This is a genomic window from Pseudoroseomonas cervicalis, from assembly GCF_030818485.1.
Lineage (GTDB): Bacteria > Pseudomonadota > Alphaproteobacteria > Acetobacterales > Acetobacteraceae > Pseudoroseomonas > Pseudoroseomonas cervicalis_A.
In genome coordinates this window covers 1-115,343 of record NZ_JAUTAJ010000005.1, presented here as the reverse complement: position 1 = coordinate 115,343, position 115,343 = coordinate 1, and the positions used below count along the sequence as shown (strand labels likewise).

At 73.4% G+C, this 115,343-nt stretch carries 82 protein-coding genes and 2 pseudogenes (1 of these 84 running past the window's edge); 29 read left to right on the top strand and 55 right to left on the bottom strand.

What is annotated here, in order from left to right; genetic code table 11:
- Together QE401_RS22145 and QE401_RS22140 are read left to right on the top strand one after the other, a co-directional pair.
- Nucleotides 1-1,559 carry the 3' portion of an ABC transporter substrate-binding protein gene (locus QE401_RS22145; protein ID WP_307140373.1) on the top strand. Its footprint begins 25 nt before the window's first position, so only the last 1,559 of its 1,584 coding nucleotides appear in the window; its start codon lies off the left edge, out of view; it ends in the stop codon at nt 1,557-1,559.
- Between the two features lie 118 nt (nt 1,560-1,677).
- Nucleotides 1,678-2,370, top strand: coding sequence for a GntR family transcriptional regulator (locus tag QE401_RS22140; protein ID WP_307140372.1), 693 nt, complete (start codon nt 1,678-1,680; stop codon nt 2,368-2,370).
- Here the strand turns inward: QE401_RS22140 and QE401_RS22135 are convergent.
- The 5 genes and pseudogenes from QE401_RS22135 to QE401_RS22115 all read right to left on the bottom strand — a co-directional run bounded on the left by QE401_RS22135 (nt 2,367) and on the right by QE401_RS22115 (nt 8,127).
- Nucleotides 2,367-3,698 carry a hypothetical protein gene (locus QE401_RS22135; protein WP_307140371.1) on the bottom strand — a complete coding sequence of 444 codons (1,332 nt, stop codon included), beginning with the start codon at nt 3,696-3,698 and terminating at the stop codon, nt 2,367-2,369. The genes QE401_RS22140 and QE401_RS22135 overlap by 4 nt on opposite strands.
- A gap of 88 nt (nt 3,699-3,786) precedes the next feature.
- On the bottom strand, nt 3,787-5,943 hold the full coding sequence (locus QE401_RS22130) for an HWE histidine kinase domain-containing protein (RefSeq protein ID WP_307140370.1): 2,157 nt from the start codon (nt 5,941-5,943) through the stop codon (nt 3,787-3,789).
- Between the two features lie 93 nt (nt 5,944-6,036).
- The gene (locus QE401_RS22125) at nt 6,037-6,831 is read right to left on the bottom strand and encodes a sensor histidine kinase (RefSeq protein ID WP_307140369.1); all 795 of its coding nucleotides are present in this window, start codon (nt 6,829-6,831) and stop codon (nt 6,037-6,039) included.
- Between the two features lie 214 nt (nt 6,832-7,045).
- Nucleotides 7,046-7,417: pseudogene (locus QE401_RS23030) on the bottom strand (sensor histidine kinase N-terminal domain-containing protein); the annotation flags it as partial.
- A gap of 47 nt (nt 7,418-7,464) precedes the next feature.
- Nucleotides 7,465-8,127, bottom strand: coding sequence for a response regulator transcription factor (locus QE401_RS22115; protein ID WP_307140367.1), 663 nt, complete (start codon nt 8,125-8,127; stop codon nt 7,465-7,467).
- A 130-nt stretch (nt 8,128-8,257) separates the two neighbouring features.
- On the opposite strand from QE401_RS22115, the gene QE401_RS22110 reads away from it, so the two are divergent.
- From QE401_RS22110 to QE401_RS22100, 3 genes are read left to right on the top strand one after another with little or no spacing between them, the layout of a single operon-like run.
- A complete protein-coding gene (locus tag QE401_RS22110) occupies nt 8,258-9,031 on the top strand; it encodes an ABC transporter ATP-binding protein (protein WP_307140366.1) in 774 nt (257 codons plus the stop codon).
- 13 nt (nt 9,032-9,044) lie between these two features.
- The gene (locus QE401_RS22105; RefSeq protein ID WP_307140365.1) at nt 9,045-9,926 is read left to right on the top strand and encodes an ABC transporter permease; all 882 of its coding nucleotides are present in this window, start codon (nt 9,045-9,047) and stop codon (nt 9,924-9,926) included.
- Between the two features lie 51 nt (nt 9,927-9,977).
- Nucleotides 9,978-11,012, top strand: coding sequence for an ABC transporter substrate-binding protein (locus QE401_RS22100; protein ID WP_307140364.1), 1,035 nt, complete (start codon nt 9,978-9,980; stop codon nt 11,010-11,012).
- A 27-nt stretch (nt 11,013-11,039) separates the two neighbouring features.
- On the opposite strand, the gene QE401_RS22095 is transcribed toward QE401_RS22100, so the two are convergent.
- The 8 genes and pseudogenes from QE401_RS22095 to QE401_RS22060 all read right to left on the bottom strand — a co-directional run bounded on the left by QE401_RS22095 (nt 11,040) and on the right by QE401_RS22060 (nt 18,966).
- Nucleotides 11,040-11,747, bottom strand: a complete 708-nt coding sequence (locus QE401_RS22095; protein ID WP_307140363.1) for a 4'-phosphopantetheinyl transferase family protein — start codon at nt 11,745-11,747, stop codon at nt 11,040-11,042.
- Between the two features lie 94 nt (nt 11,748-11,841).
- Nucleotides 11,842-12,849, bottom strand: a complete 1,008-nt coding sequence (locus tag QE401_RS22090; RefSeq protein ID WP_307140362.1) for a PepSY-associated TM helix domain-containing protein — start codon at nt 12,847-12,849, stop codon at nt 11,842-11,844.
- Between the two features lie 55 nt (nt 12,850-12,904).
- Nucleotides 12,905-13,237: pseudogene (locus QE401_RS23025) on the bottom strand (PepSY domain-containing protein); the annotation flags it as partial.
- A gap of 141 nt (nt 13,238-13,378) precedes the next feature.
- Nucleotides 13,379-13,756 (bottom strand): DUF2946 family protein, encoded by a 378-nt coding sequence (locus tag QE401_RS22080; RefSeq protein WP_307140360.1) that lies wholly within the window; start codon nt 13,754-13,756, stop codon nt 13,379-13,381.
- A 110-nt stretch (nt 13,757-13,866) separates the two neighbouring features.
- The gene (locus QE401_RS22075; RefSeq protein ID WP_307140359.1) at nt 13,867-14,850 is read right to left on the bottom strand and encodes a Bug family tripartite tricarboxylate transporter substrate binding protein; all 984 of its coding nucleotides are present in this window, start codon (nt 14,848-14,850) and stop codon (nt 13,867-13,869) included.
- Nucleotides 14,851-15,169: 319 nt separating this feature from the next.
- Complete coding sequence (locus QE401_RS22070; protein ID WP_307140358.1) at nt 15,170-16,093, bottom strand: dihydrodipicolinate synthase family protein; 924 nt, start codon at nt 16,091-16,093, stop codon at nt 15,170-15,172.
- Nucleotides 16,090-18,180, bottom strand: a complete 2,091-nt coding sequence (locus QE401_RS22065; protein WP_307140357.1) for an exo-alpha-sialidase — start codon at nt 18,178-18,180, stop codon at nt 16,090-16,092. The genes QE401_RS22070 and QE401_RS22065 overlap by 4 nt, the downstream gene beginning before the upstream one ends.
- Nucleotides 18,181-18,273: 93 nt before the next feature.
- Nucleotides 18,274-18,966, bottom strand: coding sequence for an SDR family NAD(P)-dependent oxidoreductase (locus tag QE401_RS22060; RefSeq protein WP_307140356.1), 693 nt, complete (start codon nt 18,964-18,966; stop codon nt 18,274-18,276).
- Between the two features lie 193 nt (nt 18,967-19,159).
- Here QE401_RS22060 and QE401_RS22055 point away from each other — a divergent pair, with 193 nt between their 5' ends.
- The 9 genes from QE401_RS22055 to QE401_RS22015 all read left to right on the top strand — a co-directional run bounded on the left by QE401_RS22055 (nt 19,160) and on the right by QE401_RS22015 (nt 29,584).
- On the top strand, nt 19,160-20,710 hold the full coding sequence (locus tag QE401_RS22055) for an ABC transporter substrate-binding protein (RefSeq protein WP_307140355.1): 1,551 nt from the start codon (nt 19,160-19,162) through the stop codon (nt 20,708-20,710).
- Complete coding sequence (locus QE401_RS22050) at nt 20,707-21,621, top strand: metallophosphoesterase family protein (RefSeq protein WP_307140354.1); 915 nt, start codon at nt 20,707-20,709, stop codon at nt 21,619-21,621. The genes QE401_RS22055 and QE401_RS22050 overlap by 4 nt, the downstream gene beginning before the upstream one ends.
- A gap of 81 nt (nt 21,622-21,702) precedes the next feature.
- On the top strand, nt 21,703-22,410 hold the full coding sequence (locus QE401_RS22045) for a GntR family transcriptional regulator (RefSeq protein WP_307140353.1): 708 nt from the start codon (nt 21,703-21,705) through the stop codon (nt 22,408-22,410).
- A gap of 157 nt (nt 22,411-22,567) precedes the next feature.
- Nucleotides 22,568-23,917: an allophanate hydrolase gene (gene atzF, locus QE401_RS22040; protein ID WP_307140352.1), complete on the top strand. Its 1,350-nt coding sequence runs from the start codon at nt 22,568-22,570 to the stop codon at nt 23,915-23,917.
- Nucleotides 23,914-24,324: an allophanate hydrolase-related protein gene (locus tag QE401_RS22035; protein WP_307140351.1), complete on the top strand. Its 411-nt coding sequence runs from the start codon at nt 23,914-23,916 to the stop codon at nt 24,322-24,324. The genes atzF and QE401_RS22035 overlap by 4 nt, the downstream gene beginning before the upstream one ends.
- A 47-nt stretch (nt 24,325-24,371) precedes the next feature.
- Nucleotides 24,372-25,967: an ABC transporter substrate-binding protein gene (locus QE401_RS22030; RefSeq protein WP_307140350.1), complete on the top strand. Its 1,596-nt coding sequence runs from the start codon at nt 24,372-24,374 to the stop codon at nt 25,965-25,967.
- Nucleotides 25,968-25,979: 12 nt separating this feature from the next.
- Nucleotides 25,980-26,993 carry an ABC transporter permease gene (locus QE401_RS22025; protein WP_307140349.1) on the top strand — a complete coding sequence of 338 codons (1,014 nt, stop codon included), beginning with the start codon at nt 25,980-25,982 and terminating at the stop codon, nt 26,991-26,993.
- Entirely contained in the window at nt 26,993-27,883 is an 891-nt protein-coding gene (locus QE401_RS22020) for an ABC transporter permease (RefSeq protein WP_307140348.1), read from the top strand. Before QE401_RS22025 ends, QE401_RS22020 begins: the two co-directional genes overlap by 1 nt.
- 3 nt (nt 27,884-27,886) lie before the next feature.
- Nucleotides 27,887-29,584 (top strand): dipeptide ABC transporter ATP-binding protein, encoded by a 1,698-nt coding sequence (locus QE401_RS22015; protein ID WP_307140347.1) that lies wholly within the window; start codon nt 27,887-27,889, stop codon nt 29,582-29,584.
- A 14-nt stretch (nt 29,585-29,598) separates the two neighbouring features.
- Here the strand turns inward: QE401_RS22015 and QE401_RS22010 are convergent, their stop codons facing one another.
- Genes QE401_RS22010 through QE401_RS21990 form a run of 5 tightly spaced genes read right to left on the bottom strand, consistent with a single transcriptional unit; the run spans nt 29,599 to nt 34,683 of the window.
- Nucleotides 29,599-30,597, bottom strand: coding sequence for a Bug family tripartite tricarboxylate transporter substrate binding protein (locus QE401_RS22010; protein ID WP_307140346.1), 999 nt, complete (start codon nt 30,595-30,597; stop codon nt 29,599-29,601).
- A 32-nt stretch (nt 30,598-30,629) separates the two neighbouring features.
- On the bottom strand, nt 30,630-31,880 hold the full coding sequence (locus tag QE401_RS22005) for a CaiB/BaiF CoA transferase family protein (RefSeq protein WP_307140345.1): 1,251 nt from the start codon (nt 31,878-31,880) through the stop codon (nt 30,630-30,632).
- Between the two features lie 2 nt (nt 31,881-31,882).
- Entirely contained in the window at nt 31,883-32,887 is a 1,005-nt protein-coding gene (locus QE401_RS22000; protein WP_307140344.1) for a Bug family tripartite tricarboxylate transporter substrate binding protein, read from the bottom strand.
- A 42-nt stretch (nt 32,888-32,929) separates the two neighbouring features.
- Nucleotides 32,930-33,844: an HpcH/HpaI aldolase/citrate lyase family protein gene (locus tag QE401_RS21995; protein ID WP_307140343.1), complete on the bottom strand. Its 915-nt coding sequence runs from the start codon at nt 33,842-33,844 to the stop codon at nt 32,930-32,932.
- On the bottom strand, nt 33,841-34,683 hold the full coding sequence (locus tag QE401_RS21990; protein WP_307140342.1) for an amidohydrolase family protein: 843 nt from the start codon (nt 34,681-34,683) through the stop codon (nt 33,841-33,843). Before QE401_RS21990 ends, QE401_RS21995 begins: the two co-directional genes overlap by 4 nt.
- A gap of 122 nt (nt 34,684-34,805) precedes the next feature.
- Here QE401_RS21990 and QE401_RS21985 point away from each other — a divergent pair, with 122 nt between their 5' ends.
- The 3 genes from QE401_RS21985 to QE401_RS21975 all read left to right on the top strand — a co-directional run bounded on the left by QE401_RS21985 (nt 34,806) and on the right by QE401_RS21975 (nt 38,185).
- Nucleotides 34,806-35,735, top strand: coding sequence for a LysR family transcriptional regulator (locus QE401_RS21985; protein WP_307140341.1), 930 nt, complete (start codon nt 34,806-34,808; stop codon nt 35,733-35,735).
- Nucleotides 35,736-35,895: 160 nt separating this feature from the next.
- Nucleotides 35,896-36,540, top strand: a complete 645-nt coding sequence (locus QE401_RS21980) for a DedA family protein (RefSeq protein ID WP_307140340.1) — start codon at nt 35,896-35,898, stop codon at nt 36,538-36,540.
- 85 nt (nt 36,541-36,625) lie between these two features.
- The gene (locus QE401_RS21975) at nt 36,626-38,185 is read left to right on the top strand and encodes a TerC family protein (protein WP_307140339.1); all 1,560 of its coding nucleotides are present in this window, start codon (nt 36,626-36,628) and stop codon (nt 38,183-38,185) included.
- A 43-nt stretch (nt 38,186-38,228) separates the two neighbouring features.
- Here the strand turns inward: QE401_RS21975 and QE401_RS21970 are convergent, their stop codons facing one another.
- The 21 genes from QE401_RS21970 to QE401_RS21870 form a co-directional block, all read right to left on the bottom strand.
- A complete protein-coding gene (locus tag QE401_RS21970) occupies nt 38,229-40,256 on the bottom strand; it encodes a methyl-accepting chemotaxis protein (protein ID WP_307140338.1) in 2,028 nt (675 codons plus the stop codon).
- Between the two features lie 100 nt (nt 40,257-40,356).
- Nucleotides 40,357-42,360 carry a DUF4139 domain-containing protein gene (locus tag QE401_RS21965; RefSeq protein WP_307140337.1) on the bottom strand — a complete coding sequence of 668 codons (2,004 nt, stop codon included), beginning with the start codon at nt 42,358-42,360 and terminating at the stop codon, nt 40,357-40,359.
- Nucleotides 42,361-42,539: 179 nt separating this feature from the next.
- Nucleotides 42,540-43,223, bottom strand: coding sequence for a carbonic anhydrase (locus tag QE401_RS21960; RefSeq protein ID WP_307140336.1), 684 nt, complete (start codon nt 43,221-43,223; stop codon nt 42,540-42,542).
- 54 nt (nt 43,224-43,277) lie between these two features.
- Nucleotides 43,278-44,204, bottom strand: a complete 927-nt coding sequence (locus QE401_RS21955; RefSeq protein ID WP_307140335.1) for a hypothetical protein — start codon at nt 44,202-44,204, stop codon at nt 43,278-43,280.
- Nucleotides 44,205-44,313: 109 nt separating this feature from the next.
- Entirely contained in the window at nt 44,314-45,099 is a 786-nt protein-coding gene (locus tag QE401_RS21950) for an ATP-binding cassette domain-containing protein (protein ID WP_307140334.1), read from the bottom strand.
- A 29-nt stretch (nt 45,100-45,128) separates the two neighbouring features.
- Complete coding sequence (locus tag QE401_RS21945; RefSeq protein ID WP_307140333.1) at nt 45,129-46,808, bottom strand: cyclic peptide export ABC transporter; 1,680 nt, start codon at nt 46,806-46,808, stop codon at nt 45,129-45,131.
- Nucleotides 46,795-47,862 (bottom strand): siderophore-interacting protein, encoded by a 1,068-nt coding sequence (locus QE401_RS21940; protein ID WP_307140332.1) that lies wholly within the window; start codon nt 47,860-47,862, stop codon nt 46,795-46,797. Before QE401_RS21940 ends, QE401_RS21945 begins: the two co-directional genes overlap by 14 nt.
- A gap of 16 nt (nt 47,863-47,878) precedes the next feature.
- Nucleotides 47,879-49,894, bottom strand: a complete 2,016-nt coding sequence (gene fhuB / locus QE401_RS21935) for a Fe(3+)-hydroxamate ABC transporter permease FhuB (RefSeq protein ID WP_307140331.1) — start codon at nt 49,892-49,894, stop codon at nt 47,879-47,881.
- Nucleotides 49,887-50,759 carry an ABC transporter substrate-binding protein gene (locus tag QE401_RS21930; protein ID WP_307140330.1) on the bottom strand — a complete coding sequence of 291 codons (873 nt, stop codon included), beginning with the start codon at nt 50,757-50,759 and terminating at the stop codon, nt 49,887-49,889. The genes fhuB and QE401_RS21930 overlap by 8 nt, the downstream gene beginning before the upstream one ends.
- 4 nt (nt 50,760-50,763) lie before the next feature.
- Entirely contained in the window at nt 50,764-51,321 is a 558-nt protein-coding gene (locus QE401_RS21925) for a TonB-dependent siderophore receptor (RefSeq protein WP_307140329.1), read from the bottom strand.
- Nucleotides 51,322-51,328: 7 nt separating this feature from the next.
- Nucleotides 51,329-52,909: a TonB-dependent siderophore receptor gene (locus QE401_RS21920; RefSeq protein WP_307140328.1), complete on the bottom strand. Its 1,581-nt coding sequence runs from the start codon at nt 52,907-52,909 to the stop codon at nt 51,329-51,331.
- 118 nt (nt 52,910-53,027) lie between these two features.
- Entirely contained in the window at nt 53,028-61,415 is an 8,388-nt protein-coding gene (locus tag QE401_RS21915; RefSeq protein ID WP_307140327.1) for a non-ribosomal peptide synthetase, read from the bottom strand.
- A gap of 27 nt (nt 61,416-61,442) precedes the next feature.
- Complete coding sequence (locus QE401_RS21910) at nt 61,443-69,122, bottom strand: non-ribosomal peptide synthetase (protein WP_307140533.1); 7,680 nt, start codon at nt 69,120-69,122, stop codon at nt 61,443-61,445.
- 85 nt (nt 69,123-69,207) lie between these two features.
- Entirely contained in the window at nt 69,208-78,852 is a 9,645-nt protein-coding gene (locus QE401_RS21905; protein ID WP_307140325.1) for a non-ribosomal peptide synthetase, read from the bottom strand.
- A gap of 111 nt (nt 78,853-78,963) precedes the next feature.
- Nucleotides 78,964-80,271, bottom strand: a complete 1,308-nt coding sequence (locus tag QE401_RS21900; protein WP_307140324.1) for a lysine N(6)-hydroxylase/L-ornithine N(5)-oxygenase family protein — start codon at nt 80,269-80,271, stop codon at nt 78,964-78,966.
- Nucleotides 80,264-81,337, bottom strand: a complete 1,074-nt coding sequence (locus tag QE401_RS21895; protein ID WP_307140323.1) for a GNAT family N-acetyltransferase — start codon at nt 81,335-81,337, stop codon at nt 80,264-80,266. Before QE401_RS21895 ends, QE401_RS21900 begins: the two co-directional genes overlap by 8 nt.
- 77 nt (nt 81,338-81,414) lie before the next feature.
- A complete protein-coding gene (locus QE401_RS21890; protein ID WP_307140322.1) occupies nt 81,415-82,140 on the bottom strand; it encodes a thioesterase II family protein in 726 nt (241 codons plus the stop codon).
- On the bottom strand, nt 82,133-82,354 hold the full coding sequence (locus QE401_RS21885; RefSeq protein WP_307140321.1) for an MbtH family protein: 222 nt from the start codon (nt 82,352-82,354) through the stop codon (nt 82,133-82,135). The genes QE401_RS21890 and QE401_RS21885 overlap by 8 nt, the downstream gene beginning before the upstream one ends.
- A 132-nt stretch (nt 82,355-82,486) precedes the next feature.
- Nucleotides 82,487-84,883, bottom strand: coding sequence for a TonB-dependent siderophore receptor (locus QE401_RS21880; RefSeq protein WP_307140320.1), 2,397 nt, complete (start codon nt 84,881-84,883; stop codon nt 82,487-82,489).
- Between the two features lie 16 nt (nt 84,884-84,899).
- Nucleotides 84,900-85,928, bottom strand: coding sequence for a FecR family protein (locus QE401_RS21875; protein ID WP_307140319.1), 1,029 nt, complete (start codon nt 85,926-85,928; stop codon nt 84,900-84,902).
- Between the two features lie 84 nt (nt 85,929-86,012).
- Nucleotides 86,013-86,546, bottom strand: coding sequence for a sigma-70 family RNA polymerase sigma factor (locus QE401_RS21870; RefSeq protein ID WP_307140318.1), 534 nt, complete (start codon nt 86,544-86,546; stop codon nt 86,013-86,015).
- Between the two features lie 230 nt (nt 86,547-86,776).
- On the opposite strand from QE401_RS21870, the gene modA reads away from it, so the two are divergent.
- Genes modA through QE401_RS21850 form a run of 4 tightly spaced genes read left to right on the top strand, consistent with a single transcriptional unit; the run spans nt 86,777 to nt 89,779 of the window.
- Nucleotides 86,777-87,562 carry a molybdate ABC transporter substrate-binding protein gene (modA, locus tag QE401_RS21865; protein WP_307140317.1) on the top strand — a complete coding sequence of 262 codons (786 nt, stop codon included), beginning with the start codon at nt 86,777-86,779 and terminating at the stop codon, nt 87,560-87,562.
- A gap of 9 nt (nt 87,563-87,571) precedes the next feature.
- Nucleotides 87,572-88,291: a molybdate ABC transporter permease subunit gene (gene modB / locus QE401_RS21860; RefSeq protein ID WP_307140316.1), complete on the top strand. Its 720-nt coding sequence runs from the start codon at nt 87,572-87,574 to the stop codon at nt 88,289-88,291.
- Nucleotides 88,291-89,394: a molybdenum ABC transporter ATP-binding protein gene (modC, locus tag QE401_RS21855; protein ID WP_307140532.1), complete on the top strand. Its 1,104-nt coding sequence runs from the start codon at nt 88,291-88,293 to the stop codon at nt 89,392-89,394. Before modB ends, modC begins: the two co-directional genes overlap by 1 nt.
- A gap of 1 nt (nt 89,395) precedes the next feature.
- A complete protein-coding gene (locus tag QE401_RS21850; protein ID WP_307140315.1) occupies nt 89,396-89,779 on the top strand; it encodes a winged helix-turn-helix domain-containing protein in 384 nt (127 codons plus the stop codon).
- A 14-nt stretch (nt 89,780-89,793) separates the two neighbouring features.
- Here the strand turns inward: QE401_RS21850 and QE401_RS21845 are convergent, their stop codons facing one another.
- Genes QE401_RS21845 through QE401_RS21835 form a run of 3 tightly spaced genes read right to left on the bottom strand, consistent with a single transcriptional unit; the run spans nt 89,794 to nt 93,538 of the window.
- A complete protein-coding gene (locus tag QE401_RS21845) occupies nt 89,794-91,023 on the bottom strand; it encodes a c-type cytochrome (protein WP_307140314.1) in 1,230 nt (409 codons plus the stop codon).
- Nucleotides 91,023-92,792 carry a GMC family oxidoreductase gene (locus tag QE401_RS21840; protein ID WP_307140313.1) on the bottom strand — a complete coding sequence of 590 codons (1,770 nt, stop codon included), beginning with the start codon at nt 92,790-92,792 and terminating at the stop codon, nt 91,023-91,025. The genes QE401_RS21845 and QE401_RS21840 overlap by 1 nt, the downstream gene beginning before the upstream one ends.
- Entirely contained in the window at nt 92,789-93,538 is a 750-nt protein-coding gene (locus QE401_RS21835) for a gluconate 2-dehydrogenase subunit 3 family protein (protein WP_307140312.1), read from the bottom strand. Before QE401_RS21835 ends, QE401_RS21840 begins: the two co-directional genes overlap by 4 nt.
- 410 nt (nt 93,539-93,948) lie before the next feature.
- Here QE401_RS21835 and QE401_RS21830 point away from each other — a divergent pair, with 410 nt between their 5' ends.
- Nucleotides 93,949-94,851, top strand: coding sequence for an NUDIX hydrolase (locus QE401_RS21830; RefSeq protein ID WP_307140531.1), 903 nt, complete (start codon nt 93,949-93,951; stop codon nt 94,849-94,851).
- Here the strand turns inward: QE401_RS21830 and QE401_RS21825 are convergent.
- The 7 genes from QE401_RS21825 to QE401_RS21795 all read right to left on the bottom strand — a co-directional run bounded on the left by QE401_RS21825 (nt 94,848) and on the right by QE401_RS21795 (nt 103,011).
- Nucleotides 94,848-95,540 (bottom strand): hypothetical protein, encoded by a 693-nt coding sequence (locus QE401_RS21825; RefSeq protein WP_307140311.1) that lies wholly within the window; start codon nt 95,538-95,540, stop codon nt 94,848-94,850. The genes QE401_RS21830 and QE401_RS21825 overlap by 4 nt on opposite strands.
- Entirely contained in the window at nt 95,537-96,568 is a 1,032-nt protein-coding gene (locus QE401_RS21820; RefSeq protein ID WP_307140310.1) for a zinc-dependent alcohol dehydrogenase, read from the bottom strand. Before QE401_RS21820 ends, QE401_RS21825 begins: the two co-directional genes overlap by 4 nt.
- Nucleotides 96,569-96,655: 87 nt before the next feature.
- A complete protein-coding gene (locus tag QE401_RS21815) occupies nt 96,656-97,666 on the bottom strand; it encodes a Bug family tripartite tricarboxylate transporter substrate binding protein (RefSeq protein ID WP_307140309.1) in 1,011 nt (336 codons plus the stop codon).
- A 117-nt stretch (nt 97,667-97,783) separates the two neighbouring features.
- Nucleotides 97,784-98,692, bottom strand: coding sequence for a LysR family transcriptional regulator (locus QE401_RS21810; RefSeq protein WP_307140308.1), 909 nt, complete (start codon nt 98,690-98,692; stop codon nt 97,784-97,786).
- A 114-nt stretch (nt 98,693-98,806) separates the two neighbouring features.
- A complete protein-coding gene (locus QE401_RS21805; protein WP_307140307.1) occupies nt 98,807-100,780 on the bottom strand; it encodes a molybdopterin biosynthesis protein in 1,974 nt (657 codons plus the stop codon).
- A complete protein-coding gene (locus tag QE401_RS21800) occupies nt 100,777-101,916 on the bottom strand; it encodes a molybdopterin-binding protein (protein WP_307140306.1) in 1,140 nt (379 codons plus the stop codon). Before QE401_RS21800 ends, QE401_RS21805 begins: the two co-directional genes overlap by 4 nt.
- Nucleotides 101,917-101,973: 57 nt before the next feature.
- Nucleotides 101,974-103,011 (bottom strand): amino acid ABC transporter substrate-binding protein, encoded by a 1,038-nt coding sequence (locus QE401_RS21795; RefSeq protein WP_307140305.1) that lies wholly within the window; start codon nt 103,009-103,011, stop codon nt 101,974-101,976.
- A 252-nt stretch (nt 103,012-103,263) separates the two neighbouring features.
- Between QE401_RS21795 and QE401_RS21790 the strand changes: the two genes are divergently transcribed.
- The 3 genes from QE401_RS21790 to QE401_RS21780 all read left to right on the top strand — a co-directional run bounded on the left by QE401_RS21790 (nt 103,264) and on the right by QE401_RS21780 (nt 106,158).
- Complete coding sequence (locus tag QE401_RS21790) at nt 103,264-104,916, top strand: ABC transporter substrate-binding protein (protein ID WP_307140304.1); 1,653 nt, start codon at nt 103,264-103,266, stop codon at nt 104,914-104,916.
- Between the two features lie 97 nt (nt 104,917-105,013).
- Complete coding sequence (locus QE401_RS21785; RefSeq protein WP_307140303.1) at nt 105,014-105,232, top strand: hypothetical protein; 219 nt, start codon at nt 105,014-105,016, stop codon at nt 105,230-105,232.
- Nucleotides 105,233-105,318: 86 nt separating this feature from the next.
- On the top strand, nt 105,319-106,158 hold the full coding sequence (locus QE401_RS21780; protein ID WP_307140302.1) for a gamma-glutamylcyclotransferase: 840 nt from the start codon (nt 105,319-105,321) through the stop codon (nt 106,156-106,158).
- Nucleotides 106,159-106,291: 133 nt separating this feature from the next.
- Here QE401_RS21780 and QE401_RS21775 read toward each other — a convergent pair whose 3' ends face one another.
- Both QE401_RS21775 and QE401_RS21770 read right to left on the bottom strand, forming a co-directional pair.
- Complete coding sequence (locus QE401_RS21775) at nt 106,292-108,268, bottom strand: glycosyltransferase family 2 protein (protein ID WP_307140301.1); 1,977 nt, start codon at nt 108,266-108,268, stop codon at nt 106,292-106,294.
- A 40-nt stretch (nt 108,269-108,308) separates the two neighbouring features.
- On the bottom strand, nt 108,309-109,004 hold the full coding sequence (locus QE401_RS21770; RefSeq protein ID WP_307140300.1) for an ATP-binding protein: 696 nt from the start codon (nt 109,002-109,004) through the stop codon (nt 108,309-108,311).
- Nucleotides 109,005-109,129: 125 nt separating this feature from the next.
- Between QE401_RS21770 and QE401_RS21765 the strand changes: the two genes are divergently transcribed.
- Both QE401_RS21765 and QE401_RS21760 read left to right on the top strand, forming a co-directional pair.
- The gene (locus tag QE401_RS21765; protein ID WP_307140299.1) at nt 109,130-109,984 is read left to right on the top strand and encodes a DUF6502 family protein; all 855 of its coding nucleotides are present in this window, start codon (nt 109,130-109,132) and stop codon (nt 109,982-109,984) included.
- Nucleotides 109,981-111,192, top strand: a complete 1,212-nt coding sequence (locus QE401_RS21760) for a DUF5666 domain-containing protein (protein WP_307140298.1) — start codon at nt 109,981-109,983, stop codon at nt 111,190-111,192. The genes QE401_RS21765 and QE401_RS21760 overlap by 4 nt, the downstream gene beginning before the upstream one ends.
- A 15-nt stretch (nt 111,193-111,207) precedes the next feature.
- On the opposite strand, the gene QE401_RS21755 is transcribed toward QE401_RS21760, so the two are convergent.
- The 4 genes from QE401_RS21755 to QE401_RS23020 all read right to left on the bottom strand — a co-directional run bounded on the left by QE401_RS21755 (nt 111,208) and on the right by QE401_RS23020 (nt 113,909).
- Nucleotides 111,208-111,672 (bottom strand): OsmC family protein, encoded by a 465-nt coding sequence (locus QE401_RS21755; RefSeq protein ID WP_307140297.1) that lies wholly within the window; start codon nt 111,670-111,672, stop codon nt 111,208-111,210.
- A 112-nt stretch (nt 111,673-111,784) separates the two neighbouring features.
- Nucleotides 111,785-112,789 (bottom strand): Bug family tripartite tricarboxylate transporter substrate binding protein, encoded by a 1,005-nt coding sequence (locus QE401_RS21750; RefSeq protein ID WP_307140296.1) that lies wholly within the window; start codon nt 112,787-112,789, stop codon nt 111,785-111,787.
- Nucleotides 112,790-112,827: 38 nt separating this feature from the next.
- Nucleotides 112,828-113,799 carry a PrpF domain-containing protein gene (locus tag QE401_RS21745; protein ID WP_373461490.1) on the bottom strand — a complete coding sequence of 324 codons (972 nt, stop codon included), beginning with the start codon at nt 113,797-113,799 and terminating at the stop codon, nt 112,828-112,830.
- Nucleotides 113,763-113,909 (bottom strand): hypothetical protein, encoded by a 147-nt coding sequence (locus tag QE401_RS23020; protein ID WP_373461492.1) that lies wholly within the window; start codon nt 113,907-113,909, stop codon nt 113,763-113,765. The genes QE401_RS21745 and QE401_RS23020 overlap by 37 nt, the downstream gene beginning before the upstream one ends.
- A 138-nt stretch (nt 113,910-114,047) precedes the next feature.
- Here QE401_RS23020 and QE401_RS21740 point away from each other — a divergent pair, with 138 nt between their 5' ends.
- Complete coding sequence (locus QE401_RS21740; protein WP_307140295.1) at nt 114,048-114,941, top strand: LysR family transcriptional regulator; 894 nt, start codon at nt 114,048-114,050, stop codon at nt 114,939-114,941.
- 136 nt (nt 114,942-115,077) lie between these two features.
- A partial coding sequence (locus QE401_RS21735) for a hypothetical protein (protein ID WP_307140294.1) occupies nt 115,078-115,343 on the top strand: 266 nt, incomplete at its 3' end.

The following is a 115,343-nucleotide window of genomic DNA, read 5'->3' as shown; positions in this document are numbered from 1 at the left end:
GGGTGGCCGCCGCCAGCCTCGCCGCGCCGCGCCTGGCGCGGGCCGCCGATCCGCGTTCGGTGCTGCGCTTCGCGCCGCAGGCCGATCTGGCCTCGATCGACCCGATCCAGAGCAATGCCTATGTCAGCCGCAATCATGCGGCGCTGGTCTATGACACGCTGTTCGGTGTCGACGAGAATTACCGCCCCCTGCCGCAGATGCTGGAGGGCCACACGCTCAGCGAGGACAAGCTGGAATGGGTGCTGACGCTGCGCGAGGGGCTGGTCTTCCATGACGGCCAGCCCGTGCGGCCGCAGGATGTGGTGGCCAGCCTGCGCCGCTGGGGCCAGCGTGACACCTATGGCCAGACGCTGTTCGTGCAGGTGGAGGAGATGGCGCCGCAGGGCGAGCGCGCGGTGCGCATCCGCCTGAAGCGCCCCTTCCGCCTGCTGCCCGACGTGCTGGGCAAGCCGGCGCCGCAGCTGCCGGTGATCATGCAGGAACGCCATGCGGCGCTGCCCACCAGCGCCCAGGTGCCCGAGGCGATCGGCTCCGGCCCCTTCCGCTTCCTGGCCGGGGAGCGCATCCCGGGCTCGCGCGCCATCTATGAACGCGCGCCGGGCTATGTGCCGCGCCAGGGGAGCACCAGCTTCTGGTCCGGCCCCAAGGTCGCGCATATCGACCGGGTGGAGTGGCACACCCTGCCCGATGCGGCGACCGCGGCGGCGGCGCTGCAATCGGGCGAGATCGACTGGTGGGAGCAGCCGCCGGCCGATTTCCTGCCGATGCTGCGGCGCAACCGCAACATCAAGGTCGAGGTGATGGACAATCAGGGCGTGTTCGGCGTGCTGCGCCTGAACCATCTGCACCCGCCCTTCGACAATCCGGCGATCCGCCGCGCCTTGCTCGGCGCCGTCAACCAGGCGGATTTCATGATGGCGGTGGCCGGCACCGACACCCAGCTCTGGCGCGCCGGCATCGGCTACTTCCAGCCGGATTCGCCAATGGCGAACGATGCCGGCATGGCGGCGCTGACCGGCCCGCGCGACCTCGACAAGGCGCGCGCGGCGCTGCGCGAGGCCGGCTACAAGGGCGAGCGCGTGGTGCTGGCGGCGCCCACCGACTTTCCCATCATGAACGCGATGAGCGAGGTGGCGGGCGACATGTTCCGCAAGCTCGGCTTCAACCTCGACTACCAGGCGCTGGACTGGGCCACGGTGTCGCAGAAGCTGAACTCCCGCGCGCCGCTCGACCAGGGCGGCTGGAGCATCAACTGCAACTTCGCCGTGGGCTTCGGCATGCGCACGCCCGCGGCGCATTCCTATCTGCGCGGCGCGGGCGATGCGGCGCTGTTCGGCTGGCCGCGCAGCCCGCGCATCGAGGAGCTGCGCCAGCAATGGATCGACAGCAATGACGAGGCCGAGCAGAAGCGGCTCTGCCGCGACATCCAGCTGCAGGCCTTCGAGGACGTGCCCTATATCCCGCTCGGCATGTTCCAGCAGATGACGGCCTACCGCACCTCGCTGAGCGGGGTGCTGAAGGGCATGCCGCTCTTCTACAACCTGCGCAAGCAGGGCTGAGCCGGCCCGGACCCGCCCCTGCCCCGCCCCTGCCCCGCGATGATCCGCGCTTTCATCGGCGCGGATCATGCTCTAGAGGCTGCCCCGGCCAAAGGACGGGCCAGGAAGCAGGAATGACATGGCGGTGACGCCCAGGGTGGTGCCGGTCGAGCGCTCCAACCTCACCATGAAGGTCTATGCCGAGCTGGAGGCGGCGCTGTTCGAGGGCCGGCTCCATCCCGGCCAGCGGCTGAAGATCCGCGACCTCGCCGCCGGCATGGGGGTGTCGGAGACGCCGATCCGCGAGGCCATCATGCAGCTCGCCCGCGTCGGCGCAGTGCGCTTCGAGGCGGCGCGCGCCATCACGGTCGCCGGACTGACGCATGACGAATATCTGGAGCTGCGCACCATCCGGCTGGAGCTGGAGGGGCTGGCGGCCGAGACCGCGGCGCGGCGCATCACCCCGGCCGGGATCGCCGCGCTGGAGGCGGCGCATGCCGCGCTCACCGCCGCCGAGGCGGCGGGGGAAGGCGCCGCCGCCAACAAGGCCAACTGGGCCTTCCATCGCGGCCTCTACGCCGCCGCCGGCATGCCGCAGCTCAGCGCCATCATCGACACGGTGTGGCTGCGCAACGGGCCGGTGCACGCCTTCCACTACCCCGAGGCGCCGCCGGCCTATCCGGGCCGGCACCGGCATCTCGACATCCTCGACGCGCTGCGCGCCGGCGACCCGCAGGCCGCGCGCGCCGCGCTGCGCGCCGACCTGATGGAGGGCGGCCGCGCCCTGGTGGAGTTCCTGCGCCGCCGCGACGCCGCCAAAGCCGGAACCTAGCCCGGCGGGCGGTGCGCCAGCGGCACGATGCCCTCCAGCAGCGCCGGCATCTCGGTCAGCGGCACCGGCAGGCGCTCCGCCTCCAGGCTGATCTCGTCCAGCTTCCGGCCGGAAGCGGTGTAGAGCGCCAGATGCAGCGCGCCCTCCCCGGCGCGCGGCACGCAGACCAGCTCCTCGCCCGGCGCCTCCTGCCGCGCCACCTCGACGAAATCGCGGATCTCGTCCAGCCCGCCACTCTGTTCGCCCGCCTCCTCCAGGAAATCGGCGATCTCCGCCTCGACCTCCGGCAGCGGGACGAGGGCCAGCGGCACGCAGCCGCCCTGCCCCTGGAAGGCGGCGTGGCGCCAGCGCTCGAAAGCCTCGGCGCGGGCCGCCTCCTCCGGGCTGGGCGGCGCATCCTCGGCCGGCAGGGCGGGCAGGCCGTCGCGCAGCACCTCCTCCCAGAGCGGCAGACCCCAATCGAGCTGCAGCCCGACCAGCACGCCGAAGCCCGCCTGCTGCAGCGCCTCGGGCGCGGCGGGCGGCAGCGAATCGGGCGCCTGGCCCGCCAGCGCCTGATGCAGCGCCTGGCGCAGCTGGCAGGGGGTCAGGGCGGCGATGCCCTCGGCCGCGCGCCACTCCGGCAGCAGCTGCAGCGCGACATTGCCGGGCAGCGCCCCGGACGCCAGGAAACCCTCGATCAGCGCCGCCGCATCGGGCAGCTCGCCGGGTGGCAGGGCCACCGGCAGCGCCACCAGCCCGGCCCAGCCGGAGGGGCCCAGCGCGCCCTCGGCGGCCAGGGCCAGCAGCTCCTGCGAGAACTCCTCCGCCGCCTCCTCGCCATAGCGCTGCGCCACGCGGCGCGCCGCCTGCTCCAGCACGCCGTCGCGCCCTTCCTCGATCAGCGCCTCGGCGCAGCGCTCGAAGGCGGCGGAATCCTCGCCGGCGAAAAGCCGCATCAGCCGCTCGGCCGGGGTGCCGGCGCCGCGCGCGGCGGGCGCCGGGCGGCGCGCCGGGTCCAGCCCCAGCAGGCGCCAGGCGGCCTCGCCGCGCAGCAGCGCCTCGCGCCCGCGCCAGCCCGCCGGCGCCGCACCGGAATGGGCATCGGCCCAGCGGCGGAAGGCGCCGCGCTCGGCCTGCTGCACCAGCACGGCAACCCCCTGCTCCGCCATGGCCTGGGCCACGGCGCGGTTGGCGGCCTGATGCTCGGCCAGGCTCAGCGCCTCGCCCGGGCGCATCAGATCCAGCGTCTCGGCATCGGGGTAGTGGGTCAGCACGATGGAGCGCAGCTCGGGCGCCAGCTCGCGGGCACGCGCCCCGGCCTCCGCCCGCATATCGGTGGCTGCCATCATTGCGCCTTCTCCATCGCAGCGTTGGGGCCGCCTCAGTAGCGCGCCCGGCGGCGGCGCGCCATGCGTCCCGGAGGCCGGGCGAGGCTCAGCCGCGCTGCGGCTGCAAGGCCAGGATGCGGCGCAGCGCCGTCTTCAGCTGCTCGCCCGAGACCGGCTTGCGCAGCATCGCCGCCGCATGGCCGAGCCGCGTCCCCGGCAGCTCGGCATAGCCGGTCAGGTAGATCACCGGCACGCCGCGCGCCGCCAGCAGCTCGGCCACGGGGAAGGATTCCTGGCCGTTCAGGTTGACATCGACCAGCGCCAGGTCGATGGCCCCCGACATCTCGACCAGCCGGCGCAGCGCCTCGTCGATCGAGCGCGCCGGGCCGAGCGGCTGGCAGCCCCATTGCCGCAGCATGGTGGCCAGCGCCTCGCCGATCATCGGCTCATCCTCCACCAGGAAGATGCGCGCGCCCTGCAGCGGCGCCTCGCCCAGGGCCGGCGCCTCCGCCTCGGGCTGCAGCATGGGCGGCGGCAGGCGCGGCGTGTCCAGCGCCTGCCACTGCGCCTCGAAGCGGCTCTGCGGCAGGCGGATGCGGCAGGCCAGCCCCTCGCGCCGCCACTGATAGGCGATGCTGCCTTCCAGCTGGTCGTTGATGGCGGAATCGATCACCCGGCGGCCGAAGCCCTTGCGCTCCGGCGGCGCGGCCAGGGGCGGGCCGCCGCTTTCGGTCCACAGCAGCGCCAGCCCGCCCTCCGGATGCGCCGACCACTGCACCGTCAGCGTGCCGCCGGGGCGCGACAGCGCGCCATGCGCCAGCGCGTTCACCGCCAGCTCGTGCAACGCCACGGCCAGCGGCTGCACCGCGACCGGCACGATCAGCACCGGCGGGCCGGAGAGGTCGATCGCCGCCTCGCGGCCGCGCACCGTCATTTCCGACCAGACCAGGTCGCGCAGCGCGACCGCCGACCAGCCCTCGCGCGCCAGCAGGCTGTGGGCGCGGGCCAGCGCGCCGATGCGCCCCTCGATGGCGGTGGCGAAGCGCTCCGGGTCGCTGCGCGAGGTCAGGCGGATGATCGCCTGGATGGTGGAGAGCACGTTCTTGGCGCGGTGGTCGATCTCGCGCGTCAGCAAAGCGCGCTGCTCCTCGGCCCGCTGCCGCGCCGTGACGTCCAGCACCACGCCGAGGAAGCGGCCGGTCGCGCCGCCGCCGGCCATGGCGCCATAGGCCTCCAGCCAGCGCGTGTCGCCATCGGGGCGGCGGATGCGGTGGGTGTTGCGGAACACCCCGCCGCGATGCGCGCCGCGCCAGGCCTGCTGCAGCGCCGGCGCGTCCTTGGGGTCGACCAGCGCCAGCCATTCCTCGAACAGGCCGAAGCCGCCCTCGCGCCGTGGCAGGCCGAGCAGCTGGAACAGCCGTGGCGACCAGCGCATGCGGCCATCGGCCAGGTCCATGTCCCAGCCCGCCATGCCGCTGCCCTCCAGCGCCACGCGCAGCTTCTCCTCCGCCGTCTTCAGCTTTTCCTCGGCCTCGCGCAGCGGCGTCAGGTCGCGCAGGCGCAGCGTCACCCCGCCCGGCAGCGGCGAGAGGCCGAGCAGCAGGCTGCGCCCGGACAGCGTCACCGGGTCATCCAGCCGCTGCGCCTCGCCGCCCTGCGCCACCCGGGCGACGGCCCGCAGCACCGCCGCATCGCCGAGGCCCGGGAAGACCGCGCCCAGCGCCTGGCCGACCACCTGCGCGGCGCTGCGGCCGCACAGCGCCAGGGCAGGGTCGTTGGCGAAGCGGATGGTGCCGGCGGCATCCAGCGCCAGCACCCCGTCATCCAGCCCGTCCAGCATCTCCGCCGCGCGGCGCAGCTGGTCCAGCGCCGCCTGGGCGGCGGAGACCTCGTCGACCAGCCCGCGCATGGCCTCGGCGCGGTTCGCGTCGGGCGGCGGCGGGGCGGGCTCGATGGCCGCCGGCGCGGCGCGGGGCGTGGCCAGGGCGCCGGCCGGGGGAGAGGGCAGCGGCCGCACCCGCAGCGCCGCCGCCAGCAGCAGCCCGACCGCCAGCGCCGCCAGCCCGGCCAGGGCGGCGAGCAGCAGCGGCAGCGCCTGGGCCAGCCAGAGCGGCAGGAAGGCGGTGCCGCGCAGCTGCAGGCCGAGCAGCAGGGCGGCGAGGACGCCCGGGGCGGCGGTGCCGGCCAGCACCGCCGCCAGCCGGAAGCGCTCGGCCGCGGGAAGCTGCCGCCAGGCGGCGCCGGCGGAGCGGAATCTGCGCAATGTCTCTCCCCTCGCGGCGATGGCTGGCCCGCCTGGCCTAATGGCCGAGTTGGCCGCGCTTTTCAACGCGGCGCCGGAAGCCCGGCCGGACGGTCAGCCGGCCGCGGCGGTGCCCGGCGCCGGCCCGGCCTCGGCGGCGGGGGCCGCCTCGCCCGGCGGCAGCGGGAAGCGCAGCAGCACGGCGAAGCCGTCGCCGCCGCTGCGGAAGGACAGGCTGCCGCCATGCGCGCGCATCACCTCCCCGGCGATGGCGAGGCCAAGGCCGGCACCGCCCTGCCCGCCCGGCCGCGCATGGAAGGGCTGGCGCACCCGCGGCCAGAGGGCGGGCGGGATGCCCGGCCCGTCATCCACCACCTCCAGCACCGCCTCCCCGGCCTCGCGCCGCAGCCGCACCTCGAGCCGCCCCGGCGCGCCATGCTGCACGGCGTTGTTCAGCAGGTTCAGCAGCGCCTCGCGCAGGCTGACGGCATCGCCCGGGATGGCGAGCGGCGCCTCCGGCGCGTCGAGCCCGAGCGTCGGCGCGTGCCGCGCCCAGGCCGGGTTGCTGACCGGCAGGTCCAGCAGCGCCTGCCGCGCCAGCGCCACCAGATCGACCGGGGCGCGCGGCGCCAGATCGGCGCGGTGCGTCACCATGGCGTGGTTGAACAGTTGGCCCGCCAGCCGGCCGAGCTGCCCGGTGCGCTCGGCGATGCGCTGGCGCTGCGCCTCGCGCCGCGCCGCATCCTGCTCGACCAGCAGCAGATCGATCTGCGAGGCCAGCGCGGCGAGCGGCGTGCGCAGCTGGTGCGCGGCATCGCCGATCATCCGCTGCATCATGCCGATGCGCTGGTCGAGCCGCGCCATGAAGCCGTTCAGCGCGGCGATGACGCCGGCGATCTCCGGCGGCACCTCGGCCTTGCAGCGGCGAGAGGTCGCGCGGGTCGCGCTCGCGCAGCGCCGCCTGCACGCGCTCCAGCGGCGCCAGGGCGCGGCGTGTGGCGAGCAGCGCGGCGCCGAGCGCCAGCCCGTTCAGCACCAGCACCGCCAGCACCGCCTTGCCGGCCAGGTCGCGCGCCAGCCCGGTGCGGCCGTGCAGCGTCTGGGCCACCGCCATCTCGGCCCAGCCGGTGTCGAGGCGCCGTGTGGTGACGGCGATGCGCACCGCCTCGCCTCGCCAGCTTCCATCCAGCAGCAGCCAGCCGCGGCGGCGCAGCGTCTCGCGCTCGGCCTCCAGCCCGACCAGCTCCAGATCACCGGCGCCGGCCACCACCACGCCGCGCGGATCGACCACCTTGTAGCCGGCGCGGTCGCCGGCGGAGAGTGCGGCCAGCACCGAGACCGGCGGATCGGCCACCAGCATGGCGCCCTGCTGATAGGTGTTCTCGGCGATCTGCGCGGCGCCGGCGCGCAGCAGCGTGTCATAGGCGCCATCGGCCGTCAGCCGGGCGTAATACCAGCCGGCCAGGATGATGCCGAGGCTGGCGCAGCCCAGCACCGAGGCCAGCAGCACGGCCACGCGCGCATGCAGCGAGCGCGACAGCCTCACCGCACCACCAGCTGGTAGCCGAGGCCGCGCAGCGTGCGGATCTCGGCGCTGGAGGCGGCGAGCTTGCGGCGCAGCCGCGTGACATATTGCTCGACCGCGTTGCTGCCGGCGCCTTCCAGGCCGAACAGCGCCTCGACGATCTCCTCCTTGCCGACGACACGCCCGGCGCGGCTGGCCAGGATCTCCAGCAGCGCCAGTTCGCGCCGTGTCATCTCCACCGCCTCGCCGGCCAGCTCGACGGTGCGGCCGGCGAGGTCGATGGTGATGTCGCCGCAGCGCAGCAGGTTGGTGGAGGCCCCGCCCTGCCGCCGCAGCAGCGCGCGCACCCGCGCCTCCAGCTCCAGGAAGTCGAAGGGCTTCACGAGATAGTCGTCGGCACCGAGATCCAGCGCATCCACCCGGTCGGCCACGCTGGAGCGCGCGGTGAGCATCAACACCGGGGTGGCCAGCCCCCGCCCGCGCGCGCGCCGCAGCAGGGCGAGCCCATCGGGCGGCGGCAGCATCACGTCGAGGATGACGAGATCGTAGGATTGCAGCTCCAGCCGCGCCTCGGCATCGGCGCCGTCGCGCTCCCAATCCACCTCATGGCCCATGCGCTGCAGCCTGGCGGCGATGCCCTCGCCGACATCGGCCGTGTCTTCCACCAGCAGGATCCGCATCAAACCTGTCGCTTTTGCACCGCAGCACGAAATTTCTTGTCGCTGTCAGTTTGGCAAAAGCTTCGCGTGATAGCCAGGAGACAAATCCGGGCGGCAAGGCCCGGGACCCTCTGGGAAGAAAGGTACGGACATGGCAGACGCCATCTCTGGCGGGCCCGCGCCGCTGCTGTCGGTGCAGGACGTCACGCTGCAGTACAAGACCGACGATGCCGTGGTCACCGCCACGCACCGCGTTGGCTTCGATGTCTATCCCGCCGACCGCTACATCCTGCTCGGCCCCTCGGGCTGCGGCAAGTCGACGCTGCTGAAGGCGATCGGCGGCTATCTGGAGCCCTCCGAGGGCAGCATCCGCCTGAAGGGGCGCGAGGTGCACGGGCCCGGCCCCGACCGCATGATGGTGTTCCAGGAATTCGACCAGCTGCTGCCCTGGAAGACGGTGCGGCAGAATGTGATGTTCGCGCTGACCGCCAGCGGGCGGGCCAGCGGCGCCGAGGCGCGCGACCGCGCTGACAGCTATATCGAGAAGGTGGGGCTGGCGAATTTCGCCGACAGCTTCCCGCACATGCTCTCCGGCGGCATGAAGCAGCGCGTCGCCATCGCCCGCGGCATGGCGATGGAGCCCGATGTGCTGCTGATGGACGAGCCCTTCGCGGCGCTCGACGCGCTGACCCGCCGCCGCATGCAGGAGGAGCTGCTGCGGCTGTGGGACGACACCCGCTTCACCGTGCTCTTCGTCACCCACTCGATCGAGGAGGCGATCCGCGTCGGCACGCGTATCCTGCTGCTGTCGCCGCATCCCGGCCAGGTCAAGGCGGAGCTGAACAGCGTGCCGCCGGAGCTGCAGGGCAGCGCCGCCGCGGCGGAGCTGGAGACGCGCATCAACGACATGCTCTTCGTGCATTGAGGAGAGGCGGATCATGAGCATCACCGTCAACCAGACGCCGCTGGTCGCCCGCCCCGAGATCGTGCGCGAGCCGAGCCGCGCCGGCATCGGCGAGATCAACAAGCCGATCTCCGCCTGGGAATCCATCTACCGCATCGGCGCGCTGCGCAAGGCGCTGATCCTGGCGGTGCTGGCGGCGATCTGGGAGGCCTATGGCCAGTGGCTGGGCAACCCGCTGCTGTTCCCGCCCTTCTCCGACACCGTCATGGCGCTGTTCGAGAACATCGCCAATGGCGTGATCCCGGCGCGCACGCTGATCTCGCTGCGCACGCTGCTGATCGGCTATGGCATCGGCATCGCGCTGGCCGCGGTGCTGACCACGGTCGCCATCGGCTCGCGCATCGGCACCGACCTGCTCGAGACGCTGACCTCGATGTTCAACCCGCTGCCGGCCATCGCCCTGCTGCCGCTGGCGCTGATCTGGTTCGGCCTCGGCGCCGGCAGCGTCATCTTCGTGCTGGTGCATTCGGTGCTCTGGGCGATCGCGCTGAACACCCATGGCGGCTTCCGCTCGGTGTCCAAGACGCTGAAGATGGTGGGCCAGAATTACGGCCTCAGCGGTCTGCGCCTGGTGAAGGACATCCTGATCCCGGCCGCCTTCCCGGCCATTCTGACCGGCCTCAAGGTCGGCTGGGCCTTCGCCTGGCGCACGCTGATCGCGGCGGAGCTGGTCTTCGGTGTCTCCTCCGGCTCGGGCGGGCTCGGCTGGTTCATCTTCGAGAACCGCAACCAGCTGGAGACCGCCAATGTCTTCGCCGGGCTGTTCTTCGTGATCCTGATCGGCCTGTTCGTGGAAAGCGTCATCTTCGCCAATATCGAGAAGCGCACCATCCGCCGCTGGGGCATGCAGCACTGAGCTGACGCCCGCTCCCTTCCGCCGCAACAAGGAAAAAAGGAAATGTCCAGGATGCCCCGTCTCTCCCGCCGCACGCTGCTCGGCGCCGCCGCTGCCCTGCCCGCCACCCTCGCCCTGCCCGCGCTGCTGGCCCGCCCGGCCCATGCCGAGGCCTCCCGCGTGCGGCTGTCGCATGGCTATGGCATTCTCTACCTGCCGCTGATCGTCATGCGCGACCAGAAGCTGCTGGAGAAGCACGCGGCGCGGGCCGAGCTCGGCCCGCTCGAGGTCAGCTGGCAGATGCTCGATGGCGGCAATGTCATCAACGACGCCATGCTGGCCGGCTCGCTCGACATCGCCGGCACCGGCGCGCCGGGCTTCGTCACCCTGTGGTCGCGCGCCCGCGGCATCCCGCGCTCGGAGATCATCGGCGTCTCGGGCATGAGCAGCTGCGCGCTGGTGCTGAACACCAACCGGCCGCATATCCGCGCCCTCGGCGATTTCACGCCGAATGACAAGATCGCGCTGCCCGGCATCAAGACCTCGCTCGCCGCGGTGGTGCTGCAGATGCTGGTGGCCAAGCAGTTCGGCCAGGCGAACTACGCCAGGCTCGACCCGATGACGGTCGGCCTGCCGCATCCCGAGGCCTACACCGCGCTGATGAGCGGGCGCACCGAGATCGCCGCGCATTTCGCCTCGCCGCCCTATTCGGCGCGCGAGCTGGCCGATCCGAAGATCCACAAGGTGATCGCCGCCAGCGAGGTGCTGGGCGATGCGACGCTCGACGTCACCTTCGCGCCGAAGCAGTTCGTCGCCGCCAATCCGCGCATCATGACCGCCTTCCTCGCCGCCATGGACGAGGCCAATGCGCTGATCGCCAATGACAAGCCGCAGGCGGCGGCGATCTTCAACCGCGTCTCGCCCTCCGGCGTCAGCGACCAGGATGTGGTCGGCATGCTGTCCGAGCCGGACACGCATTTCAGCACCACGCCGAAGGGGCTGATGGAATATGCGCGCTTCATGGGCGCGGTGGGCAGCATCCGCAACAGGCCGGAGACGTGGCAGGATCTGTTCATGCCCGGGCTGCACGGCCTGTCCGGTTCCTGACGCACGGCGCCCCGGTCTGCCGGGGCGCTACCCGCGCCGCCGCAGCGCGACCGACAGCACATGGTCGGGCAGCGGCATCGCCTGGTGGAAGGCCCAGCCCGAGACGGGCCCGGCCTCCGCCGGGGCGCGCAGCAAGGCGGGCGGGTCGAGCCGCAGCGCGAAGCGCTCCAGCCCGAAGGACAGCCCCTGCCCTATGGCCTTCACAAAGGCTTCCTTCAGGGTCCAGAGCCGCAGGAACGCCGCCTCCCGGCGCTCCGCCGGCAACCGCGCCAGGGCGGCCGCTTCCTCCGGCGCGAAATAGCGGGCGGCGAGGTCGGCCACACGCGCCGCGCGCGACAGCGCCTCGACATCCACCCCCACATCATCCTCCAGCGCAAGGGCGCAGGCCACCAGCCCGCGCGCATGGCTGAGGTTGAAGCGCAGCCCGGGGAGACCCAGCGCCGGGTCCAGCTCCGGCCGGCCGGCCGGGCCGGCGACAAAGCGCAGCGAGGAGGGTGCGCGGCCGCTGGCCCCGGCCAGCATGCGCCGCGCCAGGGCATGCGCGGCCAGATAGGCGCGGCGATCCTCGGCGAAATGGAACCGCGCCGCGCGGGCCTGCTCGTCCGGCGAGAGCAGCGCCAGCCAGGCGGCCTGCCGCGCCGCATCGGCCTGCCCGGGCACGCAATGCTCCAGCCGCACCCGGCCGCGCTGCAGCGGGCCCATGGCGCCGGGCGGGTCGAAGGGGATGCCGGTCATGGCGCGACAGGGCGGCGGAACATGCGCCGGAGGCTAGGGCGGCGGGGGTCGCAAGGCCAGGGCGGGCGGCGCCGGTCGCGCCGCCCCTTCCCGGTCATTCGGCCGGGACCGGCCGCGCCCGGCTGGCGGCGCGGCGCCAGCGCAGCAGATCCACCAGCAGGAACAGCACCAGGCTGGCGCCGGCCACCGGCAGCGCCCAGCCCAGCGCCAGCCCGACGGCCAGCACAACCAGCCGCGCCGCCGGGCCGAGCCGCAGCCAGGCTTGCGCCAGGCTGCGCGGCAGGGCGCCGGCGGGCGGCCGGTTCTGCCACCAGATGCGGTAGCCATAGAGCCCCGAGCCGATCAGCCCCAGCGCCACCAGCCCGACCAGGATCTGGTTCGCGACCCCGAACAGCACGCCCATATGCAGGTCGATGCCCCAGCGGATCAGCTTGGCGACCAGCGGGAAGCTGGCGAAATCGGCCCGGCTGGTGACCCGCAGCGTGGCGGGGTCGATCGCCACGGTGTCGACCTGGGTGGGCCAGGAGCGGTCATATTCCCGCACCAGCCAGGCGCGGCCGGGGCGCGGCGGGCGGATCTCGACGAAGCCCGAATCGATGCCGGCGGCACGCGCCGCTGCCAGCACCGCATCCAGCCGCAACCCCGGATCCTCGGTGCCGGCGGCGGGCGGCGGCGCGGCCGGCGCGGCGCCGTGATGCGCATGGTCGCCATGCCCCATGGCCGGCGCCGGCAGCGCGGCGGGCTGCAGCGCCAGGCTGACGGAGGGCGTGACCCATCCCATGGCGCCGCGCAGCATGTCGATCCGCTCGCCGGCCCAGCGCGACCAGGTCAGGCCGGTGGCGGAGAGGAAGAGCAGGCCGAGGGCCACGGTCACCCCCACCAGCCCGTGCAGCCGCCGGGTGCGCAGCCTGCGGTTGCCCGGTGCGCGGCGCGCCATCGCGCCGGTGTCGCGCCACAGCCAGAGCAGCACCCCGCCCAGCGCCGCGATCCACAGCCAGGAGGCCGCCAGCTCGCTGTAGAGCCGCCCGGGCTCGCCCAGCATCAGGTTGCGGTGCAGGTAGTCGATGCCGGTGCGCAGCGGCAGGATGCCGCTTGGTGCCATAGACGATGTGGTCGCCCAGCACCGCCAGCGTCACCGGGTCGATGAAGATGGCGCGGCTTTCCGAATCGCCGAGGCCGGGGGTGGTGAACATCACCCGCGTCGTCTGGCCGGGCGCCGGCGCCGGGCGCAGGGCGAAGAAGCGCGCCTCCGGCCCCGCCACGGCGCGCGCGGCGTCGAGCTGCGCCGCAAGGCTCTGCGGCGCGCCCTGGCTGTCGGTCCGCAGGACGGGGCGGTAGAGCGCCTCCTCCAGCTGCGGCGTCGCCACATAGAGCAATCCGGTCAGCGCCGCGACCAGCAGGAAGGGCCCGACGAACAGGCCGATATAGAAATGCAGCCGGGCCAGGAAGGCCTTCAGCTCGGCGCCGTCGCGGCGCGGGGCGGCGCTCATGGCGCGGGGCCGGCCAGGGCCGGCAGGGCAAGGGTCGAGGGGGCGGCGCGCAGCGCAGGGCTGCGCCGCCGCGACTTCAGGCGAGGCATGGCGGATCTCCGACAGGATGAAGCGAGGGCGGGCGCGGGGGCCCGTTCAGCCTCAGCCGATCGGCGGTGCGCGGGGTGGGTGGGCCTCGCCCGGGCGCGGCGGCGGCAGCTGGTCCACGACCAGTGGCCGGGCCGCCAGCAGGCGCTGCCAGAGCGCGACCGGCGCGGCGACCGGCCCGGTCTCCGGCGCGCCCAGCCCCAGCGGGCCGGGGCAGAGCATGCAGCAGCCGCCCATGCCCGGCGCCTTGTCCGGATCGGTGGGCTGCCCCTCGGCATCCAGATGCAGGGTGCGCATCCCATCCGGCGAGCAGATGATGACCGCCTCCGCAGGTGAGGCCGCCATGGCGCGCAGATGCGGCACCAGCCCCGCCCCCCATTGCAGGAGCAGCAGCAGCGACAGCAGGCCCAGCAGCGGTCTGGCGCGGCGCATCATTGCGCATCCTGGCTAGCAGGCGCGCGGAACCTTGTCATGCGGGGAATGTTGGCGGCGTGTCCGCCGGGGCGGAAGGGCGCGGCCCGGGCGGGGCCGCGCCGGCCGGCTCACTCCGGCTGGAAATTGGCGATGCGCAGCAGCTCGGCGTTGCGCTTCACCTCCTCCTCGATATAGGCGCGCATCTCCGGCACGGTCTGCGACACCGGCTCGACCACCAGGCTCTTCAGCCGCTCCGCCGCATCGGCGTCGCGCATCGCCTCGGTCAGCACGCCGTTCAGCGTCTCGCAGATGGCACTCGGCGTGCCCTTGGGGGCCCAGACGCCGTACCAGGAATAGAATTCGAAATCCGGCAGCCCGGCCTCGATCAGCGTCGGGATCTCGGGGGCCAAAGCCGAGCGCTGGCGCGTCGAGATGCCGATCGGGTGCACCTGGCCGCTGCGCGCCGCCTGCAGCAGGGCGAAGGTGGCATCGATCATCACATGCGCATTGCCGGCGGCGACGTCGAGCAGCGCCGGCGCCGTGCCGCGATAGGAGGTGCCCTCGATATTGGCGCCGGTGCGGCGGTTGAAGTCGATGGTGGCCAGATGCCCCGGCGCGCCGAGCGAGGAGATGGCGAAGGTCCACTCGGCCGGCGCCTTCTTCGCCGCCTCGACGATCTGGGTGATGCTCATGGGCGGGCGCTTCGGCGTCATCACCATCATCAGCGGGCCGCGCGCGGTGCGGGCGATGGGGGCGAAATCGGCCTGCGGGTCGAAGGGCACGGCGCGCAGCACATGCCGCAGCATGGTGTGCGTCAGGCTGGAGCCGAGCAGGGTGTAGCCATCGGCCGGCGATTGCTGCACCGATTGCGTGCCGGGCACGCCGCCGCCGCCGGTGCGGTTCTCCACCACCACATTGGCGCCGAGCTTCTCGGTGATCTTCTGCGCCGCCAGCCGCGCCATGGCGTCGGTCGCGGCGCCGGGGGCGAAGGGGCAGACCAGGCGGATCGGCCGGGCACGCGGCCAGGCATCCTGGGCCCAGACCGCCGGGGTCTTCAGCAGCCCGCCGGCGGCCGCCGCCGCGCCGAGCCCGAGAAGGGTTCGCCTGTTCATCTGAGACATCCTCCGGTGCCGCGGCGATGCATGGCCGCGCGGCTTGCATGACAAGGGCGGAAGGCGATCCCCGCCCCCGCCGGCCAGGTGGCCCGGCGGAGCTTTCCCGGATGGACGCCTTCCCTCTCCCGCCCAAAGTTCGGAATGCGAACACTTGTCCGGGAAACTGCGGAAAAGATGTCATGGCAATGGCCGCGGCGTCAATCGCCGCGGCCATCACAGGAGACGGGATTTTTCCGACATTGCCGTGACACACGGCAAGAAAGCGCAGGGGCCAGCGCCCCCGCGCGGCCGCGCGCCCCTTCTGGGCGCGCCGGGCTCAGCCGGCGGCCAGCGCCGCCGCTTCCTCGGGCGCCAGCTTCAGCAGCGGCGGGCGCAGCCGCGCCCAGCCCGGCTTGCCGGTGCGCGCCGCCGTCATCGCCTTCAGCGACGCCATCTGCGCGAAGCGCGAGGCCTTGTTGCGCGCCGCCACCACGCGGGCCTGCGCCGCATCCACCTCGGCCGCGCGGTCTTCCTCCAGCGCATGGCGGTAGACGAAGGCCAGGTCGCGGGCGACGAGGTTGGAGGTGGCGGTGATGCAGCCGGCCCCCCCCTTGCGGCGCAGCGGCAGCATCAGCGGATCCGCCCCCGCCAGCACCGAGAAGCCGGGGAAACGCGCCACCATGGCCTCCATATTGGCGATGTCGCCGGCCGAATCCTTGATGCCCACGATGCTCTGCGGGAAATCCTTCAGCAGCCGCTCGATCACCGCGTGGCTGATCGGCACCGCCGACATCTGCGGGATGTGGTAGAGCACCACGCGCAGCTTCGCATCGCCGATGCGCTGCAGCACCTCGGCATAGGCGGCATAGACGCCGTCATCGCTGACGCCCTTGTAGTAGAAGGGCGGCAGCATCACGACATCGGTGACGCCGCAGGACAGCGCATGCTTCGTCAGCTGCACCGTCTCGGTAAAGGCGGCGACGCCGGTGCCGGGCAGCAGCTTCGTGGGGGCCACGCCGGCGGCGATGGTCGCCTCCAGCAGCGCCTGGCGCTCCGCCGCCGAGAAGGAATTGGCCTCGCCCGTGGTGCCCAGCATGGCGATGCCGTCGCAGCCCTCCTCGAGCAGCCACTTGGCATGCGCGGCGAACTCGGCGTGGTCCGGCGCCAGATCCTCGGTCAGCGGGGTCAGCGCGGCGCAGAACACGCCGGTCGGGCCCCGCAGCGCGATGTTGGCCGCGGTCGGTGCGGTGGCGATGCTCATGCGGTCTGCTCCTTGACCCAGCCCTCGGGGACCGAGACGTATTTGATGGCCTGGCGATAGACGGTGTAGGCGATGTGCAGCCGCCCATCCTTCCCCTCGGTGACGCTGGGGTAGGAGAATTCGCGGTTCAGCCCCTCGCGCGAATTGTTGGTCATGCAGTAGCCGTCGCCGGTTTCGAGATTGCGGCGCCAGGGCCAGCTGCGGCCGCCATCCTCGGAGATGGCCAGCGTCATCGGCGCGCGCGGCACGCCCCAGAAGGTGCTGCGGCGCGTCGTGTCGATGGCGGCGACCACCTTGCCGTCATCGCTGTCATCCTCGATGTCGTCATAGAGCGACAGGCGCCGCTCGGTCGCATCCGCCGCGCTGCTGTGGTTGAACACCATCGCCAGATGGCCGTTCGACAGCCGCGCCACCTGGATCGAGGAATTGTTGTTCGGCAGCTCGGTGGGTTCCGGCGCGCTCCAGGAGCGGCCGCCATCGGTCGAGCGCGAGACATGGACATTGTCGGCCCAGCGGCTGCGGTAGAAGGCCGCCAGCGTGCCGTCGCGCAGATCGACGATCGACATGTGCACGCAGCCGAGGCTTTCCGGCACCTCGATCTCGGTCCAGCTCTTCCCCTGGTCGGTGGAGAGCTTGACGGCGCTGATGTCGTCATCGCCGACCCATTTCTTTCCGGGCGTGCTCTTGCAGACCCAGATCGGCAGCAGCCAGTCGCCATTGTCCAGCACCACGACGGGCTGGCGCATGAAGGTGCCGCCCTCCGGCCGCGGGCCGAACAGCGTCTCCACCGGGCCCCAGCTGCGGCCCATGTCGCGGGAGACGCGCTTGCGCACGATGGCGGTGTCCTGGTTGCCGGAGATCTGCGCCGTCCAGATCAGCCAGAGCGTGCCATCGGGGGCCGGGAAGAGCAGCGGGTTCTGCTCCGAACGCGCCGGATCGTCGGACAGGCGCATCGGCGCCGACCAGCGCTCCGCGCCCGGATCGAGGCGGGAGAACCAGGCGCAGATATCCGGCACGCCTTCCTGCGTGCCGCCGAACCAGACGCAGCCCAGCGAACCATCCGGCAGTGGCGTCAGATTGGCCGCATGGCTCTGCACCGTGGCCGGCGGAATATAGGCTTCCAGCCGCGCCGGATCCTCGGGCGCCGGGCGGACCAGCCCGGCCTCGCCGAGATCGAGCCGCCCTTCCGCATTGGTCCTGATCATGGCTGCGCTGTTTCCTCCACGCTGCGTCAGCCGGCGCCGGGGGGCGGCGATGGCGCCGCGGGAGAGGCGCAGCGCCTCCTCCAGCGAGCGGGCCACCGCGCGCAGCCGCGGCAGGCCGGCGGCGACGAAATCCTCGAGCGGCGCGCGCCCGGCCTCGATGGTCAGGCTGACCCCCGCGCAGGGGCGGCCGGCGACGTCCAGCACCGGCGCCGCGACGGTGCGCAGCCCATAGGCATTCTCGCCATCCGAGACGGCGTAGCCCTGCGCCCGCACCGCCTCCAGCCGCGCCAGCAGCGCCGGCAGCTCGGTCACGGTGCGTTCGGAGAGCTTGACGCGCTCGCGCGCCTCCAGGGCGCGCAGCTGCTCCTCGCGCGGCAGGAAGGCCAGCACGGCATGGCCGAGCGCGGTGGCATAGGCGCCGACCCGGGTGCCGGGGCCGCGCGCCATGCCCAGCCGCTCCAGCCCCGTCTGCACCCGCGCCAGATAGACCACGTCGCCGCCCTCCACCGCGCCGAGCGAGGCGGCGTCGCCGAAGCCCGGCACCAGCTCGCGCAGCAGCGGCGTGGCGTGGTCGGGCAGGCCATGCGCGGCCAGGGCGGAGAAGCCCAGCTCCAGGCATTGCAGCGTCAGGCGGAAGCGGCGGCTGTCGGGGACGGCGCGCAGATAGCCCAGCGCCTCCAGCGTGTGCACCAGGCGGAAGGCGGTGCCGCGATCCGTGCCGGCGCGGGCGGCGATCTCGGCCAGCGTCAGCTCCGGCAGGTCGGGGCCGAAGGCGCGCAGCACCGCGAAGACCTTGGCGGCGGATTGCACGACATTCTTCGGATTCTTGGCGGCGGCCGGGCGCGGCTTGCGCGCCACCTCCTCCGCCTCTGCTGCTGGCACCGTCCCGCTCCTGATGTTCGGAATGCGAACTTGTGTTCGTCTTTTCCTAGCGTCCTCCATTCGCCCCTCCCCTGTCAACCGCCGCGGGCCGCGTCACAGCGAGCTGCCGCCGCAGATCACGATGGTCTGGCCGGTGATGGCGGCGGCCTCCGGCGCCAGCAGGAAGGCGACCGTCGCGGCCACCTCCTCGGGGCGGATCAGCCGCCCGATCGGCGGCAGGCGCGGCGCGACCGAGGCGCGGGCAGGGTCGCGCAGCATCGGCGTGTCGGTGGCGGCGGGGGCCACGACATTCACCGTGATGCCGCGCGGCGCCAGCTCCGCCGCCCAAGAACGGGCCAGGCCGGTCAGCGCCGATTTGCTGGCGGCATACTGGCTGCGCCCGGCGGCGCCATTGGCGGTGCGGCTGCCCAGCAGCACGATGCGCCCGCCCTCGCCCATGCCGGGCAGCAGCAGATCGGCCAGCAGGCTGGGGGCCTGCACATGCAGCTGCCACATGCTGGCCCCGGCCTCCGCCTGGAGCTCGCCGAGCGGGGCGGTGGCCATCAGGCCGGCGGCATGGATGAAGGCATCGGCCTGCAGCCCCCCGGCCGCCGCGCGCAGCGCCGTGGCGTCGCCCAGATCGGCCGGGCGGTGGGCGAGCGCCGGGTGCTGGATGGCGGGCGGCCTGCGGCTGAGCGCGGTGACCCGCCAGCCCTCGCGCAGCAGGCGGTGCAGGATGGCCTCGCCAATGCCGGAGGAGGCGCCGGTCAGCACGGCATGCGGGGCGGTGTCATTTGGCTGGGGCAAGGCGGTTTCCTCGGCTCGGGCGGGCCGGGGCGGCCCACATCGCGCCGATCCTGCCCCGGCGGCTTGCCCGCGGTCACGCCCCTCGGCCGCTCGTTCCGCCCCCGGCGGCATCACGCAATTGCCGCCGAACCGTCAAGCCGGCTTCATCCCGCTTTGGCAGAGAGGCCTCCGCATATCCGGATGAGCCGACGCCATGCCCTGGACCAGACGAAGCCTGCTCGGCGCCGGGATGGCGCTGGGCGCCGCCGCCCGCCCCGCCCTCGCCCAGGGCGCCGATCCCCGACCGGTGCTGCAGATCGGCGTGCCCGAATTGCCGCCGACGCTGGAGCCGGCGCGCGAGCTGTCCAATGTCGGCACCCGCGTCACCTACTCCATCTTCGATACGCTGATCCGGCGCAACTTCCTGGGCACGCCCGATGGCGGCGGCGCCGCGCTGCAGCCGCATCTGGCGACCGCCTGGGAGCGCACCAGCCCCTCCGAGCTGGTGCTGACGCTGCGGCCGGGCGTGCGCTTCCACAATGGCGACCTGCTGACGGCCGAGGACGTCGTCTACACCTTCATGTCGCGCCGCATGCACGGGCCGGAGGCGCTGATGCCCGAGGCGCGCTCCTATTTCGCCACGCTGGCCAGTGTCGAGGCGGTGGGCGAGAATGGGGTGCGCTTCCGCACCCGCGTGCCGGATGTGCTGCTGGAGCAGCGCCTCGCCTCCTGGTGCGCCTGGATCGTCAATCGCCGCGCCTATGAGGAGCGCGGCTTCGACGGTTTCAGCCGCGACCCGGTGGGCAGCGGCCCCTACAGGCTGCGCGAGTTCCAGACCGACCAGCGCATCACCCTCGACGCCTTCGACGATCACTGGATGGGCCGGCCCACGGCGCGCCAGGTGGTGTTCCGCCAGATCCCGGAGCTCGCCGCGCGCGTCGCCGCGCTGCAGGCCGGCGATGTCGGGCTGATCACCAATGTGCCGCCCGACCAGGTGGCGCCGCTGCGCGGCCAGCGGGGCATCGACATCCGCCAGGTGGTGCTGGCCAACGCCCATGTGCTGACCTTCGACGAGCGCGGCCCGGGCATGGGCGACCGGCGGCTGCGCCAGGCGCTCGGCCTTGGCATCGACCGCCAGCTTCTGGTGGACACGCTGTGGGATGGCGCGGCGGTGGTGCCGCCCGGCCACAACTTCCCCGAATATGGCACGCTCTTCCTCGAAGGCCGCAGCCTGCGCCACGACCCGGCCGAGGCGCGGCGCCTGCTGCGCGAGGCCGGCTATGCGGGGGAGGAGATCACCTACCGCACCATGCCGCATTACTACACCAACGCGCTGCGCGCGGCGCAGGTGATGATTGAGATGTGGCGCGAGATCGGCGTCAGGGCGCGGCTGCAGGTGGTGGAGAATTTCAGCCAGATGCGCGGCCCCGGCCAGCAGATCGGCAACAATTCCAACTCGACGCGGCTGCCCGACCCGCTGGGCTCGCTCTGGCTGTCCTGGGGCCCGTCCAGCTGGTTCCAGACCTCCGGCGCCTTCCGCTCGACCGCGGCCTTCAACGCCGCCGGCCGCGCGCTGGAGGCGGAGACCGACCCCGCCCGCCGGCGTGCCCTGTTCGCCGCCATGCTCGACGCCTGGGAGGCGGAATCGCCCGGCACGGTGCTCTACCAGCCGGCCGAGTTCTACGCCGTGCGCAGCAATATCCGCTGGCGGCCCTACACCTTCTATTTCATGGATCTGCGTCCGGACAATCTGAGCTTCGCATGAGCCACGCCGAAACCCCGCTGCGCCTGGTGCAGGTCAGCGACACGCATCTCTCCGCCAGCCATGGCTATTTCGCTGTCAACTTCGCCGCCTTCCGCGCGGCGATGCTGGCCGATCCGCCCTCGCTGATCCTGCATGGCGGCGATCTCTCCTTCAACGGCCCGGCGGCGGAGGATGATCTGCGGCATGGTGCCGCCTGCATGGCGGCGCTCGGCATTCCCTGGCTGGCCGTGCCGGGCAATCACGATATCGGCGAGGCGCCGGGCCATGCGCGGCTCGACCAGCCGGTGACGCCCGCGCGCATCGCCGCCTGGCGGCGCCATGTCGGGCCGCAATGGTGGCGGCGCGATCTCGGCGCCTGGCGCATCATCGGGCTGGACAGCGCGCTGATGGCCAGCGGCCTGCCCGAGGAAGCCGCGCAGCGCGATTTCCTGCGCGAGGCGCTGGCCAGCCGCGAGGACCGCCACGTCTTCGTGCTGCTGCACATGCCGCCCTTCGCCGGGGATGTGGAGGATGCCCGCTTCACCACCGCCTGCCTGCCGCATGCGGCGCGGGCGGAGTTCCTCGGCCTCTGCGCCGCCGGCGGCGTCCGGGCGATCGCCTGCGGCCATCTGCATGTCTACCGGCAGATGCAGCATCGCGGCATGCCGATCATCTGGGCGCCGGCCACCGCCATGGTCAATGCGCGGCGCGGGCTGGAGCAGGATGGCCGCCTGCCGCGCCCCGGCTATCTGGAATGGCGCCTGCACGCCGATGGCCGCGCCGAGCACAGGCTGGTGGAGCCGGAGCGCATGTTCGTCATCGACATGACCGGCTGGACCGAGCGCAACGCCGCATCCACCACCACCACCCTGCCGCCCATGCCCGACCCGGCGGCGCTGCTGCGGCCGGCGGAGGCCCTGGCCGCGCCGTGACGGGGGCGGCTGCGCGCGGAAAAAGCCCTGGCCAGGGCGGGGGCGCCATGCGCCAATGCCCGCCCTGCCCGGAGAGACGCCTTGCCACCGCCCGCCCCGCTGCGCCGCCCCGCCGACCCGCCCGCCCGGCCGCCGACCCGGGCCGAGGCGCTGGCCGCCGCGCTGGCCGAGCGCATCGTCAGCGGCGCCCTCGCCCCCGGGCAGAAGCTGGACGAGCAGGCCCTGGCCGATGAGGCCGGCACCTCCCGCACCCCCGTGCGCGAGGCGTTGCGCCAGCTGACGGCCACCGGGCTGGTGGAGCTGCGGCCGCATCGCGGCGCGGTGGTGGCCTGCCCCGCCCCCTCCCGGCTGCGCGCCGGTTTCGAGCTGCTGGCCGAGCTGGAGGCGCTCTGCGCCCGCTGGTCGGCCCTGCGCATGACGGCGCGGGAACGCGCATCGCTGGAGGCGCTGCACGCCGCCATGGCGCCGCTGGTGCGGGCGGGCGACCGTGCCGGCTATCGCGACGCCAATCGCCGCTTCCACACCCTGCTCTATGAAGGCGCGCACAACCCGCATCTGGCCGAGGTGGCGCTGGCCACGCATCGCCAGCTGGCGCCCTTCCGCGGCGCGCAGTTCGAGGCGCCCGCGCGCCTTGCCCGCTCCCATGCCGAGCATGCGGCGGTGGTGGCCGCCCTGCTGCGCGCCGATGCCGAGGCCGCCGCCGAAGCCATGCGCCGGCATATTTCTTTCAGTGGGGCCTCCTGGGAGAGCCTGGCCGGCGGCGCGGCGCTGCTGCAGGCCGGCGATTGATCATTCTTTGGGCAATTTCCGGAGATTGCATGCAATTCAGCCGCGCTCGCCTGCGAAGCGCGCTGTTTCATTGCGGTTTCGGCTGGCACGCCGCTTGCTGAGCCCAGGCTGAGCCTTTCGTCCGGAGGTCCGGACGGGGCAGCTGCAGGGCCGCCGCATGGATCTTCCCACCCTTCCCTTGGCCGATCTGGGCGAGTGGCAGCGTGCCTATGAGGGCGGCGCCCGCCCGGCCGATCTGCTGCCCGCCTTGCGCGACCGGCTGCTGGCCTGTGACGATCCCGGCATCTTCCTGCATGTGATCGACGAGGCCGCGCTGGCGGAGCGCCTGGCTTCCCTCGGCCCCGCCCCCGGGGGAAAACCGCTCTGGGGCATTCCCTTCGCGGTGAAGGACAATATCGACGTGGCCGGCATGCCGACCAGCGCCGCCTGCCCCGCCTTCGCCTATGCCCCGGAGCAAGATGCCGGCGCGGTGCAGCGGCTGGTCGAGGCCGGGGCCATCCCCATGGCCAAGACCAATCTGGACCAGTTCGCGACCGGGCTGGTGGGGGTGCGCACCCCGCATGCCATTCCGCGCAACCCGCGCGCGCCGGGGCGGGTGCCGGGCGGCTCCTCCTCCGGCTCGGCGGTCGCCGTGGCGCGCGGGCTGCTGCCCTTCGCGCTCGGCACCGACACGGCCGGGTCGGGGCGCGTCCCGGCCGGGCTGTGCGGGCTGGTCGGGCTGAAGCCGACGCCCGGCGCCGTGTCCAGCCGCGGCGTGGTGCCGGCCTGCCGCTCGCTCGACTGCGTCTCCGTCTTCACCCGCGGCGTCGCCGAGGCCTGGGCGGTGCATGCCGTGCTGGCCGGCCCCGATGCCGGCGATCCCTGGTCGCGCGACTTCCCCCCGGGCGACCCCGCCTCGGCCCCCGCCGCGCGCCGCATCGGCATCCCGGACGAGGCCAGCCGCCGCCGCTACGACGCCGCCGCCGAGGCCGCCTGGGATGCGGCGCTGGAGCGCCTGGCCGGGCTCGGCCTGGCGCTGGTGCCGGTCGATTTCTCTCCGTTCTTCGAGGTCGCCGACCTGCTCTATGAGGGCGCCTGGGTGGCCGAGCGCCTGGCCTCGCTGGAGGAGTTCCTCGGCACGGCGCCGCAGGGCGCGGTGCTGGCGGTGACGCGCGGCATCATCGAGGGCCAGGGCAGCCGCCACAGCGCCGCCGACGCCTTCCGCGCCTTGCACCGGCTGCAGGCGCTGCGCCATGCGACGCAGCCCCTCTGGGCCGGCATCGACGCGCTGGCGGTGCCGACCGCCCCGCTCTTCCCGACCCTGGCGGAGCTGGAGGCCGACCCGATCGGGCCGAATGCCCGGCTCGGGACCTACACCAATTTCGTCAATCTGCTGGGGCTGGCGGCGCTGGCCGTGCCCGGGCCGGACCGGCCGGACGGCCTGCCCGCCGGCGCCACCTTCATCGGTCCGGGCGGGTCGGATGCGGCGCTGGCGGCCCTCGGCCTGCGCTTCGAGGCCGCGGCATGAGCCCGCGCATGGAGATCGCCGTGGTCGGCGCGCATATGTCCGGCCTGCCGCTGAATGGCGAGCTGCTGGCGCTGGAGGCGAGCTTCCTGCGCGCTGCGCGCACCCTGCCCTGCTACCGGCTCTACCGCCTGCCCGGCGGCCCGCCGGAGCGCCCCGGCCTGCTGCGCGTCGCGCCCGGCGCCGGCCATGCCATCGCGCTGGAAGTGTGGTCGCTGCCGCTCGCCCGCATCGGCGCGCTGCTGGCGGCCATCCCGGCGCCGCTCGGCCTCGGCACGCTGCTGCTGGAGGATGGCGGCACGCCCAAGGGCTTCCTGGTGGAGGCCGAGGGCATCCGCCAGGCCGAGGATATCTCTGACAGCGGCGGCTGGCGCGCCTGGCTCGCCCGCCGCGACCGGGCGCCCGCCTGATGCGCCGCCCCACCCCTTCCCTATCCGCACCGGACCGGAGACAGCCCATGCAACGTCGTGCTTTCCTGGCCGCCACGGCCGGCGCCCTCGCCGCCCCGGCGCTGCGCGCCTCTCCGGCGGCGGCGCAATCCGCCAGCCGCGCCGAGACCCTGCTGCTGGTGCAGGAATACGGCCCCAACAGCATGGACATGCAGGGCATCGGCGCCTCGCAGCCGGTGAATGGCGTGGCGCTGAACTGCTATGACCGCCTGGTGCGGCACAAGAGCGTGCCGCTGCCCGACAATGCCGGCCACACCTTCACCCTGCACGAGCTGGAGCCGGAGCTGGCCGAGAGCTGGCAGGAAGCCAGCGACGGCATGAGCGTCACCTTCAGGCTGCGCGACGCGAAATTCCATTCCGGCCGCCCGGTGCGCGCGCAGGATGTGAAATGGTCGCTGGACCGTGCCGTGTCGATCGGCGGCTTCGCCACCACGCAGATGGCCGCCGGCTCGATGGAGAAGCCCGAGCAGTTCGTGGCCCTCGACGACCGGACCTTCCGCATCGACTTCATCCGCCGCGACAAGCTGCTGATGCCCAATCTCGGCGTCACCATCCCCTATGTGATCGACAGCGAGACCGCCAAGGCCAATGCCGGCGGCGACCCCTGGGCCAAGGAATGGCTGAAGAACAATGTCGCCGGCTCCGGCGCCTTCCGGGTCGAGAGCTGGAAGCCGGGCACCGAGACCATCTACACCCGCAACGAGGAATGGTGGGGCCGCAAGCCGCAGCTGCGCCGCATCATCACCCGCGACATCCCCTCGCCGTCCACGCGCCGCGCGCTGCTGGAGCGGGGTGACGCCGATGTCTCCGCCCTGCTGCCGCCCAAGGATTTCGCCGATCTCGCCGCGGCGGGGCGGGTGAAGGTGGTGGGCGTGCCGGTGCCGAACGGCATCTGGTACTGCGCCATGAACAGCGCGACCGGCCCCTTCACCGATATGCGGCTGCGCCAGGCGGTGGCCTGGGCGCTGCCCTATGAGAAGATCATGCAGGTGGCGCTGTATGGCCGCGGCGTCGGCATGTATGGCGCCGAGGGCGGCCCGACCACCGCCTGGCCGCAGCCCTTCCCCTACACCACCAACATGGAGAAGGCGCGCGCCCTGGTGCAGCAGGTGGCGCCGGGCGGGCTGACCACCTCGGTGCTGTTCGATGCCGGCCAGGCGACGGTCGCCGAGCCCATCGCCGTGCTGATCAAGGAGGCCCTCGCCCCGCTCGGCATCACGGTCGAGCTGAACAAGGTGCCCGGCGCCAATTTCCGCGGCGAGCTGGCGAAGAAGACGGCGCCCATGGTGATCAACCGCTTCGCCGGCTGGCTGGACTGGCCCGACTACTACTTCTTCTGGAACTTCCACGGCAGCAACTCGATCTTCAACGTCGCCTCCTACCAGAATCCGGAGATGGACCGGCTGATCGACACCGCCCGCTTCACCGCCGACCCGGCGGAGTATGAGCGGGCGGTGAAGGGCTTCGTGGGTCTCGCGCAGGAGCAGGCGCCGGTGCTGCCGCTGGCGCAGCCGCTGCATGACATGGCGATGCAGAAGAATATCGGCGGCTACCAGTTCTGGCCCTGCCGCGAGCCGGATTTCCGCGCCTTCACCAAGGGCTGAGGAGCGACACCGATGCTGCGCACCGCGTTGACACGGCTGGGCACGGCGCTGCCCAGCCTGGCGGGGGTGATCATCGTCACCTTCCTGCTGACCCGCGTGCTGCCCGGCGACCCGGCGATCTATTTCGCCGGGCCCGTCGCCTCGCCGGAGGCGATCGCCGCCATCCGTGCGCAGCTCGGCCTCGACCAGCCGCTCTGGGTGCAGTTCCTGGGCTACATCACCGCGCTGGCGCAGGGCGATCTCGGCAACTCCCTGACCACCGGCCAGCCGGTGGCCGCCGAGATCGCGGCGCGGCTGCCGGCCTCGGCGGAGCTGACGCTGCTCGGCCTGTTCCTGGCGGTCGCCGTCGCCGTGCCGCTCGGCATCCTGGCGGCGCTGCGCCAGGGCTCGTGGATCGACCATCTCTGCCGCCTGGTCACCACCGCCGGCGTGTCTCTCCCGGTGTTCTTCACCGGGCTGCTGGCGGTCTATGTCTTCTACTACCTGCTGGGCTGGGTGCCGGCGCCGCTCGGCCGGCTCGACAGTTTCCTCAGCGAGCCGCCGGCGCGCACCGGTTTTCTGCTGGTCGACAGCCTGCTTGTCGCCGACGGCGAAGTGTTCCGCGCCGCGCTGGCGCAGATCATCCTGCCGGCGGCAACGCTGGGCCTCTTCGCCCTGGCGCCGCTGGCGCGCATGACGCGCGCGGCGATGCTCGCCGCCCTCTCGGCCGAGTTCATCCGCACCGCGCGGGCCAGCGGCCTGTCCGGCCGCACCATCGTCTTCGCCTATGCCTTCCGCAACGCCATGCTGCCGGTGCTGACGACGCTCGGCATGGTCTTCTCCTTCCTGCTCGGCGCCAATGTGCTGGTGGAGAAGGTCTTCGCCTGGCCGGGCATCGGCTCCTATGCGGTGGAGGCGCTGATCGCCTCCGACTTCGCGCCGGTGCAGGGCTTCGTGCTGACCATGGCGGTGCTCTACATCCTGCTGAACCTGGCGATCGACCTGCTCTACGGGCTGATCGATCCCCGCATGCGCAAGGTGGCGTGATGGCCGAGACCCCTGCTTTGCCCGCGGCCGAGAGTGGCTCGCCGCTCGCCGCCCTGCTGCGCCATGCGCGGCATGTGGTGGCGGAGAACCCGGTCACCGCCGCCGCCTTCGTGCTGTTCTTCCTGCTGCTGCTCTGCGCCGTGCTGGGCCCGGTGCTGGCGCCCTTCGATCCGCTGGCCAGCGACACCAGCCGGGCCCTCGCCGCCCCCTCGGCGCGCCACCCCTTCGGCACGGATCATCTGGGGCGCGACATCCTCTCCCGCGTCATGGTGGCGGCGCGGCTCGACATGGGCATCGCGCTTTCCTCCGTCGCGCTCGTCTTTCTGCTGGGCGGGCTGTCCGGCATCGCCGCCGGCTATTTCGGCGGCTGGACCGACCGCATCGTGGGAAGGTTGGCCGACACCATCATGGCCTTCCCGCTCTTCGTGCTGGCCATGGGCATCGTCGCGGCGCTGGGCAACACGGTGACCAACATCGTCATCGCGACCGCCATCGTGAATTTTCCCCTCTACGCCCGCATCGCGCGGGCGGAAGCGGCAGTCCGGCGCGAGGCCGGCTATGTCCAGGCGGCGCGGCTGACCGGCAATGGCGAATACCGCGTGCTGCTGACGACGATCCTGCCCAACATCCTGCCGATCATGGCGGTGCAGATGTCGCTGACCATGGGCTATGCCATCCTGAACGCCGCCGGCCTCTCCTTCATCGGCCTCGGCGTCAAGCCGCCGACGCCGGAATGGGGCATCATGGTGGCCGAGGGCGCCTCCTACATCGTCTCCGGCGAATGGTGGGTGGCGCTGTTCCCCGGCCTGGCGCTGATGCTCGCCGTCTTCACCTTCAACCTGCTGGGCGACGGTCTGCGCGACATCGTCGACCCGCAGCGCCGGAGCTGAGCCATGGACAGCCAGGCCATCCCGCTGCTGGAGGTGCAGAACCTCACCGTCGAATTCGCCACGCGCCGCGGCATGGTGCGGGCGGTGAAGCGCGTCGACCTCTCCATCGCCCGTGGCGAGACGCTGGGTGTGGTGGGCGAAAGCGGCTCCGGCAAATCCGTCACCTCCTATGCGGTGATGCGCATCCTCGACCGCGCCGGCCGCATCGCCGAGGGTTCCATCGCCTTCTCCGGCGTGGCGCTGCGCGATCTCAGCGAAAGCGAGATGCAGGATATCCGCGGGCGGGAGATCTCGATGATCTTCCAGAACCCGCGCGCCGCGCTGAACCCGATCCGCCCGGTGGGCAAGCAGATCGCCGATGTGCTGCGCCGCCACGGCCAGGCAACGCGCGCCAATGCCCGCGAGAAGGCGATCGAGGCGCTGGAGCAGGTGCGCATCGCCCGCGCCGCCGAGCGCTATGATGCCTATCCCTTCGAGCTCTCGGGCGGCATGTGCCAGCGCGTGGTCATCGCCCTCGCCCTGGCCTGCCGCCCGCGCCTGCTGATCGCCGACGAGCCCACCACCGGCCTCGACGTGACGACGCAGAAGGCGGTGATGGATCTGGTGGCCGAGCTGACGCGCGAGCGCGGCTTGTCGACGCTGCTGATCACCCATGATCTCGGCCTGGCCGCCGCCTATTGCGACCGGGTCGCCGTGATGCAGCAGGGCGAGGTGGTGGAGAAGGCCGCCGCCGAGGCGATCTTCCGCGCGCCGCAGCACCCCTATACGCGGCGGCTGATGCGCGCCACGCCGCGCCCCGGCGCGCAGCTGCGCGATCTGCTGCCGGAGGGCAGCGCCGCGCCGCTGCCCGATGCCGCGGCGACGGACACGGCCCCGGATGCACCGCCCCTGCTGGAAGTGACCGGCCTCGTGAAGGAGTATCCGCGCGAGGGCAAGGCGGGTCTGCTGGCACGCTGGTTGCGGCGCGGCGAGGCGCCGGCGCCCTTCCGCGCCGTGGACGGCATCGGCTTCACCCTGCGGCGCGGCGAGAGCGTCGGCCTGGTGGGGGAGAGCGGCTGCGGCAAATCCACCACCTCGATGATGCTGATGCGGCTGCTGGACCCCAGCGCCGGCAGCATCCGTTTCCTGGGCCAGGAGATCGGCGCCATGCCGGCGCGCGGCTTCGCCGCCTCGCCGCTGCGCCGGCGCATCCAGATGGTGTTCCAGGACCCGACCGACAGCCTGAACCCGCGCCTGACCGCGGCGCGCGCCATCGCCGACCCGATCCTGCGCATGGGGCAGGCGCGCGGCGCCGCCCTGCGCGACCGCGTGGCGGAGCTGGCCGACCTGGTCGGCCTGCCGCGCGCCCTGCTGCACCGGTTTCCGCATCAGCTCTCCGGCGGGCAGAAGGCGCGGGTCGGCATCGCCCGCGCCATCGCGCTGAACCCGGATCTGGTCATCCTCGACGAGCCGACGGCGGCGCTCGACGTCTCGGTTCAGGCGGTGGTGCTGAACCTGCTGCAGGATCTGAAGCTGCGGCTGGGCATGAGCTACCTCTTTGTCAGCCACGACCTGCATGTGGTGCGGCTGCTCTGCGACCGCGTCATCGTCATGCGCCAGGGCCGCATCGTCGAAGAAGGGCCGACCGAGCAGGTGCTGCACGCGCCGCAGGCCGAGTACACGCGCGAGCTGCTGGCGGCCATCCCGCACCCGCCGGGCTAGAGGCGGCGCGCGCCTCAGCCCGGGGTGATGCCGGCCTCGCGGATCAGCCTGCCCCATTTGTCGATCTCGCCGGCGACGAAGCCGGCGAACTCGGCCTGCGACACGCGGTTCGGCCTGGCGCCCAGCAGCGCCAGACGCTCCACCAGCTCCGGCTCGCCCAGGCTCTCGGCGATGGCGGCGTGCAGCGCGGCGATGATCGGCGCCGGCGTGCCAGCGGGCGCGAACAGCCCGTGCCATTCCAGGCTCCGATAGCCCGGCAGCGTCGCGGCGATGGCGGGCACGCCGGGCAGCTTCTCCACCGGCGCCTCGCCGCCATGGGCGATGACGCGCAGATTTTCCTGGCCGTGCAGCGGCAGGGCGGAGGTGGCGGTGGAGACGATCATGGCGATGCGCCCGGCCCGCAGGTCATTCTGCGCCGCCGGCGTGTCGCGATAGGGCACATGGGTGATCTCGGTGCCCGCCATGCGGTTGAACAGCTCCAGCCCCAGATGCTGGGAGGAGCCGGTGCCGGTGCTGGCGCAGGTCAGCTCGCCCGGGCGCTGCTTCGCCAGCGCCACCAGCTCGGCCACGTCCTTCGCCGGGCAGGCGGGGCCCAGCAGCAGCACATTCGGCACGGTGACGATGCCGGAGACGGCGACGAAATCCTTGCGCGCATCATAGGGCAGGCGCGGCAGCAGGCCGGGATTGATGGAGAAGCCGCTGGCATCGTCGAGCAGCGTGTAGCCATCGGGCTTCGCCTGCGCGACGGCATTGGCGGCGATGCTGCCGCCGGCGCCGGCGCGGTTCTCGATCACCAGGCTCTGGCCCAGCCGCGTGCCGACGCGGGCGAAGACCAGCCGTGCCACGGTGTCCACCGCGCCGCCGGCGCCATAGCTGACGATGATGCGCACCGGCCGCGCCGGCCAGCTCTCCTGCGCCCGCGAGGGCAGCGGCAGCAGCCCCGCCGCCGCCGCCGCGCCCAGCAGGCCGCGGCGCCCGATGCGCCCCAGGGCGCCGGCCTCCATCCTGTTCATTCCCGTTTCCTTCCCTCTCTCGCCGCGCGGTCTCAGGCGCCGCCGCGGATGATGCCCTGCGCGGCCAGCCGCGCATAAGCTGCCTCGCCCAGCGCCGGGCGCAGGATGTCCTCATTGTGCTCGCCGAGCTTCGGCGCCGGCCGCGCCAGGATGCCGGGCGTCGCGGAAAGCCGCGTCACCATGCCATGCATCGGCACATAGCCATCCGGCATGTCGTCATCCGGCACCTCGATCAGCGCCTCGCGCGCCGCGACATACTCGTCCTGCAGCAGGTCGGCGGCGTCCATGATCGGGCCGATGGTGACGCCGGCGGCGTCGAAATGCGCCAGCACCTCGCGCTTGTCGCGCGCGCCGATGAAGCCGCCGATGATCGCGTCCAGCTCCTGCCAGTGCTGCAGCCGGTCCGGATTGGTGCGGAAGCGCGGATCCTCGATCAGCTCGGGCCGGCCGATGCTGCGCAGCAGCTTCTCCGTCATGCCCTGGGTGGAGGAGGAGAGGCAGACCCAGCCGCCATCGCGGCAGCGATAGGCGTTGCGCGGCGCGGTGTTGGTGCTGCGGCTGCCGGTGCGCTGCTTCACCTTGCCGGTCAGGCGGTAATTCGCCGCCTGCGGGTCCATCACCGCCAGCATCGGATCGATCAGCGACAGGTCGATCACCTGGCCCTGGCCGGTGCGCTCGGCATGGCGCAGCGCGATCATGGCGGTGCTGGCGCCGTAGAGGCCGGCATAGCAATCACCCATGAACATCGGCGGCAGCACCGGCTCGCGATCGGCGAAGCCGTTGACGGCGGCGAAGCCGGAATAGCCTTCCACCAGCGTGCCGAAGCCGGGCTTGTGGCGATACGGCCCGTCCTGCCCCCAGCCGCTGATGCGCACGATCACCAGCGCCGGGTTGATCGCCAGCAGCGCCTCGGGCGAGAGCCCCATCGCCTCCAGCACGCCGGGGCGGAAGCTCTCGGTCAGCATGGCCGCCTCGCGCACCAGGGCGCGCACCACGCCCTGGCCTTCTTCGGAGCGCAGGTCGAGGCAGATGCTCTTCTTGTTGCGGCACCAGCTCTTCCAGGAGGTCTCGACGCCGCGCACCTTCCAGGCGCGCAGCGTGTCGCCCTCCGGCGGCTCGACCTTCACCACCTCGGCGCCATGGTCGGCCAGCACCATGCTCAGCGTGTTGCCGGCGACCAGCCGGGCGAGGTCGAGCACCCGCACCCCGTCCAGCGCGCCGCGCGCCTCCGGGTCGAAGCGCTTGCGGGCCAGGCGGGGGGGCGTCGCGGTGGTGTCGGTCATGCTCAGTCGATCCGGATCTGCGCGGTCTCGGCCACCTGGCGCCAGCGCGCCACGTCCTGCCGCAGGAAGGCGTCGAACTCGCCGGGCGGGCGCGTCGCGGGGGTGGCACCCTCGCTGCGCAGATATTGCGCCAGCCGCCCCTCGCCCAGCGCCTCATTCGCCGCCTCGTTCAGCCGGCGGAGGATCTCGGGCGGGGTGCCGCGGCGGGCCAGCAGCCCCCACCAGATCTCGGCGCTGTAGTCGAGGCCGCTCTCCTTCGGCGTCGGCGCCGCGGGACCGCTCTCCGGCCGCGCCTCCGAGGTCCAGCCCAGCACCTTCACGGCGTTCTCGCGCACCAGCCCGGCGGCAGAGGGCACGGTGGTGAAGAGCAGCTGGATGGTGCCGGCGACCAGGTCGGTCGTGGCCGGCCCCATGCCGCGATAGGGGATGTGCACCAGCTGCAGCCCGCCCGCGCGCTGCGCGAACAGCTCGGCCGAAAGCTGGTTGATGCTGCCGGGGCCGGCCGAGCCGTAATCCACCTTGCCCGGATTGGCGCGGATATAGGCGGCCGCCTCGGCCAGGGTGCTGGCCGGGAAATCCTTGTTGGCCAGCACCAGCAGCGGCGCCGTGGCGCAGAGCGCGACGCCCTCGAAATCGCCGGTCGCGTCATAGGGGGTGCGCTGCGTCGCCGCGCTGGTGGCGAAGGTCGAGGAGGTGACCAGCAGCGTGTAGCCATCGGCGGGGGAGCGCGCCACCTCGGCCGAGCCCAGCGTGCTGCCGGCGCCGGGGCGGTTCTCGACCACGAAGGGCTGGCCCAGGCGGCGCTGGAAATGCTCGGCCAGCGGCCGCGCCACGGCATCGTTCGAGCCGCCCGGGGTGAAGGGCACGATCACCCGCACGGTGCGCGACGGCCAGGCGCCCTGGGCCAGGGCCGGGCGGGCCAGGCCCGGCAGCAGGGCGGGCAGCAGCGGGGCCGCCAGCGCGCCTTGCAGCAGGCGCCGGCGGCGGAGCGGAAGCGGTTCGGTCATGTCCTGGGTTCCTCCACGGCGCCGTCTCGCGCGGCGTCCGGTTCAGTTGCGGGGGTTGGCGGGCGCGGCGGCGCCGGCGGGGGCGAGGCCGAGGCGCTCGGCCAGCGCCATCAGGGCGCGGGCGCTCTCGACGAAGGGCGCGTCGACCATCTGGCCATCGACGGTGTAGGCGCCGACGCCCTCCGCCTCGGCCGTCGCGGCGGCGGCCAGCACCCGCGCGGCATGGGCGATCTGCCGCTGCGTCGGCTGGAAGGCGGCGTTCACCACGGCGATCTGGCTCGGATGGATGCAGGATTTCCCGGCGAAGCCGAGGCGCCGCGCGGCCTCCGCCTCGGCCCGGCAGCGCTCCGGCGCGGCGATATCGGCCAGCGCGCCGTCGAAGGCCGGGATGCGCGCCTCGGCCGCGGCCAGCCGCACCTGCAGCCGTACCTGCTGCAGCGCCACCTCCTCGTCGCGGGCGATGGCGAAGGGCTCGAACAGATCGCCATAGCCGATCTGCAGCCCGGCCACGCGCGGATGCGCCGTCGCGATCTCGCCGGCCAGGCGCAGGCCGCGCGGCGTCTCGATATTGGCCAGGATGGCGCAGGCGGCGTGGCCGCCTGCCCGCTCGGCGCCCTCGATGGCGGCGATGGCATCGCGCAGCCCGGCCGCATCCTCGACCATGGGCAGGTTGATGGCGTCCAGCCCGGCGCCGAGGATGGCGGCGATATCCGCCTCGAAATGGGGCGTGCCCGGGGCGTTGACGCGCACGATGGCCAGCTTGCCGCCCGGCGGCGCCGCGCGCAGCGCCGCGGCCACCGCCGCGCGTGCCTCGGCCTTGCGCGCGGGGGCCACCGAATCCTCCAGATCATAGCTCAGCGCATCGGCGGCCGAGGCCTGGCCCTTGGTGAAGAGCTCCGGCCGCGAGCCGGGCAGGAACAGCTTGCTGCGCATGGCGATGAGCGGGGCGAGGGTCATGGCGTGCGGGTCCCGTCGGCGAAGCCGTAGAGCGCGGCGGCATTGTCGGAGAGGATGCGGGCGGCGGCCGGCGCGCCCGCCCATTCGGCCAGCAGGCCGAGCAGCGTGGCGGCGTCGGGCTTGTGGCGCTCGGTCACATGCGGCCAGTCGCTGCCCCAGACCAGGCGCTCCGGCGCCTCGGCCAGAAAGGCGCGGGCGATGGCGCCGGCGGCGTCCCAGGGCGGGCCGGCGGGGTCGACCAGATAGGCGCCGGAGAGCTTCACCCAGGCGCGGCCGCGCTGCAGCAGCCGCGCCACCACGGCGAAGGCGGGATGCGCCGCGCCCGGCCCCGCCCCCTGCCCCGCCGGCAGCCGCGCCATATGGTCGAACACCATCGGGCAGGGCAGCGCCTCGAGGATCGGCGCGGCGTCCAGGATCTGGTCGGCGGTCAGGTGCAGCTGGGCGTGCCAGCCCAGCGGCGCGATGCGCGCGGCCAGCGGCGCCAGCATCTCCAGGCTGGTCTGGCTGTCGGCCGGGTTCCACAGGCTGAAGCGCAGGCCGCGCACCCCGCCCTCATCCAGCCGGCGCAGCGCGGCATCGCCGATGTCGGGCGTCGCCACGGCGATGCCGCGCCCATCCGGCCCGAGCGCGGCCAGGGCCTCCAGCAGGCAGGCCGGATCGAAGCCGTGATGCTTGGCCTGCACCAGCACGGCGCGCGAGAGGCCCAGGCGGCGCTGCACCGCCCGGTAATCGGCCAGCCTCGCGCCCGGCGGCGTCGGGCCGGCGGCGGGGAAGCGCGCATCCAGGATGTGCAGATGCGCGTCGCAGGCGCCTTCGGGCACGAAGGACAGATCGGGCATGGCGGGTCGGTCGGGTCCTGGCGTTTCCGGGCCGGCCGCTGGACGCGGCCTTGTTGCTGTCCGGCACTCTGGCGCAGGCGCGGACGCAAGTATAATGCATTAATGGCATCGATTGATGAGGCATGCGCATGCACCTGCCGATGGACGACATCCAGGCCTTCGTCATGGTGGCGGAGCTCGGCAGCTTCAGCCGCGCGGCGGAGCGGCTCGGCCTCACCCAGACCGGCCTGACCCGCCGCATCCAGCGGCTGGAGGCCTATGTCGGCCTGGCGCTGCTCGACCGCACCACCCGCCGCACCGGGCTGACCGCCGCGGGGCGCGACTTCCTGCCGCTGGCGCGCCGGGTGGTGGAGGATCTGACGCATGGGCTGCAGCGGCTGCGCACCACCTCCCGCCTCGCGGCCGGCGATGTCACCCTGGCGACCATGCCGGCCGTCGCCTATGAGCGGCTGCCGCTGCTGCTGGCCGAGTATGCGCGGCGCCACCCCGGCAACCGGGTGATGCTGCTGGAACGCTCCGGCAGCGCGGTGACCGAGGCGGTGCGCGGCGGCGCCGCCGAATTCGGCATCCACATCATGCAGGCCCCCCAGGCGGAGCTGGAGGAGGATCTGCTCTCCACCGACAGGCTGGTGCTGGTCTGCCACCCCTCGCACGCGCTGGCCGACAGGGAGAGCCTGCGCTGGGCGGAGCTGGCGGGGGAGGATCTGATCACGCTGGGCGGCAGCAGCGGCAACCGCACGGCGGTGGAGCAGCAGCTCCGGGCCTCCGGCCTGCCGCTGCGCGGCCGCTTCGTGGTGGAGAACACGCCGAGCGCCATGGCGCTGGCGGCCACCGGCATCGGCGTCGCCATCCTGCCCTCGGCGGCGCAGCGCGGCCGGCTGCTCTCCGGCCTGGTCGAGGTGCCGCTGGTCGAGCCGGCGCTGCGCCGGTCCCTGGCGCTGGTCCGGCGGCGGGGGGAGGCGCTGGCGCCGGCCGCGGCGGCGCTCTACCGCATGATCCTGGACAGCCGGGCGCTGGACAGCCGCGCCATGGAGGGCAGCGCCCCGGCCTGACCGTGCCGGACCGCGACGCCCTGGGCTGGGCGCCCTGGAGGGCCGAGCGTCCTCGGCGGCTGGGCGCCGGGGCGGCACGGCCAAGGCGGCCTCACGCCCGCGCCAGGATCCCGCTTTCCCTCTGGCAGGGCGGGCGGCAAACTGTTACCTCGCCTTCATCATGCTGGAAGACTGGATCTCGGCGCTCGACGCCTGGGTACGCCTCAACGCTGCCTGGGCGGCGCCGGTGACCTTCCTGATCGCCTTCCTGGAATCCTTTCCGGTGGTCAGCATCCTGGTGCCCTCGACGGCGCTGCTGCTGGGCATCGGGGCGATGCTCGGCGCCGGCATGATCGACCCGCTGCCGGTGCTGCTGGGCTGCGTGCTGGGCGGCATCCTGGGCGATGCCGCCGGCTACTGGCTGGCCCGCGCCGTCGGCCCCGCCCGGGTGCGGCGCTGGCTGCCGGCCTCCTGCCGCCGGGTCTATGCCTGGTCGGTCGTGGTGTTCCGCCGCTGGGGCTGGTGGGCGGTGTTCCTTGGCCGCTTCATCGGGCCGATGCGCGCCGTCACCCCGCTGGCCGCCGGCATCACCGGCATGCGCAACCTGCCCTTCCAGAGCGCCAACATCCTCTCCGCCCTGGTCTGGGCGCCGCTGATGCTGATGCCGGGCAGCCTGGGCGGCTGGCTGGCGCGGCAGATCGGCCCCGATCCCAGCCCGCTGACGCTGGCGGCGCTGGCCGGCGGCGCGCTGCTGCTGTGGTTCGGCTGGCAGCGCCTCCGCGCCCCGCTCTCCGAGGCGATGGCCGCCTGGCTGCCGCGCCGCTGACATGACGGACCCTCTCCCAGCAGGCAGGCGGCCCCGCCGGCTCCTGCCGGCCACCCCCCCTCTCCTGACTGGAGCCTGAACGACGATGGAATGGATCGCCGACCCGACCGCCTGGCTGGGCCTCGGGACGCTGATCGTGCTCGAGCTGGTGCTCGGCATCGACAATCTGATCTTCATTGCCATCCTCGCCGACAAGCTGCCGCCCGAGCAGCGCAACAAGGCCCGCATCATCGGCCTGTCGCTGGCGCTGATCATGCGCCTCGGCCTGCTCGCCGGCATTTCCTGGATCGTCGGGCTGACCGCGCCGCTCTTCAGCTTCGCCGGCGTCACCGTCACCGGGCGCGGGCTGATCCTGGTGCTGGGCGGGCTGTTCCTGCTGTTCAAGGCGACCACCGAGCTGCATGAGCGGCTGGAGGGCGACCACGGCGCCAAGGAAGGCCCGAAGGTCTGGGCCAGCTTCTGGCAGGTCGTCGCGCAGATCGTCGTGCTGGACGCCGTCTTCTCGCTCGACAGCGTGATCACCGCGGTCGGCATGGTGCAGCACCTGACCATCATGTACATCGCCGTCATCATCGCCATCGCGGTGATGATCGCGGCCAGCCGCCCGCTGATGCGCTTCGTCACCGCGCATCCGACGGTGGTGATCCTCTGCCTCGGCTTCCTGCTGATGATCGGCTTCAGCCTGATCGCGGAGGGCCTCGGCTTCCACATCCCGAAGGGCTATCTCTACGCCGCCATCGGCTTCTCGGTGCTGATCGAGGCCTTCAACCAGCTGGCCCGGCGCGGCCATGCGCGCCGCCTGCGCAGCGGCGACCTGCGCGAGCGCACCGCGCTCGCGGTGCTGCGCATGCTGGGCGGTGGCCGTGGCGGGGAGGCGCAGCACGCCGCCCCCGGCGAGGACGCGCCGCAGCCCGAGGCGGTGTTCCGCCCCGAGGAGCGCTCCATGGTCCAGGGCGTCATGGCGCTGGCCGAGCGCCCGGTGCGCTCGATCATGACGCCGCGCAACGGGGTGGTCTGGCTGGACACCGCCGCCAGCCCCGAGGAGCATCGCCGCATCATCCTGGAGACCGGGCATTCGCGCTTCCTGCTGGCGCGCGGCCGCATCGAGGACCTGGCCGGCGTGGCGCTGGCCAAGGATCTGCTGCGCGACCTGATCGAGCGCGGCGCCATCGACATGGCGCGCTCGGTCCGCCCGCCGCTGCTGGTGCATGACCGGATGGACGTGCTGCGGCTGATGGAGAAGCTGCGCGGCTCCCCGGTGCAGATGGCGGTGGTGCTGGACGAATACGGCACGCTGGAGGGCATCGCGACGCCCACCGACATCTTCGAGGCGATCGCCGGCGAATTCCCCGAGGGCGGCGAGACCGGCCCGCGGCTGGAGCCGGAGGGCGAGGGCGTCTGGCTGGTGGACGCCAATTTCGACGTGCACGGGCTGGACCAGCAGCTGGACACGCGGCTGGCCGAGGCGGCCGGCGAATATTCCACCGTGGTCGGGCTGATGATGGACCGGCTCGGCCGGCTGCCCGAGGAGGGCGACCGGGTGGAGGTCGGCGGGCTGGTGCTCGAGGTCGCCTCGATGCAGGGCTTCCGCCCGGCGCGGCTGCGGCTGCGCCCGGCGCCGCCCGCCGGCCCCGAGCCGGGCTGACGCGCCGCACGGCCGCCCGGCGGGCGGCCGGACCGAAAGAAGATCAGGCCGCCCGGGCGGCGGCCAGGAAGGCCTCGGCGCGCTGGCGCAGCTGGCCGGTGCGGCCGGACAGGCCCGAGGCCGCCTCATGCAGCCCGCCAAAGGCCGCGCCCATCTCCGCCAGGCGCTGCCGCGTGCCGCCGGCCTGGGCGCTGGCCTCCTGCGCCTGCGCCGCGGCATGCGCCACATCGCCGGCGATGCCGCTGGTGGCGGCCGATTGCAGCGCCGCCGCCTCGGCCACCCGCGCCGCCATGCCGTCCAGCCCCAGCACCGCCTCGGCGATCTCGCCCATGGCGCGCGCCGCCGCCTCGGTGCCGCGCTGCATGCCGGCGACCTGGGTGGCGATGCGCTCGGTGGCGCCGGCGGTCTGCTGCGCCAGCGCCTTCACCTCGCCCGCCACCACGGCGAAGCCGCGCCCGGCCTCCCCGGCCCGCGCTGCCTCGATGGTCGCGTTCAGCGCCAGCAGGTTGGTCTGCCGCGCGATCGCCTCGACCAGCCCCAGCACCTCGGTCACCTGCGCGGCGCTGCCGGCCAGGTCGCGCACCTGCCGCTCGGTGGCGCGCGCCTGGGCGGCGGCGCGGCCGGCGGCGGCGGCGCTGTCGGCCACCTGGCGCGACACCCCGGCGATCGAGCCCGCCAGCGCCTCGGCCGCCGCGGTCACCGCGCCGATATGGTGGCTGGCGCCCTGGCTGGCCTGCGCCGCCGCCCCGGCCGCCGCGGCGCCGCGCCCGGCGCTGCCGGCCATCTCGGCGGTGGTGGCGTCCAGCCGCGCGGCGGCCGAGGCCACCTCCTGCAGCCCCTGCGCCAGCTCCGCCTCGAACGCGCTGAGCAGCGCCTCCAGCCGCGCCGCGCGGCGGCTGCGCGCCGCCTGCTGCTCGGCCATCTCGGCGGCCAGGCGCCGCGCCTCGCGCGCCTCGCCGCGCAGCAGCCGCAGCGCGGCGGCCATGCCGGCGATCTCGTCGCGCGTCGCGGCGCGCGCCGGGGCGCCATCGCCCGGCAGGGCGGTGTCCAGCTCGCCACGGGCCAGGGCGGCGACCGCCCCGGTCAGCGCCCGCAGCGGCCGCGCCACGCCCAGCACCAGGCTCGCCGCCGCGGCGGCAGCGAGCAGCAGCGCCAGCAGCACCGCGCCGCCGGCCAGCAGCAGCCGCCGCCCGGCGGCCTCGGCATCGCGGCGGGCGGCCTGCCCCGCCTCCGCCAGCGCCGCGTCGCGCGGCGGCAGGGCGGCTTGCAGCGCCGGCCCGGCCCAGTCGCGATAGGCGGCATAGGTCATCGGCGCCGGCAGCCCGTCCCGCGCCGCCGCCACCAGCTCGGCAAACAGCGGCTCGGCCTCGCGCATCAGCCCCTGCGCCAGCCCCTCGGCGGCGTCGCGCAGCGCCGCATTCTCCAGCAGCGCCGCCTGCGCCTGCAGCCGCGACCAGGCCTCGGCCACCCTTCCGCCCAGCGCGGTGGCGGCGATCGCCCCGTCATAGCCCATGGCGCCGCCGGCGATGCCGAGGGAGAGCATCATCGCCCGCTCGCTCATCCGCTCGAACAGCGCCTGCGCCTCCTCGGCGAGCGCCAGGGCGCCGGCGGCCTCGCCGCCCACGGCGCGGGCGCCCAGCAGCGCCTGCCGCCGCAGCGGCGCCAGGCTGGCCGACAGCGCCTCGGCCAGGGCGCCGGCCTGCGCGCGGTCGCGCTCGTCGCGCGGCAGCGCCGCCGCCTGCCACAGCGCCGGGCGCAGCGCCGCCAGCGCCTCGCCGGCCGGGATGCCCTCCAGCGCTGCCTGGCTGCGCGCGGCGCGCTGCCGCAGCAGGGCCAGCCCGGCCTCCTCCGCCGCGCGCGGCGCGGCGATGGCCAGATCGGTCAGCGCCGCCGCCTCCTCCACCACCGCCTGGCGCGCCATGGCCAGCCGCGCCTGCCGCGCCGCGGCGCGCTCCGCCGCCTCGGCGCCGCGCAGCTCGGCCAGGGCGCCGGCGGTCAGCCAGGCGGCCAGCGCCAGGGTCAGCCCGCCGATCAGCAGCAGCGCGGCGAGAAGACGGTTGCGGATGCTCATGCGCGGCCTCTCTCCCGGGAAAGCGGGCGCGCCTTAGCAGCCGGATGTTAACCCGGCAGGGAGGGTCCCATGGCGGTGGCGTGAAGCTTCGGTGACGCTCTCAGCCGGCGCTGGCCGCCAGGATGCCGCGCACCGCGCCCTGCCAGGCCGCCCAGGCGGCATCCGCCCGCGCGCCGGCCCGCTCCACCGCCTGGCTGGCGCGGTTCAGCGCCTGGCGCGCCTCCTCCCGCGCCGCGCCGCTGCGATCCTCGACCGCCGCGCGGGCACGGCCCAGCGCCGCCTCGGCCGCCGCATGGGCGCGCCATTCGGTCTCGAAGGCCTCCAGCAGCCGGCGCGCCTCGGTCATCTGCTCGACCAGCGCCGCGAAGGCCTCGCGGCCCTCGGCCTCGGGCGGCAGGCGCTGCAGCATCTCGCGCAGCGTCTCCAGCGTGCCGGGTCCGCCGGGCAGGCGGCGCACCGAGGGCTGCTGCTCCAGCCGGCGCCATTCCAGCAGCAGCGGGTCGCCAAGGCCGGGATCCCAGAGCGGCACGCTCTGCTGCACCTCGCGCTCGAAGGGCAGGCGCAGCTCGGTCCTCTGCCCGTTCAGCGCCACGCTGTGGCGCAGGCCGAAGGCGCCCTCCGCCGCCACCTCGAAGCGCGGCTCGGCGCCGCTGCGGCGCGGCAGGTCGATCAGCAGCCGGCCGCGGGCGCCGCGCGGATCGATGGTGAAGGCCACCTCCTCCCGCCGCACCGTCTGCAGCGTGACCCGCCCCGGGCGCAGCGCCACGGCGCGGATGCGCGTCTCGCTGCTCTCGGCGCTGCTGATCTCGACATCGCGGTCGCGGCCGAAGCCGACCAGCCGCTCCTCGCCCGGCGGCAGGGCGCGCAGCTCGGCATCGCCCAGCCAGTTGCCGTCGCCGCCGAACACGGTGACGATGCCGTCCGGCAGCGTCTGCCCGCCGCGATTGCTCAGCAGCGCCGCCTGCAGCGGGTGCCGCGCCTGGCGGTCCTGCACCCACCAGACCCGCTCGGCGGGCAGGCCGGCATCCAGGAAGGGCAGGTTGGCGGTGCTGCCGGCCGGCAGCGTCACCGGCTCCGGCAGGGTGTAGGTGATGCGGCCGGGCGAGGCCTCGGCCAGGGCCGCGGCGGCCGCGGCGGCGATCGGCGCCTGGGCCAGATCGGCCGCGCGGGCACGGCCGCGCTGCAGCTCGGCGGCCGGGGCCGGCGCCGCCGGGGCCGGCATCACCGGCATCGGCGGCGGCGGCGGGCGGGCGCCGGTGTCGGCGGTAACGCCGAGCTGTTCGGCCAGCCGCAGCGGCAATTCCTCGCGCGGCACCTCGACCGGCGTGTAGAGCGACTGGCGCAGCCCGGCCGCGGCGCCGGAGACCAGGGTCAGGCGCACCCCGTTCCAGTCGGCGCCGGACAGGTTCTCGACCACCGCCCAGCCCTGCAGCCGTGCCTCGCCGGCGCCGCCCGCCTGCGGCAGCACCAGCCGCCAGGAGGGTTTCCAGACCGGGGCGGAGACCAGGCTGGTCAGGCTGACCTCGCGCGCCCGCTCGCCGCGCAGCACCACCTCGACCAGACGCTCCTCGTCGCGCTGCGCCGTGGCCAGCGCCTCGGCGGCGCGGGCGATGCGCGCGGCGAGGCCGGCATCCTGCAGCTTCGCCTCCTCGCCCTCGCCCAGCACCACGCTGGCCAGGCCGGTCGGCGTGAGCAGCGCCAGACGCAGCCCGCCCTCCACCTCCGCCGCCTCGGCGATGCGGCCCTGCACGCCCTTGGCCTCCACCGCCTGGCCGCGCAGCGCGTTCAGCAGCGTCGCCCGGCTGGCGAAATCGGCGGGGCGCAGCGGCAGGCCGCGAAACGCCTCGCCGGCCAGGTCGGCGGCCGGCAGCCGCACGCTTTCCACCCGCCCGGCCGGGTCGCGCACCACCAGGCTCTTCAGCACGTCATCCACGGCGGAGAGCGGCACCCGGAAGCGGGCGACGCCATCGGCCGGCAGCTCGCCCCGCCGCTCCACCTGCATCAGCCCGCCCGAGGACATCACCACCGCGCTGACCGGCAGCTCCTGCCCCAGCGCCGAGAGCGGCAGGGCGATCATCGTCATCAGCAGGGTCAGGCGGCGCATATCCGGTGTCTCCGCGACAGGGTCGCGGCCAGTAACGGAAAGCGGGCGAAGGCGGTCAATCCGGGGCGGGGACACGGGTTGGAGAGACAGAGACACAAAACAGTCCGGGGGAATGAATTCCCCCGGGCCCCCTTCTTTTTTTTGCCAGGGCCGGGCGCCGCTGGCGCCCGGCGGCCGCCTCAGAGGAAACGCACCTGGCCGGTGGCCAGATCGTAGACGCCGCCGGCCACGCGCAGCTGGCCGGCGGCCACCATCTCCGGCAGCACCGGGCCGGATTGCAGCAGGCGCAGGACATTGTACCGGACATTGGCGGCCACCGCGTCACCCTGCTCCAGCGCCGGGGCGATGCCGGGCTTCAGCGCCTCCACCAGCTCGCCAATATGGCCCGGCAGCGCCTGGGGCTGCCGCAGCGCGGCCACCGTGGCATCCACCGCGCCGCAGCTGCTATGGCCCAGCACCAGGATCACCTTGGTGCCCAGCACCCTGGCGCCATATTCCAGGCTGCCCAGCCCCTCCCGCGTGACGAAATTGCCGGCCACCCGCACCACGAAGAGGTCGCCCGGATCCTGGTCGAAGGCCAGCTCCGGCGCCACGCGGGAATCCGCGCAGCCCAGCACCGCCGCGAAGGGCGACTGGCCCGCCGCCAGCGCCGCGCGCCGCGCCGAGAAATCCCGCTGCCGCGGCGCATTGGCGGCATAGCGCGCATTGCCCTCGCGCAGCCGCTGCAAGGCCGCTTCCGGTGTCGTGGGCGATGGCTCGCTGTCCGGCTGCGCCAGCGCCGGCAGCGCCGCCGCCAGCCCCGCCGCCAGCGCGCCCCCCATCAGCCCGCGCCGCGCCACGCCGCCATCGCAGATCCCGCACATCCTCTTCGCCTCCCGCTGCGCGGGGGCACCGGCCACCCGCATCCGGCGGCATGCTCAGCGCGGGGCGGGCAGCGGAGAAGTCCAAACCCTGCATGCATCCGCCTCCCGCGCGGCGCGCTGCGCGGCCTCGGCCAGCCAGTCCAGCTCGGCGCGGAACCAGGCGGCGAACTCCCCGCGCAGCGCGGGGGAGAGCCGCACCAGCCGCCGCGCCGCGTCATGCCGCAACAGCCCCTCCCGCTCCGCCCCGTTCAGCACATTGCGCACATGCGAGCGCGAGACGCCGATCGCCCCGGCGATGTCCTGGGCCGAGCCCTGCAGCCAGATGTCTTCCGGCTGACCGGCCAGCCGCGGAGCGGCATCCAGGCTGAGCCGCGCCGCCGCATCCAGCCCGAGCAGCCGCAGCGCGATGCGGTCCCCGGCATCATGGCGGTGGAACCAGGCCCAGGGCGGATGCGCCTCCACCCGCGCCAGCGCGCCATCCAGCCCGGTGCGCGAGGCGCGCAGCAGCGCGGCGTAGAAGGCGGGATCGGTGGAAAGCCGCGCCTCCCATTCCGGCGGCACCAGGCCGAGCAGCGCGGCGCAGCGCAGCTGCCCCTCCAGCCAGCGGCACAGCCCCTCCAGCAGGCGCGGCTGCGGCACCAGGCGGCGCTGGCGGCTGTCCAGCGGGTCGGGCAGCTGCGCCACCATGCGCAGGCCCCGCAGCAGCGCCAGGAAGCCGGCGACGCTGCGCGCATGCCCCATCGCCTGCTGCAGCCGCGTCAGCGTGGGCGGCGGGCCGAGCCCGGCCAGCGCCTCGAAATGCATGACGATGAGCTGCCCGGCGGTGAGCGAGGCGACCGGCCGGCCGAAGGCCTTGCTGATCAACCGCTCCGCCCAGTGGATGCGGCGATTATGCTCGGCATGGTGGCAGATGGCGGCGAGCAGCGCGGCCTCCGCCGAGACGGCGCGCGGCGTGGCCAGGCGGAGATCGGCCTCCGGCATGCATCCCGCCCCTCCCCGGCGGCGGGCCCAGCAAAGCAGAGCCGGGCCCGCGGGGAAGCGGTGGCGGCGGCCGACGGGCTCCGCGCCGCCGAATGTGAAGCGTGGCGCTTCAGGCCGGGAAGGCCAGCGGCGGCCCGGCGGCGGGGTTGGGCAGCATGGCGAAGGGCACGCCATAGATGCCCTGCAGCGTCTCCGCCCGCATCATCTCTGCCGCCGCGCCGCGCGCGATCAGCCGGCCGGAATGCAGCGCGACGATCTCGTCGCAATAGCGCGCCGCCATGTTGACGTCGTGCAGCACCAGGATGGTGCCGATGCGCCGCTCGCGGCTCAGCCGCTGCACCAGCGCCAGCACCTCCACCTGATGCGCGATGTCGAGCGCCGAGATCGGCTCGTCCAGCAGCAGGCAGCGCGCATCCTGCGCCACCAGCATGGCGAGCCAGGCGCGCTGCCGCTCGCCGCCCGAGAGGGTGTCGACCTGGCGGTCGGCGAAGCCCTCCACCTCGGTCGCCGCCATGGCGGCGGCAACGCGCGCGCGGTCCTCGGCGCCGAAGCGGCCCAGCGCGCCATGCCAGGGATAGCGGCCGAGCGCCACCAGCTCCCGCACCAGCAGCCCGGGTGCCGCGGCGGTGCTCTGCGGCAGATAGGCGATGCGCCGCGCCAGCTCCCGCCCGCCCCATTCGGCGAGCGGCCTGCCGCCGAAGCGGATGCGGCCCTGGCTCGGCGCCAGCTGCCGCGCCAGCAGCTTCAGCAGCGTCGACTTGCCGGAGCCATTATGCCCGATCAGCCCGATGATGCGCCCGGGCGCCAGCTCCAGGCTCAGCGGCTGCAGCAGCCAGCGCTGCTCGACGCGGAAACCCGCCTCCTCCAGGCTGAACAGCGTCTCGTCCTCTTGCATGGGCGGGCTTCCGGGCAGGGGTGTCGGCATCATGGCGCGGCCGGGTGGGAAGGCGTCAGATCGGTGCCGGCCATCTCCACCAGCCGGCCGCGATCCAGGCGCAGCAGACGGTCGGCCAGGTGGAAGTAGCGGTCGTCATGCGAGATGACGAGCACACCATGCCCGGCGGCGCGCAGCTCGGGCAGGAACTCGGTGTAGAAGATGCGGCGGAAGGCCGGGTCCTGGTCGGCCGCCCATTCGTCGAACACCAGGAAGGGCCGCCGCTCCAGCCAGGCCTGCAGCAGGGCCAGCCGCTTGCGCTGGCCGGTGGACAGGTCGGTCGTGGTCAGCTGCCCGTCGCGCACCGCCACCTTGTGCGACAGCTCCAGCCGCTGCAGGTGGCGCCGCAGCTCCGCCTCACGCGCCGCATCATCGGGCCGCGCGCCCTCGCCCGAGGCCAGCTCCTCGAACAGGTGGTAGTCGGCGAAGACGGTGGAGAAGAGCTGGCGATAGCCATCGCGCTCCGCCTCGCCCAGCGCCTGGCCATCGACCAGCAGCGCGCCCTCGCGCGGCGCGTAGAGGCCGAGCAGCAGCTTGATCAGCGTCGTCTTGCCGGCACCGTTCTCGCCCACCAAGAACAGGATCTCGCCGCGCCGCAGCGTCAGATCGACGGGGCCGAGGCGGAAGGGCTCCGCCCCCTCGGCGGCCGGGAATTCATAGGTGACGCCGCTGAGCGCGATGCGCTGCGGCGCCGGCGCGGCGCTGGCGGGCGGCGCCAGCATCAGCCCGGGCTCGCGCGCCGCGAAGCGGCGGGAGAGGTCGGCGATGCGGCGGAACGCCACCTGGGCGCGGCCCACCGCCGGCAGGGTCTGCAGCAGCTGCTCCAGCGGGCCCTTGATGAACAGCAGCACCAGCACGAAGCCGGTCAGCGTCTCCGGCGCCAGGCCCGGCTGCGCCAGGGCCGCAGCCAGCACGATGCCGATCACCAGGAAATGCAGCGCCGAGCCCAGCGCATTGGCCAGCACGAAGACCCGGATGGCGCGCGCATTGATGGCGGTGATGGCGTCGATGGTGGCGCCGATGCGGCCCTCGAACACGGCGCGGCGGCGGGCGCGGCTCAGCCGCAGCTCCTTGGCGCCGGAGGCGATGTCGCGATAGGCCTTGTGCAGATCATCCTCGCGGTCGCGCGCCTCGGTGAAGCCGCGCACACCGCGCAGCCGTGCGAGGAATTGCAGCGCGGTGCCGGCGCCCAGCACCAGCACCACCACGGCGAACATCAGGGGCGACAGCCAGGCGAGATAGGCCAGGCAGCCCAGCAGCACCGCCGCCGCCGCCGACAGCCCGCCGAGCAGGAAGGCGACATCGCTGATCATGTCGACATCCTGCGTCAGCACCGGGATCAGCCGGTGGCTGCGATAGCGCTCCAGCGCGTCGATCGGCGCGCAGAGGATCTTCTCTGCCAGGCTGCGCCGCACCTCCGCCACCAGGCGCTGGCCGACGGCGTTGATGCTGAGATCGGCGATGGCGCGCCCGGCCAGCGCCACCAGGCAGAGCAGCGCGAACAGGCCGAAACGCGCGGCATCCAGCGGCGCCTGGCCGCTCAGCAGCCGGTTGACGATGGCCAGCAGCGCGACGGTGCCGAGGCCGGCCAGGCTGCCGCAGAGCCCGGCGAGCAGCACATGCGGCCAGAAGGGGCGCAGCAGGGCGATCATGGTGTCAGTCCCCCTCATGGCCGCGCCGCCAATAGGCGGCGACACGGAATTCGGGTTTTTCGAGCCCGGCTTCGCGCAGCGCCTCGCGCAACCGCACGGCGCCCTCCTGCTCGCAGGCGGCCCAGACATAGCGGCTGCCATGCTCCGGCCAGGCGATCCCGGCCAGGGCGCCGGGCAGCAGGCTGTGCTGCCCCGGTTCGGCCGGGGCGCGGTGCAGCCAGCGCAGCGTGTAGCCGGGCGGGTGGCCGACCGGGATCTCGTCGGCCGCGCCATCCACCTCGACCACCGCCACGCCGCGGGCCGTGCGCGGCATCGCCTCCAGCAGCCGGGCGATGGCGGGCAGCGCCGTCTCGTCGCCCAGCAGCAGGTGCCAATCGGCCGGCTTCAGCCCGCCGCCGCCGGGGCCGGTGATGCCGCAGCGATCGCCCGGCCGCGCGGCCCCGGCGAAGCGGGCGCCGGGGCTCTCCCCCTGGCCATGCGGGTGCAGCACGAAATCGATCTCGACCAGGCCGCGCGCCGCATCGACGCGGCGGAGGGTGTAGGCGCGCCGCGCCGGGCGGCGCTCCGGCGCCGGCCAGAGCAGCCTGCCATCCGCCGCCTGGCGCGGCCATTGCGGGTCGCGCTCGCCCTCGGGCGGGATGTAGAGCCGCACATGCAGATCCTCGAGCGTGTCGAAACGCGCCAGATCCTCGCCGGCGAGCACCAGCCGGCGCAGGCGGGGGGCGATGTCCTGCACGCCCACCACGCGCAGCTCGCGGAAATCGGCCAGCAGCGCGGCCTGGCCCAGGCCCTGCCAGCCGATCTCGGGCGTCTCGCCCTCGGCGAATTCCACCACATGCTCGGCGATGGCCAGGCAGAGCCGCTCCAACCCGGCGCGGTCGGGCGCGCTGGCGCCGACCTGCAGCGCGCCGGGGCGCACCTCCAGGCTGCCGCTGCCCACCGGCAGCTCGGCCACCAGGGCGTTGCCGCGCCGCTGGAAGACCAGCCCGTGCTCGGCCAGATGCTCGACCAGACGCGCCGCGACGGCATCGGGGTCGCGCAGCCGGATCAGCGCCTCGGCGGTGTGGGTCATGGCGGGGTCCTTCGTGTCAGCGCCGCGCGCGCAGCAGCCAGATCAGGTAGGGGCCGCCCAGGAAGGTGGCGACCAGCCCGACCGGCAGCTGATAGGGAAACAGGAGGTTGCGCCCGGCCCAGTCGGCCGCGCCCATGATCAGCGCGCCCACCAGGGCGGCGCCCAGCAGCTGCGGCAGGGCGCGGGCGAAACCCATCAGCCGGGCGATATGCGGCGCCATCAGCCCGGTGAAGCTGAGCGGGCCGATCGCCAGCGTCGCCGCCGCCGTCAGCAGCGAGGCCGCCAGCAGCAGCAGCGCGCGGCAGGCGGCGGGCCGCAGGCCGAGCGCGCGCGCCACACCCGGCCCCAGCGGCAGCACATCCAGCCAGCGCGCCGCCAGCGGCAGCACGGCCAGCGCCAGCAGCGCGGCCACGCCGCTGGACCAGGCCTCGGCCGGGCCGGCGCGGTAGGTGGAGCCGGCCATCCAGGCGCGCAGCGCCAGCGCCCGCGGATCGCCCGAGGCCATCAGCAGCGTCACCACCGTGCCGCAGACCGTGCCGAGCACCAGCCCCGCCAGCAGCAGCCGCTCCGGCGCATAGGCCATGCGGCGGCCGAGCAGCAGCAGCGCCGCCAGGGCCAGCCCGGCGCCGAGCGCGGCGCCCAGGAGCTGCGCCCCCTGCCCGGCCCCGCCGGGCACCAGCAGCACCGCCAGCAGCACGCCGAGCGCGGCGCCGGAGGAGATGCCGAGCACCTCGGGGCTGGCCATCGGATTGCCGGAGAGCCGCTGCAGCACCCCGCCGGCCAGGCCGAGCAGCACACCGGCCGCCATGGCGGTGGCGAGCCGCGGCGCGCGCCAGGGCAGCAGGCCCTGCAGCGTCTCGCCCACCGCCCAGCTCCAGCCCGCCGCGTCGCGGCCGAAGGCGAGGCCGAGCGCCAGCACCGGCAGCAGCGCCAGCGCCAGCAGCAGCAGCGCCCGCCCCGGCCGGGAGAGGCGCGGCGCGCCGCCGGCGGCGCCGCGCTCGGCCTGGGGCGGGCTGCCGCGCAGCCTGGGCAGCAGCGCGATCAGCACCGGCGCCACCACCACCGCGGTGAGCGTGCCGGTCGGCAGGTCGTAATTCGGGCCGGTGAGGAACTGCACCAGCTGGTCGGTGAACCAGAGCAGCAGCGCGCCCAGCAGCGGCGCCACCAACAATTGCCGCCCGAAGCGCCGCGCGCCCAGCAGCCGCGCCAGCACCGGCGCCGCCAGCCCCACGAAGCCGATGACGCCCACCGCCGCCACCACGCAGGCGGTGGCGGCAACGCCGAGGCCGAGCCCCAGCAGCCTGGTGCTGGCGACCGAGAGGCCGAGGCTGCGGCCGCCTTCCTCACCCAGATCCAGCAGCGAGAGCGGCCGCAGCAGCGGCAGGGTGAGCAGCGCCAGCACGGCGAGGCGGATCGCCAGGGCCTGGCTCTCGGCCCAGTCATTCTGCACCAGCGAGCCGGCGCCCCAGATGAAGACGCTGATCATGCGTTCCTGGTGGAACAGCGTCAGGGTGAATTCCAGCGCGCCGCAATAGAGATTGACCACCAGCCCGGCCAGGATGACCGAGACCGGCGACAGGCCGCGCCGCCAGGTCAGCCCCAGTACCGCCAGCATGGCGGCCAGCGCGCCGGCGAGCGCCAGCCATTCCCGCCCCCAGGCCAGCAGCCCCGGCGCCAGGGCGAGCGCGGCGCTGACCGCCAGATGCGCGCCGGCCGCGGTACCGAGGGTGGTGGGCGAGGCCAGCGGGTTGCGCAGCACCTGCTGAAACAGCGTGCCGGCCAGCGCCAGCCCGCCGCCGGCCAGCAGCGCCATGGCCAGGCGCGGCAGGTCGCCATAGAGGAAGATGACCTGCCGGGCATCGTCGAGGGTGCCGGACAGCGCCTGCCAGGCCAGGCTGGGCGGCAGGCGCGCGGTGATGCCGCGCAGCGTCAGCGCCACGGCCAGCGCCAGCAGCAGCGCCGCCAGCAGCCCGGCCCAGAGCCCGCCATGGCGGCGGCGCGGCGCGGCCGGAAGGGTGGCGGCCTCAGCCATGCAGCACCTCCGCCCGTTCGGCCAGCAGCTGGGAAAACCGCTCGGCGGTCGGCACGGCGCCGAACACCCAGAGCGGCGGCAGCAGGCCGAAACGCCCCTCGCGGATGAAGGGCAGGCCCTGCCAGAGCCGGCTGCCCTGCAGCGCCGCCTCGATCTCCGGCGGGATGGGGCCGATATGCAGCAGCCGCGCGCGCGGCTCGGCGGCTAGACCGGCCAGGCCGCTCATGGCGAAGCCCCAGCCATTGGTCGGGCGCTGCCAGGCATTGCGCAGGCCGAGCGCATCCAGCCCGCGCTGGAAGATGCTGCGCGCGCCATAGACCATGGCGTGGCGCTGATCGAGCAGCGAGATCAGATAGACCGGCGCGGCATCCGGCGCCGCGCGCGGCAGCGTGGCCAGGCGCTGCTCGACACCGTCGAGATAGCGCTCCGCCACGGCCTCCGCGCCAAGCATGGCGGCCAGGCGCCGCGTCTCCTGCGCCGCCTGGGCATAGGGGTTCTGCGGCGTGCCATAGATGCGCAGCGTCTCGGTGCGGGCGATGCGGCGCAGATTGGCGCCGAGGAAACCGTCCTGGCCGCTGTTGATCAGCACCAGCTCGGGCCGCAGCGCCTGGATCAGCTCCAGATTGGGCTCGACGCGCAGGCCGAGATCGACGCAGCCCGGCGGCAGCGCCGGTTGCTGCACGGTGCGCCCGTAATTCCCGGTCTCCGGCACGCCGAGCGGCGCCTGGCCCAGCACCAGCAGCGTCTCGACAATGCTCCAGTCGAGCGCCAGCAGGCGCGGCGCGGCCCCGGCCCGCGCCGGGCCGGCGGAGAGCGCCGCCAGGCCGAGCCCGGCCGCCAGGAGCTGGCGGCGCGGGAGCATCATCGCCTCACCACCGGTAGCGCAGCGAGGCCAGCACGGTGCGGCCCGGCCCCCAGTAGCAGGCATTGTTCTGGCAGGAATAGGTGTCGCGATCGGTCAGGTTGGTGGCGTTCACCTGCAGGCGGTAATGCTCGAGGAAATCGTAGCGCACCATGGCGTCGAACAGCACGAAGTTCGGGTTGCTGCGGCTGTTGGTGTTGTCGGCATAGGTGTGGCCCTGGTAGCGCACACCGGCGCCGAGGCCGAGGCCGCGGAACGGCCCGTCCTGGATGCTGTAGTCGGCCCAGACCGAGGCGAGCTGGCGCGGCACCAGCACCGGCACATTGTTCAGCGTGTTGGTGTTGCTGCGCGTCACCTCGACATCCTGATAGGTGATGCTGCCGACCAGGTTCAGCCCCTCGGCGAGGCTGGCCACGCCCTCCAGCTCGAAGCCGCGCGAGCGGATCTCGCCGGTCTGCACGCTGTAGCCCGGATTCTGCACATCGGTGGTCAGCACGTTCTGCTGCACCAGGTGGAAGGCGGCCAGGGTGATGAAGCTGTTCATCCCCGGCGGCTGGTACTTCACGCCCACCTCATACTGCTTGCCTGGTCGTCGGGTCGTAGGGCGTCGCGCCGCGCGATGGCGCTGTGGTGCCGAGCTGCGGCTGGAAGGAGGTGGTGTAGCTCGCATAGGGCGCGAGGCCGATCGGCGAGAGATAGGTCAGGCCGATGCGGCCCGTGAGCGCACCATCATCCAGCTCATTGGCGGCCGAGGTTACGCGCGTGAAGGTCGGACGGTTGGTGGTGCGGCCATCGACCCAGTCATAGCGCAGGCCGGCGGTCAGCACCCAGCGCTCGCCGAGCTTGGCCTGCTCCTGCAGATAGACGCCATACTGGTTCAGGTGCTGCGCGGCATTCTGCGAGACGATGCCGGTGGCGAGGTTGATCGGCCGGCCATAGACCGGGTTGTTGATGTTGATGGCCGACGCATTGCCGCCACGGCCGAAGGTCGACCAGTTGTATTGCTGATAGTCGAAGCCGGCCAGCACGGTGTGGCGCAGCGGGCCGGTGGTGAAGCGCGCCTCGACCTGGTTGTCGATGACGACGCTGTCCAGCGTCTGGTTGAAGCGCTCCCAGGTCCGCGCCACATTGCCATTGGCGGCGGCGGTCAGGCCGAAGACATAGCTGTTCTCGATCTCGACCCGGCCGTAACGGAAATTCTGCCGCACCGTCCAGACATCGTCGAAACGGTGCTCGGCGCGGTAGCCGATCTGGTACTGCGTCTGGTCGAAATCGTCGAAATGCGGCTCGTTCAGCCAGAGCCGCGTCGGGCGCTGGTTGTTCGGCGTGTAGAACCAGCCATAGCCGCTCTCATCGCGCAGATATTCGCCGAGCAGGGTGATGCTGGTGTCGCCGGTCGGCCGCCAGGTCAGCGAGGGCGCGATATAGACGCGGTCATCCGACATGCTCTTGTATTGCGGGTTGTCGGCATCGCGCACGAAGCCGGTCAGGCGGTAGAGGAACTGCCCCTCGCTGTCGATCGGCCCGCCCAGGTCGAAGCCGCCCTGGATGCGGTCATTGCTGCCATAGCCCAGGGTGATCTCGCGCAGCGCCTGCTCCGGCGGCAGCTTGGAGATGCGGTTGACCAGCCCGCCCGGCGCGTTCTGCCCATACAGCACCGAGGCCGGGCCGCGCAGGATGTCGATCCGCTCCAGCCCATAGGGCTCGGTGCGGAAATAGGCGAAATTGTTGGCCGGCTGGCGCAGCCCGTCGCGGTAGTCGCCGAGCGTGTGCGCATCGAAGCCGCGCAGGCGGATCTGATCATAGCGCGTGTCGGTGCCGAAAGGCTGCACGGCGACGCCGGCGCTGTAGCGCAGCGCCTCGCTGACCGTCTGGGCGCCCTGGATCTCGATCTGCTCCCGCGTCACCGTGGAGACGGATTGCGGCACCTCGATCGGCGGCGTGTCGGTCTTGCTGCCGGCGGTGCCGCGCAGCGGCACGAAGCCCTGGGCCGCCGGGGCCTGGCCGCTGACGCTCAGATTGGGCAGCTGCGTCACCTCGCCCGGTGCCGCCCCCTGCGCCCAGGCGCCGGGGCTCAGCACCGTCAGTGCGGTGGTGCAGAGCAGCCCCCGCAGCAGGGGCGAGGTGCCCCGCCAGCCCATATCGATCCGCATGCAGCCCATCCGCCCTATCCCCCGGCGTTCCATCACGTCCGGCCCCCTCGGCCTTCCCGGAACTGAGACGGATGAGCGCGGCGGATTTTCACGCTTTCGGCATTTTTCCGGGCGGCGATCAGCCGCCCGGGGCCGCTTCGCCCAGCCGGCGGCGCAGCGCCTCCAGCAGGCCGGGGTGCTGCATCATCGCCTCATGCGGGGCGTCGATGGCGCCATGCAGGCGTGGCGCCGGGGCGCCGGGCCGGGCCCAGGCGGTGGAGACGGCGGCCGGGTCGGGGGCGGTCGACGACCACCAGAGCTCCGGCGCCAGATCCAGGGCCGGCAGCGCCGTGTCGGTCAGCGCCGCCAGCCGCGCCGCGACCTGGTCCACCGCCTCCAGGCTCAGCCCGCCGCCCTGCTCCGCCAGGCGCTGGCGCCAGGCATCGCGCCGGGCCTGCCGCGCGGCGGGGTCGGCGGCGATGGCGGGGCGCGCCCGCGGATCGGCCCGGCAATCCACCAGGCCGAGGAAGCCGACCTCCTCCCCCGCCGCCCGCAGCGCCGCCGCCATGGCCACCGCGATCCAGCCGCCCAGCGACCAGCCGAGCAGGCGATAGGGACCCTGCTTCTGCACCGCGCGCAGGCGCACGACATAATCCGCCGCCAGCGCCGCCAGATCGGCCGGGGCCCAGCCGGGCTCGGCATAGGCCGGGCAGGCCAGGCCCTGCACCGGTACGCAATCGGCGAGAGCCTCCGCCAGCGGGCGATACTCCAGCACCAGCCCATAGCCGGGATGGATGCAGAAGAGCGGCGCCGCGCCGGCGGCGGCGTTCAGCGGCATGGGCGCGCCGGCGGGAGGCCCGGCCTCGCCCCGCAGCGCGGCCGCCTGCTCCGCCAGCACCGGATGGGCGAAGATCAGCGGCAGGGTCAGCGCCGGCAGGCCCCGCGCCTTGGCCAGGGCCAGCAGCTTCAGCGCCGACAGGGAATCCCCGCCGATGGCGAAGAAATTGTCGGTGACGCTGATGCCCTCCTGCCCCAGCACCGCCTGCCAGATGCCCAGAAGCTTTTCTTCCATGGCATCGCGAGGCGCGACGATCGCGGCTGTTGTCTGCTCCGGCTCCGGCAGCGCGTTGCGGTCCAGCTTGCCATTCGGCAGGCTAGGCAGCGCCGCCAGCACCACCACCGCCGACGGCACCATCGGCCCCGGCAGCTTGTCTCTCAGTTCGGACAGGACCGTGGCCGCATCGACGGTGCCGGTGACATAGCCGATGATGCGCCGCCCGGCGCCCTCGCCCCGCAGCGCCGCCGCGGCCATGTCGACACCTGCGCAGCCGCGCAGCGCCGCCTCGATCTCGCCCAGTTCGATCCGGTAGCCGCGCAGCTTCACCTGGCCATCGATCCGGCCCAGGAACTCCACCACACCATCCGCCCGACGCCGGCACAGATCGCCGGTGCGGTACAGCCGTCCGCCCGCATGCCCCCACGGGTCCGGCACGAAGCGTTCCGCCGTCAGCCCGGGCCGGTTCAGATAGCCCCGCGCCAGGCTGTCGCCGCCGATGCACAGCTCGCCCACGCCACCCTCCGGCACCGGATTGCCATCCACATCCAGCACCTGCGCGCTGCGATGCGGATAGCTGCTGCCGATCGGCACCATCACCGAGGCCTCGTCCGACGCCTCCGTCCGCCGGTACAGCACCGAGATCGTCGTCTCCGTCGGGCCATAGCGATTGTCCAGCCGAACATGGCCGAGCGGGCCCTCGCGCCAGCGCCGCAGCGCATCGCCCGGCAGCGCCTCGCCCCCCACCGTCACCCGCCGCAGCGCCGGCAGGGCCTCCGGCAGCCGCGACTGCCATTGCTGCCAATAGGCCGTCGGAATGTCGGCCACCGTCACCGCCTCGTCCCGCAGCACCGCGCTGAGACGGTCCAGATCCCACATGGACGGGCCACGCATCACCACACGGCCGCCGACGCACAGCCCCGGCAGCAGCTGCTCGATCCCGCCATCGAAGTTGAAGGTCGAGAATTGCAGCACCGCATCCGAGGCCGTGTAGCCAAAGGCCGGAATGAAATCGTCCAGATGCAGCGCCAGCGCGCCATGGCTGATCGCCACACCCTTCGGCGTGCCGGTCGAGCCCGAGGTGTAGATCACATAGGCCAGCTGGTCCGGATGGATCTCGACCTCGATCTCCGCATCGCTCTCCTCGGCGAAGCTCTCGATGGGGAGCGTCTCATGGCCCTGCAGCACATCGCCCAGCTGCGATGCGGTCTGCGCATCCACCACCACGCGCCGGATACCGCCATCGCGCAGCATCGCCCGCAGCCGATCGGGCGGATAGTCCGGGTCCAGCGGCACGAAGGCCGCGCCCGCCTTGAGGATCCCCAAGAGCCCCGCCGGCAGCGCCAGCCCGCGCGTCAGGCACAGCCCGACCCGCTCCTCCCGCGCCACGCCGCGCCGCGCCAGGCCCTGCGCCACCCGGTTCGACCAGGACCACAGCGCGCCATGGCTCAGCCGCTCACCCTCGCACCACAGCGCCTCCGCCTCACTGCGGCGCGCGGCCTGCTCAGCGATACGCTCCAGCACGCCGCGCCAGACCGGGCGCTGTGCCGGCGGCTCCACCGGCGCCGGCAAGATCAGCGCACCCAGCGGGCGATCCAGCGACGCCGCGAATTGCTCCAGCAGCGACACATATTGCGTCGCCAGCCGCTCGATCTCGGCGAAATCGGCACGCTCGGTCTTCCAGCCCCAGGCCAGATGAATGTCCTCATCACCCGAAATGGCGAGGGCCAGTGGATAATGGGTGCGCTCGGCGAGGTCGGACTGGCGCAGCGCGAAGCTCTGCGCGCTGTCGCGCACCACCGCATCCACCGGATAATTCTCGAACACCAGCAGGCTGTCGAACAGCGCCTCGCCGGGCTGGCCGGCCCATTGCTGCAGACGGTGCAGCGGCGTGTGCTCATGCTGCCGCATCGCCCCGTTCAGCCGCTGCAGCTCGCCCAGCCAGGAGGAGAGTGGCTGCGACGACGGCACCTCAACCCAGATCGGCAGGCTGTTGATGAACAGCCCCTGCATCCGCTCCGCCTCCGCCAGCTCCGCCGGGCGGCCCGACACCGTCACGCCGAACACCACCGGGCCGCGCCCGCCGCGCCGCGCCAGCAGCAGCGCCCAGGCCCCCTGCATCAGCGTGTTCAGCGTCACCGCGCCGCCTTGCGCCGCCTGCCGCAGGCGTTGCGACAGGTCAGCGGACAGGTGCTGGCGCTTCTCACCATGGCCAGGACGCGGATCACGCGGCGCCGGCAACGTCTCCAGCAGGCCCTGCGCCGGCTGCGACAGCGCCGCCAGACGCGCGCGCCACCAGCCCTCCGCACTCGGCTGCGCCTGTAGCCAGGCGACATAGCGGCGGAACGGCACCGGCGGCGGCAGCGCGGCCACCTCGCCGCGCAGCCGCGCCGCATAGTCGCGCAGCACCTCCGACAGAAGCTGCGCGCTGCTCCAGCCATCCAGCAGCACGTGATGATTGGTCAGCACCACGTCATGGCCGCCATCCGGGCGCAGAAACACCGCAACCCGCAGCAGCGGCGGCTGCGACAGATCGAAGCCCCGCGCCAGATCGGCGCGGCGCCATTCCGCCAGGCGGGCTGCGTAGCCGGTCTCGGTCTCGTCGGACCAGTCCTGCTCGGCCCAGGGCAGCGTCGCTGTCCGGCGCACCAGCTGCACCGCCTCGCCATCCTCCGGCCAGACGAATTGCGTGCGCAGGATGTCGTGCCGATCCACCGCATGCTGCCAGGCCGCGCGCAGCGCCCTGGTCTCCAATCGCCCAACCAGCGAGATGCAGCGCTGATTGACGTAATAGCCCTGGCCTTCCTGCAGCAGGCTGTGGAACAGCAGCCCCTGCTGCAGCGGTGTCGCCGCGTACAGATCGGCGATCTCGTCCACCGGCAACGGCAGCTTTGCCAGCGCCATGGCGTCCAGCTTCGCCAGCGGCACATCCTCGGGCGTGATCACCATCTGTGCCTCGGCGCAATGCGCGATCAGCCGCTCCACCTCCGCGGCGAAGTCCCGCATCAGCTGCTGCGCGGTTGGCGTGTCCAGCTGCGCCGGGCTGTAGCGGCAGCTCACCGACAGCCTTCCCTCCGCCACCAGCGCATTGATATCCAGCGCGTGGTCCAGCCGGCTCTCCCCGGACACCGCCGACCCCGCCGCCTCCTGCGCAAAGCCGAACATCCCCTCCGCCGCCAGGCTCTGGTCGAACTGCCCCAGATAGTTGAAGCTCACTTGCGGATGCGCCAGCGCCGCGGCCTTCGCCTGCAGCGCCGGATCCGCAAGGTGCCGCAGCTGGCCCCAGCGCACACCCTTCGCCGGCACCGCGCGCAGCGCCGCCTTCGCGCCGCGCAGCGCCGCATCCGCCGAGCCTTGCGCCGCCAGCCACAGCGGATGCCGCGCCGTGAACCAGCCCACCGTCCGGCTCAGCTCCGCACCGCTGACCTCCTCCTCCTCGCGGCCATGCGCCTCCAGGTCCAGCAGCACGCCCGCACGATCGCCCCAGCGCGACAGCGTCTGCGCCAGCGCCGCCAGCAGCAGCTCATCCACCCGCAGCCGATAGGCCCGCGGCGCCTCCGCCAGCAATTGCCGCGTCCGCTCCGGCGAGATTTCCCAGCGCAGCACATCGCTCTGGTCCAGACGCCGCCCCGGCAGCGGCGGGATCGGCAGCGCCTGGCCCGCCGCCGGCGCCAGCATCGCCTGCCACCAGCCCAGCTCCTCCGCCAGCGCCGGACGCTGCGCCGCCTCCCGCAGCCCGGCCACCCAGGCGCTCCATGGCGTGCCCACCGGCGGCAATTCCACCGCCGCGCCGGATCGCGCCTGCGCATAGCCCTGTTGCAGCTCCTCCAGCAGGATCCGCCACGACACACCATCCACCGCCAAATGATGGATCGCCAGCAGCAGCCGTCCCTCGGCGCCATCGCCGATCGGGAAATAGCCGGCGCGCAGCAGCGGGCCCTGGCCGATATCCAGGCTGCGCTGCAGCGCCTCGCCGCGCTGCTGCAGCAACGGCTCCCAGCCCGTCTCCGGCAGCGCCTCGAGGCTCAGCGGAATCTCGGTGATGCTGTCCGCCGGCACCACGCGCTGCTGCCAGCCCTGCGCGGTGTTCTCGAAGCGCAGCCGCAGCGCATCATGCCGCCGCAGCAAGGCTGCGATCGCCGCACGCAGCGCCGTCTCCTCCAGACGCCCCTTCACCCGCAGCAGCACCGACTGGTTCCAATGCGATGGCGCCTCCGGATGATGCGCGAAGAACCGCGCCTGGATCGGCGTCAGCGGCAGCGCCTCATGCCGCTCCGCCTGGCGCTCCGCCGCGGCCAGCGCCTGCGCCACCCGCGCCATCTGGGCGATGGTCGGGTTTTCGAACACATCCTTGGGCGTCAGCCGCAGCCCAGCCTGGCGCGCCCGCGCCACCAGCTGCAGGCTCAGGATCGAATCACCCCCCGCCGCGAAGAAATTCTCCTCCACCCCGATCGCATCGCGCCCCAGCACCGCCTGCCAGATGCGCAGCAGTTTTTCTTCCGTGGCGTCGCGTGGCGCGACGATCCCGGCTGTTGTCTGCTCCGGCTCCGGCAGCGCGTTGCGGTCAAGCTTGCCATTCGGCAGGCTCGGCAGCGCCTCCAGCACCACAACCACCGACGGCACCATCGGCCCCGGTAGTTTGTCTCTCAGTTCGGCCAGGACCGTGGCCGCATCGGCCGCGCCGGTGACGTAGCCGATGATCCGCCGACCTGCACCCTCACCCCGCAGCGCCGCCGCGGCCATGGCAACACCTGCGCAGCCGCGCAGCGCCGCCTCGATCTCGCCCAGTTCGATCCGGTAGCCGCGCAGCTTCACCTGACCATCGATCCGGCCCAGGAATTCCACCACGCCATCCGCGCGCCGCCGGCACAGATCGCCGGTGCGGTACAGCCGTCCGCCCGCATGGCCCCAGGGATCCGGCACAAAGCGTTCCGCCGTCAGCCCGGGCCGGTTCAGATAGCCCCGCGCCAGGCTGTCGCCGCCGATGCACAGCTCGCCCACGCCACCCTCCGGCACCGGATTGCCATCCACATCCAGCACCTGCGCGCTGCGATGCGGATAGCTGCTGCCGATCGGCACAACAGCCTGCTGGCCGTCCACCGCGCGGGTCTCATGCACCAGCGCCGTCACCGTCGTCTCGGTCGGGCCGTAGCGATTGTCCAGCCGCACATGGCCGAGCGGTCCCTCGAACCAGCGGCGCAGCGCATCACCCGGCAGCGCCTCGCCGCCCACCATCATGACGCGCAGCGACGGCAGCGCCGCAGGCAGATCATGCAGCCATTGCTGCCAATAGGCGCAGGGCAGATAGGCCAGGCTCACCGGTTGCTCCGCCAGCACCCGGTTCAGCACCGCCATGTCCCACAGCCCGGGACCGCGCATCACCACGGCCGCGCCGACGCTCAGCGGCGCCAGAAGCTGGTCCAAGAAGGCATCGAAATTGACCGTCGAGAATTGCAGCACACGATCCGCCGCGCCCACCGCGAAGCGCTGCTGGAAATCATCCAGATGCAGCGCCAGCGAGCGATGGCTGATCGCCACACCCTTCGGCGTGCCGGTCGAGCCCGAGGTGTAGATCACATAGGCCAGCTGGTCCGGATGGATCTCTGCCTTGATCTCCGCATCGCTCTCCTCGGCGAAGCTCTCGATAGGGAGCGTCTCGTAGCCGCTCAGCACATCGCCCAGCTGCGACACGGTCTGCGCATCCACCAGCACGCGCCGGATGCCGCCATCGCGCAGCATCGCCCGCAGCCGATCGGGCGGATATTCCGGGTCCAGCGGCACGAAGGCCGCGCCCGCTTTGAGGATCCCCAAGAGCCCGACCGGCAGCGCCAGCCCGCGCGTCAGGCACAGCCCGACCCGCTCCTCCCGCGCCACACCACGCCGCGCCAGGCCCTGCGCCACCCGGTTCGACCAGGACCACAGCGCCCCATGGCTCAGCCGCTCACCCTCGCACCACAGCGCTTCCGCCTCGGCACGACGCGCCGCCTGCTCACCGACACGCTCCAGCACGCCGCGCCAGACCGGGCGTTGCGCCGGGGGCTCCAGCGGCGCTCCCTCCCAGGAAATTTCACCAAGTCTGGATTGCGGCTGTGCGGCCAGGCTCTGCATGAGCTGACACCATTGCCGCAGAAGCCGGCCGCCATCCTCATCGCTGAAGCGCGTCCGGTCATAAGCCAGGACGGCAACGATCTCCTCCTCAGGCACAAGGATGAGGCTCAGCGGATAATGGGTGCGGCCCTTGCTGTCACGAATGACACCAGGCGCGGCCGAAGCGTCCAGCGACAATGGCCGGACCGTCACGCCGAGACCGCCCTGGTCACGCAGAGCCTGATCGACGGGATAGTTCTCAAACACGATGACGGTTTCGAAGAGCGGTGCCGCGCCTTGGCCCAGGCCGCTCTGCGCCTGCGCCAGGCGCAAGGGCGTGTGCTCGAAGCGCCGCATCTCGGCATTCGTCCGTTGCAGGGCCGACAGCCAGATTGCGACCCGTTCCGATGCAGGGCATTCGATGTGCAGAGGCAGGGTGTTGATGAAAAGCCCCGCCATCTCATCAATACCGGGAAGCTCGGCCGAACGGCCGGAGGTGGTGACACCCATCACCGCTCCGCTTCGATATCCATGCCGGGCCAGAAGAAGTCCCCAGGCGGCCTGACAGAGCGTATTAAGCGTCACACCCATGGCGCGACAGGAGTCAAAGAGGGTGTCGGCCAGCGCGCGATCCAGCCTCACCTCCTGCTCGGCGAAGCGCGAGGTCGGGCGAAGCTGCGGCTTACCCCGCGGCAGGGGCGCCACCTCGGCAACCTGTCCAAGATGCTGGCGCCACCAGGACCTGGCGTCTTCTTCCGGCTGTCGATGCAGCCATTTGAGGTAATCGGAGAAAGGCGCCGCCGGGCGCAGCGCAGGATGGCGTCCCTTGCTGCGTTCGGCATAAGCGAACAGCGCCTCACCCAGGATGCGGGACAGGCTCCAGCCATCCATCTGCGCATGGTGCGAACGCCAGATGAACCAGTGCGTGTCTACGCCGACGCGGATGAGCTGCATCGAGAGATCCGCGGCGCGCGCGAAGTCGAAGCCCTCCTGTCGGCACTTTGCCCAGGCTGCGCCGAGCGCGTCACGCTGTTGGTCCCTGCTCATGGCGGACCAGTCCAGCCTCTGCAGAGACAGGGGCGTCTTGCGATAGGTCACCAGAACAGGGCGTTCCAGCTTCTCCCAGCGCATGTCGCTGCGCAGGATTGCGTGGCGGTCAACCACGTCCTGCCATGCCTGATGGAAAAGATCCGTGTCGAGCTGGCCTTCCAGCAGGAAACCATGCTGCTCCAGATACGGATCCTCGCCAATGGAGCGCAGCGCATGCGAGAGAAGCCCGGCCTGCAGTTCCGAGAGAGGCGTGATGCTTTCGATGTTCTCGCGTCGGCGAAAGCTGGCCGAAGCCGGGGCATTAATGCCGCGCCGCGGAAGATGGGGCATGTTCATGGGATCGTCTTTCGGCTGCGCGGCGTGTCAGTTTTCGATGTCGGACAGAAGGCCCTCGAGATCACCCTGTTCCAGGTCGAGCTCGAAATCCTCCGGCGTGATCACCATCTGTGCCTCGGCGCAATGCGTGATCAGCCGCTCCACCTCCGCGGCGAAGTCCCGCATCAGCTGCTGTGCGATTGGCGTGTCCAGCTGCGCCGGGCTGTAGCGGCAGCTCACCGACAGCCTCCCCTCCGCCACCAGCGCATTGATATCCAGCGCGTGGTCCAGCCGGCTCTCCCCGGACACCGCCGACCCCGCCGCCTCCTGCGCAAAGCCGAACATCCCCTCCGCCGCCAGGCTCTGGTCGAACTGCCCCAGATAGTTGAAGCTCACTTGCGGATGCGCCAGCGCCGCGGCCTTCGCCTGCAGCGCCGGATCCGCAAGGTGCCGCAGCTGGCCCCAGCGCACACCCTTCGCCGGCACCGCGCGCAGCGCCGCCTTCGCGCCGCGCAGCGCCGCATCCGCCGAGCCTTGCGCCGCCAGCCACAGCGGATGCCGCGCCGTGAACCAGCCCACCGTCCGGCTCAGCTCCGCACCGCTGACCTCCTCCTCCTCGCGGCCATGCGCCTCCAGGTCCAGCAGCACGCCCGCACGATCGCCCCAGCGCGACAGCGTCTGCGCCAGCGCCGCCAGCAGCAGCTCATCCACCCGCAGCCGATAGGCCCGCGGCGCCTCCGCCAGCAATTGCCGCGTCCGCTCCGGCGAGATTTCCCAGCGCAGCACATCGCTCTGGTCCAGACGCCGCCCCGGCAGCGGCGGGATCGGCAGCGCCTGGCCCGCCGCCGGCGCCAGCATCGCCTGCCACCAGCCCAGCTCCTCCGCCAGCGCCGGACGCTGCGCCGCCTCCCGCAGCCCGGCCACCCAGGCGCTCCATGGCGTGCCCACCGGCGGCAATTCCACCGCCGCGCCGGATCGCGCCTGCGCATAGCCCTGTTGCAGCTCCTCCAGCAGGATCCGCCACGACACACCATCCACCGCCAAATGATGGATCGCCAGCAGCAGCCGTCCCTCGGCGCCATCGCCGATCGGGAAATAGCCGGCGCGCAGCAGCGGGCCCTGGCCGATATCCAGGCTGCGCTGCAGCGCCTCGCCGCGCTGCTGCAGCAACGGCTCCCAGCCCGTCTCCGGCAGCGCCTCGAGGCTCAGCGGAATCTCGGTGATGCTGTCCGCCGGCACCACGCGCTGCTGCCAGCCCTGCGCGGTGTTCTCGAAGCGCAGCCGCAGCGCATCATGCCGCCGCAGCAAGGCTGCGATCGCCGCACGCAGCGCCGTCTCCTCCAGACGCCCCTTCACCCGCAGCAGCACCGACTGGTTCCAATGCGATGGCGCCTCCGGATGATGCGCGAAGAACCGCGCCTGGATCGGCGTCAGCGGCAGCGCCTCATGCCGCTCCGCCTGGCGCTCCGCCGCGGCCAGCGCCTGCGCCACCCGCGCCATCTGGGCGATGGTCGGGTTTTCGAACACATCCTTGGGCGTCAGCCGCAGCCCAGCCTGGCGCGCCCGCGCCACCAGCTGCAGGCTCAGGATCGAATCACCCCCCGCCGCGAAGAAATTCTCCTCCACCCCGATCGCATCGCGCCCCAGCACCGCCTGCCAGATGCGCAGCAGTTTTTCTTCCGTGGCGTCGCGTGGCGCGACGATCCCGGCTGTTGTCTGCTCCGGCTCCGGCAGCGCGTTGCGGTCAAGCTTGCCATTCGGCAGGCTCGGCAGCGCCTCCAGCACCACAACCACCGACGGCACCATCGGCCCCGGTAGTTTGTCTCTCAGTTCGGCCAGGACCGTGGCCGCATCGGCCGCGCCGGTGACGTAGCCGATGATCCGCCGACCTGCACCCTCACCCCGCAGCGCCGCCGCGGCCATGGCAACACCTGCGCAGCCGCGCAGCGCCGCCTCGATCTCGCCCAGTTCGATCCGGTAGCCGCGCAGCTTCACCTGACCATCGATCCGGCCCAGGAATTCCACCACGCCATCCGCGCGCCGCCGGCACAGATCGCCGGTGCGGTACAGCCGTCCGCCCGCATGGCCCCAGGGATCCGGCACAAAGCGTTCCGCCGTCAGCCCGGGCCGGTTCAGATAGCCCCGCGCCAGGCTGTCGCCGCCGATGCACAGCTCGCCCACGCCACCCTCCGGCACCGGATTGCCATCCACATCCAGCACCTGCGCGCTGCGATGCGGATAGCTGCTGCCGATCGGCACAACAGCCTGCTGGCCGTCCACCGCGCGGGTCTCATGCACCAGCGCCGTCACCGTCGTCTCGGTCGGGCCGTAGCGATTGTCCAGCCGCACATGGCCGAGCGGTCCCTCGAACCAGCGGCGCAGCGCATCACCCGGCAGCGCCTCGCCGCCCACCATCATGACGCGCAGCGACGGCAGCGCCGCAGGCAGATCATGCAGCCATTGCTGCCAATAGGCGCAGGGCAGATAGGCCAGGCTCACCGGTTGCTCCGCCAGCACCCGGTTCAGCACCGCCATGTCCCACAGCCCGGGACCGCGCATCACCACGGCCGCGCCGACGCTCAGCGGCGCCAGAAGCTGGTCCAAGAAGGCATCGAAATTGACCGTCGAGAATTGCAGCACACGATCCGCCGCGCCCACCGCGAAGCGCTGCTGGAAATCATCCAGATGCAGCGCCAGCGAGCGATGGCTGATCGCCACACCCTTCGGCGTGCCGGTCGAGCCCGAGGTGTAGATCACATAGGCCAGCTGGTCGGGATGGATTTCCGGCGCGATCTCCGCATCGCTCTCATCGGCGAAGCTTTCGATCGGCAGCGTCTCATGGCCCTGCAGCACATCGCCCAGCTGCGATGCGGTCTGCGCATCCACCAGCACGCGCGTGATCCCGCCATCGCGCAGCATCGCCCGCAGCCGATCGGGCGGATAGTCCGGATCCAGCGGCACGAAGGCCGCGCCCGCCTTGAGGATGCCGAGCAGCCCCGCGGGCAGTGCCAGGCCTCGCGTCAGGCAGAGCCCGATCCGCTCCTCCCGCGCCACACCACGCCGCGCCAGGCCCTGCGCCACCCGGTTCGACCAGGACCACAGCGCGCCATGGCTCAGCCGCTCGCCATCGCACCACAGCGCCTCCGCAGTGGCACGGCGCGCCGCCTGTTCACCGATGCGCTCCAGCACGCCGCGCCAGATGGGGCGCTGCGCCGGCGGTTCCACCGACGCCGGCAGACGCAGCGCGCCCAGCGGCTGATCCAGGGCATTGCAGAGCAGCGCGAGCAGCGCGTTGTACTCGGCCGACAGCGCCTCGATCTGCGCCGCGTCGATCCGATCCGACCGCCAGGCCCATTTCAGCTGCAGCGCCTCGGCGCCCGGCAGCACCGCCAGGCTCAGCGGATAATGCGTGCGTTCCGAGGATTCCGCCGACAGCAGTGGCAGATCATGCCGCATCGCATCGGGATCGACCGGATAATTCTCGAACACCAGCAGGCTGTCGAACAGCGCCTCGCCGGGCTGGCCGGCCCATTGCTGCAGACGGTGCAGCGGCGTGTGCTCATGCTGCCGCATCGCCCCGTTCAGCCGCTGCAGCTCGCCCAGCCAGGCGGAGAGTGGCTGCGACGACGGCACCTCAACCCAGATCGGCAGGCTGTTGATGAACAGCCCCTGCATCCGCTCCGCCTCCGCCAGCTCCGCCGGGCGGCCCGACACCGTCACGCCGAACACCACCGGGCCGCGCCCGCCGCGCCGCGCCAGCAGCAGCGCCCAGGCCCCCTGCATCAGCGTGTTCAGCGTCACCGCGCCGCCTTGCGCCGCCTGCCGCAGGCGTTGCGACAGTTCAGCAGACAGGTGCTGGCGCTTCTCACCATGGCCGGGTTGCGGATCACGCGGCGCCGGCAGCGTCTCCAGCAGGCCCTGCGCCGGTTGCGACAGCGCCGCAAGCCGCGCGCGCCACCAGCCCTCCGCACTCGGCTGCGCCTGCAGCCAGGCAACATAGCGGCGGAACGGCACCGGCGGCGGCAGCGCGGCCGCCTCGCCGCGCAGCCGCGCCGCATAGTCGCGCAGCACCTCCGACAGAAGCTGCGCGCTGCTCCAGCCATCCAGCAGCACGTGATGATTGGTCAGCATCACGTCATGGCCGCCATCGGGCCGCAGAAACACCGCAACCCGCAGCAGCGGCGGCTGCGACAGATCGAAGCCCCGCGCCAGATCGGCGCGGCGCCATTCCGCCAGGCGGGCCGCGTAGCCGGCCCCGGTCTCGCCGGACCAGTCCTGCTCGGCCCAGGGCAGCGTCGCTGTCCGGCGCACCAGCTGCACCGCCTCGCCACCCTCCGGCCAGACGAATTGCGTGCGCAGGATGTCGTGCCGGTCCACCGCATGCTGCCAGGCCGCGCGCAGCAAATCCGGCCGCAATCCCTTCCCCAGCTGCAGGCCCAGCTGGTTCACATATACACCTTCGCCACTCTCCAGCAGGCTGTGGAACAGCAGCCCCTGTTGCAGCGGTGTCGCCGCGTACAGATCGGCGATCTCATCCTGAGGGACCGAGGACGAAGCCCAATCGAACTCAACAGGCTTCGGCGCAGTCTCGTGAATCAAAGCGTCGCCAGGGAGCAGCGGAACCACGACCCGCGCCATCTGGGCGATGGTCGGGTTTTCGAACACATCCTTGGGCGTCAGCCGCAGCCCAGCCTGGCGTGCGCGCGCCACCAGCTGCAGGCTCAGGATCGAATCACCGCCCGCCGCGAAGAAATTCTCCTCCACCCCGATCGCATCGCGCCCCAGCACCGCCTGCCAGATGCGCAGCAGTTTTTCTTCCGTGGCGTCGCGTGGCGCGACGATCCCGGCTGTTGTCTGCTCCGGCTCCGGCAGCGCGTTGCGGTCCAGCTTGCCATTCGGCAGGCTAGGCAGCGCCGCCAGCACCACCACCGCCGACGGCACCATCGGCCCCGGCAGCTTGTCTCTCAGTTCGGACAGGACCGTGGCCGCATCGACGGTGCCGGTGACATAGCCGATGATGCGCCGCCCGGCGCCCTCGCCCCGCAGCGCCGCCGCGGCCATGTCGACACCTGCGCAGCCGCGCAGCGCCGCCTCGATCTCGCCCAGTTCGATCCGGTAGCCGCGCAGCTTCACCTGGCCATCGATCCGGCCCAGGAACTCCACCACACCATCCGCCCGACGCCGGCACAGATCGCCGGTGCGGTACAGCCGTCCGCCCGCATGCCCCCACGGGTCCGGCACGAAGCGTTCCGCCGTCAGCCCGGGCCGGTTCAGATAGCCCCGCGCCAGGCTGTCGCCGCCGATGCACAGCTCGCCCACGCCACCCTCCGGCACCGGATTGCCATCCACATCCAGCACCTGCGCGCTGCGATGCGGATAGCTGCTGCCGATCGGCACCATCACCGAGGCCTCGTCCGACGCCTCCGTCCGCCGGTACAGCACCGAGATCGTCGTCTCCGTCGGGCCATAGCGATTGTCCAGCCGAACATGGCCGAGCGGGCCCTCGCGCCAGCGCCGCAGCGCATCGCCCGGCAGCGCCTCGCCCCCCACCGTCACCCGCCGCAGCGCCGGCAGGGCCTCCGGCAGCCGCGACTGCCATTGCTGCCAATAGGCCGTCGGAATGTCGGCCACCGTCACCGCCTCGTCCCGCAGCACCGCGCTGAGACGGTCCAGATCCCACATGGACGGGCCACGCATCACCACACGGCCGCCGACGCACAGCCCCGGCAGCAGCTGCTCGATCCCGCCATCGAAATTGAAGGTCGAGAATTGCAGCACAGCATCCGCCTCGCCGTAGCCGAAGGCCGGAATGAAATCGTCCAGATGCAGCGCCAGCGCGCCATGGCTGATCGCAACACCCTTCGGCGTGCCGGTCGAGCCCGAGGTGTAGATCACATAGGCCAGCTGGTCCGGATGGATCTCGACCTCGATCTCCGCATCGCTCTCCTCGGCGAAGCTCTCGATGGGGAGCGTCTCATGGCCCTGCAGCACATCGCCCAGCTGCGATGCGGTCTGCGCATCCACCACCACGCGCCGGATACCGCCATCGCGCAGCATCGCCCGCAGCCGATCGGGCGGATAGTCCGGGTCCAGCGGCACGAAGGCCGCGCCCGCCTTGAGGATCCCCAAGAGCCCCGCCGGCAGCGCCAGCCCGCGCGTCAGGCACAGCCCGACCCGCTCCTCCCGCGCCACGCCGCGCCGCGCCAGGCCCTGCGCCACCCGGTTCGACCAGGACCACAGTGCGCCATGGTTCAGCCGCTCGCCCTCGCACCACAGCGCCTCCGCATCGGCACGGCGCGCCGCCTGCTCAGCGATGCGCTCCAGCACGCCGCGCCAGATCGGGCGCTGCGCCGGCGGCTCCACCGGCGCCGGCAACAGCAGCGCACCCAGCGGGCGATCCAGCGACGCCGCGAACTGCTCCAGCAGCGACACATATTGCGTCGCCAGCCGCTCCACGCTCGCCGCGTCGAACAGCGACGCCGCATAGTCGAAGCCGAGCGCAACACCCTCGGTTGTCTCTGTCGCGTTCAGCACCAGCTCGAACTGCGCCTCGCGCGCACCACCCTCCAGCAGCCGCGCCTCGGCATCGCCAAAGCGCTGCAACCCCGCAGCAGCACCGGTCTGCGCGTTGAACATCACCTGGAACAGGGAGGCCGCGCCCGCGCCACGCTCCGGCCGCAGCGCCTCCACCAGCCGCGCGAAGGGCAGCGCCTGATGCGCCTGCGCCTCCAGCACACGCTCCCGCACATGGCCCAGCAGATCGCGCAGCCGCGCATGGCCGGCAAGCTCCGTCCGCACCACCACGGTGTTGACGAAGTAGCCGACCAGGCCCTGCAGTTCCGCCCGCTCGCGGCCCGCCATCGGCACGCCGATCTGCACCGCCTCCGACGCGCCATACCGCCCCAGCAGCAGCGACAGCGCCGAGAGCAGCGTCATGAACAGCGTCGCGCCTTCGGCCTGCGAGACCCGCCGCAGCGACGCCGTCAGCGTCGGCGACAGGGTACGGCGGCAATGGCCCGCCGCGCCCAGAGCCGCGCCTGCGCGTCGCGGACGGTCGAAGGGCAGCATCGTCTCCGCCGCGCCCTCGCCCAGCCGCGCGCGCCAATGCGCCAGCTGCGCCGACAGCGCCGCCTCGTCCAGCCATTCTCGCTGCCAGCGCGCGTAATCCGCATAGCTCACCGGCAGTTCCGGCAGCGCCGCCTTGATCCCGCGCCGCGCCGCCTCGTACAGCGCCGCCACCTCGCGCAGCAGCACGCCGATCGACCAGCCATCCGCCACGATGTGATGCATCGACAGCGTCAGCACATGCCGCGCCGCACCCAGCCGCACTAGATCCACCCGCAGCAGCGGACCCTGCCGCAGATCGAAGGGCCGCGCCAGCAGCGCCGTGCGATGCGCCTCCAGCGCCGTCTCCGGCAGGGACTGGCTGCGCCACTCATAACCCGGCAGCGGCAGCAGCGCCTGCCGCGCCACACCCTCCTCCTCCGCCACCACCATGCGCAGCACCGCATGCCGCGCCACCAGCGCATCCAGCGCCCGCCGCAGCGCCGCCTCCTCCAGCGCGCCCTCCAGCAGCAGCGATCCACTCACCGTGTACGCCACGCTCGCAGGATCCAGGTTCCACAAAAACCACAGACCTTCCTGGCCAGGTGTCAGCGGCGGCGCTGAATCACCTTCAGGCAAAGGCACGACCGGTAGGAGGGCGGGATCGATCTCCTCCCGCAGCATGCGTTGCCGGAAAAGCACCCTCTTCTCAGCGGGCAGCGATGCGTATTGGCGCGCAAGCGTGGTGATGGCGGTCATCGATCTGCCCTCAACTCAGTTCTTTCAGCCACTCGGCCATCAGGCTTTCGGAAGCACTGCTGTCTTCGCGGTTTTCCTGCAGCTGCACCGCAAGCGCGGCAGGCGTCGGATGCTGGAACAGCATGCTGACAGGAACATGCCGCCCAAGCTCGGCGGAGAGTCGTGAGGCCGCCTGCAGTGCCAGAAGCGAGTGGCCTCCGCGCGCGAAGAAATTGTCTTCGACGCTTTCAATCTTCTGCTGCAGCACAGAGGACCAGATACGACAGAGCATGTCCTCCATCGCATCGCGTGGCGCGACGATCGCGACTGTTGTCTGCTCCGGCTCCGGCAGCGCGTTGCGGTCCAGCTTGCCATTCGGCAGGCTCGGCAGCGCCGCCAGCACCACCACCGCCGACGGCACCATCGGCCCCGGCAGCTTGTCTCTCAGTTCGGACAGGACCGTGGCCGCATCGACGGCGCCGGTGACATAGCCAATGATACGCCGCCCGGCGCCCTCGCCCCGCAGCGCCGCCGCGGCCATGGCAACACCTGCGCAGCCGCGCAGCGCCGCCTCGATCTCGCCCAGCTCGATCCGGTAGCCGCGCAGCTTCACCTGGCCATCGATCCGGCCCAGGAATTCCACCACACCATCCGCGCGCCGCCGGCACAGATCGCCGGTGCGGTACAGACGGCCACCCGGATGGCCCCAGGGATCCGGCACAAAGCGTTCCGCCGTCAGCCCGGGCCGGTTCAGATAGCCCCGCGCCAGGCTGTCGCCGCCGATGCACAGCTCGCCCACGCCACCCTCCGGCACGGGATTGCCATCCATATCCAGCACCTGCGCGCTGCGATGCGGATAGCTCCGGCCGATCGGCACAATCGCCTGCTGGCCATCCACCGCGCGGGTCTCATGCACCAGCGCCGTCACCGTCGTCTCGGTCGGGCCATAGCGATTGTCCAGCCGCACATGGCCCAGCGGGCCCTCAAACCAGCGGCGCAGCGCATCGCCCGGCAGCGCCTCGCCACCCACCATCATGACGCGCAGCGACGGCAGCGCCGCAGGCAGATCATGCAGCCATTGCTGCCAATAGGCGCAGGGCAGATAGGCCAGGCTCACCGACTGCTCCGCCAGGACCGTGTTCAGCACCGCCATGTCCCACAGCCCGGGACCGCGCATCACCACGGCCGCGCCGACGCTCAGCGGCGCCAGAAGCTGGTCCAAGAAGGCATCGAAATTGACCGTCGAGAATTGCAGCACACGATCCGCCGCGCCCACCGCGAAGCGCTGCTGGAAATCATCCAGATGCAGCGCCAGCGAGCGATGGCTGATCGCCACACCCTTCGGCGTGCCGGTCGAGCCCGAGGTGTAGATCACATAGGCCAGCTGGTCGGGATGGATTTCCGGCGCGATCTCCGCATCGCTCTCATCGGCGAAGCTTTCGATCGGCAGCGTCTCATGGCCCTGCAGCACATCGCCCAGCTGCGATGCGGTCTGCGCATCCACCAGCACGCGCGTGATCCCGCCATCGCGCAGCATCGCCCGCAGCCGATCGGGCGGATAGTCCGGATCCAGCGGCACGAAGGCCGCGCCCGCCTTGAGGATGCCGAGCAGCCCCGCGGGCAGTGCCAGGCCTCGCGTCAGGCAGAGCCCGATCCGCTCCTCCCGCGCCACACCACGCCGCGCCAGGCCCTGCGCCACCCGGTTCGACCAGGACCACAGCGCGCCATGGCTCAGCCGCTCGCCATCGCACCACAGCGCCTCCGCAGTGGCACGGCGCGCCGCCTGTTCACCGATGCGCTCCAGCACGCCGCGCCAGATGGGGCGCTGCGCCGGCGGTTCCACCGACGCCGGCAGACGCAGCGCGCCCAGCGGCTGATCCAGGGCATTGCAGAGCAGCGCGAGCAGCGCGTTGTACTCGGCCGACAGCGCCTCGATCTGCGCCGCGTCGATCCGATCCGACCGCCAGGCCCATTTCAGCTGCAGCGCCTCGGCGCCCGGCAGCACCGCCAGGCTCAGCGGATAATGCGTGCGTTCCGAGGATTCCGCCGACAGCAGTGGCAGATCATGCCGCATCGCATCGGGATCGACCGGATAATTCTCGAACACCAGCAGGCTGTCGAACAGCGCCTCGCCGGGCTGGCCGGCCCATTGCTGCAGACGGTGCAGCGGCGTGTGCTCATGCTGCCGCATCGCCCCGTTCAGCCGCTGCAGCTCGCCCAGCCAGGCGGAGAGTGGCTGCGACGACGGCACCTCAACCCAGATCGGCAGGCTGTTGATGAACAGCCCCTGCATCCGCTCCGCCTCCGCCAGCTCCGCCGGGCGGCCCGACACCGTCACGCCGAACACCACCGGGCCGCGCCCGCCGCGCCGCGCCAGCAGCAGCGCCCAGGCCCCCTGCATCAGCGTGTTCAGCGTCACCGCGCCGCCTTGCGCCGCCTGCCGCAGGCGTTGCGACAGTTCAGCAGACAGGTGCTGGCGCTTCTCACCATGGCCGGGTTGCGGATCACGCGGCGCCGGCAGCGTCTCCAGCAGGCCCTGCGCCGGTTGCGACAGCGCCGCAAGCCGCGCGCGCCACCAGCCCTCCGCACTCGGCTGCGCCTGCAGCCAGGCAACATAGCGGCGGAACGGCACCGGCGGCGGCAGCGCGGCCGCCTCGCCGCGCAGCCGCGCCGCATAGTCGCGCAGCACCTCCGACAGAAGCTGCGCGCTGCTCCAGCCATCCAGCAGCACGTGATGATTGGTCAGCATCACGTCATGGCCGCCATCGGGCCGCAGAAACACCGCAACCCGCAGCAGCGGCGGCTGCGACAGATCGAAGCCCCGCGCCAGATCGGCGCGGCGCCATTCCGCCAGGCGGGCCGCGTAGCCGGCCCCGGTCTCGCCGGACCAGTCCTGCTCGGCCCAGGGCAGCGTCGCTGTCCGGCGCACCAGCTGCACCGCCTCGCCACCCTCCGGCCAGACGAATTGCGTGCGCAGGATGTCGTGCCGGTCCACCGCATGCTGCCAGGCCGCGCGCAGCAAATCCGGCCGCAATCCCTTCCCCAGCTGCAGGCCCAGCTGGTTCACATATACACCTTCGCCACTCTCCAGCAGGCTGTGGAACAGCAGCCCCTGTTGCAGCGGTGTCGCCGCGTACAGATCGGCGATCTCCCCCACCGGCAGCGGCAGCTTCGCCAGCGCCGTGGCGTCCAGCTTCGCCAGCGGCACATCCTCGGGCGTGATCACCATCTGTGCCTCGGCGCAATGCGCGATCAGCCGCTCCACCTCCGCGGCGAAGTCCCGCATCAGCTGCTGCGCGGTTGGCGTGTCCAGCTGCGCCGGGCTGTAGCGGCAGCTCACCGACAGCCTTCCCTCCGCCACCAGCGCATTGATATCCAGCGCGTGGTCCAGCCGGCTCTCCCCGGACACCGCCGACCCCGCCGCCTCCTGCGCAAAGCCGAACATCCCCTCCGCCGCCAGGCTCTGGTCGAACTGCCCCAGATAGTTGAAGCTCACTTGCGGATGCGCCAGCGCCGCGGCCTTCGCCTGCAGCGCCGGATCCGCAAGGTGCCGCAGCTGGCCCCAGCGCACACCCTTCGCCGGCACCGCGCGCAGCGCCGCCTTCGCGCCGCGCAGCGCCGCATCCGCCGAGCCTTGCGCCGCCAGCCACAGCGGATGCCGCGCCGTGAACCAGCCCACCGTCCGGCTCAGCTCCGCACCGCTGACCTCCTCCTCCTCGCGGCCATGCGCCTCCAGGTCCAGCAGCACGCCCGCACGATCGCCCCAGCGCGACAGCGTCTGCGCCAGCGCCGCCAGCAGCAGCTCATCCACCCGCAGCCGATAGGCCCGCGGCGCCTCCGCCAGCAATTGCCGCGTCCGCTCCGGCGAGATTTCCCAGCGCAGCACATCGCTCTGGTCCAGACGCCGCCCCGGCAGCGGCGGGATCGGCAGCGCCTGGCCCGCCGCCGGCGCCAGCATCGCCTGCCACCAGCCCAGCTCCTCCGCCAGCGCCGGACGCTGCGCCGCCTCCCGCAGCCCGGCCACCCAGGCGCTCCATGGCGTGCCCACCGGCGGCAATTCCACCGCCGCGCCGGATCGCGCCTGCGCATAGCCCTGTTGCAGCTCCTCCAGCAGGATCCGCCACGACACACCATCCACCGCCAAATGATGGATCGCCAGCAGCAGCCGTCCCTCGGCGCCATCGCCGATCGGGAAATAGCCGGCGCGCAGCAGCGGGCCCTGGCCGATATCCAGGCTGCGCTGCAGCGCCTCGCCGCGCTGCTGCAGCAACGGCTCCCAGCCCGTCTCCGGCAGCGCCTCGAGGCTCAGCGGAATCTCGGTGATGCTGTCCGCCGGCACCACGCGCTGCTGCCAGCCCTGCGCGGTGTTCTCGAAGCGCAGCCGCAGCGCATCATGCCGCCGCAGCAAGGCTGCGATCGCCGCACGCAGCGCCGTCTCCTCCAGACGCCCCTTCACCCGCAGCAGCACCGACTGGTTCCAATGCGATGGCGCCTCCGGATGATGCGCGAAGAACCGCGCCTGGATCGGCGTCAGCGGCAGCGCCTCATGCCGCTCCGCCTGGCGCTCCGCCGCGGCCAGCGCCTGCGCCACCCGCGCCATCTGGGCGATGGTCGGGTTTTCGAACACATCCTTGGGCGTCAGCCGCAGCCCAGCCTGGCGCGCCCGCGCCACCAGCTGCAGGCTCAGGATCGAATCACCCCCCGCCGCGAAGAAATTCTCCTCCACCCCGATCGCATCGCGCCCCAGCACCGCCTGCCAGATGCGCAGCAGTTTTTCTTCCGTGGCGTCGCGTGGCGCGACGATCGCGGCTGTTGTCTGCTCCGGCTCCGGCAGCGCGTTGCGGTCCAGCTTGCCATTCGGCAGGCTCGGCAGCGCCTCCAGCACCACAACCACCGACGGCACCATCGGCCCCGGTAGTTTGTCTCTCAGTTCGGCCAGGACCGTGGCCGCATCGACGGTGCCGGTGACATAGCCGATGATGCGCCGCCCGGCGCCCTCGCCCCGCAGCGCCGCCGCGGCCATGTCGACACCTGCGCAGCCGCGCAGCGCCGCCTCGATCTCGCCCAGTTCGATCCGGTAGCCGCGCAGCTTCACCTGACCATCGATCCGGCCCAGGAATTCCACCACGCCATCCGCCCGGCGCCGGCACAGATCGCCGGTGCGATACAGCCGACCGCCCAGATGGCCCCAGGGATCCGGCACAAAGCGTTCCGCCGTCAGCCCAGGCCGGTTCAGATAGCCCCGCGCCAGGCTGTCGCCGCCGATGCACAGCTCGCCCACGCCACCCTCCGGCACCGGATTGCCATCCACATCCAGCACCTGCGCGCTGCGATGCGGATAGCTGCTGCCGATCGGCACCATCACCGAGGCCTCGTCCGACGCCTCCGTCCGCCGGTACAGCACCGAGATCGTCGTCTCCGTCGGGCCATAGCGATTGTCCAGCCGAACATGGCCGAGCGGGCCCTCGCGCCAGCGCCGCAGCGCATCGCCCGGCAGCGCCTCGCCCCCCACCGTCACCCGCCGCAGCGCCGGCAGGGCCTCCGGCAGCCGCGACTGCCATTGCTGCCAATAGGCCGTCGGAATGTCGGCCACCGTCACCGCCTCGTCCCGCAGCACCGCGCTGAGACGGTCCAGATCCCACATGGACGGGCCACGCATCACCACACGGCCGCCGACGCACAGCCCCGGCAGCAGCTGCTCGATCCCGCCATCGAAGTTGAAGGTCGAGAATTGCAGCACCGCATCCGAGGCCGTGTAGCCAAAGGCCGGAATGAAATCGTCCAGATGCAGCGCCAGCGCGCCATGGCTGATCGCCACACCCTTCGGCGTGCCGGTCGAGCCCGAGGTGTAGATCACATAGGCCAGCTGGTCCGGATGGATCTCGACCTCGATCTCCGCGTCGCTCTCCTCGGCGAAGCTCTCGATGGGGAGCGTCTCATGGCCCTGCAGCACATCGCCCAGCTGCGATGCGGTCTGCGCATCCACCACCACGCGCCGGATACCGCCATCGCGCAGCATCGCCCGCAGCCGATCGGGCGGATAGTCCGGGTCCAGCGGCACGAAGGCCGCGCCCGCCTTGAGGATCCCCAAGAGCCCCGCCGGCAGCGCCAGCCCGCGCGTCAGGCACAGCCCGACCCGCTCCTCCCGCGCCACGCCGCGCCGCGCCAGGCCCTGCGCCACCCGGTTCGACCAGGACCACAGTGCGCCATGGTTCAGCCGCTCGCCCTCGCACCACAGCGCCTCCGCATCGGCACGGCGCGCCGCCTGCTCAGCGATGCGCTCCAGCACGCCGCGCCAGATCGGGCGCTGCGCCGGCGGCTCCACCGGCGCCGGCAACAGCAGCGCACCCAGCGGGCGATCCAGCGACGCCGCGAACTGCTCCAGCAGCGACACATATTGCGTCGCCAGCCGCTCCACGCTCGCCGCGTCGAACAGCGACGCCGCATAGTCGAAGCCGAGCGCAACACCCTCGGTTGTCTCTGTCGCGTTCAGCACCAGCTCGAACTGCGCCTCGCGCGCACCACCCTCCAGCAGCCGCGCCTCGGCATCGCCAAAGCGCTGCAACCCCGCAGCAGCACCGGTCTGCGCGTTGAACATCACCTGGAACAGGGAGGCCGCGCCCGCGCCACGCTCCGGCCGCAGCGCCTCCACCAGCCGCGCGAAGGGCAGCGCCTGATGCGCCTGCGCCTCCAGCACACGCTCCCGCACATGGCCCAGCAGATCGCGCAGCCGCGCATGGCCGGCAAGCTCCGTCCGCACCACCACGGTGTTGACGAAGTAGCCGACCAGGCCCTGCAGTTCCGCCCGCTCGCGGCCCGCCATCGGCACGCCGATCTGCACCGCCTCCGACGCGCCATACCGCCCCAGCAGCAGCGACAGCGCCGAGAGCAGCGTCATGAACAGCGTCGCGCCTTCGGCCTGCGAGACCCGCCGCAGCGACGCCGTCAGCGTCGGCGACAGGGTACGGCGGCAATGGCCCGCCGCGCCCAGAGCCGCGCCTGCGCGTCGCGGACGGTCGAAGGGCAGCATCGTCTCCGCCGCGCCCTCGCCCAGCCGCGCGCGCCAATGCGCCAGCTGCGCCGACAGCGCCGCCTCGTCCAGCCATTCTCGCTGCCAGCGCGCGTAATCCGCATAGCTCACCGGCAGTTCCGGCAGCGCCGCCTTGATCCCGCGCCGCGCCGCCTCGTACAGCGCCGCCACCTCGCGCAGCAGCACGCCGATCGACCAGCCATCCGCCACGATGTGATGCATCGACAGCGTCAGCACATGCCGCGCCGCACCCAGCCGCACTAGATCCACCCGCAGCAGCGGACCCTGCCGCAGATCGAAGGGCCGCGCCAGCAGCGCCGTGCGATGCGCCTCCAGCGCCGTCTCCGGCAGGGACTGGCTGCGCCACTCATAACCCGGCAGCGGCAGCAGCGCCTGCCGCGCCACACCCTCCTCCTCCGCCACCACCATGCGCAGCACCGCATGCCGCGCCACCAGCGCATCCAGCGCCCGCCGCAGCGCCGCCTCCTCCAGCGCGCCCTCCAGCAGCAGCGAGCCGCTCACCGTGTACGCCACGCTCGCAGGATCCAGGTTCCACAAAAACCACAGACCCTCCTGGCCAGGCGTCAGCGGCGGCGGCGCCTTGTCGTCGCTGCGGCGCAGAGGGGCATGCTGCTCAGGACGCGCGGACGGCGATGCCAGCCAGGCGGCCTGGGCGGCGACGCTGCGCGCCTCGAAGACGAAGGCGGGCGGCGGCTCGACGCCAAATTCCTCGCGCAGCCTTGCCAGCAGCCGCATCGCGTCCAGCGACTGCCCACCCAGGCGCAGGAAATCATCCTCCACCCCGATGCGCGGCAGCGACAGCACCTCCTGCCACAGGGCGCAGAGCCGTGCCTCCAGCGGCGTGCGCGGCGCGACATGACCCGTCATTTCGGCAGCGGCGTCGCGCTGTGCCAGCACCGGAAGCTCGCCCGCCCGCCAACCCGGCAGGCAGGCGGAGCGCCGCAGCTTGCCGCTGGAGGTGCGCGGCAGCCCGCCCGGCTCCAGCAGCAGGATCAGCGCCGGCACTTCCAGGACATGCTCGGCGATGCAGGCGGCGATCTCCTCCAGGATGCGCTCGCGCGCCGCCTCATCGCGCTCGCGACGGGCGATCTCGGCGGCGATGCCGATCCCCTCGCCCTGCGCCCCCGGCACGGCGAAGGCGGCGATGCGCCCGGGCCGCAGCCCCGACACCTGCTCGGCCAGGCGCTGTTCCAGATCCTGCGGATAGAGATTCTGGCCGCGCAGCAGGATCAGATCCTTCAGCCGCCCGGCGATGAAGAGCCGCCCCGCATGCCAGGCGCCCAGATCGCCGGTGCGCAGATAGGTGCCGGCCTCGCCCTCGAGCCGCGCGCCGAAGCTTTCCGCCGTGGCGTCGGGACGGTTCCAGTAGCCGGCGGCGACGCTTGGTCCCTGCACCCAGACCTCGCCCAGCATGCCGGGCGCGCATTCGCGGCCACTCGCCGGATCGACGATGCGCAGCTGGTGATGCGGCGCGGTCGTGCCGGCACCGACCAGCGCCGAGCCCGCCGCCATCGGCATGAGCCGGCCCTGGCGCAGCGCCTCCTCCCCGAAGCCCGGCATGTCGGCGCCCTCGCCGGCGCGGCCACCGCTGACGAACAGCGTCGCTTCCGCCAGCCCATAGCAGGGATAGAGCGCGCCACCCCTGAATCCCGCTGCGGCGAAGCGCTCCGCGAAGCCCTGCATGGTGGCGGCGCGCACCGGCTCCGCGCCGCAGAAGGCGACGCGCCAGGAGGAGAGGTCGATCTCCGCCGCGGCGGAATCGGCGATGCGGTCGAGGCAGAGCTGATAGGCGAAGTTGGGGCCGCCACTGATGCTGCCGCGATAGCGCTGGATGACCCGCAGCCAGCGGATCGGGCTGGCCAGGAAATGCTCCGGCGTCAGCAGCACCAATTCGCGCCCGGTGTAGATCGGCGCCAGCAGCCCGCCGATCATGCCCATGTCGTGATAGAGCGGCAGCCAGCTGATGAAGACGTCGTCCTCGCGCACGCCGATGCTGTGCGCCATCGCCGCCTCATTGGCGAGGATATTGGCCTGCGTCACCACCACACCCTTGGGCGTGGCGGTGGAGCCGGAGGTGTATTGCAGGAAGGCGATCTCCTGCGTGGCCGCCGCCTCCAGCTCCGGCCCGTCGCTGTCCTCGGCGACATCGAGGATGCGCGCGCCGCCCTCAGCCAGCCGCGCGAGCCGCGGCGAGGCCGGCAGCGCTGCCTCCACCAGCAGAAGGCGCGGCGCGCAATCCTCGGCCATGGCGCAGAGGCGGGCGTAATGCTGCGGGTTGGGCGTGTCCGCCGGATAGGCCGGCACGGCGATCAGCCCCGCCTGCAGGCAGGCGAAGAAGGCGCGCACATAAGGCAGGCCATTGGGCAGCAGCAGCATGACCCGCTCGCCGGGTGCCGCATGCTGGCGCAGGCGATGCGCCAGGCGCCGCGCCTGCGCATGCAGTTCGGTATAGCTCAGCGCCGCGTCCGGCCCGTCCGCCCGCGCCAGGAAACGCAGCGCCACGCGATCGGGCTGGTGGCGCGCGCGCCAGGCCAGCACATCGCCGATGCCCTGCGCGTCACGCAGCGCCTGCGCCTCCTCCTGCCGATCGCCGGAATCCGTTGCGGAAAGCGGGAGGATCTGCATCGGGCGCCTTTCTCATGCCGGTGACGGAAAGGGCCGGCGCGGCGTCCGCCCGCGCCCTTCCCTTCTCCAGCAAGACGAACCGGCGGCGCCGATTTTCAGCGCAGCCGTGCCCTATTCGGCAGCGGCGCGCGCCGCGCCGCCCCAATCGCCATCACCCTGCAGCGAGGCGGCGATCTCCCCCGCGCGCACCGACAGCACGGAGAGTAGCGTATCGCTCAACCCATGCGTGGGCTCGCACAGGCCTTGCAGATAGATGCGCGGCCGGAAGCCGGGCACGGTCTGCAACCGGTAGTCGCGGCTCGGCTGCTCGCCCAGCAGATAGGGCTCGATGCCGCGCAGCAGCGCCAGCGCCTGGGAGGGACGATAGCCCGTGGCGAGGATCACGGTGTCATACGGCACCGCCTCGCTGCCGCCGGTCAGCCGGTCCCGCAGCGTCAGGCGCAGCTGGCTCTCCTGCGCGGCGGCCTCGACCACATGCTGCAGCCGGTGGATGCGCAGGCGATCCCCGCCCTCCACCTTCTGGTCGTAGAGCGCGCCATAGATGCGGTCGATCACCTCGGCATCGGCGACGGAGTAGTTGGTGTCGCGATGCGCCTGCAGGATCTGCCCGCGCAGCGCCGGCTCGGCGCCGTAGAGCAGATCGGTGGTGTCGGGGTTGAAGATCTCGTTGACGAAGGGGCTGCTGTCGGCGGGCTTCAGCGCATAGCCGCGCATCACCAGATCGATGCGCGCGCGCGGGAAGCGCTCCATCGCGTCGAGGAAGATCTCGGCCGCGCTCTGGCCGGAGCCGATAATGGCGATGCGCTGCCCTTCGCCATCGCCGCTGTGGGCCGCCGCGCGTTCCAGATAGGCGGAGGAATGCCACAGCGCCGGCGTGCCGCGCAGCCCGGCGAAGATCTCCGGCAGATGCGGCTGCAGGCCGAGGCCGAGCGAGAGATGCGCCGCGTGCCAGACCTCCTCCCGCCCCTCCCGCGTCACGGCGGTGACGCGCAGCCGCTCCACCGCCTGGCCCTGGGTGACGGGGGCGACCTCGACCACCTCGCGCCCATAGGCGCAGGCCTCGCCCAGCCGCGCGGCGGCCCAGCCGAGATAGGCGTTGAACTCCACCCGGCTCGGATAGAAGGTGCGGGTGTTGAGGAAGTCGAGCAGCCGGCCCTGCTCATGCAGGTAGTTCAGGAAGGAGTAGGCGCTGCGCGGATTGCGCAGCGAGACCAGGTCCTTCATGAAGGCGACCTGCATGCGCGCCCCCGGCAGCAGCATGCCGGGATGCCAGCTGAATTCCGGCTTGCGCTCCAGGAAGCGGGCGCGCAGCGCGCTGCCCTGTTCCTGCAGCGCGATGGCCAGCGCCAGATTGGCCGGGCCGAAGCCGATGCCCAGCAGGTCCAGGCTGCGCCCGGGCTGTGTCGCGGTGCTAGGCATGCGCCGGCTCCCGCCTGGCGTTGGAGGCGGCGGGCTCGGCCTCGCGCGGCAGCCAGAGCCGGTCGTGGAAATAGGTCTCGCGCAGCAGGGAGACCAGCACCGCCGTCTTGTGCGGGAAATCGAAGGTCTTGATGCGCGCGAAGCCCGAGCGCTCCAGGTTGCGCAGCTGCTGGTGGTGGTCCGCCTGCGGCTCGCCCACGATGCGCGCCGTGCGCGGATCGTCGAGGAACATGGCGTGCATCAGCGAGGGCAGCCAGGCGCTGATCCGCGCACGGCCGCGGAAGCGGTCCTCGCCGATCACCACATGCCAGCCGCGATCATGGTCGGCCACGTCGTAGAAGGGCGCGAGGCGGTTCTCCTTCGCCCAGTACAGCTCGAAATAGCCGAAGGGCTCGTCGTTGAAATAGGCGAAGACCGGCAGCATGTGCGGATCGTCCAGCAGCCGCTGCAGATAGGCGCGGTGATGCTCGACCGGCCCGTCCTCCTTCCAGAATTCGGCGACGCGCGGATCGTTCATCCAGCGATGCAGCAGCGGCAGATGCGTGTCCATCTCGGCGGCGCGGAAGCTCAGCACCTCGTCCAGCCAGGGGATGTGGCGCGCATAGAAGGTGCCGCGCGGCTTGGGCGGGCGGCGCGGATGGCGCTGGCCCTGGCTCATCACCGGCATGGCGGGGTAGGCCGCCGCCGCGCGCGGCGCCGTCCAGGCCAGCGGGATCTGCCACAGCATCTCGGCATGCGCGGTCAGCGCGCCCGGCCCCGCCCCCGGCTCCGGCACAGCGGCGCCCAGCGCCAGCAGCCCCTCGGCCAGCGGCGCCAGCCCGGCGCCGGAGAGCAGCAGCCGCGGCGGCGCGCCGGGCTCGGAGAAGGCGAATTCCAGCGCCGCCAGCAGCAGGCGCTGCGCCGCACCGGCCGGGGCGGGGGCGGTGGCCAGCGCCGCGCGGCAGGCGCCCCGCGGCACGGTCAGCTCCAGGCTGTTGCCCTGCCGGTCCTGCGCCAGGCAGGCCTCGCCCTCTCGTCGCACCGTCACCGGCCCGGACGGGCAGAGCAGAAATGTGCTGAAAGGCATCGCCTCTCCTCCTGCGGTGCCGCGGCGCCGCCGCGACCCTGTCTGTGGAAGCGTGGCGAGGCCTCGCCACGCGCGTTTCAACCGTAGGCGAGGTGGCGCATGGCCTGCGGGGACAGCGCCAGCAGCTCGCGCGCGATGGCGCGCTCCGCCGCCTCCGTCAGGAAATGCCCGCCCTCCAGCGCCACGCAGCGCAGCGCGCCGCGGCTCTCGGGCGCCCAGGCCTGCAGCGCATCGGCGGCGGGCAGCGCATCCTCCCGCCCGCGCAGCGCCAGCACCGGGCAGCCAAGCGGGGCGCGCGGCGGGGCGCGATGCGTGTCGCCCAGATGCAGCTCGCAGCGCAGCCCGGGCAGCACCGCCTGCAGCAGCTCCGGCGCGTCGAACAGCGCTTCCGGCGTGCCGCCCAGCTCGCGCAGCCGCGCCACCACCGCCCTGTCCGGCGCGTCGTGCCAGCCGGGACCGGGGCGGCGCGCGCCCGGCGCCGCGCAGCCGGAGACGGCGAGCCAGGCCGGCTCGCCATGGCCCGCTGCGCGCAGCGCATGCGCCATCTCCAGCGCCACCAGCGCGCCCAGGCTGTGGCCGAACAGCGCATAGGGGCCGAGACGCGGCGGCAAGGCGACCAGCAATCGCGGCAGCAGCCTGTCCCAATCCTGCTCCGGCGCCTCGCCGCGCCGGGCGCCATGGCCGGGCCGGTCGAGCGGCAGCAGCCGCAGCGTCTCCGGCAGCCAGGCGGCCCAGCGGCGGAAACCCTGCGCATTGCCGCCCGCCTGGGCGAAGCAGAGCAGCGTCAGCGCCGTCTCAGCCATCCTGCGCGCCGGCGGCCTGCAGCGCGGCGCGCAGGCTTTTCGGCCGCATGTCCTGCCAGTTGGCGTCGATCCAGTCGAGGCATTCGGCCTTGCTGCCGCGCTGCCCGACCTCCTGCCAGCCGGCCGGCATCGGCTTGTAGGACGGCCAGATCGAGTGCTGGCCTTCATCATTCACGACCACGAGGAAGATGGTGTTGGCGTCGCCCCAGCTCATGGTGTCCCTTCCGCTGCACGGATGTGGCGGGGGCCGGGGCGGGCCGCGCGGGGGCGCGGGCCGCGTCACCGGCGAACCCTCTCTGCAGCAGACGAGCGAGGCGCGGAGATTTTCAGCGCGGACGCAGAAACGTCACCAGGCGTAGCGCAGGGCGGCCAGCACGGTGCGGCCCTCCCCCCAGTAGCAGATGGCGTTCTGGCAGGAGGCGACGGCGGTGCCGGCCAGGTTGGTGGCGGTCAGCGACAGGCGGTAACGGTCAATGTCGTAATGCAGCGCGGCGTCGAACAGCGTGGCGGCGTCGTTGCGCCGGCTGTTCTGCGGGTCGGCGTAGGAGCGGCCGCGGAAGCGCAGCCCGGCACCGAGGCCGAGCCCTTCCAGCACCCCCTCGCTGACCGCGTATTCGGCCCAGAGCGAGGCCATGCGCTGCGGCACCAGGATCGGCCGCTTGCCGAGCAGCGCGGCATCGCTGTGCCGCGTCACCTCGACATCCTGATAGGTGTAGGCGGCGGCCAGGCGCAGCCCCTCATCGAGCTTCGCCACCGCCTCCAGCTCCAGCCCCTGGCTGCGCAGCCCGCCGGCCTGCAGGCTGTAGCCCGGGTTGTCGGCATCGGCCACCGTGGCGTTGCGCTGCTCCAGGCGGAAGCCGGCGAGGGTGACGTAGCTCTCCCCCTCCGGGCGCTGCCATTTCACGCCTAGCTCATACTGCGTGCCGGTGCTCGGCCTGTAGGGGGTGGCGCCGCGCGCCGGCGCGGTGGTGCCGATCTGCGGCTGGAAGGAGGTGCTGTAGCTCGCATAGGGCGCGAAGCCCGCCGGCCCCAGCCAGGTCAGGCCGAGGCGGGCCGTGGTGGCCTGTTCGGCCAGGTCGCTGCCCGTCCCGGTCAGCCGGTTGCTGGCGCGCCCGGACAGCCAGTCCTGCCGCGCCCCCAGCGTCAGCACCCAATCCTGCAGCCGCAGCTGGTCCTGCAGGTAGAGGCCGAGCTGCTGCAGCCGCTGCGCACCGTCCTGGCTGGGCTGCGAGCGGCTGCGGTCGATGCGCTGGCCATAGCGCGGGCTGGCCAGGTCGAGGGAGGGCGCATAGCCACCCCGCCCCAGGCTGGACCATTGCGTCTGCTGGTAGTCGAGCCCGGCCAGCAGACGGTGCCGCAGCGCGCCGCTGCGCAGCCGCAGCTCCGCCTGGTTGTCCAGCGCCAGCCCGTCCAGCCGCTGGCTGAAACTCTCCCAGACGCGGGAGACCGTGCGCCCGTCGCGCCCGGCGGTGACGCCATAGACATAGTCATTGTCGATCTCGAGATGGCCGAAGCGCAGCGCCTGGCGCAGCGTCAGCGCCTCGGCCGGGCGGTGCTCCAGCCGGTAGCCGAGCTGGTACTGGCTCTGCCGGAAGCTGTCGAAATCCGGCTCGCCCAGCCAGGTGCGGGTCGGACGGCCGCCGGGCGGGGTGTAGTACCAGTTGTAGCCGCTGCGATCCTGCAGCCATTCGCCCTGCAGGGTCAGGCTGGTCTCGCCATCCGGCCGCCAGCGCAGCGAGGGCGCCAGATAGAGCCGGTCATCCGGCATGGATTTGTACTGCGCATTGTCGGCCGCCCGGGCCAGGCCGGTCAGCCGGTAGGCCAGCGCCCCGGCCTCGTTCAGCGGGCCGCCGAGATCGATGCTGGCCTGGCGCCGGTCACGGCTGCCATAGGCGAGGGCCAGCTCGTGCAGCGGCTGGTCGGGGGGCTGCTTGGAGATGCGGTCGATCAGCCCGCCCGGCGCGTTCTGCCCATAGAGCATGGAGCTCGGCCCACGCAGCACCTCGATCCGCTCCAGGCCGAAGGGCTCGGTGCGGAAATAGGCGAAGCTGTTGGCCGGCTGGCGCAGCCCGTCGCGGTAGTCGCCGAGCCCATGCGCGTCGAAGCCGCGCAGCTTCACCTGGTCGTAGCGGGTGTCGGCGCCATAGGGCTCGGCCTGCACGCCCGGCAGATAGCGCAGCGCGGCGGAGACGCTCTGCGCCCCGCGCGCGGCGATCTGCGCCTGCGGCACCAGGGAGACGGATTGCGGCAGTTCCAGCAGCGGCGTCGGCGCCTTGCTGCCGGCGGTGGCGGCGAGGTCGAGCACCGGCCAGGCGCCGCCCGGCGCCAGCGGCCGCGCGGTGACCGGCAGCTCGGGCAGCGCCGTCACCCCCTCCAGCGCGGTGGCGGGGCTGCCGCGCCGCAGGGTGATGCCGCCGGCCGGCAGGGGCGCACAGCCCAGCCCGGCCGGGCGCAGCAGCCGGTCCAGCGCCTCGGCCGGGCGCAGCCTGCCGGCCAGGGCGGGGGCGGAGAGCCCCTGCAGCAGCGCCGCATCGGCGCTGATGGCGAAGCCCGCCTGCTGGCCGAGCGAGAGCAGCGCGGTGGAGAGCGGCTGGGCCGGCAGCTCGATGGCGAACTCGGCCGCCGGCAGCAGATCGGCGCAGCCGGCGGCGCCCGCCGCCATGGCGCCGGCCGGCAGCAGGGCCAGCAGCGGCAGCGCCGCCCCGGCCAGGCGGTGCCGGCGGCGCGGGGAAGGCGGCGCCATCAGCCGAGGCGCGGCGTCAGGCGGCGCCGACCCAGAGCAGATAGGGCGAGATCTGCCGCACCCGCCCGCCCAGCGGCGCCACCACGCGGCGCACCGCCTGCGGCACGTCGGTCAGATCGTAGAGCCCGGTGACCCGCCGCTCGCCCAGTCCCGAATCGGCCAGCCAGACCAGGCCCGGATAATAGCGGCCGATCTCCTCCAGCAGCTCGGCCACCGGCCTGGCATCGGCCACCAGGCGCCGGCTGCGCCAGGCCAGCGCCTGGCCGGGGTCGAGCCGGCCGCGCCGCAGCGCCTGCTGCGCCAGATCGGCCGAGAGGCTTTCCCCGGCGCCCAGCAGCAGCTCGGCCGCCGGCGCCTCGCGCCCGGGCGGCAGGGCAGCGCTGACCTCGCCCTGCTCCACCGCCAGCTCCACCCGCTCGCCGGTGCGGCGCAGGTTGAAGCGGGTGCCCAGCACCGAGACCGCGACCGGCTCGGCCTGCACGGTGAAGGGCCGCGACGGGTCGTGCGCCACGGCGAAGAAGGCTTGGCCGGAATGCAGCCAGAGCTTGCGCCGCCCCGGCGTGTAGGCGACCGAGAGGGCGGTGGCGGTGTCGAGCTCGACCCGCGTGCCATCCTCGAGCGTGAGCTGGCGCAGCTCCCCCGCCCCGGTGCGGTAATCGGCGTTCCAGCCGCGCCACAGCCCGGGCGCCGCCAGGCCCGCCACCGCGGCGGCGGCGGCCAGGCCACCGCCGGCCAGCAAGGCGCGCCGGCCGGTGCGGGCCGGGCGCCGCGCCGCGCCGGTGCCGCGCACCGCCTCGCCCATCAGCGCCGAGACCCGCTCGGCCCGCGCCCAGGCGGCGCGCTGCGCCGGGCCGCGCGCCAGCCAATCCTGCCAGGCGCGGCGCAGCGCGGCGTCGCCGGGGGTCTCGCGCAGGGCGATGGAGAAGGTCAGGGCCTCGTCCCACAGCGCCTCGGCCGCGGCGGCCTCGCGCGCCGCGGCGGGTCCGGTCGCGGGGACCGCCGCGGGCTGCCGCCCGGATTCTGACGCTTGCTCTCTGGGGACCATGGGTTCGACAGTCGGGCAGGAAAGGGACAGGGCGCGGCGTCGCGCCCATCTCCCATTCCCGAGACGATCGATCGGCCGCGTTTTTCAGGATAGCGCCTGCCCGGGTCCAGGGCCATCGAGCCGTTCGGCGCAATGCGTCACCGCCTGGCGGATCAGCTGATGCGTCAGCCCGACCGAGATGCCGAGCTCGGCGGCGATCTGCGGCATGGTCAGGCCGGCGATGCGGTGCAGCTCGAAGGCGCGGCGGGTGCGCTCGGGCAGCTCGGCCAGGGCGTCGGCGACGCGGCGGATATCCTCGCGATCGGCGTGGATCTGCTCGGGCGAATGGGCGTGGTTCAGCGCCACCGCCCCGGCCTCGCGCCGCCAGGCGCCTTCCCAGGCCAGGCGGCGGGCGCCGTCCAGCGCCAGGTTGCGCACCACGCGGTGCAGATAGCCGAGCGGCTTCAGGATCGCCTGCTCGGCGCCGCGCGGCTGGCGCGCGGCGGCGCTGAAGCGCAGCCAGGCTTCCTGCACCACATCCTCCGCCACCGCCCGGCTGCCTGCGATCGGAGTCGCATAGTCGACCAGCGCGGCGCGGTGCAGCACATAAAGATCGAGCTGGCTGTCTTCCTCAGGCACGGCGTTTGTCCTTGGCGGGCCCGGCCGCCGGGCCGGGGGGCGGTCGATATGCTGGCGCAAATGAGAAACATTCGCAATACGCAGCGCACCATCGGGAGGCGGGTCGCCGGCTCAACAAGACGCGAAGCGCCCCCGCCTGGCAGCGTCCGGCAGGCGCCGGGCAGCGCCGGCTTGTCCGCCAGGGTGGCGGACCGCTATAGCCATTCGGGAACGACGAACGGGTCCTCGCCATGCATCGCCGGGTCTTGCTGGCGGCCGCCGCCGCCCTGTTGCTGCTCTCCGGCACCGGCGCCCGCGCCCAGGGCGCGGAGGGCCCGACGGTGTTCGCCGCCGCCAGCCTGACGGATGCGATGCGCGCCCTGGCCGAGGCCTGGCGCGCCAAGGGGCACCCCGCCCCGCGCTTCTCCTTCGCCGCCTCCTCGGCCCTGGCGCGGCAGATGGAGCAGGGCGCGCCGGCCGACATCTTCGCCTCGGCCGACGAGCCCTGGATGGATTATGTGCAGCAGCGCGGGCTGATCCTGGACCCGACGCGCCGCAGCGTGCTGGCCAACCGGCTGGTGCTGGTGGCCCCCGCCGATAGCCGCCTGGCGCCGCTCGCCATCACCCGGCAGACCGACCTTCTGGCGCTGGCCGGCGAGGGCGGGCGCATCGCCACCGGCGACCCCTCCAACGTGCCGGTCGGCAAATATGCCCAGGCGGCGCTGAGCTGGATGGGGCAGTGGGAGCGCGTGGCGCCACGCCTGGCGCGGGCCGACAATGTCCGCTCCGCCCTGCTGCTGGTCGAGCGCGGCGAGGCGCCGCTCGGCATCGTCTATGCGACCGACGCCGCCGCCTCGCGCGGGGTGACGCTGCTGGGCAGCTTCCCGGCCGAGAGCCACCCGCCCGTCACCTACCCCTTCGCCCTCGCCCGCCGCGCCGGGGGCAATGCCGAGGCGCGCGCCTTTCTCGATTTCCTCACCGGGGCGGAGGCGGCGCCGCTCTATCGCCGCTTCGGCTTCGCCCTCCAGGCGCCCTGACGCAGCGCCATGGGGGGGGTGGATCCGGCGGGCTTCCTCACGCCCGAGGAATGGCAGGCGGTGCGGCTGAGCCTCTCGGTCGCGCTGCGCTCGGTGCTGTTCGGCCTGCCGCCGGCGGTGCTGGCGGCCTGGCTGCTGGCGCGCGGCCGCTTCCCCGGCCGCGCCGTGCTCGACGCGCTGGTGCATCTGCCGCTGGTGATGCCGCCGGTGGTGGTGGGCTGGCTGCTGCTGGTCACCTTCGGCATTCGCGGGCCGGTGGGCGGGCTTTTGCACGAATGGTTCGGGCTGCGCCTGGTCTTCACCACCGCCGGCGCCTCGCTGGCCACCGCGGTGATGTCCTTCCCGCTGATCGTGCGCGCGGTGCGGCTGAGCCTGGAGCAGGTCGATCCCGGGCTGGAGGCGGCGGCACGCAGCCTGGGCGCGGGTCCGCTCGACCGTTTCGTCACCATCACCCTGCCGCTGATCGCGCCGGGTATTCTTTCCGGTGCCATCACCGCCTTCGCCGCGGGCCTCGGCGAGTTCGGCGCCGTCATCACCTTCGCCTCCAACATCCCCGGCCAGACCCAGACCCTGCCGCTGGCGATCTACAGCGCGACCCAGACCCCGGGCGGCGAGGCGACGGCGGCCAAGCTCGCCGGCATCTCCTTCAGCCTCGCCATCGCCGGCCTGCTGCTGGCCGAATGGGCCGGGCGCCGCCTGCGTCGGGCGCTGGGGCGGGAGGCCGCGTGATGCTGCAGGTCGCGCTGCGCCACGGCTTCCCCGGGCGCGACGGTTTTCTGCTGGATGCCGCCTTCGAGGCCCCGCTGCCCGGCACCACCGTGCTGTTCGGCCCCTCCGGCTGCGGCAAGTCGACGCTGCTCGCCGCCGTCGCCGGGCTGCTGCGCCCGCGCGAGGGGCGCATCGCGCTTGGCGAGACGCTGCTGTTCGACAGCGCGACGCGGCACGACATCCCGGCCGAGCGCCGCCGCTGCGGCCTGGTCTTCCAGGAGGCGCGGCTGTTCCCGCATCTCTCGGTGGAGAGCAACCTCCGCTACGGGCTGAGGCGCGCGCCGCGTGGCGCGGCGGGGCCGGGCTTCGCCGAGATCGTCGCGCTGCTCGGCATCCCGCATCTGCTGGGCCGGCGCCCGGCGGCGCTGTCGGGCGGCGAGAAGCAGCGCGTGGCGCTCGGCCGCGCCCTGCTCAGCCGCCCTGCTTTGCTGCTGATGGACGAGCCGCTGGCGGCGCTGGACGCGGCGCGCAAGGCGGAGCTGCTGCCCTATTTCCAGCGCCTGCGCGAAGCCCTGCGCATCCCGATCCTCTACGTCACCCACGCGCTGGACGAGGTGGACCGGCTGGCCGACACGCTGGTGCTGATGCAGGGCGGCCGCGTCCTGGCCTGCGGCACGCCGGAGGCGCTGTCGCTGCGCACCGACCTGCCGCTGCTCTCCGGCCGGCGGGATGCCGGTGTGGTGCTGCCCTGCCGCGTCGAGGCGCACGCGCCCTCGCGCGGGCTGACGCGGCTGGGCTTCGCCGGCGGCGAGCTTCTGGTGCCGCTGCTGGAGGAGCCGGTGGGCAGCTCCCTCCGGCTGCGGCTGCGCGCCCGCGACATCGCCGTGGCGACGGCGCCGCTGCAGGGCCTGTCGATCGGCAACCAGCTGCCGGCGCTGCTGGAGGCGATCGAGCCCGGCGCGCCGCATGAACGCATGCTGCGGCTGCGGGTGGGCGAGGCGGTGCTGCTGGCACGGCTGACCGAGGATGCGGTGCAGCGCCTCTCCCTCTCGCCGGGGCAGCCGGTCTGGGCGCTGATCAAATCGGTCGCCTTCCGCGGCGGCGGCGCCGAGGCGGCGCCCTGACATGGCACGGGCCAGGGACCAGGACGCAGCGGCGGCGCCACGCCTCAGCCTGCGCATCGAACTGCCAAGCGGCGCCCGCATCGGCCCCGGCAAGGTGCGGCTACTGGAAGAAATCCGCGATCGCGGCTCGATCTCCGCCGCCGGGCGGGCGCTGCGCATGTCCTACCGCCGCGCCTGGGAGCTGGCGGATGAGCTGAGCCGGCAGCTCGGCCGGCCTGTGGTGGAGGCGGCCCCCGGCGGGGCGGGCGGCGGCGGCGCCCGGCTGACCCCGCTGGGCGAGGCGGTGATCGCCCGCTACCGCGCCGTGGAGCGCGAGGCGGAACAGGCCGCCGCCCCGCATCTGGCGGCGCTGTGCCGCGCGCTGGAGGAGGCGCCGGGGGGCTGACCCCCCGGCCCCGTTCAGCCGCCGCGCCCGGAGAGTGAGGCGCGCAGCTTCTGCACCATCTCCGGCGTCACCGGCGGCGCCGCATTGCCCCAGGCATTGCGCAGATAGGTGGCGACATCCGCCACCTGCCGGTCGTTCATCCGCCAGCCGAAGGCCGGCATGGCCGGCGCGGTGGGGGCCAGCGGCGTCGCCGCCGCCTGGCCACCCTCCAGGATCATGCGGATGACGCTGGTGGCATCGCCCTGCTGCACCAGCGCGCTGCCGGCCAGGCGCGGGAACATGCGGTCGACGCCGCTGCCATTGCCGCGATGGCAGGCGGCGCAGCTATCGGCATAGATCGCCGAGCCCGTCCGCATGCGCGGCTCCTCCGCCGCCAGCGGCGCCGGCGCCGGCTCGGCCGCCGCGCCGCGCTCGCGCAGATAGACGGCGATGGCGCGCAGATCCGCCTCGCTCAGCTGGCTGGTGGAGAAGGCCACGACCTCCGCCATCGGCCCGCTGGCGGCGCTGTGCGCGTTGCGGCCGGTGCGCAGGTATTCGACCATCTCGTCATCCGACCAGCCGCCGATGCCGACGCGCCGGTCGGCGGTGATGTTGGGGGCGAACCAGTCCTGCAGCACACCGCCCTGCAGATGCTGCCCGTCCCGGTCACCGCCCAGCAGGTTGCGCGGCGTGTGGCACAGCCCGCAATGCGCCGGCCCCTCCACCAGATAGGCGCCGCGATTATAGGCCTCCGACCGCTGCGGGTCGGGCTGGAATTCGCCCGGGGTGAAGTTCAGCCGGTTCCAGATCCCCATCAGCGCGCGGATGTTGAAGGGGAAGGGCAGCGTGTCGCGGTCCACCGCGTTGCGCACCGGCTCCAGCGTGCGCAGATAGGCGTAGATCGCGTCATTGTCCTGGCGCGAGAGGCGGGTGAAGGCGGTGTAGGGAAAGGCCGGGTAGAGATGCGTGCCGTCCGGCCGCACCCCCTTGTGCATGGCGCGGTGGAAGTCGTCGGCGCTCCAGCTGCCGATACCGGTCTCCGCATCCGGCGTGATGTTGGGCACGGCGATGGCGCCGAAGGGCGTTTCCAGCCGGTGGCCGCCCGCCAGGGACTGGCGGTCGGGGCCGAGATGGCAGGCGACGCAATCGCCGGCGCGCGCCAGGTAGCGGCCGCGCTCCACCTCGGTGAAATTGTCGGGGTCGGCCCGCGCCGTGCCCATGCAGAGCAGGCCGAGCAGCGCCGCCAGGGCGAGGGGCGCGCGCATCACGCCTGCACCATGGGCTGGCCGGGGTTGCGCAGATACTGGTTCTTGATGGCGTCCAGCGCCCAGTAGGTGAGCGCCCCCACCGTGCCGGTCGGGTTGTAGCCGGCATTCTGCGGGAACAGGCAGGCGCCGGAGACAAACAGATTCGGCACGTCCCAGTGCTGGGTGTAGCGGTTGACGACGCTGTCCTGGGGCGTGTGGCCCATCACCGCGCCACCGGTGTTGTGCGTGGTCTGGTAGGGCACGACGCTCCAGGGCCCGCTCTTGTTGTTCTTGACGATGCGCTCCGCCCCCATCGCCTGCAGGATCTCCGCCGTGCGCTCGACGATGAAGCGCGACATCTTCAGCTCGTTCTCCTTGAAGTCGAAGGTCATGCGCATCAGCGGCCGGCCCAGCCGGTCCTTGTAGGTCGGGTCGAGATCGAGATAGACGTCGCGATAGCTGTAGGAGCTGCCCTGCGAGCCGACATTGGCGGTGTGGCCATAGGTCTCGGCGGTGGCGCGCTTCCATTGCGCGCCCCAGCGCGGCGTGCCGGGCGGGACGGGCCGGCTCATGATCGGCCGGCCATTGGTGGTGGTGCAGTTCAGGTTGGCGCCGCCGATGAAGCCATGCGGCCCGTGGTCGAACACATCGCCATTGTAGTCATCGGCCATCATGCCGAGCGAGCCGGCCCCGGCGAAGGGGTTGAAATGCGTGTCGCGGCTGAAATAGCCGACGCTGCCGGCATTGGTCTGGTAGGCGTAGTTGCGCCCCAGCGTGCCCTCCCCCGTCGCCGGGTCGTATTGCCGGCCGATGCCCGACAGCATCAGCAGCCGCACATTGAACAGCGAATAGGCGCAGAGCAGCACGATCTCTGCCGGCTGTTCCCATTCCTCGCCGCTGGAATCGACATAGGTGACGCCGGTGGCCATGCGGCCGTCGCGGCTGGTGTTGATGCGCGTCACCTCGCACAGGGTGCGCGCCTCGAAATTCGGCTGCCGCATCAGCACCGGCAGCACGCAGGTCTGCGGGCTGGATTTCGAATAGTTGGCGCAGCCGAACCATTCGCAGAAACCGCAATAGGTGCAGGGCGCCAGCCGCACGCCATAGGGGTTGGTGTAGGGCTCCGAGATGTTGCCGGAGGGCAGCGGGAAGGGATGCAGGCCGAGATCGGTCGCCGCCTTCTCGAACATGGTCTGCGCCAGGTTCATGCGCAGCGGTCGCGTCGGATATTCGTCCGAGCGCCAGCCCTCGAAGGGGTTGCCGCCGGGCTGGATCGCGCCGCGCAGATTGCCGGCCTTGCCGGAAATGCCGCAGACCTTCTCGAAGAAATCGTAATGCGGCTCCAGCTCGTCATAGCTGACGGGCCAGTCCTGGATGGTGCTGCCCTCGGGCAGGAAGCCCTCGCCATAGCGGCCGACCAGATGCGAGCGCAGGTTGAAATCGCTCGGCATGAAGCGCCAGGTATGGCCGTTCCAGTGCACGCCCGCGCCGCCCACGCCATTGCCCGGCAGGTAGGAGCCGTATTTGCGGATCGGCAGCGCCACCTGGTCCAGGCTGTTGCGCGCCGTCTGCGTGTCCTGCGCCGGGCGCAGGAAGATGTCCTGGCGGATGGCGTAGCGCAGCTCGTCCGGCGCCGTCGCCAGATTGTAGTCGGCGGCCGTGTCGCGCCAGGGCCCGCGCTCGATGGCCACCACGTCGAGCCCGGCGCGCGACAGCTCATACGCCATGATCGAGCCGGTCCAGCCCAGCCCGACGATGACGACATCCTTCTTCGGCAGCCGCCTCATGCCGGCCTCCCATTCCATTCGGGCCGGCCCATGATGGCGACGGGCGGGCGCGTGTAGCGCTGGCCGGGGCGTTCCAGCACGTCCCGGAAATCGTAGCGCACGCCGGGGAAGCCGATCATGCGCCAGCCCGCCATGTCGCGATTGCCGCCATAGACGGGGTCGGCGAAGAAGCCTTCCATGGTGTTCTGCAGCACCAGCTCGAAGAAGGACCGGTTGCTCAGCCCGGGGCCGCCATAGCCGGGCAGCGGCACCTCGCCCTTCTCCAGCCCGGCCAGCAGCCGGTCCTGCTCCGCGGCCGAGAGCTGCTCGAAGCGGCGGCCGCCAAAGGCGTCGCGGCAATGCGCGGCCAGCGCCGCCAACCCCTGGCGGTATTGCTGGCGCGGCGTCAGCGGCGATTGCAGCCCCTGCTGCGGCAGCGGGTGCTCGGCGAAGGGCCCGCGCATGTAGAGCCATTCATGCGTGCCATAGGGCCCGGCCAGCTGGCGGTCGATGAAGACGACGCAGCCCGCCTCCCGCCCGCCGGGGCTGAGATCATCGGCCGGGATCAGCCGGTCGACGATCGCCTCCAGTGTCGCCACCTCCGCGGCGTTCAGATAGTGCCAGCCGCCCGGGTTGATGGCGGGCGGCGGATAGGCCTCGCCCGGCCGCCAGGGCGGCCGCTCGGTGTAGCTGCGGGCGAAGGCCGTGCCGGTCAGCCCGAACAGGGCGGAGGCGGCCAGCAATTGGCGGCGTGTCGAACCGGGCATCACCGATCCTCGTCAAGGCGGGCCGGCCTGGTCGGTGACACGTTCGGCAAGAGCGCCCGGCGCCGTGCAGGGCGGAGCCGGGGTGCGGGCAGGACGCATCGCCGGGCAGGGGACCCGGGCGGCAGGGGAGAACAGGCTGGCGGTGGAGATCCCGCATCCCCGCCATGCTCTGCGCCCCCATGCAACGCCCAGGCTTGGCCCCGCGTCAGCCCCGCTCGCGCTCAAGACGGCGTGAGGCTCCGGCGGCTGCCAATAGCTGCCACCGCCTGCCGCCGCCGGGCGCCGATTGGCGGCGGCCGGCCCGCCATGCGATAAGGGCCGCCATGCCCGAAGCGCCCCCCTCCCGCCCGACCGCGCCGGATCCGGCGCCGGGCGCCGTGCCGGAGCCGGTGCCCGAGCTGGTGCCCGAGCTGGTGGTGGAGCTGATCGCGGCGCTGGTCGCCGTCACCGAGGGCGTGCCGCGCATCCTGACCATCCATGACGGCGCGGCGCTGCCCTCCGGCCCCTTCGTCACCGCGCATCGCTCGCTGCAAGCCGGGCTGCGCGAGCAGGTGGAGCGGCAGACGCATCATCCGTTGGGCTATCTCGAGCAGCTCTACACCTTCGCCGATGGCGACCGCCTGCTGGGCGAGGCGCAGCGCGTCATCTCCATCTCCTATCTCGGCCTGACGCGGGAGGGCGAGGCCTCCGGCGATGGCGTCGCCGGCTGGCGCGGCTGGTACCGCTACTTCCCCTGGGAGGATTGGCGCGACGGCCCGCCCGCCTGCATGCCGGCGCTGCTGGCGGCCCTGCGCCGCTGGGCGCAGGCGGCGGAGGGCAGCGCGCCGCGCCGCCTGCGCCGCCAGCGCCTGGCCGCCGCCTTCGGCCTGGACGAGGCCGGCTGGAATGACGAGCTGGTGCTGCAGCGCTACGAGCTGCTCTTCGAGGCGGGGCTGGTGCCCGAGGCCGCGCGGCCCGGGGAAGCAGCCCCCTGGCAGGCGCCGGGGGAGCCGATGGCGCATGACCATCGCCGCATCCTGGCCACCGCCATCGCCCGGCTGCGCGCCAAGATCCGCTACCGCCCCATCGTCTTCGAGCTGATGCCGGAGCGCTTCACCCTGCTGCAGCTGCAGCGCAGCGTCGAGGCGCTGGCCGGGCAGAAGCTGCACAAGCAGAATTTCCGCCGGCTGATGGAGCAGCAGGCCCTGGTCGAGGAGACCGGCGACAGCACCGCCGAGACCGGCGGCCGCCCGGCCCGGCTGTTCCGCTTCCGCCGCGCCGTGCTGGCCGAGCGCGCCGCCGCCGGCAGCAAGCTGCCGCTGGCCCGCGCCTAGCCCGCGGCCTCCGCGCGCCAGGCTTTTTCCAGGTCGTCGCGTGGCGCCTGGCGCGCGGCCTCCGGCAATTCGCGGCGCTCGACACTCTGCAGCAGCCGCCAATGGCCGGGCGTGTCGCCGGGCGCGGCCAGGGTGGCGGCGAGATCCGCCAGCCTCGCGGGCTCCGTGCCCTCCAGCAGCAGCAGGCTTTCCTCTATGGGCGCCGGCGCGTCGGGGAAGACCGAATAGGCCTGGCCCTGCTGCGCCGCCTCGGCGAAGGCGTAGCGCAGCAGCGCGCCCTGGCGCAGCGCCGCCTGCACCGGCGCGGCCAGCGCCGACCAGGCGGCCGCCGCCGGCCCGGGCCGGCGCAGCGTCACCAGCGCGCCGCCGATGCCCCGCCCCTCCTCCGCCAGGATGCGGCCGGGCAGGCGGCGGAAACCGGTCAGGCTGCGCCGCATCCGCGCCGACCAGGCGGTGGGATCGCTTTGCAGCGCCGCATAGGCCGGCGTCTCCAGCGCGCCGAGATCGTCCAGCCCGTACCACGTGAAAAACCCCCCGGCCGCGCCGGCCTCGGCGCGATAGCGCCGGGCGAACCGAAAACCCGGCGCGCCCAGCCGCTCCGGCGCGTGCTCGATGCCGTGCCAGGTCTCGTATTCGGCCAGGGCCCCGGGGCGGGCGCCGTTCCACAGCGCCAGCAGCGCCCCGGTCATGGCAGCAGCATCACCTTGGCGGCGCTGCGATCCTGCGCCGCGGAGAAGCCGGACAGCGCCTTGGCCAGTGGCAGCCGGTGGGTGATCATCCGCCGCGCCGCCTCGCCCTGCCGCGCCAGGAAGGCCAGCACCCGCGGCCAGTCGGCGATCGGCGCGCGATAGGCGCCATGCATCGTCTGCTCCATGCGCACCAGCCGCGTCAGATCGACCGGGGCCGGGCGCGCATGGATGCCCGCCACCACGAACACCCCGCCGCGCAGCAGCCGCGCCAGCCCCTGCTCCACCGCCGCCGTGACGCCGGCGGCCTCGATCACCGCGTCGAACGGCGCCGCCTGCCCGGCCGCCTCCAGCGCGCTGGGCAGGTCGGTGCCGGCCAAATCCAGCGCCACCACCCCGGGGCAGAGCGCCCGCGCCACCTCCAGCCGCGCCGCATCGCCATGCCCGGCCAGCACCACCTCTGCCCCCGCCGCCGCCGCGAACATCAGGATGCCGAGCCCGATCGGCCCCGGACCCAGCACCAGCACACGCTGCCCGGGCTTCACGGCGGCCAGGTCCACGGCGTGCATGGACACGCTGAGCGGCTCGGCCATCGCCGCCAGCTCGGCATCCAGCCCCTCCGGCACCGCGACGCAGTTCAGCGCCGGCACCCGCACCAGCGCGGCAAAGGCGCCATCGCGGCCGATGCCGATGCCGCGCCGCGATGTGCAGCCATCCGGGTCGCCGCCGGCGCAGGCGGCGCAGCGGCCACAGACGGTGGAGGGGCGCACGGTGACGCGCTGGCCCTCGGCGACGCCCAGCGCGCCCTCGCCCAGCGCCACCACACGCCCGGCGAATTCATGGCCGATCGTCACCGGCATGGCGGCGCGCATCGACTCATAGCCGGCGCTCCATTCGGCGATATGCACATCGGTGCCGCAGATGCCGGCCGCCTCGACGCGGATCAGCACCTCGCCAGGGGCGGCGACGGGCTCGGGCACATCGGCCAGGACCAGGCCGGGCGCGGGGGTGGGCTTGCGCAAAGCGAGCATGGCTTCCGCCTCCTTGCAAAAGCAGGACAGCAAGGCCGGGGAAGGAATTCCCCGGACCCCTTCTTTTTTCTGTCAGCTGGCCGTGGCCTATTCCAGGCGGACCTTGGCGTCGGTGACGACCTTGGCCCACAGCGCGGCTTCCTGGCGCATGAAGGCCCCAAGCTCCTCCGGCGTGCCGCCGGCGGGCTCGGCGCCCAGCTGCGCCAGGCGGGCGGCCAGCGCGCTGTCCTGGCGCGCCTCGTTGAAGGCGCGGTTCAGGGTGGCCACCACCTCGGCGGGCGTGCGGCGCGGCACCGCCAGCGCGATCCAGGCGGAGACGTCATAGCCGGGGAAACCCTGCTCGGCGACGGTCGGCACCTCCGGCAGGCTCGCCACGCGTGAGGCGGTGGTGACCCCCAGCGCCCGCAGCGCCCCGGCCTGGATCTGCCCCGAGGCCGCGGCCAGGCTGCAGAACATCACATCCAGATTGCCGGCGATGGTGTCGGTCAGCGCCGGCGCCTCGCCGCGATAGGGCACGTGCTGCACCTCGATGCCGGTGCGCAGCCCGAAGAACTCGCCGGCCAGATGCGCCACCGTCCCCGCCCCGCCCGAGCCGAAGGTCAGCGGCGTGCGGGCGCGCCGCGTCGCCTCGGCCAGCGCCGCCATGTCCCGCACCGGGGAGGCGGCGCGCGTCACCACCACGAAGGGCAGCCGCGCGATCAGCCCGACCGGCACCAGGTCGGTCTGCCAGTCATAGGGCAGGTCGTTGCGGAAGGCGGGGTTGATCACCGTCGTCGTCGGCACCGCCAGGATGGTGTAGCCATCCGGCTCGGCGCGGACGACCTGCTGCGTCGCCGGAATGGTGCTGCCGCCGCCACGGTTCTCGATGACGGGGCGGCGGCCCAGCGCCTCCCCGGCCCGGTCGGCGATGGCGCGGGTGGCGACATCGACGCCGCCACCGGCGGCAAACGGCACCACGATGGTCGGCACGCGCTGCGGCCAGGCCGCCGCCTGCGCCCGCGCTGCGCCGGGCGCCAGCGCCGCGAGGCCGAGCCCCGCCGCGCCGCTCAGCGCCGCGCGCCGGGCAAGGGGATGGCCGAGCGGGTTCGGTCGGGTCATGGGCGTTCCTCCATCGTCGCGTCTTGGCGGCCCGGCCATTCGGGGGCCGCGTTCAGCCGGCATAGGCGCGCGCCGCCCCTTCCCTGGCAAGCGCCAGCTTGGAAGGGGGCCATAGCCTCAGGGCATGGGCAGCGCGACGGCACGCTCGGCGATGGCCTGGCTCAGCAGCGTGGCGAAGGGCGGCAGGAAGCGGCCCTGCACCCGGTCCAGCACCCGGTGCAGATAGACGTTGAACCGGCCGGCCCCCAGCGCCGGCAGGATCGCCACGCGCCGCTCATCCACCGCCATGGCGCTGAAGGCATCGACCAGCGCGATGGCGAGCCCGGCCTCGGCCAAAGCGGCGGCGGATTCGGCGAAGCGCACCTGGTGGCGCTGGCCGGGGCTGGCGCCATCCAGCGCCAGCCAGGCGCTCAGCGCCTGGCCATGCACCGAATAGCCTTCGAACATGGCGAGCGCCCGCCCCTCCAGGTCGCGCGGCCGCAGCGCCGGGCGGGAGGCCAGGTCCCAGCCGCGCGGCACCAGCGCGACCATGGCGCCCTGCCCCACATGCTGGCTGTGGATGCCGGCCTCCAGCAACGGGTAGAGGGTGACGGCGGCCTCCCCCGGCCCGTCGCGCAGATAGGCCACCACCTGGCTGACCGACAGCACGTCGAGCCGCAGCGACAGCCCCGGATGCGCCGCCACCAGCCCGGCCAGCGCGCGCGGCACCAGCACCCGCCCCAGGCTCGGCGAGACGCCGAGCTGCAGATGCCCCTCCTCCGGCCGCGCGGCGCGGCTGGCGCGCAGCAAGGCGGCGCTCAGCCCCTCGAAGGCGCGGTCCACCTCCTCCAGCACCCGCCGCGCCTCGGCGGTCGGCGTCAGCCGGCCGGCGGCGCGGTCGAAGAGCGGCACGCCCACCACATCCTCCATGCGGCGGATGACGCGGGTGACGGTGGGCTGGGCGATGCCGAGGCGCCGCGCCGCCCCCATCATGCTGCCGGCCTGCAGCACGGCGCGGAACACCTCGATCTGGCGCAGCGTCAGCACGGCGCCGGGCCTTGCCGCCCGCGCGCCCGACAGCGTCCGGGCGATTTGTCCACAGGGCTACGCACAGGCCGATCCCCAGATTCGGTGGATAAGTTTCGGTGGATGACGCGCCGCTCAGCCGGAAGGCCGGAAGCCGAGGGCCGCCAGCCGCGCCCGCAGCGAAGGCTCGGCCAGCGCCGCCAGGAAGGCCTGCACGGCCGGCCGGCCGCGCCGCGCCTCGGGCAGGAAGAAATCGTAATGCTCCTCCGCCACCGGCAGGAAGCCGAGACCGTAGGCGCGCGCCACCGTGTCGATGGCCAGCCCCCAATCGGCGCGGCCCTGCGCCACGGCGGCAGCCACGGCATTGTGGGATTTCGGCTGGTTGGCATAGCCGGGCGGCCGCGCCCCGCCGAGCAGCCCGTCCAGCAGGATGCGGGTGCCCGAGCCCGCATTGCGGTTGACCAGCAGGCAGGCGGGATCGGCCGCCGCCCGGGCGACGGCGTCGCGCGCCGCCAGACCCTCGAACCGGGCGTCGCCGGGGCGGAACACCACCCCCTGCATGCGCCGCCAGCCCGGCACCAGGGTGAGGCCCGGCTCCAGATAGGGGGTGTTGTAGGCACCGCTGGCGGCATCCAGCAGATGCGCCGGCGCAATGTCGCATTCGCCGTGCCGCGCCGCGGCCAGCCCGCCCAGGCTGCCCACCGCCAGGCTGCGGGCCCGCACCCCCTGCGCCGCCAGCGCGTCCAGCACCGCATCCAGCCCGACGCAATGGCTGCCCATGATGGCGAGATCCGGCAGCGGCGCCGCGCCACCGATCAGCCGCAGCCGCACCTCCGCCCCCGCCTCGACCCCCGCCGAGAGGGCGGGCACCGAAAAAAAGCCGTCCGCCTGGGCGAAGGCGGTGACGCTTCCAGAACCCTTGCCGAGCGGCCAGGCGGCCAGCCCGCCCTCCGGCGCCTCGGCGAGCGAGGCCATGACATATTCGGTGCGGCCCAGCTCGCTCGGCGTGCGCAGCGCCAGCCGCGCCTCGCGCTCCGTCTCCTGGCGCGGCGGCAGGCCGGCCAGCGCCCGCAGCACCGGCACGACGAATTCGTGGAAGGTGAAGATGGCCGAGGTCGGGAAGCCCGGCAGCACCACCACCGGCTTGCCCCCGGCGACGGCCAGGCAGAGCGGCTTGCCCGGCTTCAGCGCCACGCCATGCGCGACGATGCCGGGCGGGCCGAGCCGCGCCAGGATGCGGTGCGACACATCCCCCGCCCCCTTGCTGGTGCCGCCCGACAGCACGACCATATCGGCCTCGGCCAGCGCCGCCCGCACGGCGGCCTCCAGCTTCGCCTCGTCATCCGGCAGGATGCCGCGCGGCAGGGCCTCGCCGCCATTCTCGGCCACTGCCGCGCCGAGGATGGCGGCGTTGCTGTCGGCGATGGCGCCCGGCGGCAGGGGCAGCGTGCCCGGCGGCACCAGCTCATCCCCCGTGGACAGCACCGCGACGCGCGGCCGCCGCACCACCGCGACCGCCGCATGGCCGGAAGCGGCCAGCATGCCGATCTCGCGCGCGGTGATGATGGCGCCGCGGCGCAGCAGCGTCTCGCCACGGGCGATGTCGCTGCCGGCGAAGCCGATGAACTGGCCCGGCGCCACGGCGCGCTGCACGGCGATGACGGGGCCCTCGGGCGTCTCCTCCAGCGCGCTGTGCTCGACCATCAGCACCGCATCGGCGCCGCGCGGGATGACGCCGCCGGTGGCGATGGCCGTCGCCGTGCCCGGCGCGACGGCGATGGCGGGGGCGACGCCGCAGGCCAGCAGCTCGGCATTCAGCCGCAGGCGGCGCGGCGCGGCCTCGCTGGCGCCGGCGGTGTCGGCGGCGCGCAGCGCGAAGCCATCCACCGAGGCGCGGTCGAAGGGCGGCGCGTCCATGGCGGCGGCGACCGGCGAGGCCACTACCCGGCCCAGCGCCGCCGCCAACCCAACCGTCTCCGCCGGCAGCGGAGCAAGCTCCAGCGCATCGCGGAAGCGGCGCATCGCCTCCTCGGCCGGCAGCACTTCCAGGAACTGCTCCTGCCGCGCGGCACGGCGGATGCGGGCCAGCAGGCCGTCGGTCTCGGTCATGCGGGGCTCCAGAGCGGCTCGGCCTCGATCCAGGCGCCTTCCTCATGGCCCTCGGTGGCGGCGGGCAGGATCAGGGCGTGGTCGGCCTGGGCCAGGGCGGCCAGCGTCAGGCTGCCGAGGCCCAGCGGGATGGCCGCCTCCCCCTCCCGCCGCAGCAGGGCGATCTCGGCCAGCCCGACGCTGGAGGCCAGCTTGCGCGCCAGGCGCAGCCTCCGGCGCGGCGGCGGCGCGGCCTGGGCCAGCCGGCGCAGCGCCGGCCGTGCCAGCAGCAGCCAGGCGGCCAGCGCATCCTCGGCCCGGCCGGGCAGCAGCAGCACCGGCGTCGCGCCGGCCTGCCCGAAGCCGGCGCTGGCCCCGGGCCGCGCGCCGATGCCGTGCAGCAGCAGCGCCCCGGCCGCGTCCAGCCCGGCGGCGCTGTGGTCGGAAGGCCCCTGCCCGCTGCCGCCCAGGGTGCAGAGCAGATCGGCCTCCGCCGCGGCGCCCCGCAGCGCGGCGGCGATGGCATCGGGCGCGTCCGGCACGGCGGGCAGGAGACGGCAGGCGGCGCCCTCCACCAGGGCCAGGGCGGCGAGGCAGGGGGAGAGGCTGTCCGCCATGCCGCCCATCCATTCCTCGCCCACCGGCAGCAGCGCAAGGCGCGGCTGCCGCACCGCGACCCTGCCGATCCCGGCCGCCGCCAGCAGCGGCAGGGCCAGCGGGCGCAGCCTGGTGCCGGCCCCGGCCAGCAGGAACCCTTCCGGCGCCTCCTCCCCGGCCCCGCGCACCCCCTCGCCGGGGATGGCGTCGCGCAGCGCGGCGCGCAGCGGGCCGAGATGGGTGATGTCGAACGGGTCCAGCACGGCGTCGCAGCCCGGTGGCAGGGCCTCGCCGCTGGCGACGGCCAGGGCGCGGGACAGCGGCGCCGGGGCGTAGGGGCCGGCGCCCAGGGTCTCGGCGGCTTCCAGCGCCCAGCCATCGCGCAGCGCGCGCGGCGCCGGCGGCACCGGGCCGGGCAGGCGCAGCGCCTCGGCCAGGACCAGGCCGACCGCCTCGCCCGCGGCCAGGCGGCGCGGCGCCAGCGCCGGCAGCAGGGCCAGCAGCCGGGCCAGGGCCAGGTCGGGGTCGGTCAGCAGGGGCGGGGCGGCGATACGTGTCACACCCCGCCAATGCCGCCTGGCGCCGCGTCCCGCAAGCGGGGCGGCGCCCGGGGCGGCTCAGCGCATCGGCCAGGCGTAGAGCAGGCCGCCCTTGGTCCATTGCTCGTTCGGGCCGCGCGGCAGGCCGATCGGCGTGTTCGGGCCCATGTGCCGGTCATAGATCTCGCCGTAATTGCCGACGGCGCGGATGGCGTTGTAGGCCCAGAGCGGGTCGAGCTTCAGCGACTGGCCGAGCTCCGGCGTGGCGCCGAGCAGGCGGCGGGTGTTGGGGTTGGTGGCGCTGCCGCGCATCGCCTCGGCATTGGCCGCGGTCACGCCCTGCTCCTCCGCCTCGATGATGGCGGTGGTGTACCAGCGCACGATGTCGAACCAATTGTCGTCGCCGCGCCGCACATAGGCGCCATAGGGCTCCTTGGAGAAGCGCTCGGGCAGCACCGTCCATTGCGCCGGGTTGGGCAGGGAGGCGCGCAGCGCGGCGAGCTGCGAGGCGTCCATGCCGAAGGAATCGCAGCGCCCGGATTGCAGCGCGGCGGCCACCTGGTCGGTGCGCTCGAACACCACCGGCTGGAAGGGGGTGTTGATGGTGCGGAAATAGTCGGCCGTCACCTGCTCATTGGTGGTGCCCTGCACCAGGCAGATGGTGGCGCCGCGCAGATCGGCGACGCGCTGCACGCCCGCATCGGCGCGCACCAGGAAGCCATGCCCATCGTAGAAATAGGTCACCGCATGGCGCAGGCCGAGGGTGGTGTCGCGCAGCATGGTCTGGGTCGAGGTGCGGAACAGCACGTCGAGCTCGCCCGAGCCCAGCGCGGTGAAGCGCGTGGAGGAGGAGACCGGCACCAGCCGCAGCTTGGTCGGGTCGTTGAAGATGGCGGCGGCCAGGCCGCGGCAGAGATCGATGTCCAGCCCCTGCCAGACGCCGCGGGAATCCGGCAGGGCGAAGCCCGCAATGCCGGTGTGGATGCCGCAGACCAGCTGGCCGCGCGCGCGCACGGCATCCAGCGTCGGGCTGGCGGACGGGCCTTGCGCGGCGGCGCTTCCGCCGAACAGCGCGCAGGCGAGCAGGAACGCGGCCGCGAGGCCCCGCTTGACCATGATCATACCCCCGGTTTGTGAATCTCCCGCGCCGATGGTCGCTGTCGCCGCCGGCGCCTGTCAATCGCCCGGCCCGGCCTCGATTGACGCTGCGGAACGATTTTGCTGTGCTGAGCCCAAGAAGAAACGCGGCGGAGCGGAACGGGCCAGGGCCCCCGCCACCGCCGCCGCCAGGGACAGGCCGAACGAGGGTGGGTGCCACACGCCGCGACACGGCGCGTGCCGCCCTGCCCAGCAGGAAGGGGGTTTCCGATGCAGCATCCCGCAACAGGCCGCAGCGTGGCCGGGACAGGGCGCGCCGGGGCGCGGCGCCTGGCCGCCTGGGCGGGGGCGGCGGCGCTGACCCTCGGCCTTGGCTGGCCGGCTGCGGCCCCGCAGGCCCAGGCGCTGCCGCGCGACGCGCTGGTGGTGCTGCGCGAGATCGACGCCGACCGCTACGACCCCGCCCGCACCTCGGCGCTGGCCGCCGGCGAGGCGCTGTTCCTGCTCTCCGACACGCTGGTGACGCTGGACTGGGACCAGCGCACGGTGCGCCCGGGGCTCGCCGAGAGCTGGACGGTCAGCGAGGATGGCCGCACCTACACCTTCAAGATCCGCCAGGGCGTCAGCTTCTGCGACGGCAAGCCCTTCACCGCGCGCGACGCCGCCTACTCGCTGAGCCGCTGGGCCGACCCGGCGACCCGCAGCCCGGTGCGCTGGCGCGCCGGCCCGGTGAAGCGCATCCACGCCACCGATGACCACACGCTGGTCTATGAGCTGAACGAGCCCTTCAGCGAGCTGCTGCTGCAGCTGACGCATTATTTCGGCGCCATGGTCGACCAGGCCACGGTGGAGCGGCTGGGCGACAATTTCGGCGTGCAGGGCTTCAACGGCACCGGCCCCTATTGCTGGCAATCCTGGACGCCGCGGCAGGAGATGGTGCTGACCCGCCACCCCCGCTACAATTGGGGCCCGCCGATCTACAACAACCCCTCGCCGCAGATCGAGCGCGTCATCCTGCGCGTCATCCCGGAAGCCACGACCCGGCTGGCCGCCATCCAGACCGGCCAGGGCGATGTGACGCAGTGGATCCCGCATATCGCGCTGGAAAGCCTGCGCCGGGTGCCCACCCTGACCGTGCAGCAGCAGCCGGTGCATCTGTTCGACCATTTCCTGGGCTTCAAGGTCGACAAGCCGGTGGCGGGCGACCCGGCGATCCGCCGCGCGGTCAACCTGGCGGTCGACAAGCAGGCCATCGCGCGCGCCGTGTTCTTCGGCGCCGGCGAGGCGGCGACCGCCTATCTGAACCCGGAGACGCTGGACTACAGCGCCGAGGCCGCGGCGCTGGTGCCGCAGCACGACCCCAACGCGGCGCGCCGCGTGCTGGACGAGGCCGGCTGGCGCCCCGGGCCGGACGGGGTGCGGGTGAAGGACGGGCAGCGCGCCTCGCTGCTGCTCTACGCGCTGCAGACCAGCGTCAACAACACGGTGATGCAGGCGATCCAGGCCGATCTGCGCCGCGTCGGCATCGAGCTGCGCGTGCAGCTCTGGGACGCCACGGTGGGCTGGGGCAAGCTGGCGACGCAGGAATTCGACGCCTTCGTCATGTCCTATCCCTACATGTCGGCGACCGACGCCTTCTCCCTGTATTTCCCGAGCGCCAACCGCCCGACGCCGAACCGGATGAACTGGAACGACCCGGAGACCGATCGCGACCTGGCCGGCGCTCGGCAGGCGACCGACCCGGCGGAGCGCGCCCGGCTGATCGGCGCGGTGCAGCGCCGCGTCGCCGAGGCCAATGTCTGGCTGCCGCTGCTGCGCCAGCCGCTCTGGGTCGCCTCGACCCGGCGGGTCGAGGGGGTGCGGCCGCATGGCCTCTATGGCGTGGCGCTGTACAAGGGGCTGGATCTGCGGCTGACCCGCTGAGCCGGGCCGCAGGGCGGGAATCGACACCGCCCGCCCTGTCCGGCGGCGGCTGGCCTGCTAGGCTGGCCGCCGCCCCACCGGCCTGGAGACCATCCCGATGCGCCCGACCAGCCCACCCAGCCCCGCCGAGGCCGCCACCGCCGAGGCCGCGCCGGCCCCCGAGGCGCCGCCCCAGGCGCTGCCCGACGCGGCCCTGGACGGCGTGGCGGCGGGGGGCCAGCCATCCGGGCTGCCGGAGGGGCTGGAGAGGGTGATGGACATGATCAGCCAGGCCATCAAGCCGGAGTTTCCCGGCCCGGCCGACAAGCCGCGCTGAGCCGCAACCCTGGCAATGGTTCATGCCGGGCGGAATTCCTGTCACAAGGCCCGGCAGAATGTCCGCCAGCGCCGAGGAGAGCAGGATTGGCCAGGAATGCCCCAGGAACGCCGCCCGGCCCCGAGCCAGCCGGCCCCGAGCCGGCCGGCACCGGGCTGCCGCCGGCCGCGCCGGAGGCGGTGATCGAGGCCGGCGCGCCGGATGCGCCGGGCGTCGCGACCGCCGCCGCGCCCCCTGGCCCGCCCTCCAGCGCCCCCATGGCGCTGACCCGCGACTATCTGCGCAGCGGCGCCATCGATGAGATGGCGCGCGCCGCCCTCGGCGCCACGCTGCTGAGCCAGGAGGCGCGCGAGGCCTCGCTGCGCGCCACCCTGGCGGCGCGGCCGGCGGAGGCCGATGCGGTCTGGCTGTTCGGCTATGGCTCGCTGATCTGGAACCCGACGGTGCGCTTCGCCGAGAGCCGCCGCGCGCGGATCGAGGGCTGGCAGCGCAATTTCTGCCTCTCCACCCCGATCGGCCGCGGCACGCCGGAGCGGCCGGGGCTGGTGCTGGCCCTCGACCGTGGCGGCGAATGCGAGGGCGTCGCCTTCCGCCTGGAGGAGGCGGGGCTGGAGTCAGAGCTCTCCCTGGTCTGGCGGCGGGAGATGCTGAGCGGCGCCTATATCCCGCTCTGGCTGCCGCTGCATGCGCCGGATGGACGCCGCTTCGGCCATGGCATCGCCTTCGTCATCAACCCCGACGGGCCGCAATATGCCGACCTGCCGGAGGCCGAGGTGGTGCGCCGCCTGGCCACCGCCAGCGGCCGGCTGGGCAGCAGCGCCGAATACCTGTTCAACACGCAGGAGGGGCTGCAGCGCCTCGGCATCACCGACCCGATGCTGGAGCGGCTGGCGGCCGCGGTGTCGGCGCTGCGCGGCGCCGCCTGAGCATCGCCCGCCGGCTCTGGCGCCTTCTGGCCAGGCCGCCTGCGCGCCCGGCGGGGCGCCACCGGCGCTGCGGCCGGGGCGGGATCGCCGGTGATGCGGGCGCGGGCCAGGCCCGCCGGACGGCCCCGCCAGCCTAGGACCGGCCCTCGGCCTCCGGCGGCAGCGCCAGCTCGCAGCGCAGCCCGGTGCGGGCGAAATTGGCGTTGTAGAACGGGTCCTGCCGCAGCACCGCGCCCCAGCGCGCCCGCATCCAGGCCTGCTCGCGGGCGAAGCCGGCGCGCCGCCGCCGCGCCAGGTCGGAGCCGCGCGAGGCGGATTCATGGTGCAGCAGCTCGGCGAAGGGCGTCACCAGGTTGCGCAGCCCCATGGCGCGCAGCTTCAGGCAGAGATCGACATCGTTGAAGGCGACCGGCAGGTGCTCCGCCTCCAGCCCGCCCGCCGCCTCGAAGCTGGCGCGGCGCAGCAGCAGGCAGGCCCCGGTCACCGCCGAGACGTTGCGCAGCAGCGCCAGCGAGCCCCAATAGCCGGTGTCGTCGCCGGGCGCCCGGGCATGCTGGTGGCCGGCGACGCCGCCCGGGCCCAGCACCACCCCGCCATGCTGCAGCCGCCCATCCGGGTAGAGCAGCCGCGCCCCCACCGCGCCGATGCCCGGGCGCAGCGCCAGCGGCACCATCTCGGCCAGCCAGTCGCGGTGCCGCACCTCGATATCGTTGTTCAGCAGCAGCAGCAGCTCGCCCCGGGCCTGGCGCGCCGCCGCATTGTTCAGCGCCGAATAGTTGAAGGGACCGGGCAGGTTCAGGATGGAGACGCGCGGGTCGGCGGCGAGGCGGGCGAAGAGCCGGTGCGTCGCCGGCGCCTCGCTGCCATTGTCGGCCACCAGCACCTGCAGCGCCGGCCAGTCGGTGCCGTGCAGCAGCCCCTCCAGGCAGCGGCCCAGCAGATCGGCGCGGTCGCGCGTCGGGATGATGACGCTGACCAGCGGCGGCGTCGCGGGCCGCGCCCAGCGGATGCGGTTCCACATCGGCGCGCGCGGCGCCGGCAGCACGGTGGCGGCCTCGCCGCGCGCCGCCAGATGCTCCGCCACCGCGGTGCGGGAGGCCGCCTGGCAGCGCGCGGCCGCCGCCTCGGAGAAGCTGGCCCCGGCCGCGCCGCGCCGCCAGTGATACAGGATCTTCGGGATGTGGCGGATGCGCTCGGGCGGCAGGGCGGCGGCCGCGCGCAGCACCAGATCATGGTCCTGGCTGCCCTCGAAGCCTTCGCGCAGCCCGCCCAGGCGCTGCAACAGGTCGCGCCGGCACACCGTCAGGTGGTTCAGGTAGTTCTGGCCCAGCAGCAGCTCCGGATCGAAATCCGGCTTGAAATAGGGGTCGGAGCGATGGCCCTCGGCGTCGATCTTGTCCTCGTCGGAATAGATCAGCGCGGCGTCGGGCGCCTGCTGCAGCAGGCGCGCGACCTCGTAGAGCGCATGCTCCGCCAGCTCGTCATCATGGTCGAGGAAGGCCACGAACTCGCCCCGCGCCAGGGCCAGCGCGTCATTGGTGGCGGCGGCGATATGGCCGTTGCGGGCGCGGCGCCGCCAGCGCAGCCGCGGCTCGCGCGCCGCCTCCTCGGCCAGGAGGGCGGCGACGGCGCCGGAGGGCGAGGCATCGTCGACGATGCACAGCTCCCAATCCGGGTAGAGCTGCGCCCGCACCGAGGCGATGGCGCGGCGCAGCAGCGCGGGCGGCGTCTCATAGGCCGGCATCACCACCGAGATCAGCGGCCGGTGGGCGAAGCCGGCGATGCTGTCGCCGATGACACGGCGCGCGGATTCGTCGCGCCTGTCGCAGCGGGCGATCCAGCGGCGATACAGGGCGCGATCGCGCAGCCGGGCCAGGCGCGGCTCGGCCATCAGCAGGCGGGCGAGCAGCGGCAGGGCCGGGCGCAGCCCCAGGCGCAGCGCGGCGTGCAGCCGCGGCCGGGCCAGCACGGCGCCATGCGCGCGGCCCAGCAGGGCGGCGAAGCCGGCCAGCAGGCCGCCCCGCCAGGCGCGCGCGCGCCGGAGCCAGGGGAAGGATGCGCGCGGGCGCGCCGCCGCGCCGGGCGCGGGCGGGAAGGGAACGGGCTGCATCGGCGGATCTCCGCGTCGCGGGAGGAGGGAGGGAGGCGGCTCAGCCCTGCGCGGGCAGCAGCAGCTCGGCCAGGGTCAGCGCGCCCTCGCGCCGCAGCGTCACCCGGCCATGCCGCAGCGCCGCCAGGTCGCGCATCAGGGCGCCGCCCTCGCCCGGCCGGTCGCGCGGCGACGGGCCCCAGCCATCATCGCCGACCAGCAGCCGCACCGCCTCCGCGCCGCATTCCAGCCGCAGCGTGATGCGGCCGCGCAGCCGGGCGTGCAGCCCGTGCCGCACCGCATTGGCCAGCATCTCCTGCGCCACGCGCAGCACCGTCTCCTGCAGCACCGGCGGGCAGTCGCCGCGCACCTCGGCCTGCAGGGCGATCTCCTGCCCCGGCGCGGCCAGGCCGCGCAGCACCGCCCCGGCCAGGCGCAGCAGCCGGGCGCGCATCGGCCCCGGGCTGCGGGTCAGGCCGAACAGCGTGTCGGCCACCGCCATGCTGGACTGGATGCGCCGCTCGACCGCCTCGGCCAGGGCGCGCGCCTCGGCGCTGCCGCTGGCCTCCGCCAGGGTCCAGACGTCGCAGAGGATGCGCTGCCAGGTGTTGGCGCTGTGGTGGCGCAGCTGGCGCAGGCTGAGCTGTTCCTCCGCCGCCGGCGGCCTTGCCGGCCAGACCGGCAAGGCGGGCGGCGGGGCGGGCGGCCAGGGGGTGGCGGGTTGGGGGGACAGGGGGGCGGGGCTGGTCGGCTGCATGCGGGAGGTCCGGCGGGTTCGGGGGAGGGCGAGGGACATGCCCCTATCGGTATGTGGGATATTTTCCCACGTCAATCGGAAAACGTGGGCTGCTTTCCCACGCACCGCATGCTAGGCAGGGCGCCGTGCCCGACCCCGCCCCTTCCCCGCCCGGCGCCGTGCCGCCGCCCGCCGCCGCCCTGCTGCGCCCGCTGGCGCGGCTGCTGCGGCCGCTGCTGCGCCTGCTGATCCGCAGCGGCGTCACCTTCCCGGTCTTCGCCGAGCTGGCGCGCGGCCTCTATGTCGAGCTGGCGGCGGAGATGCTGAGCGCCTCCGGCGCCCGCACCGACAGCCGCATCAGCCTGCTGACGGGGGTGCACCGGAAGGAGATCCGCCGCCTGCGCGAACTGCAGGACGGCCCGCCCGCGGTGCCGCCGCTGGTCACGCTGGGCAGCCAGATCGTGGCGCGCTGGCTGGGCGCGCCGGGCTACAGCGACGCCGCCGGCGCGCCGCGCCCGCTGCCGCGCAGCGCGCCGGAGGGCGAGCCCAGCTTCGAGGCGCTGGTCGCCGGCATCACCACCGATCTGCGCCCGCGCAGCGTGCTGGATGAATGGCTGCAGCAGGGGCTGGTGCGGCTGGACGCCGCCGAGCGCGTGGTGCTGGAGGAGGCCGCCTTCCTGCCGCGCCAGGGCACCGAGGAGCAGCTCTACTATTTCGCCCGCAACCTGCACGACCACATCGCCGCCGCCAGCGCCAATGTCGCCGGCGCGGCGCCCGCCTTCCTCGACCGCGCGGTGCATTACGACCGGCTGACGCCGGCGCTCGCCACGCGGATGGAGCGGCTGGGCCGCGAGGCGGCGCAGCGCCTGCTGGTCGAGGTCAATCGCGAGATGCTGGCGCTGCTGGAGCGCGAGGGCGAGGCGCCGCCGGGCAGCCCGACGCGGCGGGTCAATCTCGGCCTCTACCTCTATGCCGAGGATGAGCCGGAGGCGCGGCGATGAGCCCGCGCGCCGCGCGCCGGCTGCTGGCCGCCGGCCTGGCCCTGCTGGCCGGCTGCGCCGGGCCCGCCGCGCCGCCGCCGCCGCCCGCCCCGTTGGCGGCGGCACCCACCGCCCCGCTCTGCCGCATCGGCGCCGATGACGGCCCGCCGGCGCCGCTGCGCCTGGCCGAGCGCGGCATCGGCGGCACCGGCATCAGCGCCGAGGAGGGCGGCGATCGCGGCATTGGCGGCACCGGCATCGTCGGCGTGCTGACCGGCTTCGCCAGCCTCTGCGTCAACGGGCTGGAGGTCGGCACCGACGCGCAGGCGGCGGAGGAGCCGGCGGCCGGGCTGCGCCTGCCGCTGCGCGCCGGCCAGGTGGTGGTGGTCGAGGCCGGCGGCCCGGCCGAGGCGCTGCAGGCGCGCAGCCTGGCGCTGCGGCTGGAGCTGGTCGGCCCGGTCGAGGCGGTGACGGAGGACGGGTTCCGCGTCGCCGGCCAGGTGCTGCGCCTGGAGCCGGGCTTCCGCGGCCGGCGCGACTGGCGCCCGGGCGACTGGGTCGCGGTCAGCGGGCTGCGCCAGCCGGATGGCCGCATCGGCGCCACCAGGCTGGACGCGGCGCCGCCGGGGCGGGTGCTGCTGCGCGGCATCGCCCGGCGGCAGGGCGGCATGCTGCGGGTCGGCACCCTGCCGGTGCGCAGCAGCCTGGCGATGGACGTGCCCACCGGCATTCCGCTGCTGCTGGCCGGCCCGCTGCAGGATGGCGTGCTGCGGCCCGACCGGGTGGAGATCGACTGGCTGCAGACCGAGCCGGAGCGGCATTTCGGCCCCGGCATCGGCCGCATCGTCATCGAGGCCTATGTCGGGCTGGAGGCCGGCACGCTGCGCCTGGGCGCCGCCCGGCTGCCGGCGGCGGGGCTGGCAGCGGGCGGGGCGCCGCGCCGCGCCGTGCTGGATGCGCGCCGCCAGGGCGATGGGCGGCTGGCGCCGCAGGAGCTGCGCGCCCCGGGCCAGGCGCCCGGCGCGCGCGACACGGCGCTGCCCGGCCTGCCCGGCACCGGCCGCCCCGGCGAGACGGGGCGGGGCGCACCGGCCAGCCGCGCGGCGCCCGGCCGCGAGGAATCCGGCGGCCGCGCGCCGGGCCCCGGCGGGGGTGTCGGCGGCGGCATGGCGCCGGGCGGGATGGGGCCGCCGGGCGGCGGACCCGGGGGCGGCGGCTTCCGGCCCTGAGCCCCTGCCCGCCCCTCAGCCCGGCGGCGTGGCCGGGGCGGGCAGGTCCTCGGCGAGGCCGGTGGCGATCTCCGCCCCCGATTCCAGCAGCAGATGCACCGGGCAGCGCCCGGCGATCTGCAGCAGCCGGACGCGCTGTTCGGCATCGAGCGCGCCGAGCAGCGCGATCTCGCGCAGGAAGCGCGGCCGGGCGCCGGGCTGCGGCGGCGCCTGGCGCACCCGCACCACCACACGCTGCAGCGGCCAGGATTTGCGCGCCGCATACATGCGCAGCGTGATGGCGGTGCAGGCGCCGAGGCCGGACATCACATGCTCGAAGGGCGTCGGGCCGCTGTCGAGGCCGCCCAGCGCCTCCGGCTCGTCGGCCACCGCCAGATGCCGCCCGGCGCGGATGATCTGGCCATAGGGGCCGAGGCCGCTTTCCGCCACGGTGACGCTGTGCGCCGCATCGCTGGGCGCGGCCTCCGCCGGCGGGCTCATGCCGGGGCCCCGGTCCGGGGCGGGTTGGGCGATGCTGGCATGGCGATCCTCCTGTCGATGCGCGGCCGAGCCTAGCGGGCCCGGCCGCGTCGCATCCAGGGGCGGCGCCGGCTCAGTCGACGCGGATATTCGCCTCGGCCACCAGCTTCGACCAGCGCGCCCGCTCCTCGGCCATGAAGCGGGCGAAGGGCTCGGCGCCCATGCGCGCCGGCACCGCGCCCTCCTCGGCCAGGCGGCGAGAGACGTCGGGCACCTGCAGGCTGTCGGCGATGGCGGTCTCCAGCCGGGTGCGGATCGGCGCCGGCAGGCCGCGCGGCGCGACGATGCCGTACCAGGCCGAGGCCTGGTAGCCGGGCAGCGCGCTCTCGGCGACCGTCGGCACATCCGGCAGCGCCGCCAGCCGCGCCGTGCCGGTCACCGCCAGGGGCCGCACCATCTCGCCCTGCACCAGCCCCGCCACCGAGGGCAGGGTCGTCACCATGAAGGGGATATGGCCGGCCACCACATCGTTCAGCGCCGGGCCGGCGCCGCGGAAGGGCAGGTGCTCGGCCTCCACCCCGGCCATCTGGAACATCAGCGCCGCCGCCAGATGGCTGGCCGAGCCGTTGGAGGCCGAGGCATAGCTGAAATTGCCGCGCGCGGCGCGCGCCTCCTCCAGCAGGCCGCGCAGGTCGCGCGCCTTGCTGCCGGGGCCGGCGACGGCGACCAGCGGCGCATCCGCCACCAGCGCCACCGGCTCCAGCACCCGCAGCGGATCGATGCGCAGCGAGGGGAAGAGCGACTGGTTGACCGTCATCGGCCCCTGATTGCCGACCAGCAGCGTGTAGCCATCGGGCCGCGCCTGGGCGACGGTCTCGGTGGCGATGTTGCCGCCGGCGCCGGGCTTGTTCTCCACCACCACGGCCTGGCCCAGCACGCTCTGCAGCTGCGCCGCCAGCACGCGGGCGACATTGTCGGTGCCGCCGCCGGGCGCATAGGCGACCAGCAGGCGGATCGGGCGGGTCGGCCAGGCGCCGGCCGACTGGGCGCGGGCGATGGCGGGGGCGAGCAGGCCCGCGGAAAGACCGGCGGCGGGGGCGCCCGCCAGGGCGCGCAGCAGGGTGCGGCGGTGCAGCATGGTCGTGTCCTCCAGCTTCTTGTTCGTTGGTGTCGATCTTACTCCGCGGCGAGCCGCGGCAGCATCTCCTGCCGCGCCTCGGCCGGCAGCAGCACATGGCCCTCGAAGATGCGGCGCGCGGTGCGCAGCACGCTGGCCCAGCGCGCCACCCCGTCCTGCAGCAGCAGGCCGATCTCCATAACCCCGGCGGGATGGGCCAGGCGCAGCACCTCCTCCGCCCCCGGCGCGGCGGCGGCGGGCGTGGCCAGGCCGGCGGCCACGGTGCCCGGCATGCGGGCGGCCACCGCCAGGGTGATGCCGCCGGTCACCGCCATGGCGCGGTGCACGGCATGCGGCGTCAGGTAGCGCGCGGTGAGCGTCGCCCCGTCACGGCCGGGGCCGAGCAGGGCCGGCTTCGGCACGACGCTGTCGCTGACATCGCCGAGGCCCATGCGGCGCCCGGCCTCGCGCCGCATCGCCTCCAGCCGGGCCAGCAGCGCGGCATCGCCCTCGATCGCCTCCGGCGACGCCTCGGGCGGCAGGCCGAGCGAGGCGGCCGCCACCAGCATCATCGGCATGGCGCCGTCGATCAGGGTGACGGTGCAGCCATCGATCTCCTCGGCCGCCTGGCCGCTGGGGAAGAGCCGGCCGGTCTTGCTGCCGGCGACGTCGCGGAAGCGCAGCGCGATGGGGGCGGCGGTGCCGGGCACGCCGGGGATCGCCGCATCGCCCTCATAGGTCACCTGGCCGCCCGGGGTGCAGACCACCGCCTCGACCAGCTGGCCGGTGTTGCGGTTGCGGATGCGCACCACCGTCTGCGGGTGGCGCGGCGCCACCAGCCCGGCCTCGATCGCGAAGGGGCCGACGGCGGCGAGCATGTTGCCGCAATTGGGCCGGGTGTCGACGCTGCGCCGGTCCACCGCGACCTGGGCGAAAAGATAGTCGATATCGGCGCCCGCCTCGGTGGAGGGGCTGACGATGGCGGCCTTGCTGGTCAGGCTGCTGCCGCCGCCGATGCCGTCCAGCTGCATCGGATGCGGCGAGCCCAGCGCCGAGAGCAGCAGGGCGTCGCGCGCTGCTGCGCATCCTCCGGCAGATGCGCTGCCAGGAAGAAGGGACCGCGGCTGGTGCCGCCGCGCATCAGCACGCAGGGAATGCGCATCTGCATGGCCGTGTTTCCGCCCAGGGATTGTTCCGCGATCCTTCTGCGCGCCGGGCGCTTCCAACTGAAGTGCAAAGAACGGTAGGATCCTTGCGTTGAACGCAAGAACGGCGCGCCATGGCGATCGATCTCGACCAGCTCCGCACCTTCGTCGCCGTGGCCGAGGCGCTGAGCCTGACCCGCGCGGCGGAGGTGCTGCACCTCTCGCTGCCCGCCGTGTCGCGCCGGCTAAGCGCGCTGGAGGAGGAGCTCGGTATCTCCCTGATGACGCGCACCACAAGGCGCGTGGCGCTGACCCAGATGGGGCGCGAATTCCTGCCCCGCGCGCGCCGCCTGCTGGACGAGCTGGAGGAAAGCCTGCTCGGCATCCGCGAAACGGCGGCGCGGCGCCGCGGCCTGATCACCCTCGCCTGCATCCCGACCGCGGCCTACTACTTCCTGCCGGCGACACTGGCCGATTTCGCCCGCCGCTTTCCCGGCGTGCGCGTGCGCGTCATGGATCTCTCCGCCGATGGGGTGATCGACATGGTGGCCAGCGGCGGCGTCGAATTCGGCATCGGCATGGAGGGCGCGATCGTGCCGGAGGTGGAGTTCCGCCCGCTGCGGCGCGACCCCTTCGTGCTGGCCTGCCGGCGCGACCACCCGCTGGCGCGGCGCAGCAGGCTGCGCTGGGCGGATCTGGAGAGCGAGCGCCTGATCGGCGTCTCGCGCCGCTCCGGCAACCGGCTGATCCTGGACCGCGCGCTGCTGCCGCTCGGCATCCAGCCCAATTGGCAATACGAGGCCGAGCATCTCTCGACCAGCCTGGGCCTGGCCGAGGCCGGGCTCGGCGTCGCCGTGGTGCCGCGCCTGGCGCTGCCGCGCAGCCCGCACCCGATCCTGGTGGCGCGCATGCTGGAGGCGCCGCGGGTGGAGCGGACCACCGGGGTGGTGGTGCGGCGCGGCGTCACCCCCGCCCCCGCCACCAGGACCCTGCTGGAGCTGCTGGAGCGGCGGCTGACGGCGGGCTGAGGCCTGCCGCCCCGGCCCTCGCCGGCTTGTGACCAACGCCCGGCCGGTCCATGCCGCCGGACGCGCGGAGTTGATGCGGGGGCGCGGTGGCGGCCAGGGCCGCGCCGTCTATGCAGGGAAGTCGAGGAGGACCGCCATGCCCCCCCAGCGCCCCGCCGCCCTGCCCGCCCGCCCCGCGCTCCTGGCCGCCGCCCTGTTCGCCGCCCTGCTGGCGCCGCCGCCCGCCACCGCCCAGGCGCCGGCCCCCGCCGCGCAGACCCCGCCCCCGGCCGCCGCCGCGCAACCGCCCCTGCGCTACGAGGGCAGCCTGTTCGACCTGCCGGAGGGCTGGGCGCCGCTGCCCAACGCCACCGGCCCCAACTACATCGTGCAGCGCAGCTTCGCCGGCGATGCGCGTGGCCG

What these genes read in the sequence shown, in the direction of transcription:
- QE401_RS22140 (WP_307140372.1), top strand. Translation starts at nt 1,678, where the DNA reads ATGGCGGTGACGCCCAGGGTGGTGCCGGTCGAGCGCTCCAACCTCACC.
- QE401_RS22135 (WP_307140371.1), bottom strand. Translation starts at nt 3,698, where the DNA reads ATGGCAGCCACCGATATGCGGGCGGAGGCCGGGGCGCGTGCCCGCGAG.
- QE401_RS22115 (WP_307140367.1), bottom strand. Translation starts at nt 8,127, where the DNA reads ATGCGGATCCTGCTGGTGGAAGACACGGCCGATGTCGGCGAGGGCATC.
- QE401_RS22110 (WP_307140366.1), top strand. Translation starts at nt 8,258, where the DNA reads ATGGCAGACGCCATCTCTGGCGGGCCCGCGCCGCTGCTGTCGGTGCAG.
- QE401_RS22105 (WP_307140365.1), top strand. Translation starts at nt 9,045, where the DNA reads ATGAGCATCACCGTCAACCAGACGCCGCTGGTCGCCCGCCCCGAGATC.
- QE401_RS22100 (WP_307140364.1), top strand. Translation starts at nt 9,978, where the DNA reads ATGCCCCGTCTCTCCCGCCGCACGCTGCTCGGCGCCGCCGCTGCCCTG.
- QE401_RS22095 (WP_307140363.1), bottom strand. Translation starts at nt 11,747, where the DNA reads ATGACCGGCATCCCCTTCGACCCGCCCGGCGCCATGGGCCCGCTGCAG.
- QE401_RS22090 (WP_307140362.1), bottom strand. Translation starts at nt 12,849, where the DNA reads ATGGCACCAAGCGGCATCCTGCCGCTGCGCACCGGCATCGACTACCTG.
- QE401_RS22080 (WP_307140360.1), bottom strand. Translation starts at nt 13,756, where the DNA reads ATGCGCCGCGCCAGACCGCTGCTGGGCCTGCTGTCGCTGCTGCTGCTC.
- QE401_RS22075 (WP_307140359.1), bottom strand. Translation starts at nt 14,850, where the DNA reads ATGAACAGGCGAACCCTTCTCGGGCTCGGCGCGGCGGCGGCCGCCGGC.
- QE401_RS22070 (WP_307140358.1), bottom strand. Translation starts at nt 16,093, where the DNA reads ATGAGCATCGCCACCGCACCGACCGCGGCCAACATCGCGCTGCGGGGC.
- QE401_RS22055 (WP_307140355.1), top strand. Translation starts at nt 19,160, where the DNA reads ATGCCCTGGACCAGACGAAGCCTGCTCGGCGCCGGGATGGCGCTGGGC.
- QE401_RS22050 (WP_307140354.1), top strand. Translation starts at nt 20,707, where the DNA reads ATGAGCCACGCCGAAACCCCGCTGCGCCTGGTGCAGGTCAGCGACACG.
- atzF (WP_307140352.1), top strand. Translation starts at nt 22,568, where the DNA reads ATGGATCTTCCCACCCTTCCCTTGGCCGATCTGGGCGAGTGGCAGCGT.
- QE401_RS22035 (WP_307140351.1), top strand. Translation starts at nt 23,914, where the DNA reads ATGAGCCCGCGCATGGAGATCGCCGTGGTCGGCGCGCATATGTCCGGC.
- QE401_RS22030 (WP_307140350.1), top strand. Translation starts at nt 24,372, where the DNA reads ATGCAACGTCGTGCTTTCCTGGCCGCCACGGCCGGCGCCCTCGCCGCC.
- QE401_RS22025 (WP_307140349.1), top strand. Translation starts at nt 25,980, where the DNA reads ATGCTGCGCACCGCGTTGACACGGCTGGGCACGGCGCTGCCCAGCCTG.
- QE401_RS22020 (WP_307140348.1), top strand. Translation starts at nt 26,993, where the DNA reads ATGGCCGAGACCCCTGCTTTGCCCGCGGCCGAGAGTGGCTCGCCGCTC.
- QE401_RS22015 (WP_307140347.1), top strand. Translation starts at nt 27,887, where the DNA reads ATGGACAGCCAGGCCATCCCGCTGCTGGAGGTGCAGAACCTCACCGTC.
- QE401_RS22010 (WP_307140346.1), bottom strand. Translation starts at nt 30,597, where the DNA reads ATGAACAGGATGGAGGCCGGCGCCCTGGGGCGCATCGGGCGCCGCGGC.
- QE401_RS22005 (WP_307140345.1), bottom strand. Translation starts at nt 31,880, where the DNA reads ATGACCGACACCACCGCGACGCCCCCCCGCCTGGCCCGCAAGCGCTTC.
- QE401_RS22000 (WP_307140344.1), bottom strand. Translation starts at nt 32,887, where the DNA reads ATGACCGAACCGCTTCCGCTCCGCCGCCGGCGCCTGCTGCAAGGCGCG.
- QE401_RS21995 (WP_307140343.1), bottom strand. Translation starts at nt 33,844, where the DNA reads ATGACCCTCGCCCCGCTCATCGCCATGCGCAGCAAGCTGTTCCTGCCC.
- QE401_RS21990 (WP_307140342.1), bottom strand. Translation starts at nt 34,683, where the DNA reads ATGCCCGATCTGTCCTTCGTGCCCGAAGGCGCCTGCGACGCGCATCTG.
- QE401_RS21985 (WP_307140341.1), top strand. Translation starts at nt 34,806, where the DNA reads ATGCGCATGCACCTGCCGATGGACGACATCCAGGCCTTCGTCATGGTG.
- QE401_RS21980 (WP_307140340.1), top strand. Translation starts at nt 35,896, where the DNA reads ATGCTGGAAGACTGGATCTCGGCGCTCGACGCCTGGGTACGCCTCAAC.
- QE401_RS21975 (WP_307140339.1), top strand. Translation starts at nt 36,626, where the DNA reads ATGGAATGGATCGCCGACCCGACCGCCTGGCTGGGCCTCGGGACGCTG.
- QE401_RS21970 (WP_307140338.1), bottom strand. Translation starts at nt 40,256, where the DNA reads ATGAGCATCCGCAACCGTCTTCTCGCCGCGCTGCTGCTGATCGGCGGG.
- QE401_RS21965 (WP_307140337.1), bottom strand. Translation starts at nt 42,360, where the DNA reads ATGCGCCGCCTGACCCTGCTGATGACGATGATCGCCCTGCCGCTCTCG.
- QE401_RS21960 (WP_307140336.1), bottom strand. Translation starts at nt 43,223, where the DNA reads ATGTGCGGGATCTGCGATGGCGGCGTGGCGCGGCGCGGGCTGATGGGG.
- QE401_RS21955 (WP_307140335.1), bottom strand. Translation starts at nt 44,204, where the DNA reads ATGCCGGAGGCCGATCTCCGCCTGGCCACGCCGCGCGCCGTCTCGGCG.
- QE401_RS21950 (WP_307140334.1), bottom strand. Translation starts at nt 45,099, where the DNA reads ATGCAAGAGGACGAGACGCTGTTCAGCCTGGAGGAGGCGGGTTTCCGC.
- QE401_RS21945 (WP_307140333.1), bottom strand. Translation starts at nt 46,808, where the DNA reads ATGAGGGGGACTGACACCATGATCGCCCTGCTGCGCCCCTTCTGGCCG.
- QE401_RS21940 (WP_307140332.1), bottom strand. Translation starts at nt 47,862, where the DNA reads ATGACCCACACCGCCGAGGCGCTGATCCGGCTGCGCGACCCCGATGCC.
- fhuB (WP_307140331.1), bottom strand. Translation starts at nt 49,894, where the DNA reads ATGGCTGAGGCCGCCACCCTTCCGGCCGCGCCGCGCCGCCGCCATGGC.
- QE401_RS21930 (WP_307140330.1), bottom strand. Translation starts at nt 50,759, where the DNA reads ATGATGCTCCCGCGCCGCCAGCTCCTGGCGGCCGGGCTCGGCCTGGCG.
- QE401_RS21920 (WP_307140328.1), bottom strand. Translation starts at nt 52,909, where the DNA reads ATGCGGATCGATATGGGCTGGCGGGGCACCTCGCCCCTGCTGCGGGGG.
- QE401_RS21915 (WP_307140327.1), bottom strand. Translation starts at nt 61,415, where the DNA reads ATGAACATGCCCCATCTTCCGCGGCGCGGCATTAATGCCCCGGCTTCG.
- QE401_RS21910 (WP_307140533.1), bottom strand. Translation starts at nt 69,122, where the DNA reads ATGCTGCGGGAGGAGATCGATCCCGCCCTCCTACCGGTCGTGCCTTTG.
- QE401_RS21905 (WP_307140325.1), bottom strand. Translation starts at nt 78,852, where the DNA reads ATGCAGATCCTCCCGCTTTCCGCAACGGATTCCGGCGATCGGCAGGAG.
- QE401_RS21900 (WP_307140324.1), bottom strand. Translation starts at nt 80,271, where the DNA reads ATGCCTAGCACCGCGACACAGCCCGGGCGCAGCCTGGACCTGCTGGGC.
- QE401_RS21895 (WP_307140323.1), bottom strand. Translation starts at nt 81,337, where the DNA reads ATGCCTTTCAGCACATTTCTGCTCTGCCCGTCCGGGCCGGTGACGGTG.
- QE401_RS21890 (WP_307140322.1), bottom strand. Translation starts at nt 82,140, where the DNA reads ATGGCTGAGACGGCGCTGACGCTGCTCTGCTTCGCCCAGGCGGGCGGC.
- QE401_RS21885 (WP_307140321.1), bottom strand. Translation starts at nt 82,354, where the DNA reads ATGAGCTGGGGCGACGCCAACACCATCTTCCTCGTGGTCGTGAATGAT.
- QE401_RS21880 (WP_307140320.1), bottom strand. Translation starts at nt 84,883, where the DNA reads ATGGCGCCGCCTTCCCCGCGCCGCCGGCACCGCCTGGCCGGGGCGGCG.
- QE401_RS21875 (WP_307140319.1), bottom strand. Translation starts at nt 85,928, where the DNA reads ATGGTCCCCAGAGAGCAAGCGTCAGAATCCGGGCGGCAGCCCGCGGCG.
- modA (WP_307140317.1), top strand. Translation starts at nt 86,777, where the DNA reads ATGCATCGCCGGGTCTTGCTGGCGGCCGCCGCCGCCCTGTTGCTGCTC.
- modB (WP_307140316.1), top strand. Translation starts at nt 87,572, where the DNA reads ATGGGGGGGGTGGATCCGGCGGGCTTCCTCACGCCCGAGGAATGGCAG.
- modC (WP_307140532.1), top strand. Translation starts at nt 88,291, where the DNA reads ATGCTGCAGGTCGCGCTGCGCCACGGCTTCCCCGGGCGCGACGGTTTT.
- QE401_RS21850 (WP_307140315.1), top strand. Translation starts at nt 89,396, where the DNA reads ATGGCACGGGCCAGGGACCAGGACGCAGCGGCGGCGCCACGCCTCAGC.
- QE401_RS21845 (WP_307140314.1), bottom strand. Translation starts at nt 91,023, where the DNA reads ATGCGCGCGCCCCTCGCCCTGGCGGCGCTGCTCGGCCTGCTCTGCATG.
- QE401_RS21840 (WP_307140313.1), bottom strand. Translation starts at nt 92,792, where the DNA reads ATGAGGCGGCTGCCGAAGAAGGATGTCGTCATCGTCGGGCTGGGCTGG.
- QE401_RS21835 (WP_307140312.1), bottom strand. Translation starts at nt 93,538, where the DNA reads ATGCCCGGTTCGACACGCCGCCAATTGCTGGCCGCCTCCGCCCTGTTC.
- QE401_RS21825 (WP_307140311.1), bottom strand. Translation starts at nt 95,540, where the DNA reads ATGACCGGGGCGCTGCTGGCGCTGTGGAACGGCGCCCGCCCCGGGGCC.
- QE401_RS21820 (WP_307140310.1), bottom strand. Translation starts at nt 96,568, where the DNA reads ATGCTCGCTTTGCGCAAGCCCACCCCCGCGCCCGGCCTGGTCCTGGCC.
- QE401_RS21815 (WP_307140309.1), bottom strand. Translation starts at nt 97,666, where the DNA reads ATGACCCGACCGAACCCGCTCGGCCATCCCCTTGCCCGGCGCGCGGCG.
- QE401_RS21805 (WP_307140307.1), bottom strand. Translation starts at nt 100,780, where the DNA reads ATGACCGAGACCGACGGCCTGCTGGCCCGCATCCGCCGTGCCGCGCGG.
- QE401_RS21795 (WP_307140305.1), bottom strand. Translation starts at nt 103,011, where the DNA reads ATGGTCAAGCGGGGCCTCGCGGCCGCGTTCCTGCTCGCCTGCGCGCTG.
- QE401_RS21790 (WP_307140304.1), top strand. Translation starts at nt 103,264, where the DNA reads ATGCAGCATCCCGCAACAGGCCGCAGCGTGGCCGGGACAGGGCGCGCC.
- QE401_RS21785 (WP_307140303.1), top strand. Translation starts at nt 105,014, where the DNA reads ATGCGCCCGACCAGCCCACCCAGCCCCGCCGAGGCCGCCACCGCCGAG.
- QE401_RS21775 (WP_307140301.1), bottom strand. Translation starts at nt 108,268, where the DNA reads ATGCAGCCCGTTCCCTTCCCGCCCGCGCCCGGCGCGGCGGCGCGCCCG.
- QE401_RS21770 (WP_307140300.1), bottom strand. Translation starts at nt 109,004, where the DNA reads ATGCAGCCGACCAGCCCCGCCCCCCTGTCCCCCCAACCCGCCACCCCC.
- QE401_RS21760 (WP_307140298.1), top strand. Translation starts at nt 109,981, where the DNA reads ATGAGCCCGCGCGCCGCGCGCCGGCTGCTGGCCGCCGGCCTGGCCCTG.
- QE401_RS21755 (WP_307140297.1), bottom strand. Translation starts at nt 111,672, where the DNA reads ATGAGCCCGCCGGCGGAGGCCGCGCCCAGCGATGCGGCGCACAGCGTC.
- QE401_RS21750 (WP_307140296.1), bottom strand. Translation starts at nt 112,789, where the DNA reads ATGCTGCACCGCCGCACCCTGCTGCGCGCCCTGGCGGGCGCCCCCGCC.
- QE401_RS21745 (WP_373461490.1), bottom strand. Translation starts at nt 113,799, where the DNA reads ATGCAGCTGGACGGCATCGGCGGCGGCAGCAGCCTGACCAGCAAGGCC.
- QE401_RS23020 (WP_373461492.1), bottom strand. Translation starts at nt 113,909, where the DNA reads ATGCGCGGCGGCACCAGCCGCGGTCCCTTCTTCCTGGCAGCGCATCTG.
- QE401_RS21740 (WP_307140295.1), top strand. Translation starts at nt 114,048, where the DNA reads ATGGCGATCGATCTCGACCAGCTCCGCACCTTCGTCGCCGTGGCCGAG.